General features: G+C 43.3%; 122 protein-coding genes and 1 pseudogene (2 of these 123 only partly in view). 62 read left to right on the forward strand and 61 right to left on the reverse strand.

The features are described from left to right. From HWQ47_RS16260 to HWQ47_RS16275, 4 genes are all read left to right on the forward strand, one after another. Positions 1 to 697 carry the 3' portion of an efflux RND transporter periplasmic adaptor subunit gene (locus HWQ47_RS16260; RefSeq protein ID WP_269967109.1) on the forward strand. 395 nt of this gene lie to the left of the window's left edge, so 697 of the gene's 1092 nt are visible here — the last part of the coding sequence; its start codon lies off the left edge, out of view; the stop codon is at positions 695 to 697. A gap of 13 nt (positions 698 to 710) precedes the next feature. Beyond that, on the forward strand, positions 711 to 3977 hold the full coding sequence (locus HWQ47_RS16265) for an efflux RND transporter permease subunit (protein ID WP_269967110.1): 3267 nt from the start codon (positions 711 to 713) through the stop codon (positions 3975 to 3977). Continuing rightward, positions 3974 to 7051 (forward strand): efflux RND transporter permease subunit, encoded by a 3078-nt coding sequence (locus HWQ47_RS16270; protein WP_269967111.1) that lies wholly within the window; start codon positions 3974 to 3976, stop codon positions 7049 to 7051. The genes HWQ47_RS16265 and HWQ47_RS16270 overlap by 4 nt, the downstream gene beginning before the upstream one ends. Positions 7052 to 7180: 129 nt before the next feature. After that, positions 7181 to 8050, forward strand: a complete 870-nt coding sequence (locus HWQ47_RS16275; RefSeq protein ID WP_269967112.1) for an MBL fold metallo-hydrolase — start codon at positions 7181 to 7183, stop codon at positions 8048 to 8050. Between the two features lie 53 nt (positions 8051 to 8103). On the opposite strand, the gene HWQ47_RS16280 is transcribed toward HWQ47_RS16275, so the two are convergent. The 23 genes from HWQ47_RS16280 to HWQ47_RS16390 all read right to left on the reverse strand — a co-directional run bounded on the left by HWQ47_RS16280 (position 8104) and on the right by HWQ47_RS16390 (position 29531). After that, positions 8104 to 8805: an OmpA family protein gene (locus HWQ47_RS16280; RefSeq protein ID WP_269967113.1), complete on the reverse strand. Its 702-nt coding sequence runs from the start codon at positions 8803 to 8805 to the stop codon at positions 8104 to 8106. Positions 8806 to 8808: 3 nt separating this feature from the next. Further along, positions 8809 to 10275 carry a TadE/TadG family type IV pilus assembly protein gene (locus tag HWQ47_RS16285; protein WP_269967114.1) on the reverse strand — a complete coding sequence of 489 codons (1467 nt, stop codon included), beginning with the start codon at positions 10273 to 10275 and terminating at the stop codon, positions 8809 to 8811. A gap of 25 nt (positions 10276 to 10300) precedes the next feature. Further along, complete coding sequence (tadF, locus tag HWQ47_RS16290; RefSeq protein WP_269967115.1) at positions 10301 to 10825, reverse strand: tight adherence pilus pseudopilin TadF; 525 nt, start codon at positions 10823 to 10825, stop codon at positions 10301 to 10303. After that, positions 10815 to 11318, reverse strand: a complete 504-nt coding sequence (locus HWQ47_RS16295) for a TadE/TadG family type IV pilus assembly protein (RefSeq protein WP_269967116.1) — start codon at positions 11316 to 11318, stop codon at positions 10815 to 10817. Before HWQ47_RS16295 ends, tadF begins: the two co-directional genes overlap by 11 nt. Further along, the gene (locus HWQ47_RS16300) at positions 11318 to 12037 is read right to left on the reverse strand and encodes a tetratricopeptide repeat protein (RefSeq protein ID WP_269967117.1); all 720 of its coding nucleotides are present in this window, start codon (positions 12035 to 12037) and stop codon (positions 11318 to 11320) included. Before HWQ47_RS16300 ends, HWQ47_RS16295 begins: the two co-directional genes overlap by 1 nt. 3 nt (positions 12038 to 12040) lie before the next feature. After that, entirely contained in the window at positions 12041 to 12883 is an 843-nt protein-coding gene (locus tag HWQ47_RS16305; protein ID WP_269967118.1) for a type II secretion system F family protein, read from the reverse strand. A gap of 88 nt (positions 12884 to 12971) precedes the next feature. Continuing rightward, positions 12972 to 13880: a type II secretion system F family protein gene (locus tag HWQ47_RS16310; RefSeq protein WP_269967119.1), complete on the reverse strand. Its 909-nt coding sequence runs from the start codon at positions 13878 to 13880 to the stop codon at positions 12972 to 12974. Continuing rightward, positions 13877 to 15151 (reverse strand): CpaF family protein, encoded by a 1275-nt coding sequence (locus HWQ47_RS16315; protein ID WP_269967120.1) that lies wholly within the window; start codon positions 15149 to 15151, stop codon positions 13877 to 13879. Before HWQ47_RS16315 ends, HWQ47_RS16310 begins: the two co-directional genes overlap by 4 nt. After that, entirely contained in the window at positions 15144 to 16385 is a 1242-nt protein-coding gene (locus HWQ47_RS16320) for an AAA family ATPase (protein ID WP_269967121.1), read from the reverse strand. Before HWQ47_RS16320 ends, HWQ47_RS16315 begins: the two co-directional genes overlap by 8 nt. A gap of 4 nt (positions 16386 to 16389) precedes the next feature. Further along, positions 16390 to 16878, reverse strand: coding sequence for a hypothetical protein (locus tag HWQ47_RS16325; RefSeq protein WP_269967122.1), 489 nt, complete (start codon positions 16876 to 16878; stop codon positions 16390 to 16392). Continuing rightward, positions 16875 to 18230 (reverse strand): type II and III secretion system protein family protein, encoded by a 1356-nt coding sequence (locus tag HWQ47_RS16330; RefSeq protein ID WP_269967123.1) that lies wholly within the window; start codon positions 18228 to 18230, stop codon positions 16875 to 16877. The genes HWQ47_RS16325 and HWQ47_RS16330 overlap by 4 nt, the downstream gene beginning before the upstream one ends. Next, positions 18230 to 19063: an RcpC/CpaB family pilus assembly protein gene (locus tag HWQ47_RS16335; protein WP_269967124.1), complete on the reverse strand. Its 834-nt coding sequence runs from the start codon at positions 19061 to 19063 to the stop codon at positions 18230 to 18232. The genes HWQ47_RS16330 and HWQ47_RS16335 overlap by 1 nt, the downstream gene beginning before the upstream one ends. Positions 19064 to 19190: 127 nt before the next feature. Continuing rightward, positions 19191 to 19640: an A24 family peptidase gene (locus HWQ47_RS16340; RefSeq protein ID WP_269967125.1), complete on the reverse strand. Its 450-nt coding sequence runs from the start codon at positions 19638 to 19640 to the stop codon at positions 19191 to 19193. A gap of 20 nt (positions 19641 to 19660) precedes the next feature. Continuing rightward, positions 19661 to 19885 (reverse strand): Flp family type IVb pilin, encoded by a 225-nt coding sequence (locus HWQ47_RS16345; RefSeq protein WP_269967126.1) that lies wholly within the window; start codon positions 19883 to 19885, stop codon positions 19661 to 19663. A gap of 168 nt (positions 19886 to 20053) precedes the next feature. Further along, entirely contained in the window at positions 20054 to 21052 is a 999-nt protein-coding gene (locus tag HWQ47_RS16350; protein WP_269967127.1) for a LysR family transcriptional regulator, read from the reverse strand. A gap of 289 nt (positions 21053 to 21341) precedes the next feature. Continuing rightward, positions 21342 to 22235 (reverse strand): cold adaptation protein AtcC, encoded by an 894-nt coding sequence (atcC, locus tag HWQ47_RS16355; RefSeq protein WP_269967128.1) that lies wholly within the window; start codon positions 22233 to 22235, stop codon positions 21342 to 21344. Between the two features lie 11 nt (positions 22236 to 22246). Then, a complete protein-coding gene (atcB, locus tag HWQ47_RS16360) occupies positions 22247 to 23008 on the reverse strand; it encodes a cold adaptation protein AtcB (RefSeq protein WP_269967129.1) in 762 nt (253 codons plus the stop codon). Then, positions 23008 to 23505, reverse strand: coding sequence for a cold adaptation protein AtcA (gene atcA / locus HWQ47_RS16365; RefSeq protein ID WP_269967130.1), 498 nt, complete (start codon positions 23503 to 23505; stop codon positions 23008 to 23010). The genes atcB and atcA overlap by 1 nt, the downstream gene beginning before the upstream one ends. Before the next feature lie 18 nt (positions 23506 to 23523). After that, entirely contained in the window at positions 23524 to 23808 is a 285-nt protein-coding gene (gene atcJ / locus HWQ47_RS16370) for a cold adaptation protein ActJcold adaptation protein ActJ (RefSeq protein ID WP_269967131.1), read from the reverse strand. Between the two features lie 387 nt (positions 23809 to 24195). Beyond that, entirely contained in the window at positions 24196 to 24372 is a 177-nt protein-coding gene (locus tag HWQ47_RS16375; protein ID WP_269967132.1) for a Trm112 family protein, read from the reverse strand. Between the two features lies 1 nt (position 24373). Beyond that, positions 24374 to 25387, reverse strand: coding sequence for a tetraacyldisaccharide 4'-kinase (lpxK, locus tag HWQ47_RS16380; protein ID WP_269967133.1), 1014 nt, complete (start codon positions 25385 to 25387; stop codon positions 24374 to 24376). A 3-nt stretch (positions 25388 to 25390) separates the two neighbouring features. Beyond that, a complete protein-coding gene (msbA, locus tag HWQ47_RS16385) occupies positions 25391 to 27205 on the reverse strand; it encodes a lipid A export permease/ATP-binding protein MsbA (RefSeq protein WP_269967134.1) in 1815 nt (604 codons plus the stop codon). A 34-nt stretch (positions 27206 to 27239) separates the two neighbouring features. Continuing rightward, positions 27240 to 29531, reverse strand: a complete 2292-nt coding sequence (locus HWQ47_RS16390; RefSeq protein ID WP_269967135.1) for a DNA internalization-related competence protein ComEC/Rec2 — start codon at positions 29529 to 29531, stop codon at positions 27240 to 27242. Positions 29532 to 29574: 43 nt separating this feature from the next. Between HWQ47_RS16390 and HWQ47_RS16395 the strand changes: the two genes are divergently transcribed. Continuing rightward, positions 29575 to 30081, forward strand: a complete 507-nt coding sequence (locus tag HWQ47_RS16395; RefSeq protein ID WP_269967136.1) for a DUF2062 domain-containing protein — start codon at positions 29575 to 29577, stop codon at positions 30079 to 30081. A gap of 68 nt (positions 30082 to 30149) precedes the next feature. On the opposite strand, the gene HWQ47_RS16400 is transcribed toward HWQ47_RS16395, so the two are convergent. The 4 genes from HWQ47_RS16400 to HWQ47_RS16415 form a co-directional block, all read right to left on the reverse strand. After that, positions 30150 to 30650 carry a YdcF family protein gene (locus HWQ47_RS16400; RefSeq protein WP_269967137.1) on the reverse strand — a complete coding sequence of 167 codons (501 nt, stop codon included), beginning with the start codon at positions 30648 to 30650 and terminating at the stop codon, positions 30150 to 30152. A 42-nt stretch (positions 30651 to 30692) separates the two neighbouring features. Further along, the gene (gene lolE / locus HWQ47_RS16405) at positions 30693 to 31949 is read right to left on the reverse strand and encodes a lipoprotein-releasing ABC transporter permease subunit LolE (protein WP_269967138.1); all 1257 of its coding nucleotides are present in this window, start codon (positions 31947 to 31949) and stop codon (positions 30693 to 30695) included. Next, on the reverse strand, positions 31946 to 32656 hold the full coding sequence (gene lolD, locus HWQ47_RS16410; RefSeq protein WP_269971771.1) for a lipoprotein-releasing ABC transporter ATP-binding protein LolD: 711 nt from the start codon (positions 32654 to 32656) through the stop codon (positions 31946 to 31948). The genes lolE and lolD overlap by 4 nt, the downstream gene beginning before the upstream one ends. 99 nt (positions 32657 to 32755) lie before the next feature. Further along, on the reverse strand, positions 32756 to 33988 hold the full coding sequence (locus HWQ47_RS16415) for a lipoprotein-releasing ABC transporter permease subunit (RefSeq protein ID WP_269967139.1): 1233 nt from the start codon (positions 33986 to 33988) through the stop codon (positions 32756 to 32758). Positions 33989 to 34084: 96 nt separating this feature from the next. Here HWQ47_RS16415 and HWQ47_RS16420 point away from each other — a divergent pair, with 96 nt between their 5' ends. The 3 genes from HWQ47_RS16420 (at position 34085) to HWQ47_RS16430 (ending at position 39170) form a co-directional block, all read left to right on the forward strand. After that, positions 34085 to 34678, forward strand: coding sequence for a hypothetical protein (locus tag HWQ47_RS16420; RefSeq protein WP_269967140.1), 594 nt, complete (start codon positions 34085 to 34087; stop codon positions 34676 to 34678). A 75-nt stretch (positions 34679 to 34753) separates the two neighbouring features. Continuing rightward, positions 34754 to 38227, forward strand: a complete 3474-nt coding sequence (gene mfd / locus HWQ47_RS16425) for a transcription-repair coupling factor (RefSeq protein WP_269967141.1) — start codon at positions 34754 to 34756, stop codon at positions 38225 to 38227. A gap of 1 nt (position 38228) precedes the next feature. Further along, the gene (locus HWQ47_RS16430) at positions 38229 to 39170 is read left to right on the forward strand and encodes a peptidoglycan binding protein CsiV (RefSeq protein WP_269967142.1); all 942 of its coding nucleotides are present in this window, start codon (positions 38229 to 38231) and stop codon (positions 39168 to 39170) included. Here the strand turns inward: HWQ47_RS16430 and HWQ47_RS16435 are convergent. The 3 genes from HWQ47_RS16435 to nagZ all read right to left on the reverse strand — a co-directional run bounded on the left by HWQ47_RS16435 (position 39167) and on the right by nagZ (position 41586). Beyond that, a complete protein-coding gene (locus tag HWQ47_RS16435) occupies positions 39167 to 39442 on the reverse strand; it encodes an acylphosphatase (protein ID WP_269971772.1) in 276 nt (91 codons plus the stop codon). The two genes, HWQ47_RS16430 and HWQ47_RS16435, sit on opposite strands and share 4 nt — an antisense overlap. 498 nt (positions 39443 to 39940) lie before the next feature. Then, complete coding sequence (gene ycfP, locus HWQ47_RS16440; RefSeq protein WP_269967143.1) at positions 39941 to 40480, reverse strand: alpha/beta hydrolase YcfP; 540 nt, start codon at positions 40478 to 40480, stop codon at positions 39941 to 39943. A 92-nt stretch (positions 40481 to 40572) separates the two neighbouring features. Beyond that, positions 40573 to 41586: a beta-N-acetylhexosaminidase gene (gene nagZ, locus HWQ47_RS16445; protein ID WP_269967144.1), complete on the reverse strand. Its 1014-nt coding sequence runs from the start codon at positions 41584 to 41586 to the stop codon at positions 40573 to 40575. 327 nt (positions 41587 to 41913) lie between these two features. Between nagZ and HWQ47_RS16450 the strand changes: the two genes are divergently transcribed. Continuing rightward, positions 41914 to 43290, forward strand: coding sequence for an L-serine ammonia-lyase (locus HWQ47_RS16450; RefSeq protein ID WP_269967145.1), 1377 nt, complete (start codon positions 41914 to 41916; stop codon positions 43288 to 43290). A gap of 77 nt (positions 43291 to 43367) precedes the next feature. On the opposite strand, the gene cysB is transcribed toward HWQ47_RS16450, so the two are convergent. Next, a complete protein-coding gene (cysB, locus tag HWQ47_RS16455; protein WP_269967146.1) occupies positions 43368 to 44342 on the reverse strand; it encodes an HTH-type transcriptional regulator CysB in 975 nt (324 codons plus the stop codon). Positions 44343 to 44568: 226 nt separating this feature from the next. Between cysB and HWQ47_RS16460 the strand changes: the two genes are divergently transcribed. Then, on the forward strand, positions 44569 to 45348 hold the full coding sequence (locus HWQ47_RS16460; RefSeq protein WP_269967147.1) for a hypothetical protein: 780 nt from the start codon (positions 44569 to 44571) through the stop codon (positions 45346 to 45348). Between the two features lie 156 nt (positions 45349 to 45504). Here the strand turns inward: HWQ47_RS16460 and topA are convergent, their stop codons facing one another. After that, positions 45505 to 48192 (reverse strand): type I DNA topoisomerase, encoded by a 2688-nt coding sequence (gene topA / locus HWQ47_RS16465; RefSeq protein ID WP_269967148.1) that lies wholly within the window; start codon positions 48190 to 48192, stop codon positions 45505 to 45507. Between the two features lie 393 nt (positions 48193 to 48585). Between topA and astB the strand changes: the two genes are divergently transcribed. Then, the gene (gene astB, locus HWQ47_RS16470) at positions 48586 to 49923 is read left to right on the forward strand and encodes an N-succinylarginine dihydrolase (RefSeq protein WP_269967149.1); all 1338 of its coding nucleotides are present in this window, start codon (positions 48586 to 48588) and stop codon (positions 49921 to 49923) included. Between the two features lie 93 nt (positions 49924 to 50016). On the opposite strand, the gene HWQ47_RS16475 is transcribed toward astB, so the two are convergent. Continuing rightward, positions 50017 to 52437, reverse strand: a complete 2421-nt coding sequence (locus HWQ47_RS16475; protein WP_269967150.1) for a hypothetical protein — start codon at positions 52435 to 52437, stop codon at positions 50017 to 50019. 215 nt (positions 52438 to 52652) lie between these two features. Between HWQ47_RS16475 and HWQ47_RS16480 the strand changes: the two genes are divergently transcribed. Further along, positions 52653 to 53963: a dicarboxylate/amino acid:cation symporter gene (locus HWQ47_RS16480; RefSeq protein WP_269967151.1), complete on the forward strand. Its 1311-nt coding sequence runs from the start codon at positions 52653 to 52655 to the stop codon at positions 53961 to 53963. Between the two features lie 70 nt (positions 53964 to 54033). Here the strand turns inward: HWQ47_RS16480 and HWQ47_RS16485 are convergent, their stop codons facing one another. The 12 genes from HWQ47_RS16485 to HWQ47_RS16540 all read right to left on the reverse strand — a co-directional run bounded on the left by HWQ47_RS16485 (position 54034) and on the right by HWQ47_RS16540 (position 66931). After that, positions 54034 to 55338 carry an inosine/guanosine kinase gene (locus HWQ47_RS16485; RefSeq protein WP_269967152.1) on the reverse strand — a complete coding sequence of 435 codons (1305 nt, stop codon included), beginning with the start codon at positions 55336 to 55338 and terminating at the stop codon, positions 54034 to 54036. Between the two features lie 366 nt (positions 55339 to 55704). Continuing rightward, entirely contained in the window at positions 55705 to 56349 is a 645-nt protein-coding gene (gene adk, locus HWQ47_RS16490; RefSeq protein WP_269967153.1) for an adenylate kinase, read from the reverse strand. 196 nt (positions 56350 to 56545) lie between these two features. Beyond that, positions 56546 to 57391 carry a tetratricopeptide repeat protein gene (locus HWQ47_RS16495; RefSeq protein WP_269967154.1) on the reverse strand — a complete coding sequence of 282 codons (846 nt, stop codon included), beginning with the start codon at positions 57389 to 57391 and terminating at the stop codon, positions 56546 to 56548. A 140-nt stretch (positions 57392 to 57531) separates the two neighbouring features. Then, positions 57532 to 59448, reverse strand: coding sequence for a molecular chaperone HtpG (gene htpG, locus HWQ47_RS16500; protein ID WP_269967155.1), 1917 nt, complete (start codon positions 59446 to 59448; stop codon positions 57532 to 57534). A 196-nt stretch (positions 59449 to 59644) separates the two neighbouring features. After that, positions 59645 to 60244: a recombination mediator RecR gene (gene recR, locus HWQ47_RS16505; RefSeq protein ID WP_269967156.1), complete on the reverse strand. Its 600-nt coding sequence runs from the start codon at positions 60242 to 60244 to the stop codon at positions 59645 to 59647. A 12-nt stretch (positions 60245 to 60256) separates the two neighbouring features. After that, a complete protein-coding gene (locus HWQ47_RS16510; protein ID WP_269967157.1) occupies positions 60257 to 60586 on the reverse strand; it encodes a YbaB/EbfC family nucleoid-associated protein in 330 nt (109 codons plus the stop codon). An 84-nt stretch (positions 60587 to 60670) separates the two neighbouring features. Beyond that, positions 60671 to 63190 carry a DNA polymerase III subunit gamma/tau gene (dnaX, locus tag HWQ47_RS16515; RefSeq protein WP_269967158.1) on the reverse strand — a complete coding sequence of 840 codons (2520 nt, stop codon included), beginning with the start codon at positions 63188 to 63190 and terminating at the stop codon, positions 60671 to 60673. 109 nt (positions 63191 to 63299) lie between these two features. Beyond that, positions 63300 to 63845, reverse strand: a complete 546-nt coding sequence (apt, locus tag HWQ47_RS16520; protein WP_269967159.1) for an adenine phosphoribosyltransferase — start codon at positions 63843 to 63845, stop codon at positions 63300 to 63302. 185 nt (positions 63846 to 64030) lie between these two features. After that, positions 64031 to 64399, reverse strand: a complete 369-nt coding sequence (locus tag HWQ47_RS16525) for a YbaN family protein (RefSeq protein WP_269971773.1) — start codon at positions 64397 to 64399, stop codon at positions 64031 to 64033. Positions 64400 to 64769: 370 nt separating this feature from the next. Then, positions 64770 to 65531, reverse strand: coding sequence for an HvfC family RiPP maturation protein (locus tag HWQ47_RS16530; protein WP_269971774.1), 762 nt, complete (start codon positions 65529 to 65531; stop codon positions 64770 to 64772). Then, positions 65531 to 66367 carry an HvfB family MNIO-type RiPP peptide maturase gene (locus tag HWQ47_RS16535; RefSeq protein ID WP_269967160.1) on the reverse strand — a complete coding sequence of 279 codons (837 nt, stop codon included), beginning with the start codon at positions 66365 to 66367 and terminating at the stop codon, positions 65531 to 65533. Before HWQ47_RS16535 ends, HWQ47_RS16530 begins: the two co-directional genes overlap by 1 nt. Before the next feature lie 165 nt (positions 66368 to 66532). Continuing rightward, entirely contained in the window at positions 66533 to 66931 is a 399-nt protein-coding gene (locus tag HWQ47_RS16540; RefSeq protein WP_269967161.1) for an HvfA family oxazolone/thioamide-modified RiPP metallophore, read from the reverse strand. Positions 66932 to 67229: 298 nt separating this feature from the next. Here HWQ47_RS16540 and dusC point away from each other — a divergent pair, with 298 nt between their 5' ends. Continuing rightward, on the forward strand, positions 67230 to 68168 hold the full coding sequence (gene dusC / locus HWQ47_RS16545) for a tRNA dihydrouridine(16) synthase DusC (RefSeq protein ID WP_269967162.1): 939 nt from the start codon (positions 67230 to 67232) through the stop codon (positions 68166 to 68168). 124 nt (positions 68169 to 68292) lie between these two features. Beyond that, positions 68293 to 68649, forward strand: a complete 357-nt coding sequence (locus HWQ47_RS16550) for a TraR/DksA C4-type zinc finger protein (protein ID WP_269967163.1) — start codon at positions 68293 to 68295, stop codon at positions 68647 to 68649. Between the two features lie 122 nt (positions 68650 to 68771). Here the strand turns inward: HWQ47_RS16550 and HWQ47_RS16555 are convergent, their stop codons facing one another. The 3 genes from HWQ47_RS16555 to HWQ47_RS16565 all read right to left on the reverse strand — a co-directional run bounded on the left by HWQ47_RS16555 (position 68772) and on the right by HWQ47_RS16565 (position 74131). Next, positions 68772 to 71618: a TonB-dependent receptor domain-containing protein gene (locus HWQ47_RS16555; RefSeq protein WP_269967164.1), complete on the reverse strand. Its 2847-nt coding sequence runs from the start codon at positions 71616 to 71618 to the stop codon at positions 68772 to 68774. An 878-nt stretch (positions 71619 to 72496) separates the two neighbouring features. Beyond that, entirely contained in the window at positions 72497 to 73474 is a 978-nt protein-coding gene (locus HWQ47_RS16560) for a phage integrase (protein ID WP_269967165.1), read from the reverse strand. A gap of 18 nt (positions 73475 to 73492) precedes the next feature. Beyond that, positions 73493 to 74131, reverse strand: a complete 639-nt coding sequence (locus HWQ47_RS16565; RefSeq protein WP_269967166.1) for a S24 family peptidase — start codon at positions 74129 to 74131, stop codon at positions 73493 to 73495. Positions 74132 to 74342: 211 nt separating this feature from the next. Between HWQ47_RS16565 and HWQ47_RS16570 the strand changes: the two genes are divergently transcribed. From HWQ47_RS16570 to HWQ47_RS16640, 15 genes are all read left to right on the forward strand, one after another. Beyond that, a complete protein-coding gene (locus HWQ47_RS16570; protein WP_269967167.1) occupies positions 74343 to 74552 on the forward strand; it encodes a helix-turn-helix domain-containing protein in 210 nt (69 codons plus the stop codon). Beyond that, positions 74545 to 74802, forward strand: a complete 258-nt coding sequence (locus tag HWQ47_RS16575; protein ID WP_269967168.1) for a hypothetical protein — start codon at positions 74545 to 74547, stop codon at positions 74800 to 74802. The genes HWQ47_RS16570 and HWQ47_RS16575 overlap by 8 nt, the downstream gene beginning before the upstream one ends. Beyond that, a complete protein-coding gene (locus HWQ47_RS16580) occupies positions 74799 to 75119 on the forward strand; it encodes a hypothetical protein (protein ID WP_269967169.1) in 321 nt (106 codons plus the stop codon). The genes HWQ47_RS16575 and HWQ47_RS16580 overlap by 4 nt, the downstream gene beginning before the upstream one ends. Positions 75120 to 75180: 61 nt before the next feature. Beyond that, positions 75181 to 75492 carry a hypothetical protein gene (locus tag HWQ47_RS16585; protein ID WP_269967170.1) on the forward strand — a complete coding sequence of 104 codons (312 nt, stop codon included), beginning with the start codon at positions 75181 to 75183 and terminating at the stop codon, positions 75490 to 75492. A gap of 3 nt (positions 75493 to 75495) precedes the next feature. After that, positions 75496 to 75732 carry a hypothetical protein gene (locus tag HWQ47_RS16590; protein ID WP_269967171.1) on the forward strand — a complete coding sequence of 79 codons (237 nt, stop codon included), beginning with the start codon at positions 75496 to 75498 and terminating at the stop codon, positions 75730 to 75732. Further along, entirely contained in the window at positions 75729 to 75902 is a 174-nt protein-coding gene (locus tag HWQ47_RS16595; RefSeq protein ID WP_269967172.1) for a hypothetical protein, read from the forward strand. The genes HWQ47_RS16590 and HWQ47_RS16595 overlap by 4 nt, the downstream gene beginning before the upstream one ends. Next, on the forward strand, positions 75899 to 76141 hold the full coding sequence (locus HWQ47_RS16600) for a hypothetical protein (protein ID WP_269967173.1): 243 nt from the start codon (positions 75899 to 75901) through the stop codon (positions 76139 to 76141). Before HWQ47_RS16595 ends, HWQ47_RS16600 begins: the two co-directional genes overlap by 4 nt. Then, positions 76138 to 76455, forward strand: a complete 318-nt coding sequence (locus HWQ47_RS16605) for a hypothetical protein (RefSeq protein ID WP_269967174.1) — start codon at positions 76138 to 76140, stop codon at positions 76453 to 76455. Before HWQ47_RS16600 ends, HWQ47_RS16605 begins: the two co-directional genes overlap by 4 nt. Then, on the forward strand, positions 76452 to 77093 hold the full coding sequence (locus HWQ47_RS16610) for a 3'-5' exonuclease (protein ID WP_269967175.1): 642 nt from the start codon (positions 76452 to 76454) through the stop codon (positions 77091 to 77093). Before HWQ47_RS16605 ends, HWQ47_RS16610 begins: the two co-directional genes overlap by 4 nt. Next, positions 77093 to 77380, forward strand: coding sequence for a hypothetical protein (locus tag HWQ47_RS16615; RefSeq protein WP_269967176.1), 288 nt, complete (start codon positions 77093 to 77095; stop codon positions 77378 to 77380). Before HWQ47_RS16610 ends, HWQ47_RS16615 begins: the two co-directional genes overlap by 1 nt. Next, complete coding sequence (locus HWQ47_RS16620; RefSeq protein WP_269967177.1) at positions 77373 to 77627, forward strand: hypothetical protein; 255 nt, start codon at positions 77373 to 77375, stop codon at positions 77625 to 77627. Before HWQ47_RS16615 ends, HWQ47_RS16620 begins: the two co-directional genes overlap by 8 nt. Continuing rightward, positions 77624 to 77863, forward strand: a complete 240-nt coding sequence (locus tag HWQ47_RS16625; RefSeq protein WP_269967178.1) for a hypothetical protein — start codon at positions 77624 to 77626, stop codon at positions 77861 to 77863. The genes HWQ47_RS16620 and HWQ47_RS16625 overlap by 4 nt, the downstream gene beginning before the upstream one ends. A 100-nt stretch (positions 77864 to 77963) precedes the next feature. Then, positions 77964 to 80231 carry a replication endonuclease gene (locus tag HWQ47_RS16630; protein ID WP_269967179.1) on the forward strand — a complete coding sequence of 756 codons (2268 nt, stop codon included), beginning with the start codon at positions 77964 to 77966 and terminating at the stop codon, positions 80229 to 80231. Positions 80232 to 80243: 12 nt separating this feature from the next. Beyond that, a complete protein-coding gene (locus HWQ47_RS16635) occupies positions 80244 to 80495 on the forward strand; it encodes an ogr/Delta-like zinc finger family protein (RefSeq protein WP_269967180.1) in 252 nt (83 codons plus the stop codon). Between the two features lie 155 nt (positions 80496 to 80650). Continuing rightward, the gene (locus HWQ47_RS16640) at positions 80651 to 80845 is read left to right on the forward strand and encodes a hypothetical protein (RefSeq protein ID WP_269967181.1); all 195 of its coding nucleotides are present in this window, start codon (positions 80651 to 80653) and stop codon (positions 80843 to 80845) included. 59 nt (positions 80846 to 80904) lie between these two features. On the opposite strand, the gene HWQ47_RS16645 is transcribed toward HWQ47_RS16640, so the two are convergent. Together HWQ47_RS16645 and HWQ47_RS16650 are read right to left on the reverse strand one after the other, a co-directional pair. Further along, positions 80905 to 81906, reverse strand: a complete 1002-nt coding sequence (locus HWQ47_RS16645) for a phage portal protein (protein WP_269967182.1) — start codon at positions 81904 to 81906, stop codon at positions 80905 to 80907. Beyond that, entirely contained in the window at positions 81891 to 83654 is a 1764-nt protein-coding gene (locus HWQ47_RS16650) for a terminase large subunit domain-containing protein (RefSeq protein ID WP_269967183.1), read from the reverse strand. Before HWQ47_RS16650 ends, HWQ47_RS16645 begins: the two co-directional genes overlap by 16 nt. A gap of 120 nt (positions 83655 to 83774) precedes the next feature. Here HWQ47_RS16650 and HWQ47_RS16655 point away from each other — a divergent pair, with 120 nt between their 5' ends. The 32 genes and pseudogenes from HWQ47_RS16655 to HWQ47_RS16795 all read left to right on the forward strand — a co-directional run bounded on the left by HWQ47_RS16655 (position 83775) and on the right by HWQ47_RS16795 (position 106384). Next, positions 83775 to 84734, forward strand: coding sequence for a GPO family capsid scaffolding protein (locus tag HWQ47_RS16655; protein ID WP_269967184.1), 960 nt, complete (start codon positions 83775 to 83777; stop codon positions 84732 to 84734). Beyond that, positions 84734 to 85920: pseudogene (locus tag HWQ47_RS16660) on the forward strand (phage major capsid protein, P2 family). The gene HWQ47_RS16655 and the pseudogene HWQ47_RS16660 overlap by 1 nt, the downstream one beginning before the upstream one ends. 5 nt (positions 85921 to 85925) lie before the next feature. Next, the gene (gpM, locus tag HWQ47_RS16665; protein ID WP_269967185.1) at positions 85926 to 86600 is read left to right on the forward strand and encodes a phage terminase small subunit; all 675 of its coding nucleotides are present in this window, start codon (positions 85926 to 85928) and stop codon (positions 86598 to 86600) included. Positions 86601 to 86716: 116 nt separating this feature from the next. Next, the gene (locus tag HWQ47_RS16670; RefSeq protein ID WP_269967186.1) at positions 86717 to 87172 is read left to right on the forward strand and encodes a head completion/stabilization protein; all 456 of its coding nucleotides are present in this window, start codon (positions 86717 to 86719) and stop codon (positions 87170 to 87172) included. Further along, on the forward strand, positions 87169 to 87672 hold the full coding sequence (locus HWQ47_RS16675; protein ID WP_269967187.1) for a phage tail protein: 504 nt from the start codon (positions 87169 to 87171) through the stop codon (positions 87670 to 87672). Before HWQ47_RS16670 ends, HWQ47_RS16675 begins: the two co-directional genes overlap by 4 nt. Continuing rightward, complete coding sequence (locus HWQ47_RS16680; RefSeq protein WP_269967188.1) at positions 87665 to 88309, forward strand: hypothetical protein; 645 nt, start codon at positions 87665 to 87667, stop codon at positions 88307 to 88309. Before HWQ47_RS16675 ends, HWQ47_RS16680 begins: the two co-directional genes overlap by 8 nt. Before the next feature lie 9 nt (positions 88310 to 88318). Next, a complete protein-coding gene (locus tag HWQ47_RS16685; RefSeq protein ID WP_269967189.1) occupies positions 88319 to 89464 on the forward strand; it encodes a DUF2586 domain-containing protein in 1146 nt (381 codons plus the stop codon). Then, complete coding sequence (locus tag HWQ47_RS16690; RefSeq protein WP_269967190.1) at positions 89464 to 89907, forward strand: phage protein; 444 nt, start codon at positions 89464 to 89466, stop codon at positions 89905 to 89907. The genes HWQ47_RS16685 and HWQ47_RS16690 overlap by 1 nt, the downstream gene beginning before the upstream one ends. Continuing rightward, complete coding sequence (locus HWQ47_RS16695) at positions 89907 to 90386, forward strand: glycoside hydrolase family protein (protein WP_269967191.1); 480 nt, start codon at positions 89907 to 89909, stop codon at positions 90384 to 90386. Before HWQ47_RS16690 ends, HWQ47_RS16695 begins: the two co-directional genes overlap by 1 nt. Beyond that, positions 90376 to 90885, forward strand: a complete 510-nt coding sequence (locus tag HWQ47_RS16700; protein ID WP_269967192.1) for a hypothetical protein — start codon at positions 90376 to 90378, stop codon at positions 90883 to 90885. Before HWQ47_RS16695 ends, HWQ47_RS16700 begins: the two co-directional genes overlap by 11 nt. After that, positions 90882 to 91172 carry a hypothetical protein gene (locus HWQ47_RS16705; protein WP_269967193.1) on the forward strand — a complete coding sequence of 97 codons (291 nt, stop codon included), beginning with the start codon at positions 90882 to 90884 and terminating at the stop codon, positions 91170 to 91172. Before HWQ47_RS16700 ends, HWQ47_RS16705 begins: the two co-directional genes overlap by 4 nt. Next, entirely contained in the window at positions 91169 to 91426 is a 258-nt protein-coding gene (locus HWQ47_RS16710; RefSeq protein WP_269967194.1) for a putative phage tail assembly chaperone, read from the forward strand. The genes HWQ47_RS16705 and HWQ47_RS16710 overlap by 4 nt, the downstream gene beginning before the upstream one ends. 78 nt (positions 91427 to 91504) lie before the next feature. Further along, the gene (locus tag HWQ47_RS28105; protein WP_443020098.1) at positions 91505 to 91612 is read left to right on the forward strand and encodes a DUF6890 family protein; all 108 of its coding nucleotides are present in this window, start codon (positions 91505 to 91507) and stop codon (positions 91610 to 91612) included. Continuing rightward, positions 91612 to 93363 (forward strand): phage tail tape measure protein, encoded by a 1752-nt coding sequence (locus HWQ47_RS16715; RefSeq protein ID WP_269967195.1) that lies wholly within the window; start codon positions 91612 to 91614, stop codon positions 93361 to 93363. The genes HWQ47_RS28105 and HWQ47_RS16715 overlap by 1 nt, the downstream gene beginning before the upstream one ends. After that, positions 93360 to 94079 (forward strand): hypothetical protein, encoded by a 720-nt coding sequence (locus HWQ47_RS16720; protein ID WP_269967196.1) that lies wholly within the window; start codon positions 93360 to 93362, stop codon positions 94077 to 94079. Before HWQ47_RS16715 ends, HWQ47_RS16720 begins: the two co-directional genes overlap by 4 nt. 165 nt (positions 94080 to 94244) lie before the next feature. Beyond that, positions 94245 to 94391, forward strand: coding sequence for a DUF2590 family protein (locus HWQ47_RS28110; RefSeq protein WP_443020099.1), 147 nt, complete (start codon positions 94245 to 94247; stop codon positions 94389 to 94391). Continuing rightward, complete coding sequence (locus HWQ47_RS16725) at positions 94384 to 94581, forward strand: DUF2590 family protein (protein ID WP_269971775.1); 198 nt, start codon at positions 94384 to 94386, stop codon at positions 94579 to 94581. The genes HWQ47_RS28110 and HWQ47_RS16725 overlap by 8 nt, the downstream gene beginning before the upstream one ends. Further along, positions 94568 to 95731: a baseplate J/gp47 family protein gene (locus HWQ47_RS16730; protein ID WP_269967197.1), complete on the forward strand. Its 1164-nt coding sequence runs from the start codon at positions 94568 to 94570 to the stop codon at positions 95729 to 95731. Before HWQ47_RS16725 ends, HWQ47_RS16730 begins: the two co-directional genes overlap by 14 nt. Before the next feature lie 11 nt (positions 95732 to 95742). Next, the gene (locus tag HWQ47_RS16735) at positions 95743 to 96312 is read left to right on the forward strand and encodes a phage tail protein (protein ID WP_269967198.1); all 570 of its coding nucleotides are present in this window, start codon (positions 95743 to 95745) and stop codon (positions 96310 to 96312) included. Positions 96313 to 96324: 12 nt separating this feature from the next. Further along, positions 96325 to 97164: a phage tail-collar fiber domain-containing protein gene (locus HWQ47_RS16740; protein WP_269967199.1), complete on the forward strand. Its 840-nt coding sequence runs from the start codon at positions 96325 to 96327 to the stop codon at positions 97162 to 97164. Positions 97165 to 97243: 79 nt separating this feature from the next. Further along, positions 97244 to 97753: a hypothetical protein gene (locus HWQ47_RS16745; protein ID WP_269967200.1), complete on the forward strand. Its 510-nt coding sequence runs from the start codon at positions 97244 to 97246 to the stop codon at positions 97751 to 97753. Beyond that, positions 97660 to 98763, forward strand: a complete 1104-nt coding sequence (locus HWQ47_RS16750) for a hypothetical protein (protein ID WP_269967201.1) — start codon at positions 97660 to 97662, stop codon at positions 98761 to 98763. Before HWQ47_RS16745 ends, HWQ47_RS16750 begins: the two co-directional genes overlap by 94 nt. A 112-nt stretch (positions 98764 to 98875) precedes the next feature. Continuing rightward, positions 98876 to 99436 (forward strand): hypothetical protein, encoded by a 561-nt coding sequence (locus HWQ47_RS16755; protein WP_269967202.1) that lies wholly within the window; start codon positions 98876 to 98878, stop codon positions 99434 to 99436. Then, on the forward strand, positions 99433 to 99918 hold the full coding sequence (locus HWQ47_RS16760; RefSeq protein ID WP_269967203.1) for a baseplate complex protein: 486 nt from the start codon (positions 99433 to 99435) through the stop codon (positions 99916 to 99918). The genes HWQ47_RS16755 and HWQ47_RS16760 overlap by 4 nt, the downstream gene beginning before the upstream one ends. Beyond that, positions 99915 to 100613 carry a hypothetical protein gene (locus HWQ47_RS16765; RefSeq protein WP_269967204.1) on the forward strand — a complete coding sequence of 233 codons (699 nt, stop codon included), beginning with the start codon at positions 99915 to 99917 and terminating at the stop codon, positions 100611 to 100613. The genes HWQ47_RS16760 and HWQ47_RS16765 overlap by 4 nt, the downstream gene beginning before the upstream one ends. Then, the gene (locus HWQ47_RS16770) at positions 100610 to 101491 is read left to right on the forward strand and encodes a hypothetical protein (RefSeq protein ID WP_269967205.1); all 882 of its coding nucleotides are present in this window, start codon (positions 100610 to 100612) and stop codon (positions 101489 to 101491) included. The genes HWQ47_RS16765 and HWQ47_RS16770 overlap by 4 nt, the downstream gene beginning before the upstream one ends. Positions 101492 to 102522: 1031 nt before the next feature. Continuing rightward, positions 102523 to 102729, forward strand: a complete 207-nt coding sequence (locus tag HWQ47_RS16775; protein WP_269967206.1) for a DUF2158 domain-containing protein — start codon at positions 102523 to 102525, stop codon at positions 102727 to 102729. 1 nt (position 102730) lies between these two features. Further along, entirely contained in the window at positions 102731 to 102997 is a 267-nt protein-coding gene (locus HWQ47_RS16780; RefSeq protein WP_269967207.1) for a DUF6953 family protein, read from the forward strand. Positions 102998 to 103522: 525 nt separating this feature from the next. Further along, on the forward strand, positions 103523 to 104365 hold the full coding sequence (locus HWQ47_RS16785) for a hypothetical protein (protein WP_269967208.1): 843 nt from the start codon (positions 103523 to 103525) through the stop codon (positions 104363 to 104365). Continuing rightward, positions 104362 to 104841, forward strand: coding sequence for a hypothetical protein (locus HWQ47_RS16790; RefSeq protein ID WP_269967209.1), 480 nt, complete (start codon positions 104362 to 104364; stop codon positions 104839 to 104841). Before HWQ47_RS16785 ends, HWQ47_RS16790 begins: the two co-directional genes overlap by 4 nt. Positions 104842 to 105219: 378 nt before the next feature. Further along, positions 105220 to 105387: a Com family DNA-binding transcriptional regulator gene (locus tag HWQ47_RS28115; RefSeq protein WP_442802063.1), complete on the forward strand. Its 168-nt coding sequence runs from the start codon at positions 105220 to 105222 to the stop codon at positions 105385 to 105387. Then, positions 105356 to 106384 (forward strand): DNA-methyltransferase, encoded by a 1029-nt coding sequence (locus tag HWQ47_RS16795; protein ID WP_269967210.1) that lies wholly within the window; start codon positions 105356 to 105358, stop codon positions 106382 to 106384. The genes HWQ47_RS28115 and HWQ47_RS16795 overlap by 32 nt, the downstream gene beginning before the upstream one ends. A 181-nt stretch (positions 106385 to 106565) precedes the next feature. Here the strand turns inward: HWQ47_RS16795 and ndk are convergent, their stop codons facing one another. The 11 genes from ndk to trmJ all read right to left on the reverse strand — a co-directional run bounded on the left by ndk (position 106566) and on the right by trmJ (position 114765). After that, positions 106566 to 106997 (reverse strand): nucleoside-diphosphate kinase, encoded by a 432-nt coding sequence (gene ndk, locus HWQ47_RS16800; protein ID WP_269967211.1) that lies wholly within the window; start codon positions 106995 to 106997, stop codon positions 106566 to 106568. Between the two features lie 212 nt (positions 106998 to 107209). Beyond that, entirely contained in the window at positions 107210 to 107407 is a 198-nt protein-coding gene (gene iscX / locus HWQ47_RS16805; protein WP_269967212.1) for a Fe-S cluster assembly protein IscX, read from the reverse strand. 129 nt (positions 107408 to 107536) lie between these two features. Continuing rightward, a complete protein-coding gene (fdx, locus tag HWQ47_RS16810; RefSeq protein ID WP_269967213.1) occupies positions 107537 to 107875 on the reverse strand; it encodes an ISC system 2Fe-2S type ferredoxin in 339 nt (112 codons plus the stop codon). Between the two features lie 23 nt (positions 107876 to 107898). Next, positions 107899 to 109761: a Fe-S protein assembly chaperone HscA gene (hscA, locus tag HWQ47_RS16815; RefSeq protein ID WP_269967214.1), complete on the reverse strand. Its 1863-nt coding sequence runs from the start codon at positions 109759 to 109761 to the stop codon at positions 107899 to 107901. 125 nt (positions 109762 to 109886) lie between these two features. Then, entirely contained in the window at positions 109887 to 110411 is a 525-nt protein-coding gene (gene hscB, locus HWQ47_RS16820; protein WP_269967215.1) for a co-chaperone HscB, read from the reverse strand. 18 nt (positions 110412 to 110429) lie between these two features. Further along, a complete protein-coding gene (iscA, locus tag HWQ47_RS16825) occupies positions 110430 to 110753 on the reverse strand; it encodes an iron-sulfur cluster assembly protein IscA (RefSeq protein WP_269967216.1) in 324 nt (107 codons plus the stop codon). Between the two features lie 14 nt (positions 110754 to 110767). After that, a complete protein-coding gene (iscU, locus tag HWQ47_RS16830; protein ID WP_269967217.1) occupies positions 110768 to 111151 on the reverse strand; it encodes a Fe-S cluster assembly scaffold IscU in 384 nt (127 codons plus the stop codon). Between the two features lie 46 nt (positions 111152 to 111197). Beyond that, positions 111198 to 112412, reverse strand: coding sequence for an IscS subfamily cysteine desulfurase (locus tag HWQ47_RS16835; RefSeq protein ID WP_269967218.1), 1215 nt, complete (start codon positions 112410 to 112412; stop codon positions 111198 to 111200). Positions 112413 to 112487: 75 nt separating this feature from the next. Further along, positions 112488 to 112949, reverse strand: a complete 462-nt coding sequence (gene iscR / locus HWQ47_RS16840; protein ID WP_269967219.1) for a Fe-S cluster assembly transcriptional regulator IscR — start codon at positions 112947 to 112949, stop codon at positions 112488 to 112490. Positions 112950 to 113165: 216 nt separating this feature from the next. Continuing rightward, a complete protein-coding gene (cysE, locus tag HWQ47_RS16845) occupies positions 113166 to 113987 on the reverse strand; it encodes a serine O-acetyltransferase (RefSeq protein WP_269967220.1) in 822 nt (273 codons plus the stop codon). A gap of 19 nt (positions 113988 to 114006) precedes the next feature. After that, positions 114007 to 114765, reverse strand: coding sequence for a tRNA (cytosine(32)/uridine(32)-2'-O)-methyltransferase TrmJ (gene trmJ, locus HWQ47_RS16850; protein ID WP_269967221.1), 759 nt, complete (start codon positions 114763 to 114765; stop codon positions 114007 to 114009). A gap of 214 nt (positions 114766 to 114979) precedes the next feature. On the opposite strand from trmJ, the gene suhB reads away from it, so the two are divergent. Further along, a protein-coding gene (gene suhB, locus HWQ47_RS16855) for an inositol-1-monophosphatase (protein ID WP_269967222.1) crosses the window boundary here: on the forward strand, positions 114980 to 115343 show its 5' end (the start). The gene runs 440 nt beyond the window's last position; the window shows 364 of its 804 coding nt (coding positions 1–364); it begins with the start codon at positions 114980 to 114982; its stop codon lies beyond the right edge, outside the window.

Below are 115343 nucleotides of genomic sequence, written 5' to 3' on the forward strand. Positions count from 1 at the left end.
GTTTTTTAGTGCCGATTCTATGGCCAAACTTGAGTATAACCTGCAAGCTGCAATCGCAAAAAGAGATTTGGCAGCCCTTCAAGTTCAGGAGAGCATGATCCGTTCACCCATACATGGCGTCATTGCGACTCGCTTTGTAAAAGAGGGCAATATGGCTAAGGAGTTCGATGAACTGTTTTATGTGGTTAATCAAGATGAACTCTATGGCATCGTTCACCTTCCAGAAAAACAACTTGAGAGCCTTAAACTTGGTCAGGACGCTCAACTCTTTGCAAATAGCTTTGCCAATAAAAATACGGCTGCAACCGTTCATGCCAAAGTACTGCGCATCAGTCCAGTTGTTGATGCACAAAGTGGGACCTTCAAAGTCACACTCTCTGTTCCTAATAGTGATGGAAAATTAAAAGCAGGGATGTTTACCCGCGTCGAACTCAGATACGACACTCACAACAATGTGATCACCGTTCCCTATAACGCTGTCGTCAATCAAGATAATGAGTTTGCTCTCTATGTTATCGATGGAAGCAATGTCAACCGCCGTGCAGTGTCTCTTGGCTATCGTGAAGCTGACACTGTAGAAGTATTATCAGGCATTGAACCTGGTGAGCAGATCGTGATCCGCGGACATCAAAACCTCAAAGACCAATCACTGGTTGAAGTCATCAGCTCTCTAGACTTAGCGTCAGCAAGCAAATAAAGGAGTCAGGTCTATGTCTATTATAAAAACATCAGTAAACCGACCTGTCACAGTTTGGATGTTCATGTTTGCCATCATTTTATTCGGCATGGTGGGTTTCTCCCGTTTGGCAGTGAAATTACTACCCGATTTAAGTTATCCCACCATCACGATTAGAACACAGTATATCGGTGCTGCACCTGTAGAAGTTGAGCAGTTAGTTTCAAAACCAATTGAAGAAGCCGCTGGTATTGTCAAAGGCTTACGTAAAATCAGCTCCATCTCCCGCTCAGGCATGTCAGATGTTGTGCTTGAGTTTGAATGGGGTACCGACATGGATATGGCAAGCTTAGATGTGCGAGAAAAACTCGACACAATTGAGCTGCCTTTAGATGTAAAAAAACCTTTATTGCTAAGATTTAATCCAAACCTTGATCCCATTGTTCGCTTAGCTCTATCGGTACCTGAAGCCAGTGACAGTGATCTAAAACTGATGAGAACCTATGCCGAAGAGGAGCTAAAACGTCAGCTGGAATCATTGACAGGCGTCGCGGCGGTTCGACTTTCAGGCGGTCTTGAACAAGAAGTTCACATTCAACTTAATCAACAGAAGTTAACTCAACTTAACCTCAATGCCGATCTTATCCGAAGTCGCATAGCAGAAGAAAATATCAATCTCTCCGCCGGTAAGGTGATCCAAGGAGAAAAAGAGTACCTAGTGAGAACACTTAACCAATTTAACTCATTGGAGGAGCTGGGTCAGATAGTCGTTTATCGTGATCAACAAACTTTAGTCAGGCTATTCGAGGTAGCTGAAATTGTCGATGCTCATAAAGAACGTAACGATGTCACTCGTATCGGTGATCAGGAGTCAATTGAACTGGCGATCTACAAAGAGGGAGACGCCAATACAGTAGCTGTAGCACGTAAAGTCACCGCTGAACTTGCAAAATTAAACGAAAATAACAACAAAACAGAACTCAAGGTTATTTACGATCAATCTGAATTTATTGAAAGTGCAGTCAGTGAAGTCACTTCAGCAGCATTGATTGGTAGCCTACTTTCAATGCTCGTCATCTATCTATTTCTAAGGGATATTATCCCGACCTTAATTATCTCAATCTCTATTCCTTTTTCTGTGATTGCCACATTCAACATGATGTACTTTGCCGGTATTAGTTTAAACATCATGTCACTTGGGGGAATTGCACTGGCGGTGGGTTTGTTAGTTGATAATGCCATTGTGGTACTTGAAAACATCGACAGATGTAAATCTCTAGGCATGAACAAGCTTGATGCTGCGGTAACTGGCACTAAAGAGGTCTCTGGCGCTATTTTCGCATCAACATTAACGACTTTAGCTGTATTTGTCCCCCTTGTATTTGTCGATGGTGTTGCTGGAGCCCTATTTTCAGACCAAGCCTTAACCGTCACCTTCGCACTTCTGGCCTCTTTATTAGTTGCACTAACCACTATCCCTATGCTCGCATCACGAGAAGGGTTTAAAATGTTACCACCTCTCATCGAAAAAACTAAAAAAGCTAAGCCTGAAACAAGAGTCGGTAAACTTAAGTATTACAGCGCTACCGTATTCTCCTTTCCCTTCATCTTGCTCTTCAGCTATCTGCCAAGTGCACTACTCACTTTAGCCTTAATGCTAACTCGACTCCTCTCATGGTTTGTGGGTCTATTTATGAGACCTCTTAGTTCAGGCTTCAACTGGGTCTACCATAAGTTAGAGATCTTTTACCATGCTCTATTGGCACTGGCTCTTAAGTTTAAAATCTTGACCATCGCTATCGCCCTATTAGTAACCTTAGGCGCAGCCTCCTTAGTCCCTAAACTCGGTATGGAACTTATCCCTCCGATGAATCAGGGAGAGTTTTATGTAGAGATACTACTTCCACCAGGGACTGAAGTATCAGAAACCGACAAGATCCTGCGTAAGCTAGCGCTGTCGATTAAAGACCGAGAAGATGTAAAACACGCATACAGTCAAGCTGGTAGCGGTGGATTGATGACATCTGATACCTCACGTGGTGGCGAAAACTGGGGCCGTTTACAAGTCGTACTAGCTGATCACAGCGCGTTTGATACGGTTGCAAATGTGCTGCGACGCACTGCCATGCGGATCCCGGAACTGGAAGCAAAAATCCAACATCCTGAGTTATTTAGCTTTAAAACACCTTTAGAGATTGAACTCATCGGTTATGACTTAGCTCAACTTAAGAGTACAGCCGACAGTTTAGTTGATGCTCTGTCAGATTCTGACCGCTTTGCTGATATCAATACCAGCTTAAGAGATGGCCAACCAGAACTCAGCATACGTTTCGATCATGAACGCCTCGCTAAACTGGGTATGGATGCACCAACGGTGGCAAATCGTATCGCCCAGCGCATAGGGGGAACTGTCGCCAGTCAGTATACCGTCAGAGATCGAAAGATAGATATTCTGGTCAGAAGTGAGATTGAAGAGCGGAATCAAATCAGTGATATTGACTCAATGATTGTTAACCCAAACAGTCGTTACCCAATCACATTAAGTGCCGTAGCCGATGTATCACTCAAGTTGGGACCATCGGCTATCAACCGAATCAGTCAACAGCGGGTCGCGATTGTCTCGGCAAACCTTGCTTATGGCGATCTCAATGAAGCTGTACTAGCAGCCAGAACGATATTGAGTCAACAAACCCTGCCGACTTCAATTCAAGCAAGGTTCGGTGGTCAAAATGAGGAAATGGAACACTCATTCCAATCATTACAAATCGCACTAGTGCTTGCTGTTTTCTTGGTCTATCTCGTCATGGCGAGCCAGTTTGAGTCACTGCTTCATCCTTTATTGATCCTTATCGCAGTACCGATGGCGGTTGGCGGTAGTATTTTAGGCCTCTACATCACCCAGACCCATTTAAGTGTGGTGGTGTTTATCGGCTTAATCATGTTGGCCGGTATTGTGGTTAACAACGCGATTGTGCTAGTCGATAGAATCAACCAACTTCGCCAAGAGGGTCTAGAGAAACTCACCGCAATATCACAAGCGGCGAAGTCTCGCTTACGTCCTATCATTATGACCACTTTGACCACGGCCTTAGGCTTGTCTCCCATGGCATTTGGCCTAGGTGATGGTTCCGAGGTGAGAGCTCCGATGGCGATAACAGTTATATTTGGCCTTAGCCTTTCAACCCTGCTAACCCTCGTGGTTATTCCAGTGCTTTATGCCCTCTTTGACCGTAAAGAGTACAAGGTTAACAATGTTCAAGAGCAGAATATGTCCGTCGAAAGTGTGGGAGGTCAGCCATGAACTTAACCCGTTTAGCCATTAAAAGACCGGTCACAACCAGTATGTTTTTCGTTGCCATACTGCTCTTTGGCCTCGCTTCCAGTCGTCTATTACCACTGGAGATGTTCCCTGGCATTGATATGCCACAGGTTAATATAGAGGTGCCTTATAAAGGATCAACGCCTGCAGAAGTGGAACGAGATATCACCCGTGTGCTCGAAGAGTCACTCGCGACCATGAGTGGTATTGAGGAGCTTCGTTCAAACTCTTCACAAAATGGAGCAGAGATAGAACTCAGGATGAAATGGGGACAAAATGTTGCCACGAAAAGCCTAGAAGCGAGAGAAAAAATAGACGCTGTGAGGCACCTTTTACCCAAAGATGTTGAGCGAGTCTTAATCCGTCAGTTCTCAACCGCTGACATGCCAGTACTTAACTTAAGAATATCGAGCGATCGTGAGCTATCTGGTGCCTTTGACCTGCTGGATAAACAACTTAAACGTCCCCTCGAACGCGTCGAAGGTGTATCACAAGTAACCTTATACGGTGTTGAGCAAAAGCAGATTGAAATACGGTTAAATGCAGATAAACTCTCGTCGAGCAACATCTCAATTCAAGCGTTAAAACGTCGATTACAACAGGAAAACTTTGTTGTCAGCGCAGGAATATTACGCACTGGAACACAAGTTTATCAGGTGTCCCCTAAAGGCGAATTTAGAAACCTTGATGACATTAACGCACTCGTTCTAAAACCAGGTATTACATTAGGAGATATTGCCAACGTCAGTTTCTCACTACCTGAACGTTTAGATGGTCGCCACTTAGATCAAAAATATGCGGTTGGCCTGGATGTATTTAAAGAGTCCGGAGCCAACTTAGTTGAAGTATCCAAGCGTGTGATGAAAGTGATTGAAAGCGCTAAACAAGATCCGCAATTTAAAGGGGTCAAGTTATTCGTCATGGAAGATCAAGCCTATGGGGTAACATCATCATTAGAAGATCTGTTAACCGCAGGTCTGCTTGGTGCCCTGCTCTCATTTGCCGTGCTCTATCTGTTTCTACGAAATCTAAAAATGACTTTAGTGGTAGTGACTTCTGTACCGATCTCTATCTGCATGACGTTAGCTACTATGTATCTACTGGGTTACAGCTTAAACATCCTTTCTATGATGGGTCTGCTTTTAGCTGTTGGTATGCTCATTGATAATGCCGTTGTCGTGACCGAAAGTGTATTGCAGGAAAAACAAACTCAAAAAAATTCTCCAACATCGGAGTTGGTTGATGAACAAGTTGCAAATGATAATGCAGTATTAACGGGTGTTAATAAGGTTTCACTGGCTGTTTTGGCCGGAACCCTCACTACTGCTATCGTGTTCCTGCCTAATATCTTTGGCGTTAAAGTCGAATTAACCATCTTCTTAGAGCATGTGGCCATCGCCATCTGTATCTCACTAGCAGCATCGCTACTGGTGGCAAAGACGCTATTACCTCTCATGCTAAGCAAAATGCATTTTGAAATAGAAGCGGAACAAAAAGAGAGTAAGCTGCGCAGCTATTACCAACGGAGCCTGAATTGGATTTTATCTCATCCTAAAATCTCTGGGGTTATTGCCCTAGCATTATTAGCATCCACAGCCCTACCCCTTTCTTTCGTTAATCAAGATCAATCTGACGGTGAGGGAAATAATCGCCTTTATATCAACTATCAGGTCGAAGGACGCCATAGCTTAGATGTTACCGAGGCGATGATAACTAAGATGGAAAACTACCTTTACGGAAATAAAGAAGCATTCCAGATCGATTCTGTGTATAGCTATTTTTCTGCCGACCGTGGTCAATCAACCCTTATCCTCAATGAAGATATTGAAGTAGATATGAAGGCACTCAAGAACATCATACGTGAAGGTTTTCCTAAATTCTCCATTGCTAAACCACAGTTTGGCTGGGGTAATGATAACAATGGCCTCAGGATTTCTTTAACCGGACGTTCTACCAGCGAACTCATCACGTTAAGTGAGCAGGTGATCCCTCTGCTCTCCTCTATTGAAGGTCTCACCGATGTGCGATCGGAAATAAGCGGGGCTCAACAAGAGGTGATTATCCATATCGACCGGGAGATGGCTGCACGTCTTGATCTTAAGCTCAATGAGATTGCATCGAACATCTCTATGGCACTGCGTGGCACTCAGCTTAGATCATTTCGCCACGATCCCAATGGTGAACTTCGAATTGAATTGGCATTTGAGCAGCAATGGCGCTTATCTTTGGAAAAACTCAAACAGCTTCCTGTGGTACGTATCGACGATCGGGTTTATACCTTGGAGAGTTTAGCTGAGATAACATTCCAACCTAGGTTCGACACTATCAGGCATTACGACAGACAAACAGCACTCTCTATCGGTGCTAACCTTGATGATCTTACCATGGAGGAAGCACAGGAGCAGATAACAACAATAATGGAAGCTGTCAACTTCCCATCAGGCTATGGCTACTCTCTGCGAGGAGGCTTTCAGAAACAGGATGAAGATGAAGCGATAATGGCAACGAATATGATTCTGGCCATTGCCATGATCTACATCGTCATGGCAGCCCTGTTTGAATCATTGTTATTACCAACGGCCATCATTACATCAATTCTATTTTCCATAACCGGTGTTTTTTGGGCACTGCTGTTTACTGGCACACCGATGGATATTATGGCCATGATTGGTATTTTGATTTTAATGGGGATTGTGGTCAACAACGGCATCGTTCTCGTTGACCAGATAAATCAGCTTTCACCGGATCTGGATAAACTATCAGACACCATCAGTCAGGTGTGTAACTCACGTTTACGTCCAGTATTGATGACAGTTGGGACCACTGTACTTGGGCTTGTTCCCTTAGCGATGGGTGATACACAGCTAGGAGGTGGAGGTCCGTCATATTCCCCCATGGCAATCGCGATTATAGGCGGACTGACCTTTTCAACAGTCACCAGTCTCTATCTCGTACCGCTATGTTACCAAGCGCTATATAGAATGCGATTTAGTGCTTCAGTTAAGCTAGGTCAGGCAAATCGAGTGTCGAGGCGATTACTGCCTTGGGCCAATTAAACAGTAGATACAGACTAACTACAGAGGCTGCTTAATTGCAGTCTTTTCATTTTACAGAGTATATTTGTTGTGATCTTGTGCCCGCAAGGTTATATTTAGTAACATAATAACAATAATATGAGGCATTGGATGAACACTCGATTACTGCTTAGTTTAAGCTTAAGTTATCTACTGACAACCTCTACAATTGCCGATAATAATAGGTTCAAAGATGTAGAGATTAAGCCTGAACAACTCACTCAAACAAGCTACATGTTCACAGGCTCAGGTGGCAATATTGGAGTGTCAGCAGGTAGTGACGGCATTCTTATCATAGACAACCAGTTTGCACCGCTAGCCGATAAAATCTCTGCGGCATTGTCAAAAATACAAATTGGAAAACCTAAGTATGTGGTAAACACTCATTATCATGGCGATCATACTGGGGGTAACAACCTCTTTGGAATTGATGGCGTCATCTTAGCCCATCACAATGTACTCTCCCGCCTCTCAGGTAATAATAGCTACACACCAACAGGTCTACCCAGCATTACTTACCATGAGGGGATTAATATCCATTTTAATGGTGATAATTTGCAACTGCTGCACATGGGGCCAGGCCATACCGATGGTGACAGCGTCGTGTTATGGCAGGATAAGAGTGTGGTTCATATGGGGGATCTGTTCTTTAAAGACAAATTTCCCTACATCGACTTGAATGCTGGAGGCTCTGTGAAAGGCTATCGAAATAATGTCGCCACCATGATCGCGAAGATTGACAGCAAAACCAAGGTGATACCGGGACATGGCTCACTGGCGAATAAAAATGATCTGATTCGATTTAAACATATGCTGGATGATTCCATTAACTGGATGGAGAGCAAACTCATGGCCGGACTATCGCTAGAAGATATTCAGGCCGAAGGTATTCCTCAGAAGTTAGCATCTTGGCAGTGGAAGTTTATTTCAGAGAAGAAGTGGATAGACACTCTCTATAATGGGCTTTCAAAGCCCAAGTGATTGAAAAGCGGCAACATCCATAGGATGTTGCCGCTTTTCTTATACCGATGTGTTTATTTCTGACCTGAAACGTGCAGATCGACTCTTCGATTTAACGCTCTGCCATCGGCAGTGTCATTATTGGCAATGGGGCTTTTTTCACCTTGGCTTTCGCGACTAAGTTGTGCGGCGTTCACTCCATGTTTATCTAAGTAGGTCTGAGTCGTAATGGCTCGGCGATGTCCCAAATCGTAGTTATATTTATCGGTACCCACCCCATCGGTATGACCAACAAGTTGAATATTTTCATGACCTCGAGCCAGATTCTCAGCCACTTGTTCTAAGATATATCGAGACTCCGGCGTCAATGCTTCACTGTCGAAATTAAAATAAACCCTAGCCAGCAAGCCGCCATCTATTTCTGCGGTCATTAAGCCACTGGTGGACAGATATTCCATACACTGTGACGTGACATCCTGATGTTTTGCCAATTTCAATAGAGCGGCTTCGGTTTTGGGTTGATGCACTGCTTGTTTAATCAGTAGCCTACCATCTCTATGATGGGCGATGGCGGTCACATCAGAAATGGTCACCCGCTGACTTATATTATGAGTCTTAGTGGCACAAAATAACGTCAATTCATATTGAACCATCTCGGCGGGTTTCTCCACCATCACAGGTTCCGGTACCTGTAGCGATATTTCTTGCGCACAACCAGATAACAAGCAAACAGCACTGAAACTGCACACTAAGATAGAAGATATTTTTGTCATCATGATTTAGCTCTCTGTATGTCGATAATAAAGTTTAGGAATGCCATCACTCTTGGCCCCTTTTTTAATTAAATCTAAAATTTCCTGAATCAAATCATCTAAATCATCCACATCGATAATATTCTCTTCGCCAACACATTTTTTAAAAGCTTTTTGCCCAGAAGCACTAAATTGAATCCCGATAACCCCCATATGTACAGGGATATCACCATCATTAAACCGCTCCCTGATCTTATTACACATACCTTTATCAACCAAAGTAGAAAACGTGTTCTTATAAGGGTCTTCTTTGCCGTCACTGATCATCAAGAGCATTTTTAGACGCTTCTTATACAGCTTATCCTCCTCTTCATTAGGCGTTGTTGGCCGCCCCTTATCTAAAATCTGTGCCCCTCTTAACACCCCTTGATAGACAGAAGTACCACCATCTGGCGACATTTCTTTTACTGTCATTATTTTTGATTTCTGATTGGTTAACGGAATTGTCCAAAAAGAATCACCACATATACCAGCACTATAGAGACGCTGCTTCTTTGGGTGATGCTGAACATTAATCGGACTCTCAATGAAAATCTCATTAACGGTCTGCGAATAATCTATCCACTCCTCGTTATCCGGATAACGGCGATCATCCATTACAGACATAATTGTGCGGGCATCAGCTCTTGGGCCAGGTAAGCCACTACATTTACGGCTTTTCTTTGAGCAATCCTCAACCTTTTCATGACTAATATTGGCCCATTCCGTCCAACTTATAGATTCATAACTAGTGTGCTTATCGTCTGTTTTTCCACTTGGATTTCGATACTTAAGCTGAGTCATACAGAGATGTTGTTGATTTTCCTCCACAACACGCATGTTATAGGGCACTAAGGCAATACGGTTTCGGATATCTGTTTCTCCATCCCGAGGAATGAGGATCACATTAGCAACTTGAGTAATAGCAGCTTTAAGACTGTCAATTTTGTCATCTTCCATTGAGCCTGAAAAATCGGACACAAACACGATATCAACATCACGATCTCCCAAGTACTCAGGATAAGCACGGGCCAAGGCACGATTGGCAAGGGTTTCAGTTGCGTTAAAACTAGGGATTAAATCGCTATGCAGCCATGAACTATGCTCAGTCTTAGCAGTCACCCGATATTGAGTATACTCTCTCTCTTCAAAAGTGCCATCTGGCATTGGATAATGATCAATCGCTTCTTCACGTTCAATTTTTATCTGGCTAACCTCGTCGGTATTCCTCATATAGCTTGATACATAATCTCTAGCCAGTTGAATCTCATAGCTTTGATCCTTGTCGTCCCGATTAGCCATAGTCACAGCGAGCGTTGCCGCTTCCGTTGCATCACCGAGACGATTTTTCTTCTGAATATAGCGTGTCCCTTCTAAGGCTAAAAAAACGGTGCCAAACAGTGGCACAAGCAAAAAAACTAGATAAATTGCTGCCGCACCTCGTTGACTTTTCATCGCCACATTCCTCTTTTATACACAGCTATCTTCCAGGCATGACTGAGCTGGAATGAACGTAGTGATCAGTACTATCTGCCCAAAATTGATTAAACCAAGAGTCGACGTACAAACATAAGGTCACTTGGTAGAGTGGAAATTGCTTATCGGCGGACGTTTGCGGTACTAGGTGCTCTCTATTGATTAGGGAATCGTTAGAAATACAGGGCACCCCACCATTGTTCTGTATGTCGATAGATGAAAAAGTTCCATTGACTATCGACTCGACACGCATCCCATAGGAAGCGATATTAGGCTTATGAGAGTACCCGAGTAATCTCGCAGCCAAGGTATATAAGTCATCCACTTCAGCTTGGGTTACCACTAAGTTTTCATCATAAAACCGCGTCCGCTCCTTTAGTACATTTACGAGTGAGTAGCTCGCTCGGTCTACATTCACTCGATTAAACAGCTGAAAAGCCACATCTCCAGTAAAGACCAGTAAGACAGAGAGAAATAGCAACACAAATGCCAGTTCTATGGTAAAAACACCATCTTGATTACTCTTCATCAATTGGCCACCCTTCATGCTCCATGGTCACTAAAATTCGTCGACTAATGGTTTGTTCAATTACCCCTGTGAATATAAACATTGGCGTATAGTCATAGGCGATCTCATACAGGGCTAAGGGACTTCGCTGTTGTTTAGTAGCACTTAGGCTAGGCTTGTCATTGACCAAATCAATCAAATTTTCAAAATAGGAGATGGATAACTGGTAACGACTTGGGTCAACCAAGACGTGCCAGATCTCCCCCTTATTCTCAAACATCTCAGTTAATCGTTGCTGGTATAAATCCCGTGTTCGCTCCCCTTCCCATACACGGGTATCTCTTGAAGATTCACGCAGTGAAGATTCCGCTAAATTAATCACATAGATAAACCGACACATTTCAAAGATCCCAAATGTGACCAAAAACATCACCATCGCGCCTATGGCAAATTCAATCGAAAAAACGCCTCGCTGTTGACGCTTAGAGGCACTGGATAAACTGAATCCGGTCATTAATGGCCTCCTTCCGAACTCTGACGTAAACTATGAAACAACGCCAAGATCTGCTCATCAGAATAGTCATCACTAAGTAAACGGTGTGCCTGCCGATAATCACCGACTTTAAATAGTGAAATCGCTAAGTTAAAAGCCAGTTTTTTTTCATCTGGGTATTGTTCATTAATAGGCGTAAGCAGTGCTACCGCTTGCAGATATTGCCCTTGTGCCAAATAGAGAACGGCTAAATTATTCTTAACCGTAATATCATCATGCCCCTTTAATCTAGCCTGATTGAACGCCTCTTTTGCTGCTTTATATTGGCCACTATTGGTCAGAGCAATCCCTAAATTGATAAACAGATCCGCCCCTTGATAACCTTTAGATAGTGCTTCTTTATAGTCTAAAGTGGCCTGTTCAAATTGCCCTAAATCCGCCGTTATTTTACCCGCAAGAAAATACAGACCAGCTTGTTTAGCACCCAGAGTCTCTAGCTGCTCAACGTAGAAACTAGCAGATTCCACATCACCAAAGTCATAATAAGCCTGAGCCAAATTAAGCATCACTGCAGGAGAGTCAGGTTTCTTAGACAGTTCAAACTTGTAGTGTTGAATAAGACCTGCATGATTCCCCACTAGCTGTAGATCTTCAGTCGTCACTCTCTGAGACGTTGAGGCAGTGCTGCATCCTACTAATGACAGTAGCAAGAGTATTGAAATTACATAACATTGGTTCATGGGTTAGCCTAATGAAAGTTGCATAAAGCCAGGTGCTAAAATCAAGATAACAATTGGAAACATAATCAGCAAAATCAGTGGAATACTCATTTTCGCTGCCAACTTACCTATATTTTCTTCCATGGTAAGTACCTGCATCCGGCGCATATCCTCGGCCAGATCAGCCAACACATTCGCGATCGAGGTTCCGTACTGAATATTCTGAATAAGGGTCAATGAAAAACTGCGGACTTCAGGGGTGGGGATCCGCTCACTGAGCTCTAACAGTGCTTTCTCCAAACCTTTAATTCGCGATGAATCAGCCGTTTTCTGGATATGAAAGCAAAGATCTTTATCGAATGCTTTTAGCTCTTGGGCAAGATAAGCCAGAGCGGCTTCAACCGTCATCCCGGTTTGCACACACACAGACATCATATCCAGCATATATGGCAACTGACGTGACGTTTTTTTGACTAACATCTTCTTTCGCATAACTAAAATAGAATCAGGTAATATCAAGCATACAACCACTGATATGGCACCAAACATCACCTTATTGGTAAGCGTCATGTCCGAAACCACAATCAGCAAAATGATCAACAAGGCTAAAGCAATCTTGGCAGACACATAAAAACGGGCAAATCGAGTATCGTAGAATCCAGCTTCAATAAACTGCAGCTCTAACTCCTCACGTTTTTCCTGACCAATACGCACCACTAATTTAGCTAACTTTTCAAGGTTGGTATCTTGTGAAGCTTCTAGATAGCGCTGTATTTGCCATTGACGTTGTTTCTCTTGATGCCATAAAGCCAAGCCTAATGCCAGCAAACCGCTAATAGCAATAATGACCAATATTAAATTAAACATCTGTCACCCCTTAAATAAATGCTCACATGGCAGGACTGAAATGAACACCTTGATCCACATTCGATCTCAGCAACAAACAAAATCATCACTAGTGCACTCTTCTAATCAGTAGCCAAATGATAAACATCCCTAATACCTCACTCCCGACCACGTAGTACAAAACATATCTCCCAGAGGGATCTGTTAGGATAAAGTCGAGATTCTGGGGACTGAGATAACTGAGTAAAATCATAAAAAAGAAAGGTAATGAGGCGACAATCTTAGCCGAAAGCCTTGCTTCAGAGGTCATAGCGGCTTTCTTCTTATCTAACGTTCTGGCATCCATCAATACACGGATTAACCTTGCCATGACCGACTTAAGTTGCCCGCCCCTAGACATGTTGGCGCGAATAGTAACGATAAAAAACAGAAATGGCGGATAAGGGAAGCGTTTACACGCCCGTTGAAATACCTGCTCAGGAGGTTCACCTAACTTAAGACGATCCCCCATATCTCTGAATTCTTGGCCAATTTGGTTATCCAATGAATGACCAACATAGCAGATCGCCTGCATAATACTCTCGCCAGATGATACCGCACTCATCATGATATTGAGTGCATCGGGAAACGTATTATCAAACACCCTCTGACGCTTTTGCATCAGCCAGTTCCATCCCCAGAAAAAACCTAAAGTTGGCAGAATCAGCGGTAACCAAATATTATCCACTTGCAAGAGGCCGTTGACGTAAACCCCTGCTCCGCACAGAAATGTTAAAAATGTGATAAGTTTTAACCAAGCTTTATCACCCAACACCATAAAGGCGGGGCGCAACCACATACGCACTTTAGCTAACCGATTTGTGCGTTGCAAAGACTCAAGTTTAATGGCTGACCCGAACTGAACAACCTCCTTAATCTCCTGTTTACCTTCTAGATACTCACTCTTAAAGCTTTGATCTCTTAACCCCCATAATAGGACTGCGATACCGATTAAAATCAACGAGAAAGAGAAGATCATTGTACACCTCTAAAGGCTAACTTAAGCTCCTCTTGGAGGCCATAATACGCCGCCCGCTGCATCAAAATAGACCGCTGCAATATTCCAGTGGAAACATATTCTCCCAACACCCTGTCCATATTCTGTCCTTCAGCGGGCTGAAACTTAAATAATTCCTCCATCACCACATTCTCTCCCTCAAGGCCAACCACTTCAGAGATACTGACGATCTTTCGTGATCCATCTCGCTGCCGATTAACCTGAATAACAAGGTGTACGGCACCAACGATAGTACGGCGAATGGCGTCTAAGGGCTGATTTAGATTCGCCATCATCACCATAGATTCAACCCGAGAGATGGCATCTCTTGGAGTATTGGCGTGCAAAGTTGACATGGAACCATCGTGACCCGTGTTCATCGCCTGCAACATCTCAAATGCTTCTCCACCACGACACTCACCTAAAATAATCCTATCGGGCCGCATACGTAATGAGTTGATGATCAAGTCTCTTTGATCTATTTTTCCTGTATTTTCAATACTGGCTGGACGGGTTTCAAGCCGAACAACATGGGGCTGTTGCAGATTTAACTCGGCAGCATCCTCTATGGTGATGATCCGCTCATCATCGGCGATATAGTGAGACAATGCGTTGAGTAAGGTTGTTTTTCCTGATCCTGTACCACCTGAAATCAGGATATTTAAACGACATCGAGCCGCAATCATCAAGACCCGGGCCATCTCAGGTGAAAGAGAACCAAATCCAACCAAATCCTCTAAGCCAATTTTTTGCTCTCTAAATTTACGAATAGAGATAGTCGTCCCATCAATGGCGATAGGCTTGATAACGATATTAACTCGGCTACCATCTTCGAGACGAGCATCAACCATAGGCGAAGATTCATCGATACGACGTCCCACTCTGGCCGCGATACGCTGAGAGATCTCCAACAGCTGGGCTTCATTGACAAAAACGACTTCCGAGCTGTGAATTTTGCCATTACGTTCATAAAAAATTTGATCGGGGCCATTGACCATAATATCGTTGATGCTGTCATCTTCCAGCAAGGGCTGTAACGGACCTAAACCGACCAACTCATCAACCAAGTTCTTTACTGTCATTCTGCGCAATGCTGTAGAAATGGGTTGACTAGAATTCTCCGCCAACACCTCTACTGCACTTTGGATCTGCCTAAACAGCTCATCTCGAGGCATATTGGCAATCGCTTGAGCGTCGAGAACCTCAAATATCTGACTACGAAAGTTAAGGTAGATCTGTTTATGATTATTCATAGTGGATCAGCGCCTTTAATTTAGCTAAAGGTGATAGATCAGAGTCTGACTGCTTACCCTGGATCAACTGCGCTAACTTTTTAAAGGCACCATTACGCTTCTCCAAACGGTGCAATCGCTTACCGGATAACATCAGTGCAGCCAAATTCGCTGCATAATCCAATTGCACATTGACAGGCCGCCCAAGATAACGTTCAACCTCATCTTTTTTGAGTGGAAAAGCGCCGCTAGGACGATGCATATTAAGGAAAATTAAGATGCGGATATCCCTAATACCCGATAGATTATTGCGCTCTATTCTTTCAATTATCTGGCTGGCATGCCGAACCGAAGAGACGGTTGCATCAAGCACAATAACAAACACATCAACTCGCTCAGACAGAGCGGCGGGATCCATAACGAAATCATTGGAACTTGAGAAATCCTCGATAATGAAGTTGGCTTGTCGACTCAGAAGATCCGCAATACTCTGGCTATCACTGTATAAATCCTGTGCCGATTGTGTGCCACCTAATGCCAATAAACGCCAATGCTTATCGACCTTACTTAGATAGTTACTGGCACTCACATCATCCATATCACGAAGCTGTAGTGAGAGATTTTCTGTATCTTGGCGTATAAATTTCTTCAAACTCAATAAAATATCGGTATTGCTATTAAAATATTGGTGATCGACTTGAATCGTTTCGACTCCTTGATAAGCTAAGGTTGCCGAAAGCTCACAGGTGATCATGGTATTGCCTATGCCTCCTTTAGTCCCCACCACTGCAACTCGCTTAGCTTTACGATTTTTATTGACCCCAGATAAGTGCAACAGATTTTTATGTACATGGCGCAGGAACTCGCTTAACTCTAAGCTATTGAGTGGCCAAAAAAGATAGTAAATCCCCATCTCCTTTAGCTCGCGCAGCGTCGTTATAGTGTCCTCTTTACCGATAACAATAACCCCCTTCTGATTGGGAAGCATTGCAGCGAATTCATGGGCATCTTTGACTACATTTTTGGACTGGTTAAGCTCTAAGATCACAATATCTTTTAGCGCTTCGAGCTGTGACTGATTGATGTTAGTATTTTTTACGCAATCAGGAGCATTCCAACCTTCAAAACGAAATACTTGCTGGATAAGCTCAAGGCACTCTGTGGTTTGGTAGTAGAATGAACAGCTCGCAGGGCCCGCAGGCTCCCGGGGCTGCTGTTCGCTTTTATTAGTGATAACCTTTGCTAAATCAAACATTTTATCACCTTTCCTTCACAGCTAAGGTTTCAGGGTCCCGCACATGCTTCAGTCGCATTGAGTCCACAAAACAACCGATATCATTGCTCATATTCGCATAAATACCACGATCACAGGTTTGTGTGTTGATCTTATACTGCCCGACACGGATCTCTACACCAGCACCCGTTGAATCCAACACTTCGACCCGAATCCTTGACGGTAATAATCCTAAACTCAGCAGTTTTTTCTCCATGATTGTTGCCCAAGATTTACTAGCAGATCCTCGATAATGTAAGGTCCAACGTGTCTGTTCAAATCCAGATCCAAAACTGACGATGATACGCTCAAACTGAGCCTCTATATCTGCTTGTTTTGCTTCCTTTTTAGGCTCGATAACAAAATGATGTAACTCTTGATACACAATAGCTTCACTGCCAAGCTGAGTGCTGGCTCTATCGGCGCAACCGCTTAAACTCAGAACGAGCAGAGTGAGAGTGATTAAGATTTTCACTGAATAAAGCCCCCCTGATTAAGCATCTGTATAACGTTGACGTTTTTATCTTCGCCAGCATGAGGCACGACATTGAAAAAACGCGCCAAGGATTGAGTCGGCGTGATCTTAGGTAATCTAATCTCAGTGGGCGAAATAGGCTTAACCAGATTAACCGTAGCCACAATCACTAGCTCTGTTTTCTTGCGGGTCGTTCCCGCTTGTCTAAACAGAGCCCCAAAAACGGGAATATCGCCTAGTAAAGGGATCTTGCTAACATTCTCAAGCTCATCACTGCTCATCAAACCACCGAGAAGAAAACTGTCACCATCACCCAATTCAATGGTCGTCATAGCGCGACGAGTCGTTAGCTGAGGCACCTTCATACCAGCAGCTTCGATAAAGCCTTCGATAGCACTCACCTCAGGCATTAACTGCAGTTTTATCTTGTCGTTTGTTAGCACTTTAGCGGATAAGTCCAGCCGGATACCAAACTCTTTATAGGTGATATTGGTACTGCTATCGTTGGTAACAATCACTGGGATCTCTCCCCCAACGAGGAAACTTGCCGACTCGCCAGACATCACAGACAGGTTAGGCTCAGCCAAGACTTCTGCGATCCTATCGTTACCTAACGCATTGATCACTGTGGTCAAATCATTGGCTTTAAAATCTAGAAAAGAGAATTCGCCGACACTGCGCCCAACCGTCGACCAATTAACCCCTAAAGTTTCATTGAACTCCTTGGTGACCTGAGCAACGGATATTTTGACATTCACCTGCTGAGTTTGTGACAAACTCAAGCCCTCAATAATCCCTTGCCAAGTATAGTTACGCTCATAGGCCAACCAACTGGCTTCGGTAAAGGAGTCCTCAAACTCCACCAGTTCCGACTCAGCAAAGCGTTCTACTTTTTCTCGGCCTAAAAAATGTGCCACATGACGATAGATATCATTACGTTGCTGTTCACTATAAACGATGCCACGCACGGCAACCTTATCGCCCACAGAGGTCAGAGTTAGCTCCAGATCGGGATAAAAGAGTTGCAGCTGACGGCGGATTTGAGACAGATTAATATCAACATGCAGCAGTTCAGATAAGATAAGCTCATTGGCCTTGTTATACACAAACAGCCTAGATTGACCTAGTTGATTAGCATAAACAACCAACTTATTACTGCCTGTCACCTTATAATCGGCGATCTCAGGATTACTGATGAAAACCGTACCAACCTCTTGCTCAAGCACAATACTCGCCGCATCGTTTAAGGTGATAAACCGATCTGCAGCCATAGCATAACTTCCCAAGAACAGACTCAGGAACAGGTTCAGAAATAGGCCACTAACAAAGGTCTTAGTTTGACGTTGTATCATTAGAATATTCCACCGATATTATTTGCCGACGCGCCACGAAGCTCAACCACGCCGGTATAATTTTTAATCACATCACTGACACCAACCTCAGGTTTACCACCATAGGTTTGGCTGTGATAGACCTCGATATGCATGGTGCGCTGGGCCAAGGTTAAACGTGGTAGGTCGTCAGGATAAACTTCGATAACAATGCGAGTCTCTGCCTTACTTGAACTCTTCATGCTCGGGTTAACCCCAGATGATTTAGCCCCTAAACCCGCGCTGACCACAGAGATAACTCTCACCTTTTTCATTAAAATTGATGCGCGTAACCCAGAAAAATCATCAAGATGCTGGGTATCATTGGCTAAGTTATATTCAGGTGAGCTCAAGGTCATAATGTCAATCTCATCACCAGGGCGTATATAATCTTGGATCATATTGTTGGTCGCTACGCTCAGAGGATACAGGGTCATACCTTCACGCGTGATCAAGCTCAAATACCCCAGCTCTCCTGGGTGAGTGAGCTGCTCAGGAAATAGATATTGCCCCGCTACAAGGGATGAATTTAACAAGGTTTGCGAGCCAAGATTAAGTTCGACATCGGCGTTAATGCCCAATGTCTGTGCCTCCTTTTCACCTAGCTGCACTTTTTGAACATCGGCCAAGCTCAAGGTGCTGCCTTTGTTGTGAGACGCTTTGACTTGCCATAAAACATAGGTTGTAGGGAGTTCTTCAATACTCGCAGGCTGAGCCACAGCCTCAGGCGTTGAGAGCAGTTTATCTGCCACACCATACAGACCAGTTAACAGCGCAATAAATGCGACAGTAAAAATCAATTTCGAATTAATCATGAGTCTGCTGCTCTGTTAGATTCTGTTAGACATTCTTAGAGTTAGAGTTAGTGTTAATGTTAGAGCTTGCAACGCTTCACCACGACTACAGCTAAAATTAAGCTTAACGCTCGTCCACCGCAGCACCTTAGCCCGCGGTTTCGCCTAAATGAGAGGCTAGAATGGGGATATAAAACCCCAGCGAAATAGCAATGCCATAGGGCAAACCACGATCCTCACCACGAGGGATCTGTTGTATCAGCCGATATTTAATCAGGTAGCATGCAGCCAGTACGCCACCACACATTAAGGTAAGTACCATCGCTATTGGCAGCTGCGATGTAGGCAACGCCACCGCCAGTGCGCTGGCAAGCTTGCCATCACCCGCCCCAAGCCAATTAAACTTGAACAGCACTAAGCTCAATAAAAATATGCCGCCGCCATTAATTAGGCCTTCAATTAATTGCTGCTGACTGGCCGCCAACCAAACACAGCTAATCAAGGTGGCGATACAACCTGTATTGGGGATTCGTCGTTGGCATAGGTCACTGACACAACAGCTAACTAACACGACAAATAAAACAGCGATCGCCAACATGATTAATGGCTTCGTTTAATTTATGGTGCTGCTGCAGTTGTCACTTTTCCAATACTATCAGTGATTGCAGTAAAAGCAGCTGTTAATTTAGCAATCAAACTTTCATCACCAGTTGCAGCGAATACCACGGCCAATAAGCTTGCCATCGCCACACCGATCAAACCATATTCGATGGCGGTCACGCCGCGTTCATCTTTTTTGTACGTAGCGAGAAAAGCCATCGCATTGCAGTAATATTTAATCATAAGTTACTCCATAGGGTTTACTGTCAATTAGCACATTGGTATTAATTAGCGTTGAGTCATTCAACGTTTTAATATTATCGATACAAACTGTAGAAAGATAATTAGGTACTATAAGTAAAACCTATGGATAATAAATTAACTTAATAAATCGGTTTGATTAGGGCAAGGTTAATTAACTTTTAGTTTATTAGTGGAGATATTGTTAGTGGATAGTTTGTTAGTATCAAATGGATTGATTAAATGAGGCTGACATAATGTGATAAAGTGTTGAGTTAGCCATTGGACTGCGGGGGACTTTTGATAACCGATTGCAAATATTAATGAGGCGCGGCAATAACTGCTGCCTAGGCGCTCGGTATCAAACTCAAGTTTAGTTAACGTGCCTCTATCGAGATCATTTTCGATAACAAAATTAGGCAGGAATGCGATGCCCAAGCCGTTACGACAAAATGAGAGCAAGGTATGAAGATCTTCCACATACCAGATCTGTTGGGTGAGACTAAACTCATCGATATCCGCCAACAGAGCCTCCGTTGGTAGCAAGAAACGGGCATGGCTAAAGGATAACTTATCCATAATGGCAAGCCCATTCCCACTGTCAACACCTATCTTGTTTATCAACTGTTGGCTATGGGCTTGCAGATAAAGCGGTGACGCCACCCAGCTACCCTGAAGATGATATGCAGGGGTATGTTCAAACTTATTGACATCACGACTGAATAAGCCTAATGCAAAATCTAAGCTATTATCCATCAGCTTTAACGCCAATGACTCGCTACTTTGTTGTACTATTTTTAACTGCATAAACGGAAATGCAATTGAAAAATTGAGTAAAACTTGGTCGACCTCATGACTGCACACCAAAGGATCGATACCTATGCTCAATTTCATTTGTTGAACGTTTGAGATGATTTTTGTCCGCTCGACAAAAACATGATACTGAGACATGAGCAGTCGAGCATCCTTTAACATTTGCTCACCCTGCTGTGTCAGCTGAGGATATTTTCCACTTCGATTAAATAAGCTAAAACCTAAATCTATCTCTAGATTTTGGATCGCTAAACTAATAGCAGCTTGTGATCTTTTTAACTTCCTACCAGCCGCACTAAAGGAACCGGCATCGACAACAGCAATAAAAAAAACAATATTCTCAAGTTGAATTCTCATGGGGCTACTTTTTATTTTTAGCTTTTATCTTTATTGTTTAACAATAAAGATATGTTACTTTATGTATCGTGCTAATTTGTTTTATACGACTTGAAAATATACTACACACATGGTGGGAAACAAAAGATAAATAGTATCTATAAATAAAGTTAATAGATCACACTGTCACTATTTTAATTAACAGTCACTAATGTTTCTCAATAAAAAATGGGAATACCCTCACAGATATTCCCATTTTTATCGTAAATCACCATTTCGCTGAATCACCAAACCTTGATTCAAAATAGTATTACATCACAATATAGATAGGCCAGCCTAACAAGCCTGACAGTCCCTCTTTATACTCTAATCGCTCTAGCCGTTCCGGGCTCACGCCTTTTAGCAACTGCTCTTGATAACTTTTCGCAAACGTTAAGGTGCGCAGTAAGCCAGGTGAAAAGTATTTACCTAGATCCACGCTTATTGTTTCGGCAAGTGTCGACGGCAGCTCAGCCAGAGTGATTTCAACCTGCTGTTCAAGGTGCTCTATCGAAAACCAGCTCTCTTGCAGTTCAATGTGAGCCAAGCGTTGTTTGAGATCTTGCTTAATCTTAACCTGTCCAAAAAACATGCGGTAAAGTATCACTTCCGCAAAAACACTTTCAAGACCTAAACAATCTAAAGGATCATAGCTTGCTTGGGCATAAAACTGCCTCAATAAACAAGCCACTGACTCTTCACGGTTAAAATCTAACAAGGCTTCTTGATATGCTTGCCAACCAACCCATTCATCAGCATCGCTCGGGCTGGATACTTTTTCCAGCAAGATGTTATCGATATCACCATACACAGACTTGCCACTGATCTTATATTTACTGACCGTACTGAGCATGCTCCAGCCTTTCTGAAACGACTTAACGATGCCATCAGGAGTCACCAACAGGGTCAGTCCGCGATTAAGATCGCGATCACTTAATGCCATTAATCCTAAGCTTGCTACACCTATCACATCGAATGCTGCATGTTCTAACAGGTGCATTTTATATTTATTATAGAATTTATCAGCAAGCTTAAGGCTCATCAGCACAGCTTTAGCTTTAATCTGAGCAAGTTGAGCTTCATCTAACAGCGCGTTAGCTTGACCATAAGCTAACACTTTGCTTAAAAATGGCCCTTGATCATTATCGCGTAATACTACTTGCATTCATCGATCCTTTAATCAAGAAAACTAAACATATCATCAACTTCAGCATATTCGTCAGTCACTTGGTTTTTCTCTTTTGCTTGAATCACCAACTCACTAACAAACTTGTTGATAATCGTCACCCAACTTGAGTTCTCACTGCGAAGTAGGTATTTAATCGATTTTTCAACATCTGGAGCAAGTTCACGGATCAGGGCTAATAGGCTACGCGGATCATCAATACTTAAACTGTGAGCTTCCTCTTCGGCGCTTCTGTCATTGAAACCAACAGTCTCACCATCATCTTCATCATCATAATTATCATTGATGTGACTGTGATTGTCGTTTTCTGTTGCTGGGCCTAATACGTATTCAATAAAAGGGATCGACAGATAGAAAAGACCTGCTGGGTCTTCTGCAATGCACTCTAAAATCTTGGTCTGTTTAGCTTCACTATCTTGGATTCGAATAAGATAGGTCAAAAAATCAAAGGTATGCTGAATTAACTCATCGGCATTACTCTTGATCTTCTCTTCCCAGTACAGAGGTTGCTGGCAGACAATATCGCGGATCTGCTCAGGACTCATCAACTCAGACATAATAGAGGGACAAGAGATATCATGATAACTATTGATCTGGGTTAAGGTCACGATATCCATATGCTCAATAACCTCAATCAAGACTTCATCCGTCATGGTATTGGCCATTAATTCAAATTTCTTGCTCGCCTGTTGAGGTTCGATATCGGCCAATTGCTTGATTTCTGCCGCAGCAATTGCAACTAAGTTATTCATCACTGCTCCTCATCATCATACTGATCGTAATAACCTTCTTCATCATCTTCTTCGACGTAGTCATCATTATCATCTTGGTCCTTCTCTTTGCTCGCTGCAGGTGCCTTGTTATCATTTTCCAACAAGTATAGAACTGCACAGCTCTCTATCAACAAGCTTTCAGAATAGCCTCGAACAGCCAAAATGAGAGGTAAGTCAGCATTATTAAAAGCAACAGTGGTTTTAAAATCATTCCATTCAGGCTGGATCCCTTCCGCTATCCAGCTTGACCACTTGAGTTTTGCCTCTGGTGGAAATTTAACCTTACCGTAGAGCGCAATCGGTAGGTACTCAGGTACAGAATTGAGTAACTTAGGGTCTGCCAGCAAAATTGTTTTAATTTGACTGGTAAACTTCTCTAGTGCCTTTGGGGTATCGGGATCATTATAAGATTCGATATTGCTGTATGCATTTTCTTTTAACTCATCAATGCGTGAGAGATTAAGTGATGTGGCCATGAGTGCTCAGAATTTAACTTAAGAATAAAATTGGTCCCACAGCTCGCGCATCGCGGCAGCAGGATCAGTTACAATAACGTTATTGAAATCTTTGATGAAAGCGCTTTTAAGCTTAGGGTTTGAAAGCACATCATAAGCGTTTTTTACTCTCTGCAGCTGAGCTTCAGCTTGCACTTTCTCATCATCAGATGCACCAAGTAACTTATCAGGATGAAATCGGTTTGATAAGCGTTTGTATGCTTTTTTAATATCATCTTCATTTGCGTTTGGTTTTATGCCAAGCACACTAAAGTGGTTAATCATGTTATTACCTGCGGGCGATTAGTCCCTTATATAAAGGATAAATCCAATAGTGAACATTCATCGACTAAGATCTGCATAAGCCCAATGTCACCAAATCTTAGCCTAACCAATAATTTTAGAGGCGAGAGTTTAACGGCAGAAAGGCTAGAGCACAATACAAAAAAGGGTTCAAGTCGCATTCAATCAAAACTACATACGATGCGAAATTTTGTCCAACTCAACCTTAGACCGATATTTACGATAACAATAAAAAGCCTTCAGGTTAAGCCTAAAATATTATCGCGTTAATTAACCAGCCTAAAATTCTATAACAACCAGTAAAAAATGGCAGCGAATAATAAACAAAAAAAGCGCTCTTTAAGCGCTTTTTAATGGTCTCTTTAACTATTAAGCTTCTTGCCAGCTTTCAGCTTTGTTCTCAAGTAAAACGGGGATCCCATCATTTATCGGGTAAGCTAAACGGTCGGCTTTGCAGATCAATTGTTGTTTAGCTTTATCGTAATCTAATTTCCCTTTACACACAGGGCAAGCAACAATCTCTAATAACTTTTTATCAAACGACATCTCAATTTCCTTGTTTAACGGCTATAACCTGACGGATTTGCTCCATCAATAGCTGATCAAAATTTGCTGCTAGCTTGGCATCTACCGCCAGATACCACCAGTTATCTTTTGCAAAATCGCGACATTTAACCGCATCTTTCTCCGTCATCAGCACGGGTCCGCATTGGGTCACTTTAGTGATGGCTTCTAAACTGAATTTCTGATGATCTTCAAACGCTTTAGTTTTCATCACTTGCACACCAGATTGGCGCAGTGTGGTAAAAAAGCGTTCCGGGTTGCCGATCCCAGCAATCGCTACAACAGGCGTCGACAGATTGAAAACCTGTTGAGATAAGGGAGATACAGGAATAAATTGAGTCGGCTTCAGTGTCATCTGAAACTCCCCCTTTTGAGCTTCTCCATTTACGATGGTGAAATCGACATGTTTTTGTCTATCGGTAAGCTCTCTAAGCGGCCCCGATGGTAACAGTAACCCATTACCAAATCGGCGCTCGCCATCTAAGATAAGAAGCTCAATATCCCGTGCCAGCCTATAGTGCTGTAAACCATCATCACTAATAATGATGTCGACATCATAAGCTTCAATTAAAGCTTGAGCCGCTTTTACCCGATCGCGACCTATTACCATAGACACTTGGGTTCTTGCAACTATCATGGCAGGCTCATCGCCCACAAGCTCCGCCCCCATACCTAATTCGACCCGTTTAACGCCATCAAACTCAACACCGTAACCACGACTGACAATTCCTGGGTTAAATCCCTGACGCCGTAACAGCTCTATTAGGTAGATAACAGTGGGTGTCTTCCCGCTCCCACCCACCGTAATGTTACCCACAATAATAACTGGGACAGACATTGAGACAACGGCTTTTAATCTAAGCTTAAAAAGTAATCTACGTATTGAACTAATAATCCAAAACAATAGGCTCAATGGACTTAAGAGCCATTTTAGTCCCTTAAAGCCGATATGAGTATCGGCTTTGGGATACCAGAGTTTATTGACAAAATCTTGCATTAATTAACTGCCAAATTGCATCTGATAGAGATTTGAATAGACACCACCTTGCTCAAGCAAACTGGCATGGTCTCCACGCTCGACCACTCTTCCTTGATCGATAACTAAAATCATATCGGCTGACTCTATGGTCGATAAGCGATGAGCAATAACAATAGAAGTCCTGTTTAACCGCAGGTTATCTAATCCCTGTTGAATCGCCTTCTCAGATTCAGTGTCTAAGGCAGATGTCGCTTCATCTAAAATTAACACTGGCGAGTTACGCAGTATCGCTCTTGCTATTGCAATACGTTGTCTTTGGCCGCCTGATAGCATCACACCATTTTCACCTATCTGGGTGTCCATGCCATCGGGGAGCAATTCAATGAACTCCATCGCATGTGCCGAACGTGCCGCGTCTATGATCTGTTCAGCTGTCGCTTCACCGGCATAGGCATAGGCTATGTTATTAGCAATACTGTCATTAAAGAGAGTGACTTGTTGCGAGACCAGTGCCACCTGACTACGTAAACATTTGATGGTGTAGTCATTAATATCGACACCATCAAGCATGATCTCGCCTTCACTCAAACCGGTATAAAAACGTGTAATTAAGCTGGCAATCGTCGACTTGCCAGAACCCGAGCGGCCAACCAAAGCGATAGTCTGACCTTGCTTTACTGAAAAGTCGATCTTGTCTAATGCCAACGCCTCTTGCCCTGGATAGCTAAAACTCACATGATTAAAACTAAGATCCCCTTTAACTCTCTCTACTGTATGGGTTCCGTTATCCGTCTCAGGCTCGATATCCAACAGTTCAAATACGGTCGTACAAGCTGCGATACCACGCTGAAATTCCGCATTAACGCGTGTCAGACTTTTTATTGGATTAAGTAGGGCCAACATGGCACCTAAGATGGTCGCAAATGTACCTGCTGTCAGTTCAGACTGCAGACTTTCTAAACTGGCGGCATAGAGGACAAACGCCAAAGCAAAAGAACCGATCACCATCACCAATGGCTGACTCACAGATTGGGCCATCGCAAGTTTCATTGTTTGATAGCGGTTCTGTTCGTTAACGACACCAAAGCGCTGTGATTCCGTTTTCTGGCCACCGAAAGAAAGCACATTCTTATGGCCAGTGATCATCTGTTCCGTAGCTGTTGTTACGCCTCCCATCGCGGTTTGAATACGTTTTGATATTTTACGAAAACGCCGACTCACAACCGTAATAATGAGGCCTATAATGGGACCAATAATCAAAATACAAAGGGAAAGTTTCCAAGAGTAGTAAAACATCACAACTAACATACCGATCACAGTGATACTGTCTCGCACTATAGAGATCAATGCACTGCCCGTTGCACGTGCAATCTGTTCGGTATCATAGGTAACACGGGAAATTAAACTGCCGGTATTTTCTCTGTCCATATAACTCACTGGCAATGTGAGGTAGTGATCAAACACTTGTTGGCGCATATCCATGATGAGTCTGGCACTCATATATGAAACACAATATGTCGACAGGAAATTAGCTAAGCCACGAAGAGTGAAAAGAAAAATAACCACAAAGGGCGCCATCGTAAGGACATCACTTGAGGAGCTGAACCCATCACTAGTGCCTAAATTTATACCGCTGGCAGCTGAAGGGATTTGACTCGCTTGGCCACCGAAACCACCGTCTATAAACGGCTTAATAATGGCAATAAAAGTCATATCCACTAGGCCGTAAAGCACCAAGCCTACCACAGCCAGAAAAAACACACCTTTAAGCGGTTTGATATATACCATCAGGCGCTTAAATACTGTCCAGACTTCTTGATTCGAAGATGTTGTCATTAACCAAATCTATTCTTAATTCGAAAAAAGCATTCTACTCTGGATTGTCATTCTCACCAAATTCAAACAATCGGTTGTACCAAAATGGTGCTAAATCTGCACGATATGTTCGAATAACGCGCAAGTCGCGATCAAAAAGGATACTGACCTGCCCCTCTCGACCTGAAATACGATACTCACTTGGTTGATTTACGTAACGTTGCAGGATATCTGTCTTAGGAAAACCGTAGCGATTATTGAACCCTGATGGAAACAATACTAACTCAGGAGAAACTTGTTTGATAAAGTTTACTGTCGATGAAGTCCGGCTACCGTGATGCGGAACGACTAATACTTCACTTCTTAGTCCTTCCCCAATGCTCAGTAGTGCTTGTTCAGCTGACTTTTCTATGTCACCTGTTAAAAGCACTTGATGGTGATCATCACTAACTCTAACCACACAAGAACCATTATTTCCCTTTTCAGGGTGCATTGGACCGACAATTTCGATGACTAAATTTTGCCACGAGAAACTTTTAGGCCTGCAAGTGAGGGTTGAATACTGCTTAATATCGCTCACCACGGTCACCGAAGGAAACGCAGAGATAAGCTCATTGGCCCCACCAGCATGATCGTTATCACTATGACTCAGAACTAAATAATCAACGTCTGTTATTCCTCTTGCCCGGATAAACGGTATAACAACCCGCTCAGCATAACTAAATGTCCCGTACCTAGCACCAGTATCGTAAACTAATGCATGCCGATCCTTTTCTACAACCACAGATAAACCTTGGCCAACATCAAGCAAATGTACTTGCCACGCATCCTCAGATACTGAAAACCAATTTAAAAATAAAGAGATAATGAATGGTAAACACAGAAGTGATGCTATTAACTTCCAATCAGTTCTCGTCACTTTAGCGATGAACAGTAAACCCAAAAGAAGAAATAGAAGAGCTAGCATCATTGTCTCAGAGATAGGAAGCCAAGCACCAGGAAAAGTAACAAAAGCTTTCAAAGTCTGATCAGTTGGCCACAAAGTGAGATTAACCACATAAAACAAGGATGAAACATCAACACCCACAATCCAACATAGTCCCCAAATGGTGAAGACTAGAATAGCCACAGGAATCACCACTAAACTGAACCAGGGAACAAACAGAAAATTGAACAGGATACCGTAGACAGTTAATCCACCAAAAAACAGCGCTTGCAGTAGACCTAACCCTACACTCAGCCTCCACTGTATCGCCCAAAATACAGCGAATCGCTGTATTAATTTATCTCTACGAGTTTGTAGCCCTTCTTGAACAACCACTAGCGATTGGCTTTGCAGCGTCAATAAGATAATCGACAGAGCAAAAAAAGACAGCCAAAACCCAGCACTTAAGCAACTAAAAGGATCGATAACTAAAAGAATAAATAACGCATATAGCAATCGTTCCCAAGACGAGGAGTAACGGTCTGACATAGTCAGAAATACCAACAGTAGCAACATAATCAGCGCTCGCTGTGTCGGCAATGAAAATCCTGCGAGGTAAGCGTAAAAAGCACAAGCTACTGCCGATGTAAGCGCCGCTAGTACTAAATTCCTTCGGCCTAGGGAAAGTGAAAGATAACCAAGAAGTGTCGCAACAGTGACAAACACCCAAGCTGCCACCACTGAAAGGTGTAAACCTGAAATTGCGATCAGATGACCTGAACCTGTGACCCTAAGTGAGTGCCAACGCTCACTGTCTATCAGACTCCGATCTCCTAACAATAAGGCTAAAATAAGATCCCCACTATTTAATGTTTGTAAGCTAGGTTTTAGTATTTGCAAAATAGCGTTTCGAAGTGAACCACTGGCCTCAAGCCGCTGACCAGATATCACCTTTCCCTTACTAACAATATGTCGACTTAGCAACATTTTCTGCTGATTGTATCCCCCTTGATTCAGTACACTAGTGATAGGTTTTAGCTTTACTCTTAATTGCCAGATCTCCCCGACTTCGAGTTCAGGTGCCTTGCTCCAGCTCAAGCGTATTTTTTTTGAGCTAACGGCTGTAGAATGAGGACCCAACAACCTAAAATCCATACTTACCCAGTCGCTGTTTTGGTTTACTAGTGCTATGATTTCCCCAATAAGGGGTTCTCGGGGTTCGATATTGTCAGGCTCCCACCTCAATACCAGTTGAGCATAAATCGATATCCATGCCACAGCCAACACGACTCCAGCCAATAACGGGGCTCGTTTAAATAGCACTATTGCGATACTAATCCCGATCAAAATAGGGACTAGGTGGGCTAATGGCAGTGAAGGCCATAGCATCGCTGATAGTATTGTGGCGCTATAGCCAAACATAAATCGATTCATACTGAACAAGTTAAGACAGCAATAACAATTTATGCCAAAAAAATTTATTGAAAGATTTATGCCGAAGCCTGAAACACTGCAAAATCACAAACATTTGCAAATGTTCGGTAAGTTGCTGCATAAGCCTAATTTATGGAGCCTTAACAGACGCTCTGCGCCAGCCGCATTTGCCATTGGGCTTTTTGTCGCTTGGATCCCTATGCCATTTCAAATGGTACTGGCAGCAGCTCTAGCCATCATCTTTAACTGTAACCTACCAGTATCGGTAGCATTAGTTTGGATTACGAACCCAATTACTATGCCGTTTATGTTTTATGCCGCTTATATGCTCGGCGCTAAAATTCTCAACCATCCACCACAGAACTTTGCATTTGAAGCCACATGGGCTTGGATAGAAGCATCTATTTCCACCATAGGGCCTCCATTTTTATTGGGTTGCCTAGTGATGGGAGCGATCTCTTCAGTTGTCGGTTTTTTCTTGATCAAAACCTTATGGAAGTACTCAATATTGATGAAATGGGGTAAAAGGAAAAGCTAATCTGAACGTTCAGGTGTAAGATATATAACACCAAATCTCAAATAACATTTGGTGTTTGGTTTAGTACCTTAGCGAATTAAATTAAGAAGATTGCCTCTCTCTCTTTGCATCACTAACAGCTCATGTTTTTCAAGTTCTAAAAGCTGCTCTTCTGAAAGTGGGGTGATCGCGACTATGTAACGAAACCTCATTGTTGGATACACACCAGTAAAAACCAATTTTGCTCTGGAAAGATGAAAGTCAGAAGTGACCAAAACCACAGATGTTATTCCATGCGCTTCAATAATATTTTGAGATAAAGTGGCATCTTCAAAGGTGAATCGACTCTCTACAATGGGGCAAAAGTTAACTTCTGGTATTCCTCTACTTAGCAGATACCGCTTTAGATATTGTCCATGGGCTATCGAAGTGGTATTAAAATGAGCCCCCACACCTCCGGTGCAGATAACCTTAAGTGTAGGTCTTTTTATAAATTCAGTTAACGCTGCCTCACAACGTGACAGGGCGATAACAGATAGATTGCCTTCACTGTCATTGGGCGCACCTAAAATCACCATTGCCGTATTCACTGTACCAACTCCCAAAACATCAAAGTTACATAAAGTAAACGACTACCGACCAGCTAAGGCGCTAGCAGGCTGTGTTTGACTCGCTTTCCATGCTGGATATAGAGTCGCTATCAAACTCATCACAAAGGCTAACAATAAAACCAAGCCAACATCGTATAGATGTAACTCTGATGGTAGAAAGTCGATAAAATAGATATCAGCAGAGAGAAGCTGTATGCCTAAAACATTCTCTATCCCTTTGGCTATCAAACTTAAGTTTTCTGCGATCAGAACACCCAAAGCACCACCGAGTAGACACCCCAACAAACCATTTAATGCTCCCTGAACAATAAATATGGTCATTATGGCACTGCGCTTCATTCCCATGGTCAATAAGATTGCGATCTCAGCTTGTTTATCCCGCACAGCCATTACTAACGTCGAGACGATATTAAAACAGGCTACGGCAATCACCAAAGCAAGCACTAAGTACATAACACTGCGAACCAACTGAATGTCTTGGTAAAGATGTCCCTGAGTACGTGTCCAATCTGTAATATAGAGATATTGTTCTTGGCTAAAGCCCAGTTCACGAATAAGACGCGGCGCTTCAAATACTTCAGCAGTTTTGATCCGAACCCCTGAAACTTGATCGTCCATATTCAAAATGGAAGCAGCGTATTGCATCGGCACATAGGCAGTCGATAGGTCAAGCTCCCCGCCTAGCTCAAACACACCTACCACAGTAAAACGGTAACTCTTAGCTGAACCTATGCGCTTCGTAGTCGGATCAGGATTAACGTTTGGCATATACAAGCTTAAAGAGTCACCAACACTTAACCCTAAACTTGTCGCTAAACTTTTGCCCAAAACGATGCTATTTTTATCTTTAACAGCCAGTTTAGACCACGTTTCTGGGGCCATAAACTGTGAGATATTGGAAACCTTTTCTTCATACAGAGTATCGATACCCAATATAGTCAGGCCTTGAAACCCGCCAGGCTTCTGCACTAAACCTTGTAAACGAATATAGGGTGCTGCAGCAACAATACCTGGAATTTTCTTAGCATCTTCAATGATACCCTGCCAGTGATTAACAGGCTGATTGACACCACTGAGCTCTCCATGAGCAACAACCCCAAGCATTCTATTCTCAAGTTCACTCTCAAAGCCATTCATGGCTGAGAGCACCACAATTAATACCGCCACACCTAATGCAATACCAGCCGTCGATGCAAAAGAGATAAAGCTGATAAGATTATTTGATTGGCGCGCCATATAGAAGCGCCAACCTATCCAAATAGAGAGGAGCTGACTCATAAAGCCTTACCTTTAATATCCGCAATTATATATGGTTGCAAATAGCCATCTTTCATCTGCACTTGTCTGTCCATTCTCGCCGCAAGTTTAGTGTCGTGTGTTACCACGACAAACGCGGTGCCTAGCTGATTAGCCAGTTCTTGGATCAATTCATAAACTGCCTCACCACTACTGGCATCAAGGTTTCCCGTAGGTTCATCAGCCAAAACCAGCTTAGGCTTGTTGATAAGCGCCCTTGCTATTGCGGTGCGTTGACGCTCACCTCCTGACATCTCTGCTGGGGTATGGGTCAGTCTGTGTCCAAGACCAACACGTTCTAATAGCACTTTAGCTTCAGCTTCAACCTCTTTTCGATTTCGCCCTTGAATTAACGCTGGCATGGCCACATTTTCAAGTGCTGTAAATTCAGGTAACAGATGATGAAACTGATAAATGAAGCCTAAATCTTGATTTCTCACCTCTGACTGGCGACGAGCTGACAAACCATAAAGATCTTCACCTAACATGATAACGCTGCCACTTGTTGGACGATCTAAGGTTCCCATTATGTGTAATAGCGTACTCTTACCTGAGCCTGATGTACCAACAATCGCAAGTTGTTCCCCTTTAAACACTTGCAGATCCACATCCTTAAGTACTTGAGTATCAACGCTTCCCTCTTGAAAACACTTACTGACATTTTTTACTTCTAGCAATAACTCTGGCATATCTTGTTCACTCTTATATTCTTTGCTCAATCAAACAGGAAAACCTATCCCTACTTCGACGCGTGATTATCTGGTTTGATTAATCAACTGTTAAACTGATCACTCATATCTCAACGCAGTTGCTGGCTGTACATTGGCAGCCCTAAGCGCGGGGTAAATCGTCGCACAAAATGTGATCACTAAAGTGCCAAGTATTATCCAAGCTATTTGGATCCAATCAAGTTGCACAGGCAGAGATTGACCCGCTCCTAAAATAGAGATCCCGACGGAGTTCATCATGGTGTTTAAATTGAGAGTTAACCCAATGCCGATAACCACGCCTAAAATGAGACCTATGATTGCATTAAGCGAACCTTGAAAAATAAATATGCCCATCACACTCGATGTGCTCAAACCTTGAGTTTTTAACACCGCCACATCAGTAGTTTTATCAACCACCATCATGACCAAGGCCGAAACAATATTAAATGCGGCTACGGCGATAATTAAACTCAACATCAAAGACATCATATTCTTTTCCATCTTCACGGCACTAAACAGATGACCATAGGTATCTCGCCAGTCCGATGTGCTGACTTTTATTCCCTGTGAGGTAAACTGAGATTCTACTTGTGTATTTAAACTCTCGGCATTGAAAGGATCACCAAGATAAAGACGAAGATGTTTTATCTCTCCCGGTTTTTGCCTCATCAAACGCTGTGCGTCTTCATAATGAACATAGGCCAGACTGGCATCAACCTGTGATCCCATCTCAAATACACCTGCAACGACGAATTTTCGTTGACTTGGCACAGGTCCAAGCGGTGAGTAAACCACACCTTCAGCGCTGAGGATCCGAACTTTATCCCCAATGGAAACATCTAAGCGTCTTGCAAGTTCAGAGCCTAAGATAACGCGATACTTTCCAGCTTTAAGCTCACTAAAGTGGGTTGTTAACACACCTTGCATCTTGTCCTCGAGGACTTTTTCATATTCAGGATAGACACCATACACTTGAATAGCGCTAATGTTAGAGGCTGACTGCACCATAGCTTGAGTGGATATACTGGGAGTCGCGGCGAGCACACCGGGTATACTCGTTAACTGAGCAACGTTGGCTTGCCAGTCAGTTAGGGCTTGCTCACTATGAACGGTTAACTGAGGTACAGCACCTAAAATACGTTGCTTTAATTGACCTTCGAGACCATTCATTACTGAGCTGACAACAATCAGCGCTGCGACTCCGAGTAAAATCCCCGAAACCGCAAAAAAAGTAATGAATGAGGCGAACGCATTGGCCTTTCTTGCACGCCAATAACGGAAGCCAATATGTGCTGATAACGCAATATTCATAGTTGCCCAACGACTCTTTAAATATGAGCCTTGCTAAATCATTAAGATGCGCACGATAATAGGGGTAATAGCTATACAAAAACAAGAGGAAATCCATTGATCACTGACTCAAGCGACTATTTTAGTGTCAAGCACGATTTTAAGGCCTACTTAACACCTTGGCCAGAGAATCAGCCTGTTCCATCTGAAAGCGAGTTAGCCCTAATGCTGCCGCTTGGTTTGCAACTCATTAGTGATGTGAAATCCTTAGAGGCTGATTGTTTACTGCAATTAAGACACTTGGATGATGAAGCGAAAACGGTTGTCGAATACCTTAAACTGCAATCGAGAAAAATTGACCTCGTTCTTCAGTATGTCCTTGAGCAGGAAACCCATGAAGGCGAACTGCATTTAGGGCAATTTTTTGGTGGCAGTGGCATCCGCATAAGAAGTGTTTGCCCATTTAATCCAGGAGCTCAATTTAAGATAACATGCCATATAAAAGAGGAACTCGTCGTCCTACTTTGCTTTGGCCAAGTTACAGCTTCTCAAGCTATTGAGCCTAATGACGCTAACAGCAAGGAATGCTACTTAGTCGATATTGAGTTCACCCAAATTTCAGATACAGACATAGAACAGTTGGTAAAAGCCAGCCTAAGCGTACAGCAAAAACAATTAAAGCAACGAAAACTTACCAGAAAAAGTCCATAAATTTTCACTAGCACAAGAGCCTGTATCCCACTACAATAACAGGCATCTTTGTCGCTGATCCCCAGTCATCTCTCAATGAAAGCATTTTCCATATTAACACCACCCGTAGTAAAAACTGCCACTAAGGCGCAAACTTTGTATACCTTAGGCGGAGCATCCCAAGCCATCACCTTAGCAAATTTGGTTAAGGGGTATGATGGACTCACACTGGCGGTCACCAATGACACGCCAACGGCCCTGTTATTAGATAATGAATTAGGTTATTTGCTTCAAGATACTTCTCTCCCGGTTTGGTTATTTCCCGATAGAGAGACCTTGCCATACGACAGTTTCTCTCCCCATCAAGATCTTGTTTCACAACGTCTAGAAACGCTGTCGCAGATCCCCAACGCTAAACGGGGAGTGGTCATAGTGCCTGTCAGCACCTTAATGGTTTTACTGCCACCTAAATCATATTTAGCCGGTAACGTACTTATACTCGCAAAGGGTGATAACTATTGTCTTCAAGATGTCAGGCAGCAATTAATTGATACCGGCTACCATCTTGTTGAGCAGGTTTATGAACATGGAGAGTTTGCCGTCCGTGGATCGATTATCGACCTTTTCCCTATGGGTTCAAATCAGCCTTTTCGTATCGAGCTATTTGATGATGAAGTGGAATCGATAAGACACTTCGATCCTGAGACCCAAAGATCCAGTGGTACGATTGATTCCATACGCTTATTACCTGCAAAAGAGTTTCCCACAGATAATGCAGCCATTGAAGGCTTTCGGCAGAGATACCGACGTCATTTTGAGGTTTTAGTTAAAGAGCCTCAATCAGTCTATCAAATGGTCAGTCGTAACATCATTCCGGCGGGAATAGAAAATTACCTGCCCCTTTTCTTCGATGAAACTGCCAGCTTGTTCGATTATCTACCAGAACATACTCAACTGGTCAATATTGGCGATCTTGAAGCCGCATCAAAGGCTCACTTAGTGGAAGTTGGACTTCGCTATGAAGACAGACGAGTGGACCCACTTCGTCCTTTATTGCCGCCTAAAGACCTTTATCTTCTCACTGAACAGCTTTTTTCAGCCTTTAAAAAATACCCCAGAACCTTGCTAAGGATAGGTGATGCGCAAGAACAAGGTCACAATGCTAAACTTGAAACTCTGCCAGAATTAACAGCAAATCATAAGCTTAAGCAACCTCTTACTCTGCTTCAAGATTATGTTGACGGTGGTGAGAGGATACTGTTCAGTGCTGAATCTGAAGGTCGACGTGAAGCCCTATTGGATCTCTTCAGCAAGATTGATGTCAAACCTCAGGTGTTTAACCACTTCGATGAGTTCATCGACTCAAAAGCCAAATTAGGTCTAATCGTATCACCTCTTTCCAAAGGTTGTATTGTTGAAAAAGCAAGAGGCTCAAAGTTCAGTATTATTTGTGAAACGGAACTCTTTGGTCACCGTATTTCACAGAAGCGTCGACGCGATAAACAAAGACAAATAAGTAGCGATGCATTGGTTAAAAACCTTGCAGAACTCAAAGTCGGACAACCTATCGTCCACTTAGATCATGGTGTCGCCCGTTACCAAGGTTTGGAAACACTCGATACGGGTGGTTTAGTTGCTGAATACCTAAAACTTGAATATACCGGAGGCGACAAACTTTATGTTCCGGTCTCCTCACTGCATTTAATCAGTCGATACAGTGTTGGCCCAGATGAAGAGGCACATCTCAATAAACTCGGTAATGAAACGTGGGCCAAAGCCAAGAAAAAAGCCATCGAGAAAATACGTGATGTGGCCGTTGAACTGCTTGATGTCTATGCCAGAAGACAAGCAAGACCCGGGGACGCTTGCCATATTGATCAAGAGGAATATGCACAGTTTTGTAATAGTTTTCCCTTCGAGGAGACGGTGGATCAGGAAACCTCAATCAATGCAGTGATCACCGACATGACGTCTCCCATCGCCATGGATAGATTAGTTTGTGGTGATGTTGGCTTTGGTAAAACTGAAGTGGCCATGCGCGCTGCGTTTGTTGCTGTAAATGATGGTAAACAGGTCGCGATCTTAGTTCCTACCACTCTACTGGCTCAGCAACATTTTGAAAATTTCAAAGACAGGTTTGCCGATTGGCCGGTAAAAATTGAGGTCATATCACGCTTTAAAACTGCCAAAGAGCAAAAAAGTGTTATGGAGGAACTAAGCAACGGTAAAGTCGATATCGTTATCGGCACTCATAAATTACTGCAATCTGATGCTAAATTTGAAAATCTGGGCTTATTGGTCATAGATGAAGAACATCGATTTGGTGTTCGTCAAAAAGAGAAAATTAAGGCATTAAGAGCCAATGTTGATATCTTAACGTTAACAGCAACACCAATACCGCGCACCTTGAATATGGCAATGTCGGGCATGCGAGACCTGTCCATTATTGCCACTCCCCCAGCGAAGCGTCTGGCAGTAAAAACCTTTATCAGAGAGTACGATAGCTCAACCATTCGAGAAGCCTTATTACGTGAAATATTACGCGGTGGTCAAGTTTACTTTCTACACAATACAGTCGAGACTATTGAGAAGCGCGCAGCAGAAATAAGTGAACTGCTGCCAGAAGCGCGTGTGGTGACCGCACATGGCCAGATGCGAGAGCGTGAACTTGAGAAAGTCATGTCTGATTTTTACCACCAAAAGTTCAATGTGTTAGTCTGTACGACCATTATAGAAACAGGCATCGATGTCCCGTCGGCTAACACCATAGTGATTGAACGAGCGGATAAGTTTGGTCTGGCTCAGCTTCATCAACTCAGGGGGCGAGTAGGACGATCACACCATCAAGCCTATGCATACTTAATGACGCCTCATCCGAAAAGTATGACAAAAGACGCACGAAAGCGCCTCGAAGCCATTGGTGCCCTAGAAGATCTCGGGGCAGGTTTCATGCTAGCGACTCAAGATTTAGAGATACGCGGCGCAGGTGAACTCTTAGGTGATGAGCAAAGTGGCCATATCTCGAAAATTGGTTTTACTCTCTATATGGAGATGCTCGAAGATGCAGTAAAATCCCTAAAAGAAGGCAAAGAACCTTCATTAAGTCAAATGTTAAGACGCCAGTGTGAAATCGATCTTCGCATTCCAGCACTGTTACCTGAAGACTTTGTTCACGACGTTAACATCAGACTATCTCTGTACAAACGCATCGCAAACTGTGAGACAGAGCAAGCACTGGATGAGTTGAAGGTAGAGTTGATAGATCGTTTCGGTCTTCTGCCATCTTCTACTAAAAACTTAATGGAACTGACACTTTACAAGCATCAAGCCACGGCTTTAGGGATCAGAAAACTTGAGATGCACGCTAAAGGAGGTAGCTTAGAGTTCAATGACGATCACTGCGTCGATCCAGGCTTTATTATCGGCTTACTGCAAAGCCAACCACAAAACTATCGAATGGATGGCCCAAGTAAGTTAAAATTCATCATTCCAACTGAATCTCATGCGGACAGACTGGCTCTAGTAAAATTGCTATTGGAGCAATTATCACAACATCGTCTTGGAGACTAATGTGTTAAAGAAAACCTTATTCCCCCTAATAGGAATGCTCTGGATAACGCAAACTTTTGCTCAAGATGAGCGATGGTTTGAAGTCGAGGTCTACTTATTTGAACGCGACGCCAGTCACAGCCAGGAACGCAGCCCTGAACAATTAACCCTCACAGATACAACCAAAGCTGTTGATCTTATATCCCCACTCTTTAGCACAGATATCACAGGCGCAAGTTTAGGATTAGAGGGCTGTTCATCTAGCGATTGGGCGACGAATGCTGATCAATGTAATGCCCAGTTAGAATCAACTCAAGTGAATCATGTAAGCCAGATCCCAGTTAATATCGTCGCAGCAACAGAACAATACGGCGTGCCAGGCGGCCCTCCTGTTTTGCTCTCTAAAGAGCAAAATCAATTTAGCGAGATCATGAGCAAAATAAGCAGGGAGCCCGGAAATAAAAGCCTACTGCATATGTCTTGGCAACAATCGATGTTGCCCCGACACAAAGCTAAGCCTGTAAGGCTCTTTTCAGGACAAGATTACTCCGACCGATTTGAGATAAATGGTCAAACAATTCAAAGTTTTCAATCGGATCTCACCATCCCGCAATTTGACTTTTTAGATACAGGTTTTAGCGCCAAAACAGATAAACCTGTTTGGGAACTAGACGGGACAGTTAACATCTATCTGGATCATTTTCTTTATGTTGAAACCGCATTGAACTTGCGAGAAGAGGGAACAAAAAATCTTGATATTTCATCTAGTTCACTTAATGAAACATTGGAAAAAAATAATAAAATCACTCCTTTTCTTTATGCTTTTCCTTTAACGCAAAATCGTAGGGTACGAAGTGATGAAATACACTATTTTGATCATCCAAAGATGGGCATGATTTTACAGATCAGAAAAATGGAGCAACCAAAAAATAAGCTCAATGAGATGACTGCCAACGAATTCTAGTAAGGTAAAATTGAGAAGTCGAGGTAAATCTCATTCTCCTCGTCTTCTTGCACATACACCTGATCAACTTGAGATTGTGGAGAACCAAGACTGCACCACTCAATAAGGTTATCCACCGCAGGAAATGCACCTTGAGCTAAGATATTGACTGAGCCATTGTCATTATTCATCACATAGCCAGTAATACCCAATTCGTTGGCTTTAGATTGTGCAGAACGTCTAAAGCATACTCCCTGCACTTTACCTGTCACATTGATTAGTACTCTCTTCATCATAAGCCCATTATCAATAATGCCCTTCTCTGAAGATAACCTAATCCTTATCATTGGGCAAAAATCATGCAAAAAAAAACAGCTAACAAAAAAGTGATTAGCTGCATCGGGCGACATACGCAAAAGGGTATGGTCAGTTTTAGACCAGAATTCTATTATGTATCATTATGTAACGAATTAATTATGGACGCTACTTTACACTGCAAAATGCAATTTTAAAACAAAAAATAGACTTTTTAACCAAAAAAAGAACAATAACCGATCTTAAGCTCTTACATTCAAGATTAAATCAGTTTCTTACACTATGTTATTTATTGTTAAGATAATAAACAATATTTATTGTAAAGCAGAACTTTCATATCATATTTAAAGTCTTACCAAAAAAAGTATTATAAATTGGTAAATTTAGACATCTATTTATCGATTGATTTTTGAGCGCGTGAATATATTGGGAGGATAATTTTGAAGTTAACACGCCGTAATAATACGGCGCTGGTATTATGCGTTTTTGAATGTTTGAATAACAGAAAGATAACTCGCTAACATGGGAAATTTATGAGGTTGTTCCTCATCCCAACAGATCTGATAAAAATCACTAAGCGCTTCACTCACTGCTTGATTATCAAACACTTCATCTTTCCTTGAGAGTATAACTAAAGATTTTTTTCTATTTTCATTTCTAAAATCTGCCACACATTTATTCGCAATATCAGCATATTCTTCGGGTCTATCTAATTTACCCAGCATATTATGTTGAGGTGTTAAATTAGGGTTAATGAGTACAGATTTTAATCCATTCAAAAAACCAATTCGTTCAGCCCAATAGCCCCCCAAACCAACACCAATAATGATCGGGTTAGAATCATCACTTAACTGCAACTGCTTACTGACATCATTAAGTAAATACTGCATGTCATGTTTTGGATGTAAGGTACTATAACTAAGTAAACGTACATCTTTATCAATAAATTGTAACTGACGAATTTTCTCGTGGTTACCCGGACTGGTTGCATCAAAGCCATGTAAATAGAGAATCATTTGATCACCTATAAAAATTCAGAAGATAAACCTTAACTAAGTTGAATGTTTGGAATATTGAGATAAATCAAAATTCCAAACATTATTGATTATTAATCTTTAATAAATGTCATAGCAAGCGCTTGCGCTTGCTGCCATCTTTCACTGTTTTCTAACCCCAATGCCACAGCCTTACCCTCAGGCTTTAAAAGCTGGCCAGGATACTCAGGCTTACTCTCTGGCCATATCAGCTCATTAAGTACTTCAGTTGCCCCTTTTGCATCGTTGCAAATTAAAATCATATTGCAGCCCGCATCGAGTGCAGCCTGAGCTCTCGCTTTATAGCCACCAACAACTCCAGCGCCCTTCATCCCCAAATCATCAGAGAATATAACGCCATTGAAGTTAAGCTCCCCCCTTAATACCTCTTGTAACCAATATGAAGAGAAGCCTGCAGGATTAGGGTCTACCTTTGGATAGATCACGTGTGCAGGCATTACCCCCTGCAACTGCCCCTTAGCAATGAGATGTTTAAAGGGCTGCATATCAATCTCAAATATCACTTTCTTACTACGCTCATCATAAGGTTGAGCAATATGGGAATCTGCAACCACACTTCCATGTCCAGGAAAATGTTTACCTACCGATGCCATTCCTGCTTGATGCATTCCTTCGATAAAACTTCCAGCAAGCTCTATCACTTCACTAGGCTCTGAGCTAAAGGCACGTTTACCTATCACTTCACTCACTCGATTGAGGTCAAGCACAGGTGCAAAACTCAAATCAATATCGCAAGCAAGTAACTCTATAGCCATAAGAAAACCTAACTCAACGGCCCATTTTTTGGCCAGTTCCATATCGCCAGATGCAAATGGTAGAATATCTCCCATGGCTGGAATGTAGGTAAATCCATCTCTGAACCTTTGTACTCTGCCCCCTTCGTGATCCACTGCAATAATAAGATCTGGTCGTACAGAGCGAAGCATCTGTATTAATGAAATTAGTTGTGGGCGGTCAGAATAATTTCGACTGAATAATATGACTCCACCCACCATAGGATGTTTCAGTTGTATCAGCTCCTCTTCAGAAGCTTGAGTCGAAAGCAGATCAAGCATTAAGTAACTCACAATACCCCTTAATTATAGAAATAGAACAATGAAAATGACTGGGTCAATTAAGTTTTTTGTTTCATAAATCGAAACAAAAACAAACACAAATTATACAAACTTCTAATCATAAATTGACTTAGCTAATCTAATCTGAAAATCTAAATTAAAAAAACTCATGCTAAGCCCTATATAAAAATGTGGGATACTTTCAGGAAAAGCAACCACACTATCTCTGTAGATTACCATATCACGGCTTTTTCCCTTTACATTTTACAGATCTCAAGGAAAATTTAATCTAGTGTTGATAGTGCTGACATAACAATTAAAGCAAATAAGGTGTTAAACATGATTAGTGTATTTGACATGTTCAAAATAGGCATTGGTCCTTCAAGTTCCCACACTGTAGGTCCAATGAAAGCGGGTAACATCTTTGTTCAAGATCTCGATAAAGCAGGTCTATTAAATTCAACAGATGAATTACGATCAGAGTTGTTTGGATCATTAGGTCAAACAGGTAAAGGTCATGGTACAGGTAAAGCTGTGATCTTAGGGCTAATGGGGGAAGCACCGGATACGGTTGTAACTGAAACCATAGATGAGATTTTAGATAAAGTCAGTCAAAGTGAACAACTGCTGATGGCAAACGGTAAAAAAGTCATCTTCACTCGTGAACGAGGCATCACCTTTCATAGGCGGAAAAGCCTTCCCGCTCATGCAAATGCTATGACACTTTATGCCTATAACCAAGGCAAGTGTATATTCGATAGAACATATTACTCCGTCGGTGGCGGATTTATCTTAGATCAAGATGAGATTCTGGCACAGAATGCTTCACCTGCAGTTCCTATCCAATCCGCTCCCTATGATTTTGATAGCGCAACTCAACTCTTAGCTCTTTGCACCGAATATGGATTAAGTATCTCTTCACTCATGATGGCAAACGAACTCAGTATTGCCCCTGAAGCTGAAATAAAACAAAAGTTATGGTTTATCTGGCAGACCATGAAAACTTGCGTAGAACGGGGTTATCAAAAAGAAGGAATATTACCAGGAGGACTGAAACTTAGGCGTCGTGCTCCTGCCATGTACCGTCGACTTAAAGCTGAAGGGAAAAACAGTGTCGATCCTCTCACTGTTCTCGATTGGGTTGATCTGTTTGCACTGTCAGTTAACGAACAAAACGCAGCTGGAGATCGTGTCGTCACAGCCCCCACCAATGGAGCTGCCGGAATTATTCCTGCCGTACTCTGTTACTACGACATGTTTGTTCAAGAAGTCGATATCGAAGTGTGTTGCCGCTATCTGTTAACCGCTGCTGCTATCGGTATCCTCTATAAGAAGAATGCGTCTATCTCAGGGGCTGAAGTGGGTTGTCAGGGAGAAGTTGGTGTTGCCTGCTCTATGGCAGCTGGTGCACTCACTGAAATTATGGGTGGTACCATTGAGCATGTTGAAAATGCTGCTGAAATTGGGATGGAGCATAATCTAGGCCTTACATGTGATCCAGTCGGTGGCTTAGTTCAGGTTCCCTGTATCGAACGAAATGCTATGGGAGCAGTAAAAGCGATTAATGCATCAAGAATGGCACTGCATGGTGATGGGAACCACAAAGTCTCTCTAGATAAAGTGATTAAGACTATGATGGACACAGGCAAAGATATGCGCAGTAAATACAAGGAAACAGCCAAAGGTGGTTTAGCTGTTAATATCGTAGAGTGCTAATCGAATCTCATTAGTAAGAATAAAAAACTCGCCATTTGGCGAGTTTTTTATTCTAAATGTAGAATGCCGAATATCGACTAGCGCACCGGCAGGTCGATATTAGAAAACATATTTTCAATCAACTGTGGGTCTCTTAATCCGACGGCCTTTTCAACCACTTCTTTTGTAAGGTGTGGAGCAAAATGTTCTATAAACTCATACATATAAGTTCTTAAGAAGTTGCCTTTCCTGAAACCGATTTTAGTTGTGCTGTGCCCAAACAGATGGCTTGCATCGATTGCAACAAGATCTCTATCTATCGTAGGATCAATCGCCATTGATGCGATAACCCCAACCCCGAGCCCTAAGCGTACGTATGTTTTTAACACATCGGCGCTGGTTGCACTAAACACCACTCTAGGTTCTAGCCCAGCTCGGTTAAATGATTTTTCAATCTCAGATTCACGATCAAAACCAAATACATAGGTAACTAACGGGAAACGCCCCAAATCTTCGATACTGATATTACTGCGAGATGCCAGTGGATGATCACGTTTAACCACAATAGAACGATTCCAGTGATAGCACGGCAACATAATCAAATCTGAATAAAGATGCATGCCCTCTGTCGCAATAGCAAAGTCCGCATCTCCACGAGCTGCAAGCTCACTTATCTGTGAAGGCGTACCTTGATGCATGTGAAGGTTCACTTTAGGATAACGATCGATAAAACCTCGAATAATATTCGGTAATGCATATCTAGCTTGTGTATCTGTTGTGGCTATATTCAACTCGCCTTGATCTGGCTTGGTGTACTCTTCAGCCACTTTCTTAATACTTTCAACTTTACCTAAGATACTATTTGCTATGCTTATTACCTGCTCGCCAGCAGGTGTCACATGAGTTAAATGCTTCCCGCTACGACCAAAAATTTGAATTCCTAATTCGTCTTCAAGCATTCGAACCTGTTTACTGATCCCTGGCTGAGATGTATAAAGGTTTTCAGCCGTTGCCGACACATTGAGGTTATGATTTACCACTTCGGCAATATACCTGAGTTGCTGTAGCTTCATCTTTTATCCTTCAATTTGACCTAAGTTATCGCTTAGTTCATTAGGTCGGTATGGTCAATGACTATAAGAATTAGTTATAGTTTACGGTAAAAATTAAATCAATATGGAATATAACATAGAGTTCACGATAATCACACGACATTAGCAAAATCCAAGACTAAGATAACTATGCTAGACTCTTGATTTATAGTAGCATTAAAAGAATTGCTTATTTGATGGTAGACCTATGATATTTACTTTGGTTCTGGTCCTAATTGGTGCTCTCTTATTTCTGGTTATTGGTGTAAACGTCGTTCAGCAACAAAAAGAACGAGTGGAAGCCGAACGAAGAGCTGAGTTGGCCAGACAACGGGCTATTATTGATGAGACCGAAGAGGTGTTATCGCATACTGGGATGTTTCCTTGTTCATCACAAATTGTTTTAGTTCTTTATAAGCGTGTTCAAGATTCATTGAAATTAGCAAAAAATATGGCAGGAAATCATGCCTCTGATTATGAACGTCGTTTAAATGACATTAATGCTCAAGTCACAAGTATAAATTCAGGCCCTAAAAGTGCACCAGCAATTGAAGGGTTTAGACTTCCGGATAATGATAAGCAAATTCTGACTTTAGTACAGGTACTCAAGAAATTAAAAGCAATCTTGAGAGCAGAACATAATAAAGGGAAAGTCGATATTGCAGTATTCGCTGAAGAGGAAGGAAGGATAGACAGTCTTCAGTTACGTATTAACGTCGACTCTATGCTTTCAAGAGCAAGAAATGCATCAGTGACCAAGCAATACGGCTCGGCAAAGCAAATGGTGACCAAAGCACTTTCTACACTGCAAGCGATTAAGGCGCAAACGCCTAATGATCCGTTTATTGGTCGTAAAGTAGATGAAGCAAAAGCTTTGTTAGATGAAGTAATGAATGCTCAAAAAGAAGCGGCACCTGCAGCACGACAGGATAACAAAGAAGAAGAAGAGGATATTGATGTACTCTTCCAACCCAAAAAGAAATGGTGATCCCACTCAATATAGCTTAACGCCTTGATAATGAAACCAGCTTAACCGCTGGTTTTTTTAGGCCTGAAAAACATCATCTACGTTAAAAGTAAATATAAAAAAACCCCGATGAACGTCGGGGTTAGATACAAGTGCAAGGTAGTAAACTTACGCTACTTACTCTTTAACTTTTTCCTTAGTAGTCTTAGCTTTTGGTTTTGCCGCCACTTTAGGTTTGGCTTTTTTCTTAGCCTCCGTCACCCATTTACCGTCGATGTATTTTGATGTCCAGCCGCTCGCTTTACCATCAATGTCAGTCGCTACATATTGCTCTTTCGTCTTACGACTGAAACGTACAGTGGCTTTATTACCTTCATCATCTTCCACTGGCGCATCGGCTAAATAAGCATATTTAGGCCACAAAAGTTCACGATACCTCACCAGCTCTTCAACTAATGGTGGACGTGTCTCTCGCGACTTAGGGAAGGTACTTGCAGCCATAAAAATACCTGCTGCACCATCTCTAAGCACGAAGTAACCGTCTGACTTAGTACATTTGAGTTCAGGGAGATGAATAGGATCTTCCTTTGGTGGTGCTGCCTCACCGCTTTTCAACAGTTTACGCGTATTTTTACATTCAGAATTGGTACAACCAAAGTACTTACCAAACCGACCGTTTTTCAGTTCCATATCATTGCTACAACGATCACATTCAATGATAGGTCCTTCATAGCCCTTAATCTTGAACTGGCCTAACTCAACTTCATAACCAGCACATATGGGGTTATTGCCACAGACATGAAGCTTACGAGTCTCATCGATTAAGTAACTGTCCATCGCAGTACCGCAGACGTCACAACGATGCTTAGCACGTAATGCATCTGTTTCAGCATCCTCGCTGTTCTCACTTATCGCCTCTTCACCAGAGGTTAAGTTCATCGTTGTCTTACAACGCTCTTTTGGCGGTAATGCATAGCCTGAACAACCAAGGAATACACCTGTAGTCCCCGTTCGGATCCCCATGGGTCTACCACAAGTCGGACATTTGATATCCGTTAACACCATCTCATTAGGACGCATACCGCCCTCTTCTGGTGCTAATTCCGCTTGATCCAGTTGTTTGGTTAAATCTTTATAGAAACCATCAAGTACTGTCTTCCACTCAAGCTCACCATGAGCAACATCATCAAGGGTTTGTTCCATGCTTGCGGTAAAGTCATAGCTCATTAACTCTTTAAAACTACCGACTAGACTCTCACTAACGATCTCTCCCATCTTTTCTGCATAGAAACGACGGTTTTCAACCTTCACATAACCACGGTCTTGAATGGTTGAAATAATCGTTGCGTAAGTCGATGGACGACCGATACCACGTTTCTCGAGCTCTTTCACTAAAGAGGCTTCGCTGTACCTTGCGGGTGGCTTAGTAAAGTGCTGTTTATGCAGTAACTCATCTAAAGAAAGCACATCCCCTTTTGTCACTGCAGGTAAAGTACTCTCCTCTTCATTTTTCTTTTTAACCGCGGTTTGAACTCGTGTCCAACCATCGAATCGTAAAGTTCGACCCGTTGCCTTGAGCTCATATTCGCCAGCTTTAACAGTCAAACGAGTCGCATCGTATTTTGCAGGCGTCATCTGACAAGAGACAAACTGACGCCAAATCAATTCATAAAGACGCTGAGCATCACGTTCCATATCACTCATGCTTGCAGCATGAACAGAAACATCTGACGGACGAATCGCTTCGTGAGCCTCCTGAGCCCCCTCTTTACTGCCATAACGTAATGGCTCAGCAGGTAAGTACTCCTCACCATACTCTTTGCTAATCATCTCACGAACATTTTCGACTGCTTCTTGACTCAAGTTAGTTGAGTCGGTACGCATATAAGTAATATGGCCCGCTTCATAGAGGCGCTGAGCCATCATCATGGTTTTCTTAACACCAAAACCAAGTCTAGTACTCGCAGCTTGCTGCAATGTAGAGGTAATATAAGGCGCTGAAGGTTTACTCGATGTTGCTCTATCATCACGAGCGGCAACCACAAAGCTTGACTGTGCTAATGCATTGACAGCAGTTTGGGCTTGCAATTCGTTAACAGGGTTAAATGCCTTATCTTGGAATTTAACCACTTCCATTTTTAGCAAATCGTTAGTCAAGGTATTTAAGTTTGCATGTATGTCCCAGAACTCTTCTGGCACAAAAGCTTTAATTTCACCTTCTTTCTCAACCACTAAACGAGTCGCTACCGATTGCACACGGCCAGCCGAAAGTCCTCTTGCAACTTTTTTCCAAAGCAGCGGAGAAACCATAAAGCCAACCACGCGGTCAAGAAAACGTCGCGCCTGTTGCGCGTTGACCATATTAGTGTCTAAAGTTGCAGGTTTACTAAATGCGTCCTGAATAGCTGATTTAGTTATTTCATTGAAAACAACCCGTTGATAACGAGATGGGTCCCCTCCAATTACCTCTTGAAGATGCCAAGCAATGGCCTCTCCCTCTCTATCCAAATCGGTTGCGAGAAAGATATGATCTGCGCTTTCCGCTAAAGCTTGCAGTTCCTTGACCACTTTCTCTTTACCGGGGAGCGTTTGATACTTGGCTTTCCAGCCATTTTCAGGATCAATTCCCATACGAGTAACCAGCGCTTGTTTCGCTCTTTTACTCTTATAAATAGCTTTTTCTTCAGGAGACATCTTCTTAACTTCAGCGGGCGTTTTAGTCGCCACATTCACTTCAGCTGTTGATGATGTTGGTAGATCACGTATGTGACCCACACTCGATTTCACGATGTAATCTTTGCCGAGATATTTATTAATAGTCTTGGCTTTGGCCGGTGATTCGACAATAACTAGCGATTTACCCATAGAATGATCTGCGCCAAAAGTCTCAAAAATTTGTTAATTGGCTCCATATATAGAGTGTTGTCTCGATAGTTTCAAGTTAATCCCTCTTTTTTTTATATCGTTTAGCCAATTTTTGAGCATTAATTAAAAAAATGTAAAATATATTTCTGCGTATTTAAAAACAAATATTTCATTATTAGTCAGCTAGCAAGGTTATCTTGTGAATTTCAATGCACATATGACCAATTCACTCTTTAGGTACAACTTGTTAACCCTTAAAGCTCACGTATACTGAGCCAAAATTAAACAAGTTTAAAGAAGAGGCAGACTCAGGCGACCTCAAACTTAACGGGTGATTACAGGAAAAGAGAATCCAATCAATAACCTTAATTGCCTGCATAACAAGGATAATAAATGAAGCATTTTGAAGCGAACTTTGATGGACTCGTTGGACCCACCCATAACTATGCCGGTCTCTCTTTTGGCAATGTAGCCTCTTTTAGCAATGCATCAGCGGTATCCAATCCTAAAGCCGCAGCTAAACAGGGGTTAAAAAAAGCAAAAGCTCTAGCAGATATGGGAATGGTTCAAGGTATGCTGGCCCCTCAGGAGCGCCCAAACCTTCATACACTACGCCGAATTGGTTTTTCGGGCACTGATGCTGAAATATTAAATAAAGCAGCCAAAGAGGCTCCTGCGCTCCTGCGGGCTTGTTGTAGTGCATCAAGTATGTGGACAGCCAATGCAGCAACCGTATCACCCAGTGCCGATACCCAAGATGGTAAAGTGCATTTTACCCCTGCAAACCTCGTAGATAAGCTGCATCGTAGTATCGAACCAACCACAACGGGGAATATTTTAGCGGCAACCTTTAATAATCCTCGCTACTTCAGTCATCACCAGCACCTGCCTGAACAAGCCAGTTTTGGTGATGAAGGGGCCGCTAATCACACGCGACTCTGTGAAAGCTATGGTGACAGAGGTCTTGAGCTATTTGTCTATGGACAAGAAGCGACAAATCCAAACGCACCTAAGTCTAAAAAGTACCCAGCAAGGCAAACCTTAGAAGCCTCCCAAGCGATCGCTCGTCTTCACGGGTTAAGTGAAAACAACACGGTATACATCTCCCAAAACCCTGATGTGATTGACCAAGGTGTATTTCATAATGACGTGATTGCAGTTGGCAACCAGAACGTACTTTTCTACCACCAACAAGCATTTCTGAATACACAAAATAAACTCGATGAGATACAGCGTAAGTTTGCTAACTCAGACCTTCATTTTATCGAGGTGCCAACCGCAAAGGTCAGTATTGAGGATGCCGTCAAAACTTACCTATTCAATACTCAAATTATCACCCTTCCCTCTGGTGATATGACCATCATTGCGCCGACTAACTGCCAAGAGAATCCGGCGGTTTTCGCTTACCTCAATGAGCTAATAACATTAGGAACCCCAATTAAGCAGGTCAACTACTTTGACGTTAAGCAAAGCATGCAAAATGGCGGTGGTCCCGCTTGCCTTCGCCTGCGGATAGCCATGAATGATATCGAGTTAGCGGCGGTTAATCAGAATACCTTAATGAATGAGGCATTATTCACTCGCTTAAACGTTTGGGTTGATAAACATTACCGCGATCGTCTTATCGTCGATGATTTAGCAAACCCTCAGTTACTTATCGAATCTAGAACCGCATTGGATGAACTCACGCAGATAATGAAACTCGGCAGTGTGTATCAATTTCAGAAGTAACTTAAGTCTTACTATTTATCTATAAAAAACCACCTTCACTGGTGGTTTTTTATGTAGTCAAACTTTATGCTAATATTTGACGAACTGTATACATCACATATTTATGTCAACTACAGCAACTGTTGAGATGACTCCGTCAGGAGTTGTCACGCTTATCGTCAACACACCATCCTCAGGTTCATCAGGAGCTTTTACCGCAAACGTGTCGCACCGCGCACCATTAAAGTTAGTGTTAGGCCATGCAATAGGATTCGTGGTCGCAACACTACCAGCAGAAGACACAGCATTAATCTGACTACCTGAAGGCATTTGCTGATTATGTAAATCTGAAATACAAAGAGCAACATAGCCTATCGATTTAGGTGCTAGATCTAATATATGTACTCCAGTATCTGTTGCGCTATCTGTAACTATAGGCTGTGAAGCAATAGCGGCACTTCCAGACATGACTAAAACAAGGTTTTGCCTAACAAAAGTACTGGTACTTTGAGCTGTAAAAGATGCGCAGCCTGCATGAACAGGTTCTGCACACAACACTCCATTATAGAGATCATCCTTTGTGTCAAAACTCCCATTAGAATCAAAATCAATGAGTTCCTCTAAATCACCACCACCAGCACCAGTACCCTGCTCAGGGTTAAACAAGCTATCTTCATTAAAGTCTTCAAAAGGCTCATTTAAATCAAAATCTACACCGGCAGTATTTTTTCCTAAAAAGGCTGTTAACTCATCAGTATCGAATCGTCCATTACCATTAGTATCAGCAAAAGACTCCTCTCCTACTGCTGTAGCCGTTACTGTTGTCCTTCCCCCCATTGGTTGACCTAAGTAATAATGCTGACGGACATCCCAATACTGACGTCCTTGTCCATCTAGAGCTAACGGTTGGACTGTTGCCCCAAAAGGCCGTGGATTTTTACTCTGCCAATCTACAGTACAATCACCATTAGTCGTCAAACATGAGTCAACAATGTCACCACCTTCGGTCCTAAACGTCACTGATGTACCATCTGGTACTCGATTATTAAACGCATCTGAAAGCTTTGCAGTTATCTGAACAAGCGTACCTTCCTCACTCCACCCCTCAGGATTAAAATTTGAAGCTGAAAGTGAGAAGCTATCTTGATCAGGAATACCTGTTGTGACAACTAACTGGCTTGATTGGCTTGAAATAACCGGATCAGAACCATTGATAGTCCCTGTTAAGCGTATAACGGTTGCTACTGAACCTGAACCGACAACGGTTTGAACAAAACCCTGCTCATTTGTACTCGCAGACACTGGATTTAATTTAATGCCACCGACATCGGTGTTGAGACTAAAATCGACTAGCTGATTGCTAACAGGCAAACCATTTGTATCTAGTACCTTAAAAATAACCGTAGATGATTCAGGTAAACCAGTTCCAACAATTCCTATTTTTTCAGGTGTTGCTGATAAATAAACAATACTGCCTATACTGGCCGGCAAAATTGAAATACTCGCGTTGGCTGATAGACTCTGCCCCCCAGCGTTAGCTGTTACGTTTATCTGATCATCACCACTACATCCTTGTGCGAGGTATGTGCTAGATGCCACGCCATTTACGGCTGTAACAGGTGTGCTTAAAATAGCTTGAGGTGTTGAAAAAGACGCACAAGTAGATGTAAAGTTAACTTCAACAGGCTGAGTAAATAGATTATTATCGCCATCTTGAAGTTTTACACTAACAGTTGCAGTACCACCGGCAGATAACAGTGTTGTCGAGATTGAAGCAACTCCGGAAACAAAAGGCTCACCACTTCCCATAAATACGTTTGTAGCACCCACTACAACAATGACCTCTCCTTTTTCACCTGTTTCTAATAAAGCGACAGCTTTACCTGCGCCTAAATCCGTTCCCGCATAAATGTCGACTATAGCAACACCTTCAACAGTAACAGCAGCATCAACGGGTATTTCACCTTTCGCTGATGTAAACGTCACAATAACAGGCTTATTAACCCCTGTAACAGTCGCAACAAGTTTGCCAGGTTTAGTTGTCGATATTGTATCAGTAGCATTACCATCAGAATCTGTTAATGTCAGTACAATGACAGCTCCCCCGCTAGTATCACCACCATCTCCGGCCATATTGACGCCAACGGTTGGTGAAGTTCCGCTAAAACCATCAACACTAGCAGAGACACTAGCCGCCCCAACGACGTTAGAAGTGGCAAGTTCAATTTGCGCTTGGCCCTCAGCATTAGTTAATGCCGTCCCTGTCCCCGGATTAAAAGCCCCTAAAGAGTCATCACTTAACGCGAAATTCACCAAGGTATCCACCATTACACCTGTTTTTGAATTAGACACTATGGCGGTAACTGTTGCAGGCGTAGCAGCATTAATATCGGTATTCGAAATAGATAACGAAATGGATATGGAACCTTCATCAGGTTCAGGATCCGTGGGGTCTGAAATATCCCCACCACCACTACATGCAATCATAAAAAAAGACAAAAAGAATGCGATAAACAATTTATATGCTGACTGCATGTCAGACTCCCCGTTACTCAAAATGTAATTTTTAGCAAAGCGCCTATTACTTATAGGATAAGATTACATAATTTTCACGTTACATTTCCATAACTATCTTGTTTTATTTACTCAAAACACTAATAAAGTTTAACTTACTGCCCATATCCTCACCGTATTTTGCATGTTAGGCTTATTGCGCAAATTGAAAGCATAATAATTATACAGGAATCACAATGGCATTAACTCAATCAAAAAAGCTCGGTCTCACGAGTAAGATACTTATCGGTATGGGAGCCGGTATCATAATAGGGTTACTTTTAAGGAATTTATTTCCCGATAGCAGTTTTATAGACGAATATATCACTGAGGGGTTTTTACACGTCATTGGCACTGTTTTCGTCTCTGGCCTTAAAATGTTGGTTGTCCCCTTGGTCTTTATCTCTCTCGTTTGCGGGACCTGCTCACTGAGTGATCCTTCTAAACTTGGACGACTCGGCGGCAAAACCCTCGCTTTTTATCTCTTCACTACCGCAATCGCAATTACCGTTGCGATCTCCGTTGCAATTATTATCCATCCTGGCAACGCGTCATTAGTCAGTGAAGGACTCAGCTTTAACGCAAAAGAAGCCCCCAGTTTATCAGAAGTGTTAATCAATATAGTCCCAACCAATCCGATGAAGGCGATGAGCGAAGGTAACATGCTTCAAATCATCCTATTTGCTGTCATTTTCGGTTTTGCTATATCACACATCGGCGAACGGGGAAAACGCGTTGCAGCGCTATTCAATGACCTTAACGAAGTCATTATGCGAGTGGTGACACTCATCATGCAGTTAGCTCCATATGGTGTCTTTGCTCTAATGGCAAAGTTGGCGCTCACATTGGGATTAGAAACCTTCAGCAGTGTGGTTAAGTACTTCTTGGTAGTCTTAGGAGTGTTGTTGATCCATGGATTTATTGTTTACCCAGCTCTACTCAAAATCTTTACCGGACTTAATCCTTTTACGTTTATCCGTAAAATGAGAGACGTGCAGCTATTTGCATTCAGTACAGCAAGTTCAAACGCCACTTTACCTGTCACGATTGAAGCCGCTGAACATAGGTTAGGTGTTGATAATAAAATCGCCTCTTTCACTCTGCCTTTGGGAGCGACAATCAATATGGATGGTACAGCCATCATGCAAGGTGTAGCGACGGTATTTATTGCACAAGTTTATGGTGTAGATCTTACCATCACTGACTATACTATGGTCGTTGTTACTGCCACATTAGCCTCGATTGGTACAGCTGGAGTGCCTGGTGTTGGGCTTATAATGCTCGCCATGGTACTTAATCAAGTCGGACTGCCAGTAGAAGGCATCGCACTGATTATCGGCGTAGACAGATTACTGGATATGGTAAGAACGGCGGTGAATGTCACCGGTGATACTGTTGCAACTGTTATTATTGCAAAGTCAGAAAATGAGTTTGATGAAGTCGTTTATAATGATACTCAAGCTGGAAAAACGGCAGGTAGCTTTAACGCACAACTGCACGCAAAATAAAACAACAATGACACTCTTCACTTGAAACTATAAAAAAGGCGTCCTCATTGGACGCCTTGTTTATTTAAACTTATCTTTCCCAGTATGCTTCTTCCAAACTGTCTTCACGCTCAGGCAAACCACTGGACAAACGTGGACTATGTTGCGCTAACACTTCATAAGCGACGCGATTAGCATACTTACACACTTGTGAGAATGATGAATAACATAGACCATCACGTTTATGCTTACTTGATCCCGGCACGTTCGCCTTATGGAACGTATTAGAAGCTAAATCATGAAGCAGTGCGGCTAAGGCACCATCACCAGCGCCATTAGTGTTACGTATCTTCTCTGGGCCACCCATGTAAGGTGAGATATGGGCATACACCTTAATTGGAGTGTCACATGCCGACTTTAACTTAGGGCGAGAAAATTCGTAACGATTAAACTCAGGGATCATACCGGGCAATAAAGTATGAGTCGTTTCACGCTTTTCAGAGTCATCCGTGTAACCCGCCATGTATAAACCCAACGCACCTGCAGTCGTTAATACGAGATCACATAACTCAAGTGCTGTTTCACTTGCTTGAAGCGGATCTTTAAAACCAGTTAGTGCTTCACCTTCATCTTCATTCATCGCAAGAATGGTGACGTTCTCTTCAATAAACTTTTTCCACCACAGAGGATCGCTCTCAATTAAAAAGCGTGTACCTAAGGTTAATACCACAGGAACCTCTGCCTCTTTAGCATACTCAATCGCTTTTAATGCAGCAGCAGAGATCTGATCACCATCGCTGGCTCTCATTAAATAAGCTGTTAAAACCAGAGCTGAAGCGCCTTGAACTACTTCTTTATTAATAAACTCAGGGCTAAGCTTATCCATCGAACCTTTACTAATTGCAAAAGTCCGCTCACCACACTCAGAGATAAGCGTAAAACAACGGCCTATTGGACCTTCTACCGGTTGCAAATAGTTAAGATCAACTTTAGAAGAGGTATTGCAAAGGTAACGGTAAGCATAGCTGCCGACTTCGATATTTTTGCTCATCACACCAAATAATACTGATCTGTCATCTGCAAGAATAGAGTAGTTGTGAACCGTATTACCAATCGTACCACCAGCAAATTCATCACTGATTAACTGCAGACTCTTTAACTCTGAATATAAAGTGTGAGCAGTCTCATCATCGATTAAGGTTGAATTACCTTTAGGTAAGTCATAACGAGCAAGCATTTCATCAGCAACTTTAGCTTCAATATCAACCAAAGTTTGATCTATACCAGTAACGTACGTTGGAAACCGCTTAGGTTGCTGAGTGAGTTGCGCCAACAATGGGTCACGATTTTGTACAGGAAAGTAATGCTTTGACTTTCGTTGACCTGGAAACTTCATGTAATGCTCTCGTTGAATGGTAACGGATTCACCCAAAGCCACAATACACCCGCTAAGCCCGTTACAGAAGGCAAAAGTGAACATCGACACTGTGGCTTGGATTAAATACCTGATAAGAAAAGTATCAGGTATTAAGACAATTAAATATTTATATTTGCTTCAATGCTTGAGAGCCAATATAAATGGCGGCAGATACTAACACAAACAGCGAAATTCACCAGAACCTAGGTCAAGTTTTACCTATTCACCTCATGAAAGGCTATCAAATTACATTAAATTATCTTTGCCCAATAAAAAAGCCCGCTCAAGTAAGCGGACTTTTTAAATGAGTGTTTGCTCATTAAATACGTGTAATTGAAGTAAGGCTTAACTTAAAGCAACCACAATCTCTTCGCTAACGACTGCAACACTTTGCGTACCGTCAAACTTGCTGTATTTAGTTTGACCACTATCAGCAACTTTACCGTAATAAGCAACGAGCGGCTTAGTCTGTTCATGATAAATATCAAGACGCTTACGCACTGTGCTCTCTTCATCATCAGGACGGATAGCCAAATCTTCTCCGGTCACATCATCTTTACCCTCAACCTTAGGTTGATTAAAAACAAGGTGATAAACACGGCCAGAACCAGGGTGAACACGACGTCCACTCATACGCTTAACAATCTCTTCATCGGGCACATCGATCTCAACGACATGATCGATAGCAATGCCACCTTCCGCCATAGCATCCGCTTGAGGAATCGTACGAGGAAAACCATCTAACAAGAAGCCATTTTCACAATCCGCTTGAGCAACACGCTCTTTTACTAGGCCAATAATCAATTCATCAGAAACCAATTGACCAGCATCCATCACTTTTTTAGCTTCTAAGCCCAGTGAAGTACCAGCTTTAACTGCAGCACGTAACATATCGCCTGTAGAAATTTGCGGGATACCATATTTTTCCATGATGAATTGTGCCTGAGTGCCTTTACCGGCACCTGGGGCACCTAATAACATGATGCGCATCTCGATTGTCCTTTTATTTGACGTATATTTCATTAGGCCGCGATCTTCGCACATTTGGCCGCTATTTTGAAGAGGCTGATCGGGCTTTTAAGCCAGATAATCATTAGACTTTAGCCCTATGTACTAAGAAGGAAATCAAAACAATGAAATTGGCTAACCTCTCATCTTAGTATTTTATCTATTTCTACCCCTTACTTTAGTATAAGAGACTATATAACTTACGACGATATTGGTTTGCCAGTGTATTCCCCTGGCCTAACGCCGTCAGAATTTCTAAAAATAACTGTTTAGCATTACCGTTTTCGACACCAATATCTTTCGATAACGGACTGAATAAGAGGGCTAAGGCTTCCTCATTACGCTTTGCTTGATGCAGCGCTCTAACGAGTAAGAGTAATTGAGCAATATTGTCAGGTTCATTGTCAACAAGCTGCTGTAACTGCCTAATCTCAGGACTATCTGCCGCATCTAATGCCAAGGCCAACTTTGCCTTCAAGCTTTGATAATAACTGTCTTGATCGGCAAGTCCTACGGTGGCTAACAGCTCTACAGCAGATTCAAAATCACCCAACATCAAGCATGCATCAGCATAAACCAAAGCCACTTCGGCATTGGCTGACTCTGTGTATGCTTGCTTCAATAGTACTAAAGCAGGTTCAGCATCTTGTAACGCCAATAGGGTTTTTGCTTCATTAAGTTGAACTTGCCATTGAGCGGGCAGATGCTTATCCAGCATCGCGACTATTTGTTCCTCCTCTTGTTGACCAGCAAAGCCATCAATAGGTTTTCCTTCGCTTAACACTAACGTGGTCGGCATATTTTGAATTTGAAAATAGTTAGCTATCTCTATCTCATTATCACAATCCACTTTTGCCAACACAAAACGACCCAATTGCTTTTGTGCCATCTCCGTCAAGGTTTGAGATAGCGCAACGCTTTCAGGACTTTGTTGCGACCAAAAAGCTAAGACAACAATTTGCTTCATCGATGCATCAACCACATCTTGAATATTATCTTTAGTCAGTTCCAAAATAGCTTCCATAACAATCCTAAATTTTAAAGCAAAAAAAGAGGCCGACTCTTAATAAAAACAAGTCATGCCCCATATTATACCCAAACCTCTTCAAGATGCAGGATTCAGCCCACTGAGGTCGCTTGAGTATATTTCAATTAAAAAACAATTTATTTTAATTGAGCTAAAAGCATCTGGTTCATCAACTTAATGAATGCTGAAGGATCAGCCAAACTGCCTTTTTCTGAAAGCTGAGCTTGTTGAAGAAGCAACTCGCTCCACTGAGCAAATAACGTTTCATCCTGCTCATCGTTTAGACGAGACACCAGTGGATGCTCAGGGTTAATCTCAAAAGTAGGCTTACTTTCAGGAACTGACTGACCAGCCGCTTCCATTAACTTAACCATCTGTGTTGACATTTCACCGTCACCAGCAACCACACACGCAGGAGTGTCGGTCAAACGCGTTGTCACTTTAACCGTTGACACTTTATCACCAAGTGCGTCTTTGATACGCTTAACGAGGCCTTCAGATTCTGTTTCTAACTTCTCTTGCGCTTCTTTTTCACTAGCATCTTCAAGAGAGCCTAGTTCAAGATCACCACGCGTTACCGAATGAAGTTGCTTACCATCAAACTCGGTTAAGTGATTGATCAACCACTCATCGATTCGCTCTGACATCAACAAGACTTCGATGCCCTTCTTACGCAGTAGCTCTAAGTGGGGACTGTTTGCAGCCGCTTCATAGCTGTCAGCAACTATGTAGTAAATCTTGTCTTGCCCTTCCTGCATACGACTAACGTAATCAGCAAGTGAAACCGTTGGCGCAGCATCTTCTGTGTGAGTAGATGCGAAACGTAGCAAGCCTGCAATACGTTCTTTATTAGCAAAATCTTCTGCTGGCCCCTCTTTTAACACTTGACCAAATTCAGCCCAAAAAGACTGATATTTTTCAGCATCATTCTTCGCTAGTTTCTCAAGCATGCCTAAGACACGCTTAGTCACTGCAGTACGAAGCGCTGTCGTTACCTTGTTATCTTGCAAAATCTCACGAGACACGTTTAACGGCAGATCATTTGAATCGATCAGGCCTTGTACGAAACGCAGGTAGCTAGGCATAAACTGCTCTGCATCATCCATAACAAAGACACGTTGTACAAATAATTTCAGCCCATGCTTACGATCACGATTCCACATATCCCAAGGTGCTTTTGCAGGAATATAGAGCAAGCTAGTGTACTCTTGCTTACCTTCAACACGGTTATGGCTCCATATTAGCGGATCGGTATAATCATGAGAGATATGCTTATAAAACTCTTCATATTCCTCTTTAGATACGTCACTCTTATTACGAGTCCATAGTGCAGTCGCCTTGTTCATCGGCTTCCACTGACCTTCAGTCGCCGCTATTGCTTCTTGATCATCGCTTGCTTCAACAGCAGGTGTACCAGCTTCAAACATCTCAACTGGCACCGAGATGTGATCTGAGTATTTAGTAATAATTGAACGTAGACGGAAGTCATCGGCAAACTCTTTCTCCTCTTCGCGCAAATGAAGCACAATTTCTGTACCACGATTTTCTTTTACAATGCTTTCTACTGTGAAGTCGCCTTCACCAGCGGACTCCCATAGAACGCCTTCGTCACTGCTATGACCTGCTGCTCGAGTACGAACTGTCACTTTATCGGCGACAATAAATGAAGAGTAGAAACCGACACCAAACTGACCAATTAGCTGTGAATCTTTTGATTCATCACCAGAGAGGTTCTTAAAGAAATCAGCTGTACCTGACTTTGCAATCGTCCCTAAATGCTCGATCACATTGTCACGAGTCATACCGATACCATTATCTTCTATGGTAATAGTACCTTTCTCTTTATCTGTACTAATGCGAACTCTCAGCTCACCGTCACCTTCATAAAGCGCATCATTAGTTAACGCTTCATAACGAAGTTTATCTGCGGCATCGGCTGCGTTGGACACCAATTCACGCAAGAAAATCTCTTTGTTTGAATACAAAGAGTGGATCATCAAGTTAAGTAGTTGCTTGACTTCAGTTTGAAAGCCATGAGTTTCTTGTTGAGACATGCATTGTTCCTTTAGTGTTTCACAAAAACTATTTCTTTATGCAGTAAGAGATGGGGCTTTAATCTGAATTTTCAAGGGACAAATTTTTCGATACATTCAATTGCTTAAAAAAAAACCAGCCCCTACAAAGTAAGTACTGGTTTTTTGATGACCGCAGACAGACACAGAGTGAGAGTTCTGTTGTATCTAGCTCATTCTATAAGGGCAAACGTCCATTAAAAGAGAGTGCCAATGTGGTGCTGTCTACATATTCAAGTTCGCCGCCAACAGGAACACCGTGAGCAATTCGACTAACGACGACTTGATGGCCTTTAGCTATATCGGCAATAAAATGCGCCGTTGCATCCCCTTCAACTGTCGGATTAGTTGCGAGAATCAGCTCAGATATATCACCACAAGCTAAGTGAGCTTCAAGCAGTGACAAACCGAGTTCGTCAGGCCCGACTCCATCAAGAGGAGAAAGATGGCCTAACAACACAAAATATCGACCGGAGAAGTGTCCTCCTGCTTCAATAGCCAAAACATCAGCTGGCGTTTCAACCACGCAAATAACCTCAGAGTGCCCTCGTTTGTGACTGGCACAAATCGGGCATAATTTCTCTTCGGTAAACGTACGGCAAGCTTGGCAATGACCAACATCACTCATCGCACTCGCCAATGCAGAGGCTAAAGATAGCCCCGCCTTGCGATCACGTTCCAAGAGCTGAAACGCCATGCGTTGAGCGGACTTAGGTCCTACACCAGGCAAACACTTTAATGATTGAATCAATTCATCAACAAGAGGACTAAATTTCATTTTTTACCCTGATTAAAATGGCATTTTCATGCCAGGTGGTAGTTGCATTCCACCTGTCACTTCAGCCATTCTCTCTTTTTGATTCTCTTCAACACGACGAGCTGCATCGTTACACGCCGCAGCAATAAGATCTTCTAGCATCTCTTTATCATCTGCTAACAGGCTAGGATCGATATCCACTTTACGTACACTGTGAGAACCTGTCATGGTCACTTTTACAAGACCAGCACCCGCTTCACCGGTGACTTCCATACGTGCAATCTCTTCCTGCACTTTGGCCATTTTATCTTGCATCATCTGGGCCTGTTTCATCAGGTTACCCATACCGCCTTTTCCAAACATAGCTATATCTCTTCAATTAAGGGGCTAATAAAGTTGGCTCATCTTACTTAAAAAATAGTGATAATCAATCAAAGCCGCACAAAGTTATGACTCAGGCAGCGTCTTAAAGTTCGACTTATCGACAAGCTCAATGGTATTTCCTTTCAAACTCAACAATTCAGGACTGTAACTTAAGCTATCGGTTTCAAACTCCGCATCCATCTCAGCAATCAGCCATTGAATATGACTGTCATTCATTAAGCCGTGATGTGCCTGAGATAGTAATTCTTGATGAAAACGCTGACGTATCTCCAATGGTGTTTCGCGTGTAGTATCCATCCCCACAGAAACCGTGACATGTACTTCTTTATCTAAGGCCCTACTCAAGGCCTCTTCTAACTGAACGATGGCGACATCTGCTGACAAATGCTTCTGATTCGGTTTTAACAAGAGTGCAAGAGGCTCTACAAAATGATGGCACACTGAATTGACTGCCAACTGGCGTACCCGTCCTCCGACATCAAGGGCTGACATCAAACGATACCATTTCAAATCAATGTCATTTCCCGTCACTGCACCATCATGAATTGGCACAACTTCGAGCGGTTTTGAATCTAGTGCAGGTTTAGGATTTTTAACCCCTTGAATAGCTGAGTTATGCTGTTCAACCGCCTGACTGAATGGAATATCACCAACGACCTCTTCCTCGGCAATAACTGGCGTTACGGGCTCCTCCCAAGGTGGCCTATCTTCATTCTCTACCGAATTTGACTTAGCCTCGATTTCAGGAGTTTTGTTATCATCAGTCGGTGTTGCCTCATGGGACACTGCTTTTAAAGGTTTTCGTTTTGGTGCTACGAACTCTTTGCGTCCCGATTCAGACTTTTTTCCACCACTCTCCTTAGGCTCTTCAGCACTCAGTTGAGTCAATAAGCTATCTCGCGCCGCTAAAACAGCATCGAGGATGTCATCTTCTTCTGGTGTACTTGCTGAACCAGAAACATTCACCACATCACTTTGCTGCACTAATTGATGCTTGTCGTCTCCAGATGATTCAGGATATGGGTCTGAATAACCTTCTTGAAAATGTTCTTGATAATCCTGTTGGGCATCAAACTGCGCTGCTTGAGCATAATATTCATCGGAAACAGCGTTAGGGTCTACTGAATTTTGGGCAACGATAGGAGAAATTAGTGCTTCGACATCATCAGCTTGGCTGGTTTGAGCCACTGAGTGAATCACCTCTTGTTCCATCCCCTGACTTGCAGCCTGGTTTAATATTAACGCCTGTTCACTGTTTAAACGATCAAGTGCACTGTCTTCATCATCAACGACTTCTGGAGGAGATACCTGTTGTTCACTTAACTCTTTACGTGGCTCATTTCTAGATGCTTCAACAACTGAAGCTGACGATGTTATGAGCTCATTGGTTAGTGCAGCACTTGCTTGCCTTGTACTTGCAACGGTATCCTTTGAATTAATCGTATTGAGTTCCGACACTGAAACGATGGCAGGCTTATCGGTAATCCAACGCTTAACTGGCGTCTCAGGTACAAATGACACCGCCCTGAGTAACGCCATCTCCAGACCCGACTTTGGATCAGGTGCATGGGGAAGATCTTTACGTCCAGTAAGCAGTAATTGATAATAAAGCTGCACTTGCTCTGGGTTTAACTGCTCGGCAAAAGATTTAATCTGTTCACGATGAATAGAGAGTTGAGCAGCTGCAGGAGCAAATTGGCTTAAGGTTATTTGATGTAGCAGTTCTAGCAAACTACGCAGCACCTCTTGAGGATCTGCACCAAACGAGAGCACTTGAGAAGTCACTTGCATAAGTTGCGCGATATCACCTTGGATAAGCGCAGTAAAAAGGGTGATAACGTGTCGTTCGTCAATACAACCTAGCATGGTCTGAACTTGGCTCAATCTAACTTCACCACCACCAAACGCGATCGCTTGATCAGTCAGGCTTAATCCATCACGCATACTGCCATTAGCCGCTTTAGCTAATAAGCTTAAGGCTTGGTCGTCAAAGGGTAAAACCTCTTGGGTCAAGACATGAGCAAGCTGCTGTGTGATTTCGTCTTGGGTCAGACTCTTTAGGTTAAATTGCAAACAACGTGATAACACAGTGACAGGAAGTCGCTGTGGATCGGTTGTGGCAAGTAAAAATTTTACATGTTCTGGTGGCTCTTCCAACGTCTTAAGTAGCGCATTAAAACTGCTTCGCGAAAGCATATGCACTTCATCGATTAAGTAAACCTTAAAACGGCCACGGCTAGGACGATATTGGACGTTGTCGAGTAGTTCACGGGTATCATCGACTTTCGTTCTTGAGGCTGCATCGACTTCAATCAGATCGACAAAACGACCTTCAGATATTTCAATACAACTTGAGCATTGACCACATGGCGTCGCGGTGACACCTTGTTCACAATTCAGACCTTTTGCAAAGAGTCGTGCTAAACTGGTTTTGCCAACCCCACGAGTACCAGAAAACAGATAAGCGTGATGTAACCTTTGCTGAGTGAGTGCGTTGGTTAACGCATGTAAAACATGAGACTGGCCAACCATTTGCTCAAAAGTGGCAGGGCGCCATTTTCTGGCCAACACCTGATAAGACATGGAACTCCCCAAAGTGTTTCTTTATCAATTTCGGGAGCATGCTCCTCGGATTGTGGCACAATAGCATGCCAATCTAAAACTCGCTACCGAGGAACATTTTTACGCTGGTTTATTCGCCTTCAAACTCACAAAGCGTGACTAATTTAAGATCCATCTCTTGAAGACGTTTATCACCGCCTAACTCAGGTAAGGAGATAACAAATGCGGCGTGCTTAACTTCACCACCGAGTTTGCGAATAAGTTTAACGGTAGCTTCAATCGTGCCACCAGTAGCCAACAGATCATCAACAACAAGCACTTTGTCATTTTCATTGATAGCATCAATATGAAGTTCTAAAACATCATGACCATATTCAAGTTCATAGCTTTCAGAGATCGTTTCACGAGGTAACTTACCTGGTTTACGAACAGGAACAAAACCCACTCCTAACGCTAATGCTAATGGAGCTCCAAATAAAAATCCGCGAGCCTCAGTACCCACTATCTTGGTAAAACCATGATCTTTATAATGCTGGGCCAAGATATCTATCGTTGCTCTATAGGCGATAGGATCTTCAAGTAAACTCGTCACATCTCTAAAAAGAATCCCAGGCTTTGGATAATCCGGAATCGTTTTAATACTCTGTTTTATTAGCGCTAAGCTTTCGTTATTCATGCCATCATCTTTTGGTTTTGTCCGCTGTCATAGCTGACTTTAAAAAATCTGCTAAAGCTTAAGCCGCTTTACCATGAGTTGCAACTAGCGGTGCTGCTAATGGGGTTGTTTTGACGGAGCTCTCACAAAACATGAGCTATTCTCTTGTTTTATTGCACAGTTAAAAGATGACTTTTTATACTAGTTTAATCTTCCAACTCAGGGATCTGCCTTAGATATAGGCCCAACCCAATGGCACAACACACAAGCATCACTTTAACCCAAATGAGAGGAACAATAGTGATGCTAGCAGCAAAACTCAAGCCACTGACAATATATGCTTTCCTCTTTAATCCTTTGCGCATAGCTCGTTTCTTTTCCCAATCAGCCAGCGCCTCTGAAAACCAAGGATGGTTCATTAGCCACTGATGTAAACGCTCACTCGATCGCGCAAAACAAAAAGCGGCTAATAGGATAAATGGCACTGTAGGTAAGATGGGTAACGGTATCCCAAGTAACCCTAACGCTAAGCTACACAATCCACAAATAAGATATAACCCACGCTTAAATACCATCACCGCCCTCAACATACCTAGTTACTTTCTAATGCAGTAATATAAACTTTACTATAAACACTGAGAATATACACAAAAAAACCACTCTAAAGAGTGGCTAGTATATACCCAAGCTACTGATAATTAGAGCACACCAGCAACTTTTAACCACGACAATGTCGCTGGCAAGGTTGGTATTAATAAAACCAGAATAAAACCAATTAGGTAGTATATGTTAAATGCATCTTTAAACGGCTCGCTCATGACTTCCTCACAACAATATTTATACGCTTTATTGATCTAGATCAATTTATTTATCCATTCATTATAGTGTGAAGCTGAACATATAGGAAGACAGTTTAGTACCTTTGTTTGTCACTCAATAGCTAGACTACGGCATGTTTAAATTAAGGGTAGGTAAATGTTTCACCACGCCCTTAGCAGCAAGATCCTCTAACAACTGCAAAGCGCCTTGCGCTAGAGCGTTTTCATCCATATTAGAATAGACGCTCACCAACCAGCCTTTTAAATCATCGAAATTAACAGCTTTATATTGAGACAAGAACCCCAACAATTGGCCTGATAAAGGCGTTAACTGTAAAAATATTACTTCATCTTCATCATCTCGATAGAGGCAAAAAAATTGCGGTGAACCACTCGCTGTTTCAGGTCGATATTCATCACTAATATGTTGCACGTCAAATGAGTACTGCAACACCTTTGCTGTATCGGACAAACATAATGCTTGATTGACGATAGGTACTTCTATCTTTTTGTGTTGTGGATTGTCTTTTGCTACTGCAACAACTAACTCCATATATTCATAATGCGCCAGTTCTAACATAAAAGCTGGATCACTTGATTTAAATTCATATTCGGTTTGTAAAAAAACCAAAAATTCTTGCGCTATCTCGATAAATATTGGTGTTTGACTGTCATGTTCAGCAAAAAATGTTTGTACTAAAACCAACCAATTATCTTTGATGTATAAGCTCTTTAATACTGGAAAGGCACTGGAGATAAAACCTTCCACATTATTAAAGAACAACTCCCGGTACACTTTCATTCTTCGAGCATCAGTCCCTGTAGGCAACGTTGATGAAGGCCGTTTAATATGATCAATAAAAGATTGTTGGATCTGCAGAAAACTCATCATGCCCTCCTAGAAATAGCGCCTATCGTAGTTTGTTGGTATTGAGAAATTTTATTGATCTCTTTAAGTAAAATCTGAGTCTCTGGAATATTAAAATCTCGCTCTAATAACGTAGGAAAAACGCCATGAACGGCATAACATTCGGCCAGCAGATCCCATACAGGTGAAACAACGTCTGCACCATGTGTATCAACTATTAGATCTTTATCCTCTTCATAGTGGCCAGCGATGTGCAAGTACTTGATCCGCTCTGTTGGCATCGCTCGCAAAAACTGGCTTGCATCATAATGATGATTAACTGAATTTACATAGATATTATTCACATCGAGTAACATCTTGCAATTTGCTTCATTTAAGACTGCAGTGACAAACTCGACTTCAGACATCTGTGCGCCAGGTGCAGCATAAAAAGAAACATTTTCGAGAATTAACGACCTTTCTAAAATATCCTCAACCTGCTTAACACGCTTTGCAACGTAATGAACAGCCTCTTCGGTAAAAGGGATCGGCATCAAATCGTACATATGTCCGCTCCCAGAGCAGTAACTTAAATGTTCGGAATAGACCGAAATGTTATGCTCATCCATAAAGGATTTAATATTCTTCACAAACTGCACATCAAGTTCTGATGGGCCACCAATAGAAAGTGACAAACCATGACAAAAAAACTCATGTTGTTCCGTTAGCTGTTTAAACTGGCGACCATATTTGCCTCCTAACGTCATCCAGTTTTCAGGTGCGACTTCAAAAAAATTTATCTCCGCAGGAGAAGCCTGACAAAATTCATCGAGCATCTCTCGTCTAAGACCGAGTCCAACTTTTACATGCTCACTCATGCCCTCTCCTAATCATTCATGTTTCAAATCTAAAACTTGGTATTAAGTGCAAAAACAATTAAGACCAGCAAAACTGGCCTTAATTTTTTTGCTTAACTTTGCGATGGAGCATCTACATCAACCGCATAAGCTCATATAGCAATGTTAATCTAATCCAAGGCTAGATTACTTATCACCACCACATTTACCTTCTTTAGCTTTCTTATCGCCACCACATTTACCTTCACCACACTTGCCCTCTTTGGCTTTCTTCATGTCGCCACCACATTTACCTTCGCCACACTTGCCCTCTTTGGCCTTCTTCATGTCGCCGCCGCATTTACCTTCACCACACTTGCCCTCTTTGGCCTTCTTCATGTCGCCGCCGCATTTACCTTCACCACACTTGCCCTCTTTACCCTTCTTCATATCACCGCCACACTTGCCTTCGCCATCAACAAGTTGATAACCAGACTCCATTTGGCTATATCCAAATGGATTAACTTGTGCTTGAGCGGCAAATGCAGAACCGACAACAACAGTACCTAAAGCAGCAGCAACAACAGTTTTTTTAACTAAATTCATAATAATTTCCTTCCGTATTAATTTAAGTTGTTTTTGTTGCCAACGACATTGTTGTCAGCTGGCTTGCATTAATAGACCCGACACGCTTTAATTTTATTTCATTTTTCCTATAATGATCATATTTACGCACCATACAGATCCATATCGCAACCCTAGCAACAAAGGCGTAACACTTCAATGAGTATAGTTTTTGTATCCCCTAACGCCTTAAGGTAAAATAACGATTACTGGGAGCCAAACTCTATGCTTCATCATTTAGTCTTCCCCATCTCAGCTATTTAAGATAAGAAATATATAAATGCGCGTAATACTTGCTCCAATGGAAGGCGTTGCCGATGACCCCATGCGCTCATTACTCACCAGCGTAGGTGGTTATGATCTTGTGATCAGTGAATTTATTCGTGTTGTTGATCAACTTTTACCTGAAAAAGTGTTTTATCGCCTATGTGCCGAATTAGCGTATGGCAGTAAAACGAAGGCTGGCACTCCCGTAAGGTTGCAACTTTTGGGTCAACACCCTAATTGGATGGCAGAAAATGCGGTAAGAGCGATCGAATTGGGCTCCCAAGGGGTTGATCTAAATTATGGTTGTCCAGCTCCCATGGTAAACAGAAGCAATGGGGGCGCTGCGTTACTTAAAAAGCCAGAAATCATCCACAAAGTCACCAAAGCAGTAAGAGATGCTGTACCTTTAACTCACCCAGTTTCAGCAAAAATTAGATTAGGCTGGGATGATAAAAGCCGCTGTGTTGAAATAGCACAAGCAATTGAATCTGCTGGAGCCACTGAACTTACGGTTCATGCCAGAACCAAAGAGGAGGGTTATCGACCTCCAGCTCATTGGGAATATATCAATTTAATACGTGAATCGATATCCATCCCAGTCATTGCCAATGGTGAGGTATGGTCACATCAAGACTACCTAAAATGTAGGGCAACCAGTGGCTGTGATGACGTCATGATAGGCCGAGGCGCTTTAGCAGTACCAAACTTGGCTCATGTCATCAAGACAGATCAAGCCATAATGCCTTGGAACGAAGTGATGCAATTACTACTACAATATTCTCATTACGAGGTTGTTAGCGTAAAAGAGAAGTACTACCCTGCAAGAATTAAGCAGTGGCTCAAATTTATGGTAAAAGCCTATCCCGAAGCCGATGCTCTGTTTGCCCAAGTGCGAGTCATGAAGCAAACCCAAGATATTTTAGCGCTACTAAGAAGTGAAGCTAATCATTAACTCACTACCCTGATAGTGAATATAAATAACGTAAATATGACTGAGATTTGATCTCAGTCATAACTATCCGTCACCACCTGTTTAGACTTAATGTCCGTTAGCAACATAACTTAGGCATATTCCCGTGCGCAGAACCCACATTAGACATGAACTGTCGAAGCTTGAAAGCCATCTCAGAAAAGAGACAGGTGAGCTTGCCATTAGAAATCGACTTTTACTCGATAATGAACAAGCCAGTCTCTGTGACATTATTGAGATATTAACTCAAGCAAAGTTATGTAATAAGCCACTATTTATGAGGCTCACTCAACTTGATGCCGCATTTTGTCAGCTAGATATTGGTCTTTATGGCTTGTGTTCTGATTGCGAAAATGAAATTGAGCCAGAAAGATTAGCCAAAGACCTGCTAGAGCAGAGATGCACCAGTTGCGCAGATAAGTATGAACATCAACACAGGCAAGAGCTTAGGCTTAATCACTAAATCAACTTATCGAATTAATTACCACAAGCATGATGGTTAATTCCAAGTCTATTTTAATCGATAAACAAAAAACCTCCGACAGTAGGAGGTTTTTTGTTCGTCATAAAACTAATAAATTAGAGTTAAAACTTAACGCTAGCTCTTACAAAGAAATAACGACCTAGAACATCATAGGTATATGGATCTGTGTTTGAGTCGTTGTTACCTGAGTAATATGGAGGCTCTTCATCAAAAATATTATTCACACCACCAGAGAGACTAACAGTGTTAGTGACATCATAATTTGCCGATAAGTCATGGTATACAACGCTGTCTACACTTGGTGCATAGCATTCTGATGGATCATCCTTACAAGAAAATGAGTCCATACCGTCGATATAACGTGCTTCGTATCTTGCACTCCAACTATCACCTGTCGCAGTCAAGTTAAAGTTAGTCTTCAACTTTGCATATGAACCTGAGCCACTGGTGATAAACCCTAGATAATCTACGGCAACACCGTCTTGGTCAAACTCTTCAAACTTATCAACGATTGACGTATCTAGACCAGCTTTCCAGTCTAAACCTAAACCTTCAAAAACATAAGCTACATTGATATCATAACCCGCGGTATTTGTTTGGCCTAAGTTCTGTAAACCGTTATCAAATGAGATCCGACCCGTACCGTCAATTGCTATATTAGCTGACTGACAAAGCGCCGTATCAGTATTAATCTTGCTACCACTAGCATCCATACATTGATTAGCAATGTAGTTTGAATCTACAGCTGTAATGGTGTTCGTAATTTCAATATTATAATAATCAAGCGTCAGAGACAGACCTTCAACGAAACTTGGCGAATACACTAAACCAAGCGTTGTGATATCAGCTTCTTCTGGGGTTAAGTCAGGGTTACCACCGACAGTCACCTCTGCTTGACTTTGTTCTGTCGCAGCATGCTTAATTTGATCGAATGATGGTGATTTACCGCCGTATAATTCATCAACCGTGGGAGCTCGAAATGCCGTAGACTTCACACCACGGATCATTAGATCATCAATGACACGCCAAGTTAAACCAAGCTTCCAAGTGTTGTCAGAACCAAATGTACTGTAATCGAAATATCGAATAGCAGCACTTAAGTCGACTTGCTGCGCCAATGGCAGATCGCTTAGTAATGGTATGGCCAATTCTGCATAGATTTCATTCACATCAAAAGAGCCACCTGTCGCTTCAACACGCGGGTCATTAGCTAGTCCCTGTGAAGTTAACGAGTCCGGTGTGAAATGTGCCGACTCTTTTCGGTACTCGTAGCCCGCTGCAAAACCAAGCACACCTGCAGGCAATTCCATAACGTCACCAGAAAGGGAGGCTGCCATAACATCTAACTCACTACCACCACTGTTAATCTCAGTATAGATAAAAGGTTCCATACTCTCACCAGTCCAAGATTCTTGATTAAATGGATCAAACTCTTGTGCTAATACGGCATCATTGATAGAACCAAGGTTGTGCAGATTGGCTAATGTATCGACTGAATCATTCTTGCCCTTGTTGTAGGAAGCGTCCCAAGTCCAGCCATTATCGAACTCTCCCTCTAGGCCGACAACAAGACGCACTGTATCGACTACCTGAGAAAAGTTACGTGTACCAGATTCAACCACACGGCGACCGTAATTTAATTTCTCACCTTCTTGTACCAGACCGACTAATTCGTCTGTCATCCAAGATGAATCATATGCCCAAGCATCATCATTCCAAATTGGTTGGGGCGCCATTTGTTGCTCAGACCACCGCTTAGAATACATAGCTTCAGAGAAAAACAGAATTGAATCAGACAACTCGTAAGTACCAGAGAATGACAGGTTCAAACGCTCCATTGGCGTAAATAGATAGCTATCCTTTGAATAGTTGTACTTATCCTCGTTGGTAAAATCATGGTATTCGCCACCACGTCCACTAAGATCTGCAACTTGCCTATCGCCAAATGTGGGATCTATGCTCGCATTATAATAACGAGAGTCGGCACTCGTGATAGCATTCCAACTTTGATAATAAGCATCATTAGACTTGCCATCTTGATCAAGCCAAACACTTCCATCTTCGTTAAGCCTTTGAACGTACTGTCCATAATAGCCAAAGTCACCATTAATTATTATAGGTTTACCGTCCTCATCTGTTCCACTTTTTGTCATCAAGTGCTGTGAATCACCCCAAATGTGCCCACCTTGAGCATAAGAACTACCACCACAATAGATGTCACTACCATCTGAAGTTTCAGTAATTGGACATTCAGAAAAATTGCGATCGGCTTGGCTTGCTTCACCACGCGTAGTGTACTGTGCATTGATAACCACATTACCTTTATCAAAGGTATTGCCTATAGTGAAATCCACGCTTGATTCATCTGCATCACCATGACCAGAGAGACCTGTTTGAACGTTCATCTCGAAACCTTCAAAGTCTCGCTTCAAAATCACGTTTACCACACCTGCAATAGCGTCAGTGCCATATACCGCTGAAGCGCCATCTTTCAAGACTTCAATACGCTGGATCATAGAGACTGGAATGGTGTTTAAATCGACAGAGGAAGCCGCCCCTGTACCCGATGCAATCATACGTCGTCCGTTAACCAATACCAAAGTACGTTGTGACCCTAGTCCACGTAAATTAACTCGTGCATTACCACGAGAGCCATTATTAACAGCAGCATTGGTCATCGCACCGCCGGACACTGTCATATTTTGCAATACATCGTCAATAGAAGTTGCGCCAGAGGCTATGATTGCAGACGCATCGATAATTGTTACTGGACTGGATGTTTCCATATCAGCACGTTTAATACGCGAACCCGTTACTGAAATTCGTTCTACTTTAGCGCCATCACCCTGTTCTTCCGCAAAGGCTAATCCTGAAAATGCTACTGTTGATGCAGCTACTGCAATAACGCTATTACGTACGGCTTTGGCTGTTAAGGTCAAAGAGTTCATATATTCTCCCTCATCATTATTATTAATTGCTTAATTAGCAAGTTGTTAATGTGATAATAATTATTGTTATATTTTAAAATCATTATTTTTTGAAATCGCGCAAAGGAAATAACCTTCTGAATTAATAATGTTAAAAATACACAATTAAGTCAACAGCATTCACATTTAAATAACGTTAATGAAAACAATTGATACAAATAGAGTTAATCAACTGCTCAACAAACAACCAGGTAGAGAATAAGCCCACTATTTACAATTAGATAGAGTGTACAAGTTAATACTTAAATAAATAATGAATTACAATAAAATGACATCAGTGCGATACAAATTGAAATATAAGTTACTAGCCATTGGTAATCACAAAACAGAAAAAACATTAGCAACCTTTTATTAGCCCAGGTATCAAACTGTAACCGAACTTATTACAATTAAGACTGAAATATGCATTGTTCTATTTCTACAGCGGTTGTTATTAACTCCAATATTAATGGCTGTGAGTAGAGAGTATTCACAAACAGAGATAATATTAATACAAGTATGTTATGGACGACTTGTTGATCTACTGAAGCGCGAACACACAGCCTTTTTCAATCCACCGAAGCAATAAGCATAAGTGCTCAGACTTCCAAGGTCTTAAGCACTTCACACGCTTTAAAAACATCACCCATATGCTTGTGTATCTGTGGTGAAAGGTTGGGAACAGTTATAATCAGACACAAAAAAGGAGCCATAGGCTCCTTTGATATAATTTCAACCCTTGCAGGTAAGCGTTTGATTATCATGTATTTATCTTTAAAAACAACACGTAAGAAAACGACAGCAATTAGCGGATCATCAATCCTAATCAATGTAAATCAATCCCAAACAAACTAACGTGGTCAAAATGTGGATCGTGAACTGGGAGAAAGAGGGTTAAGTCTGACAGCCTCAAACAGGTGTTCTGGTGCCAAATGAGCGTACCGCATAGTCATTTGAATGTTTACATGACCTAGTATTTTTTGCAGTGTCAGAATGTTCCCACCGTTCATCACAAAGAAACTCGCAAAGGTATGCCGCAATACATGGCTGGCTTGTCCTTTAGGTAACTCAATGCCTGATGATTTTAAAATAATCATAAAGTCATTGTAGCAGCGAGAGAATAATGCACCTGACTTGTTGGGGATAGATTGTCGTAGAGTATCGGAAATAGGGACAGTTCTATTTCCACCCCCTTTAGTGTTCACGAAATTAATTCGATCGCACATGACATGGCTTGATGATAAGTTTTGAGCCTCACTCCACCGAGCGCCAGTGCTGAGGCAAATTTTTACAATCGTTAGCATATCACCAGTAAGCAAACCGAGAAGATGATCGATCTGCTCTTTCCTCAGAAATGACAGCTCCCTGATTTGAGTCTTAGCCATTGGCAGCCCTTTAAGTGGATGAACGCCAACAAATTCATTAACCTTAATTAGCGCACTAAACACCCCTTGCAATCTTTTTAACTCTAAATTAATAGTTGTTGACGTTACCTTCTCCAGTCGCACAGCTCGGTATTGCGAAAATTGATTTTTGGTAACTTGATATACTTTGAGATCCCCCATGGCCTTGCACGAAGCGAGTAATTTTTCCCGAGTAGCTTCTCCATCTTTCAAGCTTTTACCATGAAATTGAAACCATAGCTCAACAAGCTCAGTTAATGGACGCCTATCGGTTGGTGTATCTAACCATTCTCTATTGTGATGCTGAGAAAGTACAAACTTTTCATATTTTGTAGCTTCTGTTTTAGTTGAAAACGTACGCCGATAACGCTTACCATTTCTCCCAGATGGGCGAATATCAACAAGGTAGCCTTTCTCTTGCTTTGTTATAGTCATTACGAATACCCATTAAACCTAAATAGGTTGCTTCGCTCGTTGCAGCACTCTGACCAGCCTACCTACAACTGTAAATCGACTATCAAAATCCGAACCAACAAAGAAAGATTTATAAGCTGTGTTATCGCTAGATACATGATATCCGTTTTGAATAAAATCAAATTGAATACGCTTAACCATAATTTCATCATCAATACGTATTACACAAATACCATCACGCCCTTGGCTAGGATCATCAATTAATTTAACCAGCATTAAATCCTCATCTATTAATGTTGGTTCCATTGAATCGCCGCAAACAGAAACAACACACAGATTAGCCTTACTGAGACCTTGCTTTACTAGCCAATCTTGAGAAAACGAAAACTCAGCAATAGGATTTTCAGCAATAACAAAGCAACCATGCCCCGCACTAGCACGTAAGTCATATTCAGGAACTTTCACTAATGATGACTTAGCTCCAGTCATTAACCATTCAATTGACACACCTTCATTTTTGCAGATCAGCTCTAAATTATGTAATTTGGGTTCTCGTCGATCATTAATCATAGTGTGCAGTGTCGATTGCGGGATATCCCAATCAATAGCAGCTTTTTTTAAAGACCTACTGCCAACCAGCGTTCCAACTCTTGCCAAAACATCATCTTTTAAAGCCATGATTCTTCTCTAAAATTACCAAGTAGTTGGACGACTATAGCTTAATCTGTCCATAAACCAAGATTTACGCCCTCATTTAACAGAAATAAATTAAAGAAAAACCTTTAGAAACAACAATGTAAATATTAAATCCAAAATGATGGTAGTTTTAAGTTGAAAATCCTACATGTTGGATTTATCATATTGTTAAATCCAACTATTAGGCATAACCATGGACTGGCACAACGCGGACATTAAAGCGGCACTAGAAAAGAAAGGGATCACCCTTGCTGGTCTAGCTCGCATGTACAGAATTGCACCAACAACGCTAAGAACGACATTGGTTCGTCGCTATAGATTTGGTGAGAAGATCATTGCTAAGCATATCGAAGTTACCCCGCAAACAATCTGGCCGTCGCGCTATGGAGAATGTGATGAGTAATCCCGCATACAGCCCTGATTTCTCGCCATTTGTTACCCCAGAAAAATACGCAGAAATGATGGGGGTCGAACTGAGAGCAGTAACAACACTAATGGATAACCATTCAATTCCTGTTTATCAACCTGTTGTACGTGGCAATCGGTACGTGAACTTGCTCGGTTTAATCAAATTGGCCGAAGAAGTTTATGAACACCAGAAACCTACAGCGTTATGGGGAATACATACGGGTATTCGGAGTAATGCATCATGAATACAGTAGATGCGTTAACCAAAAAGAAAGAGCTTAGAGAGTTTAACGAAGTTAGAGAGTTAATAGGTCGTAGTCATGTAGCCAGTTTATATGACCGACTTACCGAACAACAAAAAGCCATGATCTTGTTTGGCGCAAAGCTCAAACCAAGTTTGTATATCTCGAAGTCAATAGACGAGATGAGCTATGACGAACGCGAAGAAATAAGACTATCAATCATTGCACTGGGTGAAATTAATCACGTTTTTGGCGGGGGGATGTTGAGTCGTGAACAGTTCAGCCACAAACCCAAGAGAAACACTAAAACACAGGCGTAAAAAAGCCACTTCAGCTGTAACTGAAATGGCGCATCAATTCATAACTTTAGGAACTATAAATATGACAAACGAGATCTTAGCAGTTGAACAACCTGCTTGCAACTCTGCATTCATTCCTACAATCAAGTGGGAATTCGATTTAACCAATCAACAGCACATCGATATGCGGCGGTTAATGGCCGATGTCTATCAGCGTAACGCTGCATCGTTAAACAAATGTAATAACCGCTCCGATTATTACAGTGGTATGGCATACGGACTATCCCGCGTTGCTAAGGATGTTCTCAAAGATAATACGTTACGTATCTTATGCCTTGATTTGCTAGAAGCAATCGGCTTGCAAGATGCGCTGCATTTCGAACTGAGGAGTTAAGCCATGGCTAAATTATTCTTAGTTACCCACGGTATTGTCACAGTATCCAGTCCACGCTGGAATGTTAACTTTCCCGTTAAACAAGTTTGTGTCACGTACACGCCTGACAATCATGACGGATGGGGCGTTGCTCAGTATATCGATTCAAGTGAGATTGGTGAATTCAATCAGGAACGCGCGAATACCTTTGCGCTAGACGCCGAATCTAAGCTGCGTATCCCGCTAAGGGATCCAGCATGAATCTTCTGAACTCAGTCAGTAACTATCCTCCACGGCCAAAAGCAAAACTTAGAGATAAGCCAAATGAAGCTATTCGTCATCAATTGGCTTGCCGCCGAAGAATAGCACTCATCAAAGAAGCTAAAAGCCTTGGTATCAGCGTTTCAGAATTAACCGGAGAAAAATTATGAATGATAATAAAAGCGTTTCCTATCTGACTTGTATTAACACCTCAGTTGACGACTGCAAAGTAACGCTCGAGTGTGAGCTAAGGCGTAACCCGCAAAGCGCGCTGTGTGCAGCAACAAGTGCCCTCGAAGAGTTAAACAGTAGGGGCCAACCAAGCCATACTTCTCGTAAGAAAGCACTGCAAACCATTATCAATAAAGCGAATAAATTACTGCTCAGCCGCATGGAGCTGCAATCATGAAACTCGTCCCAATCAAAGTAACAGAAATTAAAGCGCATGCCGCTTTCATCATCAGCTGCTCTAAGTGTGGATCGGAACTCGTTATTTTAGCTAAGAAGCGATGCAGTACTAATGAAATTATCGATTTAGCTGGTAAAGAAGGCTGGTACGGGTGCGAAGCATTGGAGGAAACGTGTTTAGCCGCTTGCCCGTCATGCATCAGCGCTAAGTTATTGGCGGCAACTGAAAAAGAACACGCCTTAATAAAGAAATTGAGAGAGGCAGTTCAGGCTCCTTATGTCATTAACAGCCCACGAGTTGGAGAGCCATCATGACTACCTATGAAAGTAATGTCGAAAGCATCTATGCCGCTGAAATAGCCAAAAAATGGATAGCCCAAAACGCCATCATTCTTGATACCGAAACGACAGGTCTTGAATGGGGTTGTGAGGTTGTCGAAATTGCTGCTATTGAGTTAGCCACTGGCAACATAATTATGAACACCTTAGTTAAGCCCACTACACCAATCCCTGATGAAGTTATTGCTATACACGGGATCACTAATGACATGGTTGAAAACGCACCTGAATTTAATCTTGTATTAATAGATCTTTTAGAGACCACTCTCGGGCGTGAAATTGTTGCTTGGAATGCTTCATTCGATTTAAGGCTATTGCTATCAACACTGCATATCACCATGCCATTCACCGTTGAATGTCAATTAGTCCCATGCATACGGCAGCATTCAGATAATACGAATCGTTGGCACTGCGCCATGTTGAATTATGCCCAATTCAGGGGAGATTGGAACAACGCCTATGGTGAATACAAATGGCATTCACTCGACAATGCAGCTAAGCAAATGGGTATTGAACTCCCATCTACACGTCATCGTGCGCTTGAAGATTGTCAATTAGCGCGTGAAGTTATTTTGACAATGGCCGCGATCAATAACGATAAGTGCCCATTCTGATGAATAACTTAATTAAAAGTGAGGCTGTTTATTGTGGCTTTTCGGTCAGTGAAATGCTGAACGGACTGAACCGTGAATCGAATTCAGTGGTGTTAACTAAAGTGGAAAATGAGGAGTGGCACCTATACGTAATGAGCGATCTGCATGGCGAATTCGAGTCAACTGGACCGCTAGGCTATGTGTTAATGAAGGCGAGTAAACCACACAGAAAAAAGTGGAAGAGTGAGCGAAAACAATTGATTAAAGGCTGGCAAGTATTGATGTCGAGGACATGCCTGAATGAATAACTCAACGATAAAACTCGACAACATGACGCAATTACAAATGCGTCAATGGTTGGCACTGAATGATCCAGAGGGGTTTAAGACAACATATCTCAAAGTCTCTCTAAAAAAGCGAGGCTTAACTGAAGCTGTTGCGGATGACCTTGAGGATTTTGGTTGTGCAAATCAACGTGGCGATATTGTTATTCGCTGTGTGAACAACTCTAAGTGCAAAGGCTGTGACGGTTACAAAAGAGAGCGGTCGATATGAAAAACCCTGAATTTAATCATCTTCTAAAACACTACCGCCATCATAAGCTTGCGTTGCGCTACGCAATGGCCATTTACCGTACAGAGCGTTCCACTGACTCTGCATTCAACATGGCTGCTGCACGCGGCGCGCTTGATTGTCTTTACGCTCAAGCTGCCGGTAAAGGTTTGATCAACTTCGCCAAAGGCATTCGCAGAACCATTGAAGCGGCCGCACGCTATGCCTCTGCACCTTGAACCGCTTCACTATCACTATTCAACTGGGTATTAATTCGCTTATATGATTAATGCCCAGTTGTTAGTTTCTCGCCCTAAAAAGCCCTACAGGTTAGTCAACTTGCCTTCCCCTATGCCTGATAATCTACCCGTCAGGACAGGATTAAAGCCTAATCTTTGGGCGGTCGATTTATGGGAAGACGAAGCCGTTAACCCCTCGCCGCCAGTAGACATAGAAGCACTGTACGAGCCAATTTTCAACCGCCCTAAAAGAGCCGTTGAGCTCCCTATTATTAGAGAGCTTATCGCGCCGTTGCCTCATCGTATCCGCAATAGCCTCATGAAAGATTTTTACACAGATGAAAAAAGAGAGGGGCGCGATAACGCCCTCCTTTTAATCAGTAAAAGACTGCAACAAATGCTATTCGTGTGGAAAAGTTATCCGTTCTACAAACTGCCATATCTGCAACCTGTTCGTGGTGATGAAAACGACGACGAAGAAGAGATTAAGTCCGCCATCAAGTTTAAGGCTCCCCGAAAGCTTATGCCTGCAAGTGACGTGTCATTCGCCAGCATCATTATGGGTGTGGACCGCGATGATAAAAACTATAAAGCCGATGCAGAACAAAATATCGATTCACCATTTTTAGGTTATGAACTGCTACGCCAGCGTAAAAGTAAACGTATGACGGCTGTGGCAAATAGAATTGCCTACAACGTCATGCAAGCTGCATTAGAGACGAAGGAGAAAGACGGGGAAGATAGACGCTTCACCGCCTACTTTGCTGCAGCCACACTTTGTGAACAATGGGACATCATTCCTCCGTACCTATCTGCAGTAAAACGAGACCACGTTTTAGCAGCCGCTGAATGCGGACTTCTGCGCATGACCTGTCCCAAATGGTGGGGAAAACAATTAAACAGAATGCGTGACTTGTGCTGTGAGCACATGAACGTTGCAGCGGGATTGGTATCTGACTCGCGCCCATACGTCAGCGAGGAAACACTTCAAGAATTTATTCAGCAACAAAAAAGCGCCATGAAGTGGCTAGAAGACACCATGATTGAAAATGATGAAGGTGTGGTCTTGCCGTTAGTTGAGGCCGCTATGGCGGGTAATGCCAACCCATCAAATCGTTTAGTTGAACTCGTTGTTCGTGCCCGTGGTGTTGAGGAAATGGCTAAGGACGCCGGAATGATTGGTTTTATGATCACCATTACCTGTCCAAGCAAGTACCACGCTAACTCATACAAGTGGAACATGACCAATTATAAAGTCGCGCAAGAATACCTGGTCAAACAGTTCGCCAAACTCCGTTCGGCTTTGGATTACCGAGGGATTAACATTCCTGGCATTCGTGTCGCTGAGCCTCATAAGGACGGAACGCCACACTGGCACATGTGCACGTTTATTCAGCCTGAGCATGAGGAAACCTTCAAAAAATTGGTGACCAGATATGCTTTCCAAGTTGATGGCCATGAAAAAGGCGCAAAGGAAAAACGATTAGACATAAAGCCTATCGATAAGCGAGGTGCTGTGGGTTACGTCATTAAGTACCTGTCAAAAAACATTGAAGGTGAGTTCATGCAAGGTGAATTGGATTTAGAAGCCAACGTTGAGGTTTCTGAGGGCGCAAAATTCGCGAGAGCCTGGGCCAGCCGATATCACCTACGTCAATTTCAATTCTATGGCACCTCCTCCGTACAAGTGTGGCGCGAGTTAAGACGTATCAAGGTTGGTCCACAATCTCCTGAAATAGAAGCCGCTAAATCTGCTGCGTGCGCATCGGATTGGAAAGGCTTTGAAGCTGCAATGAAAACCGCAAAGCTAACGCTGAGCTATGACATTACCGAATGTGGTAATGAGTACGGCGAAGTGGTCAAGCGGGTGCAAGGGCTTGACGGGATAGCGTTCGGGCAACATCGAAACATCATCACGCGCGGAGAAAAATGGACATTACGAGGTGCCTCCGACACTGAGAAAGACGCTTACCAAGCCCTTAAGAAACGTCGAGCTTTGTTCTTTTTTGATGCACGTCAAATGCCAGAAAATGAGCGCATGAGCAAGAAAGAGCTTAAGAAAAAAATGCCAAGGTGGAAGCAGCCGCAACACTCAGGCTTGTCGCCTTTGCCTGTCGCTCATGATCTACCTTGGACTTGTAGGAATAACTGTACAGGCGCCATTTCAAGCCGCCCGAGACATCAAATTTCAGAGGATAACTTTAGAGAATTAGCCTCTAACGGGGTAACGCATCCCCATACATTAGACCAAATCGCCAACGGCTCAGGAATATTGACTGACAGGGGTAAAGTTTGGTGGCTCAGAGAGGGTCAGTTGTGGTTCGAACATCAGCTAGATGAAGATGATCATGAGTTTGAATTCTTTTAGAAAGGACAGTGAATGCGTATAACCTGTAATGTATGCGGCAGTAAATCAATCATTCAAAGCACAAAAGATGCAATGCCAGGCTACGCCAAATTTTACTGTATTTGCACCAACCCTAAATGCAGTCATTCATTTGTGGCATCCTGGTCATATGAGAAAACCTTGAACCCAAGCCTACAGCAAACGTCTGATTTATTAGTCAACATGATTCAACGATTAGACCAAACCGAAAAAGCTAAAATCATCAAACAACTTGGTTTATTTTAAACTAGAAGGCAAAGCCACTTAACAATCTAATGACTCATGAGTCGCGTTTTTTAAGTTAGCCATCTCATATGGTTTTTGTAAAGTCCCCGAAAATTAGTCTTGCTATCGTCATACTGATAAATTCAGAGTTTATTCTACTAAATATGGTGATGATTATGGAAAAGCTAAAGAATGCTCATGGCGTAACTATTGGGGCTGTTTATCAAGATAAAAATGGAAGGCAAACTATTAAGAATGTTAAAGGTAAAACATTAGGTTATTACGATCCGAAAACGAACAAAACAAAGAATACAAGCGGGGGAACTATTGGTACCGGTAACCAATTAAGTTCGTTGTTAGCTGCTGGCTAATTGACTTGGAGCCCTCTTAATGAGGGCTCTATACATTAAGCAGCTTGTCCCCGCACAACCTACATGACGTTCAATTTTCCAAGCCTTGCCAACTCCACATCCGTATTAATAAACTCAACAATTTCCAGAGCCTTAGGCAGGACTTCGTTTTGCTGGTAAACCTCATTAGTCTTAATGGGGTCACCAAGTGATGCGGTGCCTTGGGGGATTATGCCTGCCATACCTGCCGGAAAACGATTAGCGGTGAGGATGTCTTGCGCTGAAATGTTCTTTGCACTTGCAAACTGGTCTTTACTGGAAAAGTCTCCAATAGGGATAACCTGAATGCCCTTTTCTTTTCCGTCTGGAATATTGATAAACATGTTCCTAAAGTTACCCGCGCCTTTGCTTCTAGCGAGTGCATCTTCAATGGATTGTTTGTCCGGATCACTCAGCTTTGGATCTGAGGTATAAAGGATATAGCCCATGTGCGCGCCGTTCTTGTAGTACCGGCGCTTAAACATGGTTGCATCCGTGTTGAGCATCGCCGATTGTAAGCCGCCTATCCAATCCACCATGCCATAGACTTGCTGTGCGGGGTCGTATTGCGGCAAAAAGAGCACGTCTTCAGCGCGGTACTTTTTAGTGAAAATATCACCGTCCACTGATTGTTGCAGGTATTGATAACCACCATCAGGATCAATGCGTAAATAATGCGTCGATAGCGGACAAACGCTCACCACTTGCCTGGCATTATTGCGGATTTTTAATAACGCCATATCACCAAATAGGAAATAATTGTAAATCGCTGCGCCAAGCGTAAAGCGATTCAATATCCCCGTGGTCTTAATGGCATTAAGCACCATATTACGGCGCCCATTAAGAACCGCACCTAAATACGCATTGGTATTAGCGGCGCGGTACAGCAGCTGCCGATCAATCGGCGGCTCATAAAAACCAAATTCATCATTGATGGTCACACCGGCCATATCTGTTAGCCAGGTATCTTTTAACAGTAATTCGGGCTCACCAAAGCTAAGCGCCATGACGTTGCTATCATTTTTCACTAGTAAATTTTCCATTCGCTCTTTCGCTCAGTTTCGTTATTAAGGGGTTCATTGATACAGGCGTGTGCCAGTGCAAAGAAATCATCGGCATGGCCTGTATCTTTAGTGCGGTTCGCAGCAAAAGTGACGCTGCCACCACTGCGCGTCACAATGCGACGAATGGCCAGAAACGACAGCGAAATATCCTTGTAGTCTGCATCCCAAAAAATACGTTTCTCATCGACCAAATCGACCATCTTAAATACCAGGGCATTTTTCGTTTCCACGTTGTAATGAATGGCATGGGTAATGGTCGGGAATTTGTCATACACAATTTCATACACCGCGCTACCAAGGCCCGTGGTATCAATGCCGATATAACGCACGTTATACACACTGCAGAGCTTAATGATCTCTGCAGCCTGGTACTTGTAGCTCATGCCTTTTAGTCGGGTGCGCTTCAATAATCTAAACGGCTTTTTCGGTGTGGTTGGCGGCGCGACCACCACCAGTGATGCGGGATCGTTCGTGCGACTTGGGTCATACCCGATCCACACTTCTTTATCGGCAAAGGGTCTAGATGCTGCCGCATTAAAATCTGGCCATAAGGTGCTGTCCGTCATACAGCGCATGACTTTCTTAAACTCAAAAATGGCATCTTTTGAGCTCACAAAGACACACATAAACAGGTTTTGGTATTCCAACTCGCTACGCTCATTTTTAAGCGTCTCTATATCGACTAAATCAAACCCTTGTGCCACCGCATCTTCAATCGTAATGACATAGCGCCACTGCCCATCAGGGCATAATCGGCCACCATCGCGATAATCCTCGATGCTTGGAAACGCGATGTGTTTTCGTTTGGGATCTGTGCCTTTCCAATCATCACCGGTCCAAAAACCATAGGCCTCATGTTCTTCGCTGGACGGGGTTGAAAAGTACGTCAACCGCCAATGTTTATGGGTGGCAATGCCGCTCGACACTTTCTTAATCTTCTCAAACGAGCGGATCCAAAAGTATTCATCCGTATAAAGATGCCCTGAGTATGAATGTGCGGTATTCGAGTTGGTGCCTAAAAAGCGCAAGACCGACTTGCCTTTGGCGGTGTGCAGCTCTATCGGATTGCCTTTTAGCTCAATCTCAAACAGTTGCCACGCTAACTTCACGATATAGGTTTTAAACACTTCCGCTTGAGCACGGCTGGCTGATAAGAATATACAGGGATCGCCTGATAGCGTGGCATCCATAAGGGCTTCAAACGCCAAGGTAAACGTCATCCCTATTTGGCGTGATTTAAGGATATTGCGAATACGTTGATGACGGTTATCCACCACATAACGCTGAAAGGGATAGAGCATGTCTAGCCCTTTTTGAAAATCAGCCTCGGTTAAATGACTCACATCATTCTTATGGGTGCGGCCTTTCTTTTTCGAGCGTTCGCGGGGTTCATGAGGTGGCTGTGCGAATGCATTTGGCGCGTTGATCTCTTTAGCTTCTTGTATTTTTATACGCGCTGCCAGCAATTTAATATGCCGGTCAATCAACAGCTCCAGCTCTTTCATCTGCAGGCTATTTTTATCATTAACGGTCAGCAGTGACTGAATACGGCGATCAATACTTTCTAATAGACCAAACTCCTGCAGTTGCTCAGCCCAATTGAACTTAGAGACCCATGAGTAAATAGTGCGTCGAGGCACACTCAACTCATCGGCTATTTCATCCGGTGTTCGGCACATTAAATATAAGCGCCTAGCGGCATGGTGCAGTTCTTCGTTATAGGCCATTTCATGAGTTCAGGTAGTGATATTGGCGTCATGATAGGGGGCAAATTATCCCCCTCCACGCACTAAACTTCCTATCCCGTCCTAGAGCCTGAAAATCGGAACCTCGCGGAATTTATCAAGGTGTCAGCCGAAATAAACATGATTATCCTTGGCAAAAATAACCACCGTGATCACGCACACATGGCAAAACTACTCACTGATTGGATCTGCGTTTGTACATCAGGACTCACCGCTGATAAACGCATGGTTGAGCCACAATTACTACTCGATGCCGTCGCCGCTTATAGCCCTGATGTTTATGAGGCTCGTATTTATCCCGTTCATTTATACGAATGGAGCTATGACCGTGTTCCAGTGGGCGACATTGTTGAGTTAAAAGCCGAAACCGCGACAGATGGCGTGGTGTCTGTTTATGCCAAGTTACGCCCTTACAGTGACATGGTGCGCCTCAATGAACGCCAACAACTTTGCTATGTCTCCCTTGAAATAGATGCCGAGTTTGCTGGCTCAAGCAAAGCGTATATCAAAGGCGCGTCACTCACCGATGCACCGGCATGCCTTGGCTTAGACCGCATTCAACTCAGCGATAACCTCAATAATCAACAACAGAAACTGCTGATCACTTCTCACGAAATTCAATTAAGCGCCTTGGCTACACAACATGAAGGCGTGTTTAGCCGAATGGCTCACGCCATCAAGCAGCTCAGTACCGACCCTCAAAGACAACCGATTAAAGTGGATGAGACTATGCCCGACCTAGAAACCCAAAATGAGCTAAACCAGCTCAACACGAAGTTAGATAGCGTACTGACACAACTCAGTACGTTAACACCAACAGAAGCCGTCATCGCCTCTGCCACACTCACTGCTCCCGATGAACTCGCACAGCTGCAAGCAAAAATCACGGTACTTGAAACTGAAAACACCCAGTTAAAACAAGGTGAAGATGCATTGCAGCAGTTAACCACCAAGATGGAAGCCCTTGATGCAAAGCTGTTGCAGCTAAGCGGCGTTCCTCCCGGACAAACACCCAACCCAGCTGGATTAACAGCAGTGGATAAATATGAGGATGTGGTGTAATGCTGACTAAACGCACTGAACTACAACTCAGCGCCCTCACCACGGCGTTGCAAACAGTTTATGGCATCACCGACCCCACTAAGCAATTTAGCTTAACGGAGCCGATGGAAATTAAGCTGCGTAAGAAAATCTTAGAGTCTGACGCATTCCTAAGGCTCATCACCCACCGTGATGTTGACCAAATACAAGGTCAAGTGGTCGATGTCGGCTTAGGTAAATTGTTCACTGGCCGCGCCATTGAACGTTTTCGTAAAAAAGTGGGCATGGATGGCAAGCAATACAGCCTAGTTGAAACGGACTCTTGTGCGTGTATTCCTGGGCCGTATTAGCGGCGTGGGGGAATAGTGGCTCTGATAAAGAGTTCATTAGACTGGTGACGGAAAACGCCAATAAGAACTTTGCATTGGACATGCTAAAGATTGGCTTTAATGGCACCTCCGTTGTGCCGGTGACGAACCCTGATGAAAATCCATTGGGTGAAGATGTGAACATTGGTTGGCACCAGTATGTAAAAAACACCGCGCCAACCCAAATCATTACTGCACCGGTTTATCTCGATGTTGAGGGTAACGGCACCTATAAAAACCTTGATAGCTTAGTGCAAGACGTGATCAACACCCATATTCACCCGGTGTTTCAAAATGACCCGCGCTTAGTCGTGCTGGTCGGTACCGATTTGGTGTCATATGAGCAACATCGCTTGCTTGATGCTGCAACGACACCGACTGAGCACAAAGCTGCCCAATCATTAAGTAAAACCATTGCCGGTCGTAAAGCCTACACGCCGCCGTTTTTCCCTAGTAAGCGAGTGGTTGTGACACTGCTTGAGAACTTGCATCTTTATACGCAAAAAGGCAGTCGCCGCCGTAAATCTGAAAACAGTGAAGACCGTAAGCAGCACGAATCATCATTGTGGCGCTATGAAGGTTATGCGGTGCCCGAGTCAGAAGCGTATGCGGCCATTGATGAAGCGGCGATGATTATCGGTCCACGTCCTCCGGCACTTAAAAGCGCAGATGTTGAGCGAGGTGTTATCGATGTCGACAACATGACGCCACAAGCTAGTCAGGCAGAACCAAAGGCGGCTAACGCCAAAGCAAAACCTGAAGTCGTTTCAGCAGAAGTCACACCATTATCAACCATTGACGTGGCGCTTATCGCTGCCCAAAACAGCCAGAGCGAGTAACCCCTATGATTTCGCCAGCTGCAGATCACCGTAACCAACAAACATTCAAGATTGACAGTGCAAAGCCATGTGACTCTGTGAGCATCACATCCCAATTTCAAGAGGATATGCACTTCTTAAAATGTTTAGCGCGCAAAGAGGATAAGCAAACCCACAAACGTGATGTATTGCTGCCTCGCTATCTGCCTGAGGTCACGCGTTATCTGCAGTCTGGCAAAATCTATTATCACGCCGTGATGGTGCAATGCACCGTCTGGCTATTTGATACCGAGCAATTTGAGTTGGCCTTAGCGTATACCGGCATTGCCACCAAACAAGGTCAAATCAGCCCTTTTAAACGTTCCCTCGCCGCCTTTGCTGCAGACGCCATTTACCTTTGGGCTGTCCAACAATTTGAGCAAGGCCGCGATATCGACCCTTATTTTGCCATTGTCCTCAATCACCTGTTAACGGATTGGAAACTGCCAGAGCAGCTTTGCGCCAAGTATTTCAAATTGGCTGGCCTGTATGTGCTCAGCAAAGCCCATGAAACAGGGTTGCCAAGTCATATTGTGGATGAAAAGACACTGCGCTTAGCAGACAGCTTATTTGTACGTGCAGAGCAGGAACATTACAAAATCGGGGTTAAGACCCACCGAAACCGAATTGAAATGCGGCTGAAAGCCTTAGCCGCGCAGTAACGACAACCCCAAAAGCGGTCGGTCAGAGAAGCAAACCACATCATTGAATGTTGATTATTGGCCTTGTCACTCTGATTTGACCGCACCCAATTGTTGAAAACAGTGCGAGCAAAGCCATGTTTAACGGTAAATCAGACACCTTATCAAAAGCGGTGATTAGCAATATCTTCTGGCCTGATTTAGTCGTGGCTGATTTTATCCATAGTCGCAAACTACCGCCTTCACTGGATGAGTCGCACATTATCTCAGCGTTGATGAACAGTGCGACGCACATCAATCACACACTAAGCCACAAACAAGCCCAATACCAACACGACAACCTCACCTCATCGAATGACATTGCTGGGATGAATGTCCAAGGCGTGAGCTGGGCGTCATCGCTGTATGTAAGCGCCGTATTCGCCCAGGCTAAATCGCTTTTATTGCCCGAGTTTTCATCCGTGGTGCAGCGTAAAGAAGCCAACAATGCCTATGAACAAGAAGAGGACAGTGTTGATTCGTTGCAAGCCGAGGCGAACTCACACATCAACCGTTTGCTCGAGGTGAGTGACGTTCGAGTGACACTGCTATGAGTCATCACAGTGATAACCAAGGCATTGGTCGCATGCACAAGGCCATTACCGTCGCAGTATTGCAGTTCTTACCCAGCAACCTTCACCACCTGGTTGAAAGCTGGATGCAGCCATCAAGTATTGCGCTTGCCGCCAAAGATACCGGCGCAGGCATAGAGCTTGGGTGGATGACGTACACCACGACGATCCGTATTGAGAACGTGCCGTTTAAGCTCATCGACACCGCAAGCCTATTTGCCCAAGTCAGTGCCTGGCTTATTGAACATGATAATGAAAGAACCCGCCTTGGCAGTGATGAAAGCCAAATCTTAATCGACACCGAAAAAGTGGATGACGACACCATTGATATTGACATCGATGTGATGTTTTGTGAGCTCATCAGCATGGTCGGTGATGCGAGCGGCTCAATCGACTTTGATGGTCAGCGCTACACCTTAACGACCCCGATATTCAGGGTGGCAGACAGTATCGATATTACGGTGGGCACCACTGATGATTAATGTCCAGGTGCAAGCCGCCCAGTTGATTGAACAACTGCAGTTAATGAGCCTTAACAGTGAGCAACGCAAGAAGCTTAATAGGCGCATAGCTCGTGCGGCGGTCAAAGCCAACAGTCAGCACACCAAGCAACGCCTAACCCCAGAGGGTAAACCTTGGCATGCCCCAAAACGTAAGCGTAAAAAGCCACAAGGCCGCAAACTTGAAGGCATGGGCAAACACCTCACCTACCGTTTGCAAAATGATGGCAGCGTGCTCATTCGGTTTAAAACCCGCTTTCGTGGCGTTATCGCGCGTCAACAACACGCCGGCTTTAAGCAACAACGCACAGCCGCTCAAATGGCTCGGATGTACAAACGCAAAAATGATGGACCGCCAAGTTCAAAACTCGCCAAGGCCTTAAAGCAAGCTGGCTATACCACGACCAAAGCCATGGCCAAAGGGCGCAGTAAAACCATCTCGCCCACGCTCAGTTGGATAAAGCAAAACCTAACGGAACGCCAATGCGTGGCGCAGCTGCACAACCTGCGGGGCACCAAAGGCAAATCGCGCTGGAATATCACCTTATCACCCAGGCAAATGCTAGGAACACATCCTGATGTTGTCATGGCTGAAATACGTCAATTTATTAATCAATAGGATAAAAGCATGTATCCCACAATCAATGTGAGTTTACTCAACCAAGGCCAAGGCGAAAGCAATGAAATTGAACGTCACTTTCTGTTTATCGGTGCGGCTAACATCACCAATAAAGGCAGCCTGATAGCCATTAATGCGCAAACGGACATCAATACATTATTCACCACCGATAGCCCATTAAAGACCACGGTCACCGCCGCCCAACTCAATGGCGGCCAAAACTGGACCGCGGCTATTTGGGCATTGGCTGAAAACCAAACCTTTAGCCAAGCCACCTTAGCGGCGCAGTTAACCGGCTCATTTGAAGCCATTGTGGTGTGTGATCCCATTACCACTGCAGATGACATTAGCGCTGCCAACACCCTGCATATCCAACTGGTATCAACGTGGGCGCGCTGGACATTTATCATGTTGCAAACCCGCAGCTTGCTCAGCACTGCAGCGGCAAAAAGCAAAGCCGCTGTTGCCAGCGAAACATGGGCGCAATACTTAGCGATAATGGCCGCACTTCAAACTGGCATTAAAGCGCAAGCGGTCATGTTAGTCCCGCCAACCCACACCAATAACTTAGGCGTGTTAGCCGGGCGACTGTGTAACCGCAATGTCACCATTGCCGACAGTCCGATGCGAGTCAAAACAGGGGCACTCGTTGGCCTAGGTCAAGCAGTACTCGATAGCACCAATAGTGAGATTGATAGCGCCACCTTGCAAGCCCTGGAAACAAACCGCTTCAATGTCATTGCCACGTTCCCTGATTACGCAGGTACCTATTGGGCGGATGGTCGCACCTTGGATGCCGAGGGCGGTGACTTACAGGTGATTGAGTATTTACGTCCCTTGATGAAAGCGGCGCGCCGCGTTCGTCTATTGGCCATTCCTCGCATTGCTGACCGTAGCCTCAATAACTCTGCCAGTAGTACCGCTGCCGCCAAAAGCTATTTTGCTAAGCCGCTGCGCGACATGTCCAAGGGGATAAAAATTGGTGACACCCCGTTTGAGGGGGAAATACGTCCGCCAGAAAGCGATGCCATCGGGTTGACTTGGCAAAGTAACAGCACGTTGAGCTTGTTTATTAAGGTGCAACCATGGAACTCACCTAAGGCCATCGACATTGGCGTGATGCTGGATTTAAGCGACACAGGAGCAACCGCGTAATGAAACTCAGTGCAATGAATTTTGATATCCGCTTAGGCGGCAAGCTCATCATGATTGAAACACTCAGTGTTTCAATCACTGACAACACCCAAGTGGCCATGACGCGAGGTGTCACCAATGGTTATACCCGTGGCAGCGTCGAAGCGGCTGTCAGTATTGAGCTCGACAGTGAAAACTTCGCGCTACTAACCGAAGTGGCCAAAAGTGCCGGCTCATGGCGTGATATTGAGCCCTTTGATATTGACTGCTTTGGCAAGGCATTCAAGCAAGAGCAGCACATTGAAGTGTTTGGCGTGAAAATTAAACTCACCGACGTAATCAACCTCGATAACGGCGGTGCCGATAAGAGCAAAACCAAATTGGATGGCTTTGTGACAAGCCCCGATTTCATCAAAATTGATGGCGTTAATTACCTATCAAAAGACGATGTGAGGGACTTCTAATGGCCAACATCATCACGTTACTCAAGGTTGAAGAGGGACGAAAGCTCGTCCCATATCTGTGCACAGAAGGCTATCCCACCATTGGTGATGGTTTTCGCATTGGGCCCAAAGGTGCCCCGCTTGAACACTACCAATTCAGGCTCACCCATGCGATTTGCGATACCTGGTTAACGTCACTTATCGAGCAAACACTATCCGCGATGGAGCGACACCCGTTGATCTGCAATGCCCTGGCTAATTGCAACGATGCGCGCCGCGCCGTGCTTGTCTCGATGGCATACCAAATGGGCGTCACGGGGTTGGCCAATTTCAAGATGATGCTCAACGCGGTGGCGGGTGATCGCTGGCCCGATGCCGCCATTGAAATGATGGACAGTACCTGGGCACTGCAAACACCTAACCGCGCCAAACGTCATCAGCAGCAAATGCTGTCAGGGCAATGGCTAGCGCAATATGAAGGACATAGCCATGTGGGATAGCGTAAAAAACATCATTGGCAGTGCCGCGCCATTACTGGGTTCATTACTCGCAGGCAGTAGCGGCGAGAAAGTCGGTAACTTAATCGCAGGGGCGCTCGGTGTGCCAGCGACCCCAACCGATATCACCAATGCGCTCAATGCTCACCCTGAGTTGTTAATTGAACTGCAAAAGTTGGAATTTGAGAACAAGGCACAATTAATCCAACTGCAGTTAAGTGAAATACAGGCCGCCGCAGCCAGTGAACAACGATTGATTAACGATGTACAAGATGCACGCCTCAACAATAAAGATCACCCGATGGTGTCCGTGCTTACCCTCGCCTTTTTATTGATGACCGCCTTGATCTCTTATGTGGTTGTGCGTGAATCCATCCCCGCAGAGAACCGTGATATGGCCATGTTCATTTTTGGCCAAATCATTGGTTTTACCGCCTCGGTGGTTAATTTTTGGATGGGCGCCAACCCTAAAAACAGCCTCTTCAAAAAAGGGAACGTATGACCATTTCACTGATTGATTTCATCAGTCTGCTATTGGCGGTCATGGGCACCATCATCGCCATTGTGGTGCCCATTGCTCGTCATCACGCTCAGCAAATGGAGCTTATTCGGCTCGCGATTGAACAGAACAAAGACCAAATGAATGGGTTCAAAAGTATCGTCGCTGAGCACTACTGCAAGAAACAAGATCTGGATAAATTTGCCGAGCAAATTAACCGCAATATGGAAAAACAATTTCAGCACTTTTTTGAGCTGATTGAATTAAAAATACAGAGGAAACCATCATGACAAAAATCACCTTAACCGCTGCCGGCATCGACTTTTCATTTAACCTCACCATGCAAGCGTATAACCGGTTAATTAACGGCTCAGGTAAAAACCCTGCCGGTGCTGTCACCCAGTTATTAGAAAGCACCGTGGACCCCGAACAAAAGGCGCAGCTCAGTCCGTTCTTAGCCGACAACCCTGCCGCTGCGCAAATCATGGGGGAAGTGCTCATTGCTGAATTTGCACCACGCATTGAGGTGTCCATAAAAAAATAATGGCCTCCGTTGAGGCATTAGAGAGTAATCCTTTGGGGCAGTTATTGGCGCTACGCCAGCACTACTTGCCCCATGAGAATGACTCAGACGACAACCTCCACCGCATTGTGGCTTGATAAGCATCATTGGCAATCAATGGGCATGGCAACCGCAATAGGCATAAGCAAAGCATTTACGGGGCAGTAATGGCAAAAAGCGAAGATTTAAAGGTTAAGATCAGTCTACAGGATAAGCTCTCCAGTGGGCTTGGTAAGATTGGTGGCAACCTTGAGCAATTGAATCAACGCACCCTTGCCTTTCAAGAAAAGCTGCGTGGTAACTTTGACGATATGGTGGCGGGTGTGGGTACCGCCATGGGTGCCGGTGCCAGTATCTATGCGGCCATCATGCCTAATGTCGAACTTGAGCGCAGTTTACGTGCACTCAAGGCATTAGGCGTTGATGGTGAGCTGGGCGCAATTCGTGACTCTGCCCAGCAATTCACCAAAGACTTTGGCGGCACAAGCAGTGAATTTGTGAACCATGCTGCCACCATGAAACGCGCCATTGGTGATGTGAATGAGACTGAGCTGGCTCAAATCACATCGGCAACCGCAAAGCTTGCGAACGCAACGCGATCTGATGTGGCTCAGGTCAGCAAATACCTTGGCCGCTTGTACCATACCTATCAAGATGAAGCCGATAAAATCGGTAAAGTCGATTTCATTTCTAACATGGCGAACATGACTGCCATTGCGGCCAAAGAGTTTGGTGTGTCAGCCGATGAAATGGCAGGCAGCATGGAGTCTATTTCTTCTCTGGCGAAAAACTATAATATTAGCCTGCCAGAGCAAATGGCCATTATGGGAGTGATCCAACAGACTGAATATGGCGAAGGAGATGCATCATCTTTCTATGAAGCCTTTATCCGAGAAGGCAGTAAATTAGGTGAGTTAGGCATTAGTACGCTCGATGCTGAGGGGAAAATGCGGCCGATTCTAGACATATTAGATCAAGTAAAAACTAAGTTTGGCGATCTAAATAGTAGCGACTTTGAGTTGTTAGACCAAACTGCTGGTGATGCAGGTATGGTACTCCAGACTTTGCTAAGACAGAGTGACAAGCTCGAGTCTTCACTGTCAAAAATGAACCTATCCAATGGCACTAACGAACTTGATGCCATGGCCGCGCACCACACCGATGTGCTTAAACAACTCCAAGGCAGTTGGACTGCCTTTAGTGAGAATATTGGTCAGGCAGTCATGCCCGTTGTGACCGTTGTGGGCTCAGCACTTATTACCGGCATTGATTGGATCAATGACTTTACCCAAGCGTTTCCCCAGTTAACCACGGCAGTGATTGCTACCGTATTGGTTATCGCCGCGTTCACCACCGCCATTAGTCTTGGTAGCGCCAGTATTGCGATGATGCGTGTTGGCATGACAGCCATGTCGCCCGTACTTACATTAGTCCAATCGGTATTATCAACCCTCACGGTAACCACTGGGCGCTACACGCTTGCCAATGTACTGAGTACAGCGAAAACGAAATTACTGACCGGTGCCCAATGGCTACAAACCTTATCGACTCGGGCCCAGCTCTTTGCTTATGGGCAATTAATCACGCTGCAGATGACGGTCAGTAACGGATACACCTCAATGACACGGATGCTGCAAGGCTTAACACTGGCCAGTATTCGCCAAGCCGCCGTCACGAAAACATTAGCCGCTGGCCAAGCCATGTTAAACCTGGTGATGAGCCTAAACCCGATAGGCTTATTGGTTGCGGGATTAGCGATTGGCGGCATGATGGTGATGCGCTATTGGGAGCCGATAAAAGCGTTTTTTGGTGGCTTTGTTGAGGATTACGGGCAACCGGCCTATTTGATGCTTTTGCACCACTGGGCGCCGTATTTAGCTGGATTTGGGATTGTGTCACCGGTGTTTGGCAAGCGATGACCGGATGGTTAACGCCGCTGCAGTATGCCAATGATGAACTCGCGGGTTTTGCCTCTACCGGTATGATGGTCGGCAGCATGATTGGGGATTTCTTCAGCGCCATCGGTGAGCGACTGATGAACCTGTTTAACGGTGTTATTTCACTGCTCAATAAGATCCCTGGCATTGAAATAGAACTGCCTAAAATCGACGCCCTCGTGCGTGATGATTCCACCATCACCCTAGAGCCTGCTAGCCCGATAGTGGCTGACAGCAATAAGACGCAAAGCGTTCAGCCGGTGTTATCTCCATTGATGCCAACTCAAACACCTGCTGCTATCAGCCCCACGGTGACAGAGTCCAACAAGGTGCAAAGTGTCCAGCCGGTATTATCTCCATTAATACCAACTCAAACACCTGCTGCTATCAGCCCCACAGTGGCAGAGTCCAACAAGGTGCAAAGTATCCCATCCATTATTCATTATCAGTACAACAATAATGAGAATAACACCGAAGTTGCACAAGCTCCGGCTCTGGCTCAGCCCGTGTTCCCAATGGAAAATATCGTATCGGCAAGCCCTGTTATCAAAGATGTAAACAAGGTGCAAAGCATTCAGCCCACGGTTAATCACAACGTCAGCAATAATGATTATCACACTGAAATGATGGCGGCTATCGCGCCGGCTCAACCGGTACTCACTCAATCCATTAATACGATCCAGCACCTTGATCCTTAAAGCAAACACTCAGCCCAGTTCCTCAACAAGGTATTTTAGAGGAGCAGCGCAAATACAGCATGCAACAACGCGCCTCTAACTCACTGACAACCGGTGATATTCATATCCACAAAGCATTATCAGAATTTAGCTTATTGGGGCTTGATGAACAGAGGATGTTGACCATTGGATAAATACATTGATTGGCTCATTGAAGACGGTGGCCTCGTACTTGATGACGGCGGTCAGCCCATCCAAACCATGAACACTCTGTCCATTAGCCAGGATATCAAACACACGATTATGGAATCGGGTTTAGCCGTCAATTACTAGGGATCGTAGCCGTACAGAGCGTGCCGATGTGTTAACGGAAATCGAATTACTGGTTGAGAATGATCTTCGCATTCAAGCCGGCAGCATTTGGGTGAATGAAATAGACCATGAAACCTACCAATTAACAGCTACCGTCAATACGGGTGAGCCTATTACCTTGAATTTGGAATTGCATAATGAACGTGCCTAAAGTGGATTTTAAGCAAGTGTTAGCTGAATCGGGAGTCCCCACAACGGATGCGGATATCACCGAGAGGTTAGCGCAGGCCGTTACCGCTGCTGGCAGTCAAATAGCGAACGATCGCGCCATGTCACCTTGGTGGAGACTGGTAAAAGCCGTGGTTGTCACCCCAACGATGTGGTTAACCAACACCTTGGTTGCTGAACATGTATTGCCAAACCTATTTGTGGCGACAGCGAAGAAGATTTATTTAGACTTAAAAGCCAGTGATATTGGACTTGAACGTCACCAAGACGAGTCCACATTGGGGCGGGTGCTATTCACAAAATTGGAGCCCACTGCCGTTATCATGGTTTCAGCCAATACCCTTATCGACACGGCCCCGATTAACGGTGTGGTGTTGTCATTAATAACCTTGCACGATACCCAAATAACGGCAGAGCAGCCCTCAAGCTTGATTGATTGTATGGCCACAGTGAATGGCCAGAACCATAACCTCTCTGCAGGATACTTTAACCGGCTGCGTGTCCCCATTGAGGGCATAGCCTTTGTCAGCAATGAGCCCGATTGGATAACGCAGCCTGGTGCAGATGAAGAAACGGATGACGCACTGTCACTGCGTATTCGTAACCGTTACGGCGCTGCCGGTCATTATCACATTGATGCCGTGTATCGAGATATTGTCGCCAATAGTTCAGGGGTGCGTGTTGATCATATTTACTTTGAGCATGATGCGCCCCGGGGGCCTGGTACCGCAAACTGTTATATTTTTGCCGATGTGGGTGATGTGCCACAAGCGAGCATTGATGCCGCAAACGCTCATATCGCAAAGGGCTATCACGGCCACGGCGATGATATGCGTGTCATGGCAATGCCAAGCCAACCTATTGCATTAACGGCTTCATACTGGCCAGCACCCACCGCGACAGCGTTACATGTCGCACAATTATCAGATGATATAACCCTGCGCATCCACGCCGCTTTTCGCCAGCACGGTGAGCTCAGTAGCATTAGCAGAGTGTGGCCGATGAGTACGTTTAGCTTGTCGCAGCTCATTGCTGAATGTCACAACGATGCCTCACTTAGGCGGTCTACGTTTTGTCGAAGACGACATCATAAGCACCATGAACATCCCCGCTTTACAGTCTCTTACTCTTGAGAATGCTCACCATGAAGCATGACGACTATGCCCCTACTGTCCCCCTAGCAAAAGCCCCATGGTGGATGGACGGTGAAACCTTGCCATTAACACCTAAGGAGCCGATGTTTTTAATTAGAGGGTTGCGAGTGTTTTGGCAAAAGTTAACACAAGTTTTACTGTTTCCCTTATCGCAACAAGATCCCTTGACCTGTCATATCCAAGTGTTGCATTTGCTCGCCTGGGAGCGGGGGGTGAAACAACTGTATCAAGAGCCAGATGCACTATTTAGAACGCGGGTGAAATACGCTTGGGCCAACTACCAAGATGCGGGCAGCGCCATCGGGTTTAAACAGATCTTTGAGCGCCTAGGTTTGGGGCACGTCACGATTAAGCAACGCCAACCCAATACCGATTGGGACGTGATCACCATTGAACTATCCGATAACGCTATCAGCGAAAACCAAGCGCTAGTCGCAACCATTATTCAGCTCTATGGCCGCACCTGCCGCCGCTATCGCTATGAAGTCACCCACCACGCATCGATACAGATCTATGCCGGATGCATCCATTTTACCCATGACGTTTACGTCGCTAATTAACGAGAGTGTTCGATGAGTCAAAACATCATACCCACTGCATTTGAACAATACCGCCAACATTGTGAGCTCAACAAAACTGCAGTCGTTCTCGACACCATTATTCTGGCAAACATTCCAGGCTTAGATCCTGAACAGCCCGTTGACCGCGATCAGATAAGCTATCTTGAGGATTGGGTGGTTCACCGCCATAAGCTTGAGGTAAACCAAATCACTGCGATCAATCACAATGCAGTGGCATATGCGCTACTGCTCGATACCCGCGTGGGCGACTTTAGTTTTAATGCTATGTTTCTGATCAACAGTATCGATAATGTTATCGCCATGGCGATATATAAGGGCGTTGAAGATAAGCTTGCCTCTACGCCTGGACAAACTGGCAACAGCATCGTTAAAACCATGATCATGCCATACAGTGGCGCAGCTGCGGCAACTCATATCAGTGTAAGTGAGCGGACATGGACCATTGATTATGCCAAGCGGCTCGCAGGCCTGATGCAAGATGAGCGCTTATCGAACATACAAAGTGTCGGCAATAGCGCCTTTGTCGGCGATGCGTTTCTCTTTCAAGATAATCAACTCATGCCAGGCGTGGCTTATATCAAAGGCGTCAGGGTCGATACCGACGTAATGGCATTAATCCCTGATGCAAATAAATCGCTCATTATCATCGATGTGTGGCAAGCGGGTACTGCGACCGGCGCATGGGAAAGTGATTTAACCGTCATCCAGTCAATGATGAACCCGTTGACTATATTGATGAGGCAGGTGTACAGCATTACTGCGCGGTACTTGCTGAGCGTCAAGGTGATCGTTGGCTTGATAGGCGGCAGCAAACGCTCTCGAGGAACATAAGCAGCATAACGATCCTCATACGCAGTACATCGCCAAAGTTCAAATCAGCCAAGATGACACGAATGATAATCCTGACACAGTGCCGAGCTCAGCGGTCACCGCAGGTTTGAAAAGCCGTTTAGATTTGGCCATATCCATTGGTCAAGGCATGGTGCTCGATCTCGGGCCCTATGATGCATCCAGTGGCGAATATCCCCCTAAGCCTTACGTCACTGATAATGATGGTAATGGTCAATTGGTCAGTGCTTTTTGGTTTGTCACCCAAGCGGGTGTGATTAACGATATTGGCTATGAGGTCAATGACAAAATCAATTATAGCCGTGTCACCGATGCGTTTTTTAAAACGGACAACACTGAGACACTGTCACTTTCTCAGGCTGAATCATTATTTGCCAGAGTCATGCACGATCATCAATGGGCACAGATCAAGGGCATACCTGTGCAAGCAACTCGCTGGCCATCATGGACAGAAGTATCAGGTAAGCCGCAACTACTATGCCACCGAGTGGCCATATCCACACATGGGTACAAATCACAGGGATCCCTGTCTACGCAACACGCTGGCCGAGCAAGTCAGAGGTGGGCTTAAGTGTCGTAAATAACTGGGGAGCCACAGGCTCTGTAACAGATACGAGTGACGTGAAGTATGCAACGGCAGGAGCGGTACAACAGACATATGTTCACGCTACAGACGCAAGAAACAGGGCTATTAATGCCCACATACGCGCAGATTCAGCTTACAATTTGGCATCAGGCAAAGCAAACGCAAGCCATGCCCACACATGGGGACAAATCTCAGGGATCCCTGTCTACGCAACACGCTGGCCGAGCAAGTCAGAGGTGGGCTTAAGTGTCGTAAATAACTGGGGAGCCACTGATTCTGTATCGGATACGAGTGACGTGAAGTACGCAACGGCAGGGGCAGTGCAACAAACATATGCCCACGCTACGGACGCTCGAACTCGGGCTATTAATGCCCACACGCGCGCAGATTCTGCTTACAGTTTGGCATCAGGCAAAGCAAACGCAAGTCATAGCCATACATGGGGACAAATCTCAGGGATCCCTGTCTACGCAACACGCTGGGCGAACAAGTCAGAAGTGGGCTTAAGTGCAGTAAATAACTGGGGAGCTAGCACATCAGTAAGCTCGACTTCTACGACTACTTATGCAACTTCAAGTGCTGTTAAGGCTGCTTATGATAGAGGTACCGCAGGTATTAACGCTGCTAATGGCAAAGCCGCTGCGATACACGAGCACCATAACCGAACGGTAAGTAAAACCACTCTTTGGTCAGGAGTCATTGCGTCGAGTGGCTCGACTGTATATACCTTATCTCAACCTTGGTCTAATTATGACGCAATTGCTGTAGTAGGAACAAATGATAGTGCAACTAAAGTCATCACTTCGCTTATCACTGTTGATGAACTGAATGAAATATATGCCATTGCGGGGACATCTAAGCATATGGAACTCTTAAGGGGCTCTGAGATATATGCGTATTGGATCATGGCCGATACATCTAAAAAGAAATTTAGGATCTCATATGAAAATTCACGAGTATTAAAAATCATAGGTATTAATTACAGCTATAAATAAGAAGTTGCTCAATGACCTACTATTGCCGGCTCCTGTCTAACACATTTATGTCACTAAAGTGTTTTCAGTTCAGTAGGTCAATCCTGCGTAAAATTAATTAAGACATATAACAATGCAAATATTACTCATCAACTCCCATCAACACACCTTTAACAGTGTGCGTATTCCTGCGGGACAATGGCATGCTTACATGCATGCTATTTTTGCTCACGATCTTCATGGTTTGTCTCGAAAACTAGCAGGATTTCAGGATGAGTACGGCTTCTCTTGGTGGAATAGCGAGGCTGCTCGAATCAAAGCGCTCCTCGAGCAAGATAATTTTTTGCAGCCAAGTAGACAGAGCAACTATTGGCGAAAAATGCCCTATCACCACAGCGTGTTTAGCCGTAAACAGCAATACAGCACAATTGCACTAGACGCTATTGCTGCCGAACCTAACCCCATAGCAGAACAATTGGCCAAACTTAAACATAAAATCGACACGGCTAAACAGCATCATCAAGCCATATTGGATCAAGCTCCAGGCACACATGAATTGTGGTCGTGGAAATCGGCAGGGAATGCCGTACAGCTTGAGCAATCCATCGCTTCAATGACCTTGCCGGCGCACAATTATTTTGTGGCCTGCGTCATCATCAACGCAACCCCTATTGCGGAGTTTGAAAGCCTATGACCATTATGCTCACGCTCGATGGCGAAGGGATCCCTCTGGATAATATGACGCTCAGTGTGTCACAAACCCTCGCCGATACCGATGTTTCAGGTCGAAGTGCTATGGCTGACAGTGCCGAAGAAGGAGTGAAAGCCATGGAGCTCAAAGTCTCTGGACAACTGAGCTACACCAACGAGGCAACTGCCGCGCGACTGTTTGAGCTGAGCCGCATGACAGAAAAAGACGGCAGTCGAAAAGTATTTCGTATTGGCAACGGCACAGCAAGGATCATCAAGTGCCGTCAGGTCAAATTTGCAGGCACTCTCAGTTTATCCGAGCAAATCAATTTAATGGCATGGAATATCAGTTTTACCTTACGTGAGGTAAAGAGTGTCGCAGAGCAACAGGAGAGTCGTACGCAAAGAGGAAGCAGCTCTGCCCAGCAAGTCGATCAAGCCCAGTTTCAACAGGCACTGATTAGGTCGAATAAGGTGGCGCTGTGAGATTACATCAACAATTAAGACAAGGTGAGCGAGTCACCCCCATAGCCAGCATCAAAGCAATGCTCAGCAATAACACCGCTGGACGAGCAGTTGTCACGGCGACCACAGCATTAAACGTTGGCCAGCTGCTATCAATCGAACTTGGATATGATGAAGTACGCACTTGGTTTACAGGGTTTGTCGAATCAACGGAACAAATGACTGCAGTGTATCATCGTGCAATTATACGTGAACCTGCCGCCATCCTCGCCAGCACCTTACCAATCTCAATGGTGCATCCGACATTACAGCACTTACTCGATAACATAACGGCTCAAACCGGGTTGGTGTTTTGCTGCAGTGACATCGATGCAGCTAAGCAGATAGCCAACATGACTCACGCCGGCACCGGCTACGCGCTGATGGCTCAACTGGGCATTATGTTCGCTATCAAGCGTTATACCTGGTTCAGTCAGCCAGATGGTTCTATCTGGCTTGGTGATTGGGATGAATGCCATTGGGCAACACGCCCTATAGACTTAGACCCACGTCTTTACTCTGGCGAGAAAGTAGCGACTGGAGTGCAGATCCCCATGCTGCCCGCCGTGCGCCCTGATTGTATGCTCAACGGGCAACGAGTGGGGAACGTGCTGTTTGACGGTACCCAATTAACACTGCAATGGCACAAAAGGAGGGTGCCCCCCAGCGCGCTATGAAACAACAGTTTCCAGAATTGGCATCATTGACCCATTTGGCACTACTGGGCCGCGTGGTTGCGATTGGCGAAGCGGTTTCACCAGGACATATCCAAACTGCCTATCGGCCCGCATTTGGGGTTGATGTGCAGCTGCTTAATCCTGATGGCAGCGATAACACAGCAGTGCCGGTGTTTCGCAATGTTCCACTACCTGGTGCAACACATCATGGCCAAGGCCAATTTGCTTACCCTCAAACTGATTGTGTGGTTGAACTGGGCTTTGCGTTCGGCCATACCCATCAGCCATTTGTGCGCACTATCTTGGGGCTGAACTGGTCAATGCCAGGCGTGGATTATGGTGACCATCTCACTCAGTTTAATGAAGGCTTCCATCGAATCGACTCTGGCGGCAGTCAGCAACTTCATTCAGAGCAGGCAATCGCACTCATTAGTCAGGGAATGACGTTGAATACCGATCACCTTAATCAGACGCTAGGAGAGCATACGAGGCAAGTTGATGGGCATGATACTGAAAGCAGCTTAGGGCATCGTGTTATTCAGGCTAACATCTTATCCTTGCTTGGTTTGTCAGGGCTGCAGCTTGGCACAGACAAGGACTATGAGCTGTTAGCGAACGGTTCGTTGCTTGAGACCGTTGCTAACCTCAGGCAGTCTATTGCTAAAACTCATTGGGCTGGCAGCAAAGACACCAACATCTATCAACTCTTATTGCAGATCATGTCTGTGGTTGAAACCTTGGCCAAGACGGCCAGCAGTCACACACACACCTCTAGCAAGTCAGGAACGCCAACCAGCGCCCCACTTCAAGCTGGTGACTTCACCGGGCAATCATCTACAGCCAAGCAACTGCAAACCACGCTCTCCCCTCTTATTTAAACCAGTCTTTAAACGAATTAGGCACGCTCTACAGCGTGCCTAATTGTTTGTGTGCCGTCATATCAAATAAAGCATGAAATCATCATAGCGAAGCACACCGCTTCATCCCACGGAATCTACAGAGCCACGTAAAACCCACGGAATCCGCACAACTCCCCCCCCAAAGCTGCGGGCTTTTATACTAAAAAATTGCAGAAATATTTTGCCATGCAAAAAGCCGCTAAGCCACACCCCGTATGGGCTGCAATAGGGTAAAACAGATTGTATATTTCTGCACAAGTGTGCAAGAAATTGCAGTTTTGTGCAGAAATGGAAGATCAAACCCACACAACTTAAACGCTCTAACTAGCTGATAGTATTATAAAACCCTCTGTTTTCCGTGGGGTGTAGATAAAAAACAGTGAAGTAAAAAAGATCGTGAGTGATCGCAAAGATCGAGAAGAGACGGGCATTACAGAGCATATTAGCAAAAACTGGAACTGCACAAAGTTGCACAATTAAACTCTAATGTAACTAATCATCGTTTTGCAAAATAAAAGCCACGGAATTTAGCAATAGAAAGATTGTGTGCCTTTCGCCCAAACACATTTATGCCCCTTTTCGATTTAGAGCTGTTGTTCCTATGATTTATGATAGATACCATTTGACCAAATTTTCCTAATCGATCTAATTGTAGCGCGCCGCGAGGTTTGAGATCTGAGTTCGGTTGGTTTGAGACTTACGAAGATATAATTTGATATTTTTAAGTCGGACAGTTTGAGAAAAAAGTTAGAGAGGATTGAGACAGAATGTTTAAACTAGATTTAAAACATGCTTAATCGAACACTTAAAATATATTTGCTCTTGCCCTTTGCACGGTAAGCCCATAGACACGACATTTATTTCTACAACTGATTAGATTCTAATCTTCTCTCACCTTCCCCCCCCTCAACACGTGACAAAGATCACGTTGCAAACATTAATCACTTTATGCCATTGAATTATAAACTAATACCCTCATGTCTTGTTTGTACCTTCAAAACAGGATAATCATGATGACAAAAGAAAGAAAACCCAAATATGAACTCGGTAACGTTGTGACACTCGTTAGCGGCGGACCAGATATGGCAATTAAAGAAATTATTCAACTAGCAGGCTTTAAAGGTAATTATAAGGCACAGTGGTTTGCTGGTAAAAAACTTGAGATGGGCCTATTTCCTGAAGAGTCACTAAAATTGGCTGCTCAAAAGGCAGACTAATATGACTCCTACTGATGTATCAGACTGGATGTTGATAAAACTTCAGAAAGAAGACTGTATCTATCAAGATGATGTAGTTGATTACATCGTCAAATCTGGAGCCGAGGAACTTCTTAAAGAGAATGCTGATGGAAATTTAGTTCTTTCACAAGCAGTTTTAAAAGCATTTAAAATAGCAACGCCAGATAATGTGGTTTGGGTTCGCTCAGACTTTTATTGGCGTTGGCGAGTTACCGAGGATGAGCCAGGGAGACAAGCGAGAGGCTAGTCAAAGGCCCTTATGGGCCTTTCTATTATATGTTGTAACATTAATTAATTGTAGCGCGTCGCTTGGTTTCGGAAAATATAGTACGTGGCGAGATTTTGAGAGAAGGTAACTTGCTTTCACATACCCTACCAGCATTCAAATCTAGTTTATGAATAGATTTAAACCCTCTTTAACTTGAGTTTAATCGCTCCTGTTGATTCAGATTAAAGTGACCACTCTAAGCCATTTATGCCCCAAAATGCGTTAAAGCGACTACGTATAGGTCCGTTGCGAATTTAGGCTGGCAGTAACAAAACTAATGCTAATTCACAACTTGCCTTCCTTAAAACTCATGCAGGCCTCATTAACACCCACTTATATTTTTATCTGCCCGTTTTAAGTTTTATTTACTCAATAAAAACCCTTTATTCCAATGAGTTGTAGATGATAATCTCTCCTACATAATCAAACAGCCAAGAACGTTATTATGCATCTATTGAGTAAGCCGTTAAGTATCCTCAATCTACTATGGAGTTGTATCAGAATATGGAATTGAATGTATTACTGGTATCTCTACTACCAATGGATGAAGAGTTGTTTACTGAAAAAGGTCTAGTTAGAGATATAAAGCTATTTGAAAAGGCCTTGGATAGTTCCAAAGAAAGAAATGATGAATATTCTATTAAGGTTTATATAAACGACCATGTAAATGGCTATATGGCTGGAGTTATATCCAGAAAATCAAATGTTAAACTACATGACCGTAATTTTGAGATACATAATGAAGACGATTTTCCACCTGTAGTTTGGCTTTGGGATAGAAGTGAACAAGTTATCCTTGTTGAAAACAAAACATCTGTTTTTAGTAGTGCTAATGTTGCAGCGAAAGCGTTTTCAAACATATCGAATAATTTAACCCTCGCGGAGCATGGATTTCGAGCTCATGTTCACCCTAAAACAGTAGAGAGTGCTTTTTGGGAAACCTTTGAATCTTTTGAGTACGTTAGTGAAGTCAAATTTAACCTTGCAGCACCTAATTTATTTGGTAGTACAAAGAAAGAAATAGGTGACTTTCTTCATGAGGTAGTTGAAGAAACCAATGCTTCTGAATTTTCGCCTGTATTCAAGAACCCTGATGGAAACCTTAATTTAAAACCATCTAGTTGGCTAAATGCAATGATAGACTGGGTTAAAGATGGTGCTGGAACTTGGAATATCCGTGGAAAAAGGTCATACAAAGATAAATATAAAAATATTGGGAGTAAGACTCGTGCTAAGTTACTTCTAATTGATGGGAATATTACAGAGCTTGAATTGGAAAACTATAAGCCTCAAGATATTGCTGAAATAGTCGAAATGATTAGGGATAGGTACACATTTAAAAAATGAAAACAACACTGTACTTATTAGCGTTAGCTTTATTAGCATTGGTATTCTCTAGTGTCGAGGCTGACTCATATCAAATATTAGAGCGTTCATTACCACCGGTACTAGGAGCCTGTTTAGGTGGTGTCCTAGCTTGCACTTCAATCGTCGTAAGTGTTTTGTCAGGTTCATCTAAAGATACTAAGCAAAAAGCGAAAACTAGCCAAAAATTCTCTCGATTCATCGGAAGCTTAGAGAGGGATGTAAAAATTCTTGTTGTTTGCTTATGCTTTATTGTCGCATTACCGTATCTCAGGACTTTAGACTACCCTTTAACCTTGAGCTTATTTGAGTTGTCATCTGATTATCTAAAACAAAAGCTATTTTCAACTTTAGAAATTTTTGTAGCAAGTATCGCATTTCTAGTTATTTACGAACTTGTAGCGGTTCTAATTACAATCTTAAAAAACATGATGGTAATTCATGACACGGATACTTAATCGGGTAGCCGTAGGTATCTAGCCACCTGCATGCCGCTCCGCATAGTCTGGTTCATTTAGAGCACCTAAATAGGTTAGGCATAATGAATACCGACCCATCCTTTTTTCAGGGAAAAAGGGAGAGGATCTAATTAGAACTTTCAGGTAAATTCAGATACTTTTTCTAATCAATATCAGCTCAATTAGGCTCAATGCTCTAAAACGTTTCTGTCCATTTTTGAGTTACGATTAATACCTATTCACCCGGAGAGTATTTTTAGTTTTCCTTGCTAAAGTTTCAGCAGAGCTTCTCCTTCTGTACGTATGCCTAGTTAAGTTACTGTGCAAAATTAGATAACTTGATATACTGTATTTTTACACAGTATATTGAGCGATTACATGCAATCGGTACATTGTCCTCGATGTAACAAAAAGCTGTGTTACATCGAATATGGCCACATCACAATAAAATGCCCACGCTGCAAATTTATTACTGACCAGAACACCCAGAGTGTCCATACTGGAAATAACAGTAATGCAAAAGAAATTAACGCTCCTCAACAATGATTGTTTAACGGCGCTAAAAGCGCTACCTGATAGTTGTATTGACCTCATTGTCACCGACCCCCCTTACTTTAGAGTAAAGCGTGACGCATGGGATAATCAATGGGCCACGCAAGCCGAGTTTTTATCCTGGCTTGATAATGTGGCATTAGAATTATGGCGCGTCTTGAAGCCATCTGGCACGCTCTATCTGTTCTGCAGTTCTCGTCTTGGTGCAGAAACAGAGATGCTACTCAAACAACGCTTTGAAGTGTTAAGTCATATCGTATGGACAAAGCCTACAGGCCCTTGGAATCGTGCTTGCAAAGAGTCTCTGCGTACATTCTTTCCGGCAACTGAGAGAATTATCATGTGTGGCCATTATGGGGCAGAAGGTGTTGCTAAGGGCACCTCTCGTTATCATGCTAAATGCCAGGACTTAAAAGGTGAAGTATTCGCGCCACTCATTAATTACTTCAAAAATGCGAAAGAGCGATTGAATGTGCCTGCTAAAGAAATTAATAAAGTCACCAGCACACAGATGTCGTCTCATTGGTTTAGTGCTTCACAGTGGAAGTTACCATCAGAAAAACAATACACACAACTGCAGGATTTGTTTGGGCAATACGAACGCACAGCGCTTGACGTTTCACATGAAGAATTAACCAGTCAATTTACCGCTTTAAATAATGACTACTTAACGCTTGTTCGTCAGTACGACGATTTGAAAGCTGAGTATCAATCACTTAAAAGGCCGTTTAAGGTGACGAAAGAGGTACCGTTTACCGATGTTTGGTCATTTGCATCAGTACCCTATTATCCAGGCAAACATCCATGCGAAAAGCCGGCACCGATGCTCGAGCATATTATTAAGGCTAGTAGTCGTGAAAATGAAATTGTTCTGGACTGCTTTATGGGGAGTGGATCTACGGGTAAAGCAGCATTAAAATTAGGGCGCCGATTTATTGGTATCGAGATGGATGCTGATATTTTCAATCAAACAGTAGCCGGCTTTAAGTAGAGTTCAATTGAAATAAGAAAACCGTCAAAGATGGCGGTTTTTTTGTGGGGCCCTAACAGTCGTGGACAACACGTGGACACCAAAATCATAAAAGCAATTAATTTCAATAAGTTAAGAAAACAAAAAAGGAGCCATAGGCTCCTTTTATCGACTTACATGTTTTACACTCTGTATTCGAAAATTAACGAGTACGTGGGCAAAGCTCTTCAGTACTGAAAAAATAAGCGATTTCACGCTCCGCAGAAGCAACAGAATCAGAACCATGTGCTGCGTTCTCATCGATGCTTTCAGCAAAATCAGCACGAATTGTACCTGGCGCTGCATCAGCTGGGTTGGTAGCACCTAAGATGTCACGGTGAGCTAGTACAGCGTTTTCGCCTTCAAGCGTTTGAACCATGATAGGACCAGATGTCATAAATGCAACAAGTGCACCGAAGAAAGGACGCTCACTGTGTTCAGCATAGAAGCCTTCAGCTTGTTCTTGGCTTAGGTGAACCATTTTAGATGCAATGATCTTCAGACCAGCAGTTTCAAAACGGTTATAAATAGCGCCAATGTTATTGTTTGCAACAGCATCAGGCTTAATGATAGAAAAAGTACGTTCGATAGCCATGAAAAGCTTCCTTTTTAATAAACAGGTTTTTGAATTCGCGCGGATTATACGAGATTTCGTGTCAAAATCCTACCCTTAGCGGCGAACTCACGAGATCAAGATCTAAAAAATGAAGAACTGCGCAGTGACACACGTCACATTTAAAGAATTACTCAATAAATATGTTTTAAAAAATATTTATCTAGCCATTGAATCTCAACAATATTCGTAATCTATACTTCACTTATCCAACAAGCTTGTATCGCCTCTAATATCCTTTCATTACAATGACTCGGTTCATCATCAAAACTATCAATAGCCAAGACCCACTCATAAAGATCGGTAAAACGAATAGATTCAGGATCAACATCAGGGAATTTTTCAAGTAACTCTATTGCGATATCAAGTGAATCGATCCATTTAAGAGGCATAGTTAGCGCCTTTTTTGACTAAAGTTCATTGATAAATTATAGGATCCTAATACAAAAGTACAAAAGACCAGCCATTTAGGACTGATCTTTTGAAAATAACCATGAAAATAACTAACTTAATAAATCAGGTTAATGACTTTCACTCACCATATTGATCGTGTATTTAGGGATCTCGACCACAAGATCTGCACCAGTAACTCTAGATTGGCACGATAAACGACTTTCAGGCTCTAAGCCCCACGCCTTGTCTAACATGTCATCTTCTAACTCATCGCTCTCTTCAAGCTCATCAAAACCTTCTCTTATGATCACGTGACATGTCGTACACGCACAAGACTTCTCACAAGCATGTTCGATGTTAATGCCGTTACGTAGAGCAACATCTAATACCGTTTCACCTTCAACGGCTTCAACCACGGCACCGTCTGGACATAACTCTTCATGGGGTAAAAATACTATTTGTGGCATCTTGTTTACCTATTGATTACCAATTAAATACTGTCAACTGATTGGCCTTTTAGTGCCAATCGGATTGAATTATCCATACGCTTAGCCGCAAAATCTTGCGTGCTAGCATCTACAGCCTCAATGGCTTTTTCTATTGCATCTGCATCATCTTGACTACTAATCTGCGCCAACGCTGCCATGCATTGCTTAATCAAGCTATGCTCGTCCTCAGATAAGAGGTCGGCATCTTTTTGCAGCGCGGCGCTTAAGGTTTCTAACACTCTAGCAGCTTCCACTTTTTGCTCAGCAAGCATACGCCTTGTAATGTCCTCTTTCGCATTCGCCATAGAGTCTTTGAGCATGGTGCCAATCTCTTCGTCAGTTAACCCAAAAGAGGGCTTAACTTGAATGCTAGATTGAACGCCAGTCGATTTTTCCATTGCAGTAACACTTAACAATCCATCTGCATCGACCTGAAAAGTGACTCTGATATGAGCCGCACCTGCTGCCAACGGAGGAATGCCTTGCAGGGTGAACCTTGCTAAGGAGCGGCAATCATCAACAAGTTCACGCTCACCTTGAACCACATGAAAAGCCATTGCCGTTTGGCCATCTTTAAATGTGGTGAACTCCTGTGCCTTAGCGACGGGAATAGTAGTATTACGCGATACTATCTTTTCAACAAGCCCGCCCATAGTCTCGATGCCTAATGACAGAGGAAGAACATCGAGAAGTAACAGATCTGACTCAGGTTTATTGCCGACAAGAATATCTGCTTGAATGGCAGCACCAATCGCAACAACCCTATCAGGGTCAATTGAAGTTAATGGTTTTTTAGCGAAAAAGTGTTCAACCAACTCACGCACAAGCGGTACTCGAGTTGAACCACCGACCATGACAGTTTCAAGTACTTCATCAGCCTTAATTCCAGCGTCACGAAGCGCACGGCGACAACTACTAACCGTTTTTTTAACCAGCGAACTGATTAATGTCTCAAATGCCGTTTTAGTTACCGCGTGACTCAATTGAGTTCCATCGTCTAGATTCAGAGTCGCAATGACTTGATCTTCACCCGTTAACGCCTCTTTTACTCTTCTTGCTTCTATTAAAAGTTGGCGACTCAAGGTTGCAGAAAGCGCTTTAAGCTGCCACTGATTTGACAAATAGTGATGTAAAAGGTGATCAAAGTCGTCACCGCCTAATGCAGAATCACCACCGGTCGCTAGCACTTCAAATACGCCTTTATGTAAACGCAGTATAGAAATATCGAAAGTTCCACCACCAAGATCATAGATGGCTATTACGCCTTCCTGGCCTGAATCAAGCCCATAAGCAATCGCTGCAGCGGTAGGCTCATTAAGTAACCTAAGTACTTTAACACCCAGTAATCCTACAGCATCCTTAGTGCCTTGACGCTGTGCATCATCGAAATAGGCCGGCACTGTGATCACCACCCCTTCCAATTCGCCACCTAAGGTTTTTTCTGCACGGGAGATTAAGGGTTTTAAGATCTCAGCGGAAACCTGTATGGGGTTAACCTTACCTTGCTTAGTTACAAATAGAGGTAGCCCGTTTTCGCTAGTCTCAAATTGATAAGGTAAGTCTTGAGAACCAGACTGAATATCACTCAGACTGCGTCCCATAAAACGCTTAACGGAAATAATGGTATTCTGCGGATCTTTAGCTGAGTTCAACTCTGCATCAAACCCCACTTCAACATTCGCTTCAGTGTATCTGACTACCGAAGGTAAAGAGTGGTGTGAGTTATCATCGGCTAAGGTGTTTGCAACTCCGCTACGCACGGCAGCAACTAAAGAGTTAGTCGTACCTAAATCAATACCTACGGCCAGACGATGTTGATGAGGAGCGGCACTCTGTCCCGGCTCGGCGATTTGCAATAGGGCCATAAAATTCCAACCTAAAAAATAGCAAAAATAATAAGCTAATCAATTAAAAGAAAATTAATATTGTGACATACTCAAACTACCGCAAGATATTGAATTCTGCATCTTGAAATGGCTTGAGTATAAAACTAGTCAAACAAGGCATCTTCGATACGTTCGAGTTCAACTTGCAGTTTTGCCATAAATTTAAGCTTACGAATAAGATCGGCAGCTTGAAATAGCGCTTCTTCGGAAAGATTCGCTAGCAAACAACTCAGATTATCTTCTATTCGTTTCGCATAAGCACTAAATGATTCATCCAGCTCAGAGATACAAGCATCTGGATCACTGCTTTGAGCAATATCTTCAAGCGCTTCGCGCCATTCAATCTGTTGCATCAGGAACTGAGTATCTTTCACTGTTGTGGATTCATGACTTAAATCAATACCGTGTAATGAAAGCATATGCTCAGCTCTCAATATAGGATTTTTTAGCGTTGAAAAGCCATCGTTCACTTGTGCCGCTCGCTGGACTGCAATGCGCTTATCTTGCTCACTAGCATTAGCAAACTTATCGGGATGAACCGCCCTTTGCAGTTCGCGATAGCGCTCTGCAAGTAAGGCGGTGTCAATTTGGTAGGCAGGTGTAAAACTAAACAACTCAAAATAGTTCATGGTTTAATTCTTAGACTGTTAGACTGTGAAGCTTTCACCACAACCACACTCCCCTTTAGCATTAGGGTTGTTAAACTGGAAACCTTCATTGAGTCCCTCTTTGACGAAGTCTAACTCGATACCTTGAAGGTAGATAAAACTTTTTGCATCAATAATGATTTTGACATCACCGATCTCATAGACTTCATCATCAGCGTTTAAATCATCAACAAATTCAATAATGTATGCCATCCCTGAACATCCTGATGTTTTAAGCCCTAATCGTAGACCAATTCCCTTACCGCGATTGTCCAGAAAACTTTTAACACGTTCGGCAGCTGCTGGAGTCATTGAAATAGCCATCTTAACTCCGAAAATTACTTATTTTGCTTTGATTTATAATCATCAATTGCCGCTTTAATTGCATCTTCGGCTAAAATTGAGCAGTGAATTTTCACTGGAGGTAGAGCAAGCTCTTCAGCAATATCAGTATTTTTGATTGCACCCGCTTCTTCAATTGTCTTACCTTTAACCCACTCAGTCACAAGTGAGCTCGAAGCAATCGCACTGCCGCAACCATAAGTTTTGAACTTAGCATCTTCAATTATGCCATCAGCACCAATTTTAAGTTGAAGTTTCATTACGTCACCACAAGCTGGCGCGCCAACCATACCGGTAACAACCGATGGATCATTTTTGTCGAAAGACCCTACATTACGTGGGTTTTCATAATGATCGAGTACTTTTTCGCTGTAAGCCATGATACTACTCCAATATTCTATTGATTACTTATTGATTAACGACGGATTAATGGTGAGCCCATTGAACCTGTTCAAGATCGATTCCATCTTTAAACATCTCCCAAAGTGGAGACATCTCCCGTAAACCATCAATAGATTTATTAATTGTTTCAATTGCGTGATCAATCTCTTCTTCGGTCGTGAAGCGACCAATAGAAAATCGAATTGAACTGTGTGCCATCTCATCATTTAAGCCAAGCGCACGAAGTACATAGCTAGGCTCTAAACTTGCAGAAGTACAGGCTGAGCCTGATGAAACAGCTAAATCTTTAAGTGCCATCATTAATGACTCACCTTCAACAAAGTTGAAGCTGACATTTAAGTTGCCACAGTAACGTTGATCAGCATCACCGTTAATATAAGTTTCTTCGATACCTTTAACGCCATTCCACAAACGATCGCGTAACCCAGCGATACGTGCATTATCAGACGCCATATCCGCTTTAGCGATAGCAGCGGCTTCACCCATACCTACAATCTGATGAGTTGCTAATGTGCCACTGCGCATACCACGCTCATGTCCGCCACCATGCATAGTTGCCTCTAAACGAATACGCGGCTTACGACGAACATACAATGCACCAATACCTTTTGGCCCGTACATTTTATGGGCCGAAATAGAAATAAGATCAACTTTAGTCGTCTGAACATCAATAGGTAACTTACCTGCACTCTGTGCAGCATCTACATGTAAAATAATTTTCTTACTACGGCATAATTCACCAATAGCATCGATGTCATGAATAACACCAATCTCATTGTTTACATGCATAATACTGACAAGAATAGTATCTTCACGCATTGCAGCTTCTATTGTTGCTAACGAGATAATTCCGTTTGCTTCAGGAGCAAGGTAAGTCACTTCAAAACCTTCCCGCTCAAGCTGACGACAGGTGTCAAGTACAGCCTTATGTTCTGTCTTACTGGTAATGATGTGCTTCCCTTTCTTCTGGTAGAAGTGAGCAACACCTTTAATCGCTAAGTTATCTGACTCAGTTGCACCGGATGTAAACACGATTTCGCGCGGGTCTGCATTAATGAGATCCGCAACTTGGTTACGGGCAATATCAACCGCTTCTTCAGCCTGCCAGCCATAACGATGAGAACGTGATGCTGGGTTACCAAAGATGCCGTCCATCGTCATGCACTGCATCATTTTTTCTGCAACACGGGGATCAACCGGCGTAGTCGCAGCATAATCTAAATAGATAGGAAGCTTCATTACACACTCCGTACAGCGTAACCTTGAGTAAGGTCGAACAAAGTACAAAAAATATTATTAAATAACAAAGTTAACTTATAGTGTTACTCTTTGTTCCTGTTGTATTTCATCTTGTTTTATAGAAATAAACTGCACATCTCGTTTCGTCATTAAACCCGCAAGACTAATACCATTTAAAAAATCTGAAATCTGTTTGCTCAGGTCACCCCAAAGCGAATGAGTAAGACAACGTGTACCATTTTGACAATTCCCTTGCCCTTGACAGCGTGTTGCATCCACAGATTCATCCACAGCGCGCACCACCATTCCTACAGATATCTCACCGGCATCAGCGCCCAAACGGTAACCACCGCCAGGTCCCCTGACACTAGAAACCAATCCTTGCTTTCTGAGTTTTGCGAAAAGTTGTTCGAGGTAAGAAAGTGAAATTCCTTGACGCTCGGAAATATCGGCCAACGGAACCGGACCAGAAGTTGAATGCATAGCAACATCTAACATGGCTGTAACGGCATACCGACCTTTTGATGTAAGTTTCATAGCGACTACAGCTCCCAAAAATGCTTAAGTGAATTCAAACATACCCGAGTGATTTAGTCAAGTATTAAACCCAGTAATATAGTCAAGTACTAACCCAATGTGATTGTCAGTCTGACATTCAACTCTTTAACAAAATTTACCCCTGAGTTTGGTGGGGTATTTAACCTGTTTTACTCAATTTTTTCAACGACTCTTTACCATAACCCTCACTAAAACTCAGATTATGGGATCAAACTCATCAATCGCTTTCTTTCTTTTCTGTGCTGCTGCATGTTCAACATCACTGAAATCATCCACGGCTAACTCCGGCAGTTTATCAGTGCAAACACTGCCACCGAGAGTTTGCACCGCTTGGCACACTTCCTGAACCTTAGAATCCATCAAATGCATATGATCTAACATTTGACCAATCGCATTGGCAACGGGATCTGGATTATCTGGGGATACGGCATAAGCATCGAACCCATATTTCTTTGCCATTTCACTGCGTCTTTTGGACTGTTCTTTGCTGATATCACTCGGTGTCGATACCACTCGAGCGGGGATCCCGACAACCGTGGTATCCTTTGGTACATCTTTAACTACCACAGAATTAGACCCAACCCGAGCACCATCATGCATAGTGATAGGGCCGAGAATTTGAGCCCCAGCGCCAATAACCACGTTATTGCCTAACGTAGGGTGACGTTTACCTGCTTGCCAAGTCGTACCACCTAATGTCACGCCATGATAGAGAGTACAGTCATCTCCGATTTCAGCCGTCTCACCAATGACAACCCCCATACCATGGTCGATAAAGAAACGATCACCAATACGTGCACCGGGGTGAATCTCAACCCCAGTTAACCAGCGGGAAAAAGTAGATAAACAACGAGAGGTGAGCCGCCATTGACGCAACCAAAGTTTATGACTAACTCTGTGGATCCATATCGCCTGCATCCCCGGATAATTCAACAACACCTCTAATCTACCGTGGGCTGCAGGATCGCGATGATATATCGAGGCGATATCATCTTTAAGCCTAGCTATCACTCCCATTGTTATCGACTCCTTATGACTATTCTTCGTCTTTCTTGGTCATTTTTTTATCGATTGAAGTCAACATGCCACGCAAAATATTCATCTCTTGTCTTTCAAGCCTTGCCCGACTAAATAGACGACGTAACTTGGTCATCACTTGTCCTGGGTGTTGCTTAACAATAAACCCTGTTTTTAGCAGTGTATCTTCAAGATGATCGAAGAAGTTCTCACGCTCTTGTGCAAATGGATATTCATCCACAGGTTCAATATAATCCGCAGGCTTTGTGTTTTCAAAATCTCGCTGAACCTGAGCGAGATGGGCTACTCTCGCCTCATAACAGATAATTTGCACCGCTTGTGCTAAGTTCAAAGAGGTATATTCTGGGTTAGCAGGAATAGCAACGTGATAATTGCACTTTTGTAATTCCTCATTACTTAACCCATTATTTTCCCTACCAAAAACAATCGCAACAGGCCCTGTTAACGCTGAAGAAACGAGCTTCTCACCGGCTTCTCTTGGTTCTAGCATAGGCCAATCTAGTGTACGACTTCTGGCACTGGTTGCTATCACTAAACTGCAATCTGCAATTGCTTCAGCAACACTGTCTACGGTGACAGCATGTTTAAGGATATCCGATGCGCCAGCGGCAAGGGCTATTGATTGACCATCAGGTTCAACTCGCGGTTCCGCGAGATAAAGAGTGGAAAGTCCCATGGTTTTCATTGCACGGGCTGTGGAACCTATGTTCCCAGGATGAGATGTACCAACGAGTACTACGCGAATATTGCTGAGCATGAAACTACTTAATTTTGATGACGGAACACAGAAAATAATATTATCACAGCGGAGTGTGAAATTTTAATACTTAAATCAGTATTTCATATAATCACACCAGTAATCCACGAGAGCAAGACCAAAGTCAACCAGAGCACAGTTTGCTTTTAAGCATAGCTCAGGTATAATGCGCCCCGATTATTTATATCTGTTCTTTAACATCCAGGGGATTGCAATGTATCCAATGCAAACTATTGCTGTGCGCGCTGCCCGCGCTGCCGGCCAAACAATTATACGTGCTTTCGCTGAACTCGATAAAGTCGAAGTTACAGCGAAAGGTATCAATGATTACGTGACTAACGTAGACAAAGAAGCTGAAGCAGCTATTATTTATCAGATCCGTAAATCTTATCCTGATCACACCATAGTAGGTGAAGAAAATGGTGAGAACAAAGGCGCAAATAAAGATTACGTTTGGATTATTGACCCTCTGGATGGCACTAACAACTTTGTTAGAGGCATTCCTCACTTTGCAGTTTCTATTGCACTGCAATACAAGGGCAAAACTGAGGTCGCTGTAGTATATGATCCTATCCGCG

It is taken from the genome of Shewanella sp. MTB7, assembly GCF_027571385.1.
Taxonomy (GTDB): Bacteria; Pseudomonadota; Gammaproteobacteria; order Enterobacterales; family Shewanellaceae; genus Shewanella.

Bases quoted from the DNA above. Each gene is read 5' to 3' on its own strand.
- HWQ47_RS16265 (WP_269967110.1), top strand. From the start codon at position 711: ATGTCTATTATAAAAACATCAGTAAACCGACCTGTCACAGTTTGGATG.
- HWQ47_RS16270 (WP_269967111.1), top strand. From the start codon at position 3,974: ATGAACTTAACCCGTTTAGCCATTAAAAGACCGGTCACAACCAGTATG.
- HWQ47_RS16275 (WP_269967112.1), top strand. From the start codon at position 7,181: ATGAACACTCGATTACTGCTTAGTTTAAGCTTAAGTTATCTACTGACA.
- HWQ47_RS16280 (WP_269967113.1), bottom strand. From the start codon at position 8,805: ATGATGACAAAAATATCTTCTATCTTAGTGTGCAGTTTCAGTGCTGTT.
- HWQ47_RS16285 (WP_269967114.1), bottom strand. From the start codon at position 10,275: ATGAAAAGTCAACGAGGTGCGGCAGCAATTTATCTAGTTTTTTTGCTT.
- tadF (WP_269967115.1), bottom strand. From the start codon at position 10,825: ATGAAGAGTAATCAAGATGGTGTTTTTACCATAGAACTGGCATTTGTG.
- HWQ47_RS16295 (WP_269967116.1), bottom strand. From the start codon at position 11,318: ATGACCGGATTCAGTTTATCCAGTGCCTCTAAGCGTCAACAGCGAGGC.
- HWQ47_RS16300 (WP_269967117.1), bottom strand. From the start codon at position 12,037: ATGAACCAATGTTATGTAATTTCAATACTCTTGCTACTGTCATTAGTA.
- HWQ47_RS16305 (WP_269967118.1), bottom strand. From the start codon at position 12,883: ATGTTTAATTTAATATTGGTCATTATTGCTATTAGCGGTTTGCTGGCA.
- HWQ47_RS16310 (WP_269967119.1), bottom strand. From the start codon at position 13,880: ATGATCTTCTCTTTCTCGTTGATTTTAATCGGTATCGCAGTCCTATTA.
- HWQ47_RS16315 (WP_269967120.1), bottom strand. From the start codon at position 15,151: ATGAATAATCATAAACAGATCTACCTTAACTTTCGTAGTCAGATATTT.
- HWQ47_RS16320 (WP_269967121.1), bottom strand. From the start codon at position 16,385: ATGTTTGATTTAGCAAAGGTTATCACTAATAAAAGCGAACAGCAGCCC.
- HWQ47_RS16330 (WP_269967123.1), bottom strand. From the start codon at position 18,230: ATGATACAACGTCAAACTAAGACCTTTGTTAGTGGCCTATTTCTGAAC.
- HWQ47_RS16335 (WP_269967124.1), bottom strand. From the start codon at position 19,063: ATGATTAATTCGAAATTGATTTTTACTGTCGCATTTATTGCGCTGTTA.
- HWQ47_RS16340 (WP_269967125.1), bottom strand. From the start codon at position 19,640: ATGTTGGCGATCGCTGTTTTATTTGTCGTGTTAGTTAGCTGTTGTGTC.
- HWQ47_RS16345 (WP_269967126.1), bottom strand. From the start codon at position 19,885: ATGATTAAATATTACTGCAATGCGATGGCTTTTCTCGCTACGTACAAA.
- HWQ47_RS16350 (WP_269967127.1), bottom strand. From the start codon at position 21,052: ATGAGAATTCAACTTGAGAATATTGTTTTTTTTATTGCTGTTGTCGAT.
- atcC (WP_269967128.1), bottom strand. From the start codon at position 22,235: ATGCAAGTAGTATTACGCGATAATGATCAAGGGCCATTTTTAAGCAAA.
- atcB (WP_269967129.1), bottom strand. From the start codon at position 23,008: ATGAATAACTTAGTTGCAATTGCTGCGGCAGAAATCAAGCAATTGGCC.
- atcA (WP_269967130.1), bottom strand. From the start codon at position 23,505: ATGGCCACATCACTTAATCTCTCACGCATTGATGAGTTAAAAGAAAAT.
- atcJ (WP_269967131.1), bottom strand. From the start codon at position 23,808: ATGATTAACCACTTTAGTGTGCTTGGCATAAAACCAAACGCAAATGAA.
- HWQ47_RS16375 (WP_269967132.1), bottom strand. From the start codon at position 24,372: ATGTCGTTTGATAAAAAGTTATTAGAGATTGTTGCTTGCCCTGTGTGT.
- lpxK (WP_269967133.1), bottom strand. From the start codon at position 25,387: ATGCAAGATTTTGTCAATAAACTCTGGTATCCCAAAGCCGATACTCAT.
- msbA (WP_269967134.1), bottom strand. From the start codon at position 27,205: ATGACAACATCTTCGAATCAAGAAGTCTGGACAGTATTTAAGCGCCTG.
- HWQ47_RS16390 (WP_269967135.1), bottom strand. From the start codon at position 29,531: ATGTTTGGCTATAGCGCCACAATACTATCAGCGATGCTATGGCCTTCA.
- HWQ47_RS16395 (WP_269967136.1), top strand. From the start codon at position 29,575: ATGCCAAAAAAATTTATTGAAAGATTTATGCCGAAGCCTGAAACACTG.
- lolE (WP_269967138.1), bottom strand. From the start codon at position 31,949: ATGAGTCAGCTCCTCTCTATTTGGATAGGTTGGCGCTTCTATATGGCG.
- lolD (WP_269971771.1), bottom strand. From the start codon at position 32,656: ATGCCAGAGTTATTGCTAGAAGTAAAAAATGTCAGTAAGTGTTTTCAA.
- HWQ47_RS16415 (WP_269967139.1), bottom strand. From the start codon at position 33,988: ATGAATATTGCGTTATCAGCACATATTGGCTTCCGTTATTGGCGTGCA.
- mfd (WP_269967141.1), top strand. From the start codon at position 34,754: ATGAAAGCATTTTCCATATTAACACCACCCGTAGTAAAAACTGCCACT.
- HWQ47_RS16435 (WP_269971772.1), bottom strand. From the start codon at position 39,442: ATGAAGAGAGTACTAATCAATGTGACAGGTAAAGTGCAGGGAGTATGC.
- ycfP (WP_269967143.1), bottom strand. From the start codon at position 40,480: ATGATTCTCTATTTACATGGCTTTGATGCAACCAGTCCGGGTAACCAC.
- HWQ47_RS16450 (WP_269967145.1), top strand. From the start codon at position 41,914: ATGATTAGTGTATTTGACATGTTCAAAATAGGCATTGGTCCTTCAAGT.
- cysB (WP_269967146.1), bottom strand. From the start codon at position 44,342: ATGAAGCTACAGCAACTCAGGTATATTGCCGAAGTGGTAAATCATAAC.
- HWQ47_RS16460 (WP_269967147.1), top strand. From the start codon at position 44,569: ATGATATTTACTTTGGTTCTGGTCCTAATTGGTGCTCTCTTATTTCTG.
- topA (WP_269967148.1), bottom strand. From the start codon at position 48,192: ATGGGTAAATCGCTAGTTATTGTCGAATCACCGGCCAAAGCCAAGACT.
- astB (WP_269967149.1), top strand. From the start codon at position 48,586: ATGAAGCATTTTGAAGCGAACTTTGATGGACTCGTTGGACCCACCCAT.
- HWQ47_RS16475 (WP_269967150.1), bottom strand. From the start codon at position 52,437: ATGCAGTCAGCATATAAATTGTTTATCGCATTCTTTTTGTCTTTTTTT.
- HWQ47_RS16480 (WP_269967151.1), top strand. From the start codon at position 52,653: ATGGCATTAACTCAATCAAAAAAGCTCGGTCTCACGAGTAAGATACTT.
- HWQ47_RS16485 (WP_269967152.1), bottom strand. From the start codon at position 55,338: ATGAAGTTTCCAGGTCAACGAAAGTCAAAGCATTACTTTCCTGTACAA.
- adk (WP_269967153.1), bottom strand. From the start codon at position 56,349: ATGCGCATCATGTTATTAGGTGCCCCAGGTGCCGGTAAAGGCACTCAG.
- HWQ47_RS16495 (WP_269967154.1), bottom strand. From the start codon at position 57,391: ATGGAAGCTATTTTGGAACTGACTAAAGATAATATTCAAGATGTGGTT.
- htpG (WP_269967155.1), bottom strand. From the start codon at position 59,448: ATGTCTCAACAAGAAACTCATGGCTTTCAAACTGAAGTCAAGCAACTA.
- recR (WP_269967156.1), bottom strand. From the start codon at position 60,244: ATGAAATTTAGTCCTCTTGTTGATGAATTGATTCAATCATTAAAGTGT.
- HWQ47_RS16510 (WP_269967157.1), bottom strand. From the start codon at position 60,586: ATGTTTGGAAAAGGCGGTATGGGTAACCTGATGAAACAGGCCCAGATG.
- dnaX (WP_269967158.1), bottom strand. From the start codon at position 63,190: ATGTCTTATCAGGTGTTGGCCAGAAAATGGCGCCCTGCCACTTTTGAG.
- apt (WP_269967159.1), bottom strand. From the start codon at position 63,845: ATGAATAACGAAAGCTTAGCGCTAATAAAACAGAGTATTAAAACGATT.
- HWQ47_RS16525 (WP_269971773.1), bottom strand. From the start codon at position 64,399: ATGGTATTTAAGCGTGGGTTATATCTTATTTGTGGATTGTGTAGCTTA.
- HWQ47_RS16530 (WP_269971774.1), bottom strand. From the start codon at position 65,531: ATGAGTTTTCTGCAGATCCAACAATCTTTTATTGATCATATTAAACGG.
- HWQ47_RS16535 (WP_269967160.1), bottom strand. From the start codon at position 66,367: ATGAGTGAGCATGTAAAAGTTGGACTCGGTCTTAGACGAGAGATGCTC.
- HWQ47_RS16540 (WP_269967161.1), bottom strand. From the start codon at position 66,931: ATGAATTTAGTTAAAAAAACTGTTGTTGCTGCTGCTTTAGGTACTGTT.
- dusC (WP_269967162.1), top strand. From the start codon at position 67,230: ATGCGCGTAATACTTGCTCCAATGGAAGGCGTTGCCGATGACCCCATG.
- HWQ47_RS16555 (WP_269967164.1), bottom strand. From the start codon at position 71,618: ATGAACTCTTTGACCTTAACAGCCAAAGCCGTACGTAATAGCGTTATT.
- HWQ47_RS16560 (WP_269967165.1), bottom strand. From the start codon at position 73,474: ATGACTATAACAAAGCAAGAGAAAGGCTACCTTGTTGATATTCGCCCA.
- HWQ47_RS16565 (WP_269967166.1), bottom strand. From the start codon at position 74,131: ATGGCTTTAAAAGATGATGTTTTGGCAAGAGTTGGAACGCTGGTTGGC.
- HWQ47_RS16570 (WP_269967167.1), top strand. From the start codon at position 74,343: ATGGACTGGCACAACGCGGACATTAAAGCGGCACTAGAAAAGAAAGGG.
- HWQ47_RS16575 (WP_269967168.1), top strand. From the start codon at position 74,545: ATGAGTAATCCCGCATACAGCCCTGATTTCTCGCCATTTGTTACCCCA.
- HWQ47_RS16580 (WP_269967169.1), top strand. From the start codon at position 74,799: ATGAATACAGTAGATGCGTTAACCAAAAAGAAAGAGCTTAGAGAGTTT.
- HWQ47_RS16585 (WP_269967170.1), top strand. From the start codon at position 75,181: ATGACAAACGAGATCTTAGCAGTTGAACAACCTGCTTGCAACTCTGCA.
- HWQ47_RS16590 (WP_269967171.1), top strand. From the start codon at position 75,496: ATGGCTAAATTATTCTTAGTTACCCACGGTATTGTCACAGTATCCAGT.
- HWQ47_RS16595 (WP_269967172.1), top strand. From the start codon at position 75,729: ATGAATCTTCTGAACTCAGTCAGTAACTATCCTCCACGGCCAAAAGCA.
- HWQ47_RS16600 (WP_269967173.1), top strand. From the start codon at position 75,899: ATGAATGATAATAAAAGCGTTTCCTATCTGACTTGTATTAACACCTCA.
- HWQ47_RS16605 (WP_269967174.1), top strand. From the start codon at position 76,138: ATGAAACTCGTCCCAATCAAAGTAACAGAAATTAAAGCGCATGCCGCT.
- HWQ47_RS16610 (WP_269967175.1), top strand. From the start codon at position 76,452: ATGACTACCTATGAAAGTAATGTCGAAAGCATCTATGCCGCTGAAATA.
- HWQ47_RS16615 (WP_269967176.1), top strand. From the start codon at position 77,093: ATGAATAACTTAATTAAAAGTGAGGCTGTTTATTGTGGCTTTTCGGTC.
- HWQ47_RS16620 (WP_269967177.1), top strand. From the start codon at position 77,373: ATGAATAACTCAACGATAAAACTCGACAACATGACGCAATTACAAATG.
- HWQ47_RS16625 (WP_269967178.1), top strand. From the start codon at position 77,624: ATGAAAAACCCTGAATTTAATCATCTTCTAAAACACTACCGCCATCAT.
- HWQ47_RS16635 (WP_269967180.1), top strand. From the start codon at position 80,244: ATGCGTATAACCTGTAATGTATGCGGCAGTAAATCAATCATTCAAAGC.
- HWQ47_RS16640 (WP_269967181.1), top strand. From the start codon at position 80,651: ATGGAAAAGCTAAAGAATGCTCATGGCGTAACTATTGGGGCTGTTTAT.
- HWQ47_RS16645 (WP_269967182.1), bottom strand. From the start codon at position 81,906: ATGGAAAATTTACTAGTGAAAAATGATAGCAACGTCATGGCGCTTAGC.
- HWQ47_RS16650 (WP_269967183.1), bottom strand. From the start codon at position 83,654: ATGGCCTATAACGAAGAACTGCACCATGCCGCTAGGCGCTTATATTTA.
- gpM (WP_269967185.1), top strand. From the start codon at position 85,926: ATGATTTCGCCAGCTGCAGATCACCGTAACCAACAAACATTCAAGATT.
- HWQ47_RS16670 (WP_269967186.1), top strand. From the start codon at position 86,717: ATGTTTAACGGTAAATCAGACACCTTATCAAAAGCGGTGATTAGCAAT.
- HWQ47_RS16675 (WP_269967187.1), top strand. From the start codon at position 87,169: ATGAGTCATCACAGTGATAACCAAGGCATTGGTCGCATGCACAAGGCC.
- HWQ47_RS16680 (WP_269967188.1), top strand. From the start codon at position 87,665: ATGATTAATGTCCAGGTGCAAGCCGCCCAGTTGATTGAACAACTGCAG.
- HWQ47_RS16685 (WP_269967189.1), top strand. From the start codon at position 88,319: ATGTATCCCACAATCAATGTGAGTTTACTCAACCAAGGCCAAGGCGAA.
- HWQ47_RS16690 (WP_269967190.1), top strand. From the start codon at position 89,464: ATGAAACTCAGTGCAATGAATTTTGATATCCGCTTAGGCGGCAAGCTC.
- HWQ47_RS16695 (WP_269967191.1), top strand. From the start codon at position 89,907: ATGGCCAACATCATCACGTTACTCAAGGTTGAAGAGGGACGAAAGCTC.
- HWQ47_RS16700 (WP_269967192.1), top strand. From the start codon at position 90,376: ATGTGGGATAGCGTAAAAAACATCATTGGCAGTGCCGCGCCATTACTG.
- HWQ47_RS16705 (WP_269967193.1), top strand. From the start codon at position 90,882: ATGACCATTTCACTGATTGATTTCATCAGTCTGCTATTGGCGGTCATG.
- HWQ47_RS16710 (WP_269967194.1), top strand. From the start codon at position 91,169: ATGACAAAAATCACCTTAACCGCTGCCGGCATCGACTTTTCATTTAAC.
- HWQ47_RS28105 (WP_443020098.1), top strand. From the start codon at position 91,505: ATGACTCAGACGACAACCTCCACCGCATTGTGGCTTGATAAGCATCAT.
- HWQ47_RS16715 (WP_269967195.1), top strand. From the start codon at position 91,612: ATGGCAAAAAGCGAAGATTTAAAGGTTAAGATCAGTCTACAGGATAAG.
- HWQ47_RS16720 (WP_269967196.1), top strand. From the start codon at position 93,360: ATGACCGGATGGTTAACGCCGCTGCAGTATGCCAATGATGAACTCGCG.
- HWQ47_RS16730 (WP_269967197.1), top strand. From the start codon at position 94,568: ATGAACGTGCCTAAAGTGGATTTTAAGCAAGTGTTAGCTGAATCGGGA.
- HWQ47_RS16735 (WP_269967198.1), top strand. From the start codon at position 95,743: ATGAAGCATGACGACTATGCCCCTACTGTCCCCCTAGCAAAAGCCCCA.
- HWQ47_RS16740 (WP_269967199.1), top strand. From the start codon at position 96,325: ATGAGTCAAAACATCATACCCACTGCATTTGAACAATACCGCCAACAT.
- HWQ47_RS16750 (WP_269967201.1), top strand. From the start codon at position 97,660: ATGCCACCGAGTGGCCATATCCACACATGGGTACAAATCACAGGGATC.
- HWQ47_RS16755 (WP_269967202.1), top strand. From the start codon at position 98,876: ATGCAAATATTACTCATCAACTCCCATCAACACACCTTTAACAGTGTG.
- HWQ47_RS16760 (WP_269967203.1), top strand. From the start codon at position 99,433: ATGACCATTATGCTCACGCTCGATGGCGAAGGGATCCCTCTGGATAAT.
- HWQ47_RS16770 (WP_269967205.1), top strand. From the start codon at position 100,610: ATGAAACAACAGTTTCCAGAATTGGCATCATTGACCCATTTGGCACTA.
- HWQ47_RS16775 (WP_269967206.1), top strand. From the start codon at position 102,523: ATGATGACAAAAGAAAGAAAACCCAAATATGAACTCGGTAACGTTGTG.
- HWQ47_RS16780 (WP_269967207.1), top strand. From the start codon at position 102,731: ATGACTCCTACTGATGTATCAGACTGGATGTTGATAAAACTTCAGAAA.
- HWQ47_RS16785 (WP_269967208.1), top strand. From the start codon at position 103,523: ATGGAATTGAATGTATTACTGGTATCTCTACTACCAATGGATGAAGAG.
- HWQ47_RS16790 (WP_269967209.1), top strand. From the start codon at position 104,362: ATGAAAACAACACTGTACTTATTAGCGTTAGCTTTATTAGCATTGGTA.
- HWQ47_RS28115 (WP_442802063.1), top strand. From the start codon at position 105,220: ATGCAATCGGTACATTGTCCTCGATGTAACAAAAAGCTGTGTTACATC.
- HWQ47_RS16795 (WP_269967210.1), top strand. From the start codon at position 105,356: ATGCAAAAGAAATTAACGCTCCTCAACAATGATTGTTTAACGGCGCTA.
- ndk (WP_269967211.1), bottom strand. From the start codon at position 106,997: ATGGCTATCGAACGTACTTTTTCTATCATTAAGCCTGATGCTGTTGCA.
- iscX (WP_269967212.1), bottom strand. From the start codon at position 107,407: ATGCCTCTTAAATGGATCGATTCACTTGATATCGCAATAGAGTTACTT.
- fdx (WP_269967213.1), bottom strand. From the start codon at position 107,875: ATGCCACAAATAGTATTTTTACCCCATGAAGAGTTATGTCCAGACGGT.
- hscA (WP_269967214.1), bottom strand. From the start codon at position 109,761: ATGGCCCTATTGCAAATCGCCGAGCCGGGACAGAGTGCCGCTCCTCAT.
- hscB (WP_269967215.1), bottom strand. From the start codon at position 110,411: ATGAACTATTTTGAGTTGTTTAGTTTTACACCTGCCTACCAAATTGAC.
- iscA (WP_269967216.1), bottom strand. From the start codon at position 110,753: ATGGCTATTTCAATGACTCCAGCAGCTGCCGAACGTGTTAAAAGTTTT.
- iscU (WP_269967217.1), bottom strand. From the start codon at position 111,151: ATGGCTTACAGCGAAAAAGTACTCGATCATTATGAAAACCCACGTAAT.
- HWQ47_RS16835 (WP_269967218.1), bottom strand. From the start codon at position 112,412: ATGAAGCTTCCTATCTATTTAGATTATGCTGCGACTACGCCGGTTGAT.
- iscR (WP_269967219.1), bottom strand. From the start codon at position 112,949: ATGAAACTTACATCAAAAGGTCGGTATGCCGTTACAGCCATGTTAGAT.
- cysE (WP_269967220.1), bottom strand. From the start codon at position 113,987: ATGGGAGTGATAGCTAGGCTTAAAGATGATATCGCCTCGATATATCAT.
- trmJ (WP_269967221.1), bottom strand. From the start codon at position 114,765: ATGCTCAGCAATATTCGCGTAGTACTCGTTGGTACATCTCATCCTGGG.